Annotated in this window: 114 protein-coding genes, 2 tRNA genes and 1 pseudogene (2 of these 117 running past the window's edge); 58 read left to right on the top strand and 59 right to left on the bottom strand. The window is 59.6% G+C overall.

What is annotated here, in order from left to right:
- From H4P12_RS14765 to H4P12_RS14755, 3 genes are all read left to right on the top strand, one after another.
- On the top strand, window positions 1–2,045 hold the 3' portion of the coding sequence (locus tag H4P12_RS14765) for a TonB-dependent receptor domain-containing protein (RefSeq protein ID WP_187794414.1). Its footprint begins 43 nt before the window's first position; 2,045 of the gene's 2,088 nt are visible here — the last part of the coding sequence; its start codon lies off the left edge, out of view; the stop codon is at window positions 2,043–2,045.
- Between the two features lie 88 nt (window positions 2,046–2,133).
- Entirely contained in the window at window positions 2,134–3,054 is a 921-nt protein-coding gene (gene rocF, locus H4P12_RS14760) for an arginase (RefSeq protein ID WP_187794413.1), read from the top strand.
- Between the two features lie 104 nt (window positions 3,055–3,158).
- Window positions 3,159–3,243 (top strand) — tRNA-Leu (locus tag H4P12_RS14755).
- Window positions 3,244–3,350: 107 nt separating this feature from the next.
- Here the strand turns inward: H4P12_RS14755 and H4P12_RS14750 are convergent.
- Entirely contained in the window at window positions 3,351–3,905 is a 555-nt protein-coding gene (locus H4P12_RS14750) for an MOSC domain-containing protein (RefSeq protein ID WP_187794412.1), read from the bottom strand.
- A 105-nt stretch (window positions 3,906–4,010) separates the two neighbouring features.
- Complete coding sequence (efp, locus tag H4P12_RS14745; RefSeq protein ID WP_187794411.1) at window positions 4,011–4,574, bottom strand: elongation factor P; 564 nt, start codon at window positions 4,572–4,574, stop codon at window positions 4,011–4,013.
- A 359-nt stretch (window positions 4,575–4,933) separates the two neighbouring features.
- Between efp and H4P12_RS14740 the strand changes: the two genes are divergently transcribed.
- Window positions 4,934–5,260, top strand: coding sequence for a DUF6280 family protein (locus tag H4P12_RS14740; protein ID WP_042251710.1), 327 nt, complete (start codon window positions 4,934–4,936; stop codon window positions 5,258–5,260).
- A 67-nt stretch (window positions 5,261–5,327) separates the two neighbouring features.
- Here H4P12_RS14740 and H4P12_RS14735 read toward each other — a convergent pair whose 3' ends face one another.
- Complete coding sequence (locus tag H4P12_RS14735; RefSeq protein ID WP_187794410.1) at window positions 5,328–6,281, bottom strand: 1-phosphofructokinase family hexose kinase; 954 nt, start codon at window positions 6,279–6,281, stop codon at window positions 5,328–5,330.
- The gene (locus H4P12_RS14730; protein ID WP_187794409.1) at window positions 6,278–6,685 is read right to left on the bottom strand and encodes a metallopeptidase family protein; all 408 of its coding nucleotides are present in this window, start codon (window positions 6,683–6,685) and stop codon (window positions 6,278–6,280) included. The genes H4P12_RS14735 and H4P12_RS14730 overlap by 4 nt, the downstream gene beginning before the upstream one ends.
- A gap of 79 nt (window positions 6,686–6,764) precedes the next feature.
- Between H4P12_RS14730 and gltX the strand changes: the two genes are divergently transcribed.
- Window positions 6,765–8,090 carry a glutamate--tRNA ligase gene (gene gltX / locus H4P12_RS14725; RefSeq protein ID WP_187794408.1) on the top strand — a complete coding sequence of 442 codons (1,326 nt, stop codon included), beginning with the start codon at window positions 6,765–6,767 and terminating at the stop codon, window positions 8,088–8,090.
- 180 nt (window positions 8,091–8,270) lie between these two features.
- Window positions 8,271–8,347, top strand: a tRNA-Met gene (locus tag H4P12_RS14720).
- A 112-nt stretch (window positions 8,348–8,459) separates the two neighbouring features.
- On the opposite strand, the gene dinB is transcribed toward H4P12_RS14720, so the two are convergent.
- The 4 genes from dinB to H4P12_RS14700 all read right to left on the bottom strand — a co-directional run bounded on the left by dinB (window position 8,460) and on the right by H4P12_RS14700 (window position 12,686).
- Window positions 8,460–9,548, bottom strand: coding sequence for a DNA polymerase IV (dinB, locus tag H4P12_RS14715; protein WP_187794407.1), 1,089 nt, complete (start codon window positions 9,546–9,548; stop codon window positions 8,460–8,462).
- Between the two features lie 119 nt (window positions 9,549–9,667).
- Window positions 9,668–10,195 carry a hypothetical protein gene (locus H4P12_RS14710; RefSeq protein ID WP_187794406.1) on the bottom strand — a complete coding sequence of 176 codons (528 nt, stop codon included), beginning with the start codon at window positions 10,193–10,195 and terminating at the stop codon, window positions 9,668–9,670.
- Window positions 10,196–10,302: 107 nt separating this feature from the next.
- Entirely contained in the window at window positions 10,303–11,022 is a 720-nt protein-coding gene (ygfZ, locus tag H4P12_RS14705; RefSeq protein ID WP_187794405.1) for a CAF17-like 4Fe-4S cluster assembly/insertion protein YgfZ, read from the bottom strand.
- Window positions 11,019–12,686: an ABC transporter ATP-binding protein gene (locus H4P12_RS14700; RefSeq protein ID WP_187794557.1), complete on the bottom strand. Its 1,668-nt coding sequence runs from the start codon at window positions 12,684–12,686 to the stop codon at window positions 11,019–11,021. The genes ygfZ and H4P12_RS14700 overlap by 4 nt, the downstream gene beginning before the upstream one ends.
- 535 nt (window positions 12,687–13,221) lie before the next feature.
- Here H4P12_RS14700 and H4P12_RS14695 point away from each other — a divergent pair.
- Window positions 13,222–14,400, top strand: a complete 1,179-nt coding sequence (locus tag H4P12_RS14695) for a pyridoxal-phosphate-dependent aminotransferase family protein (protein ID WP_187794404.1) — start codon at window positions 13,222–13,224, stop codon at window positions 14,398–14,400.
- A gap of 42 nt (window positions 14,401–14,442) precedes the next feature.
- On the opposite strand, the gene copM is transcribed toward H4P12_RS14695, so the two are convergent.
- From copM to H4P12_RS14680, 3 genes are all read right to left on the bottom strand, one after another.
- A complete protein-coding gene (gene copM, locus H4P12_RS14690) occupies window positions 14,443–14,880 on the bottom strand; it encodes a CopM family metallochaperone (protein WP_187794403.1) in 438 nt (145 codons plus the stop codon).
- Between the two features lie 97 nt (window positions 14,881–14,977).
- On the bottom strand, window positions 14,978–15,544 hold the full coding sequence (gene rsmD, locus H4P12_RS14685; RefSeq protein WP_187794402.1) for a 16S rRNA (guanine(966)-N(2))-methyltransferase RsmD: 567 nt from the start codon (window positions 15,542–15,544) through the stop codon (window positions 14,978–14,980).
- Window positions 15,545–15,611: 67 nt separating this feature from the next.
- Window positions 15,612–16,811: an NAD(P)/FAD-dependent oxidoreductase gene (locus H4P12_RS14680; RefSeq protein WP_187794401.1), complete on the bottom strand. Its 1,200-nt coding sequence runs from the start codon at window positions 16,809–16,811 to the stop codon at window positions 15,612–15,614.
- A gap of 85 nt (window positions 16,812–16,896) precedes the next feature.
- Between H4P12_RS14680 and H4P12_RS14675 the strand changes: the two genes are divergently transcribed.
- A complete protein-coding gene (locus H4P12_RS14675) occupies window positions 16,897–17,379 on the top strand; it encodes a peroxiredoxin (protein WP_187794400.1) in 483 nt (160 codons plus the stop codon).
- A gap of 39 nt (window positions 17,380–17,418) precedes the next feature.
- Here the strand turns inward: H4P12_RS14675 and H4P12_RS14670 are convergent, their stop codons facing one another.
- From H4P12_RS14670 to H4P12_RS14640, 7 genes are all read right to left on the bottom strand, one after another.
- Window positions 17,419–18,567: a GNAT family N-acetyltransferase gene (locus tag H4P12_RS14670; RefSeq protein WP_187794399.1), complete on the bottom strand. Its 1,149-nt coding sequence runs from the start codon at window positions 18,565–18,567 to the stop codon at window positions 17,419–17,421.
- 243 nt (window positions 18,568–18,810) lie between these two features.
- Entirely contained in the window at window positions 18,811–19,092 is a 282-nt protein-coding gene (locus tag H4P12_RS14665) for a hypothetical protein (RefSeq protein WP_187794398.1), read from the bottom strand.
- A gap of 64 nt (window positions 19,093–19,156) precedes the next feature.
- Window positions 19,157–20,050, bottom strand: coding sequence for a phosphotransferase family protein (locus tag H4P12_RS14660; RefSeq protein ID WP_187794397.1), 894 nt, complete (start codon window positions 20,048–20,050; stop codon window positions 19,157–19,159).
- A 95-nt stretch (window positions 20,051–20,145) separates the two neighbouring features.
- Window positions 20,146–20,901: a glycerophosphodiester phosphodiesterase family protein gene (locus tag H4P12_RS14655; RefSeq protein ID WP_187794396.1), complete on the bottom strand. Its 756-nt coding sequence runs from the start codon at window positions 20,899–20,901 to the stop codon at window positions 20,146–20,148.
- Window positions 20,901–21,356 carry a RidA family protein gene (locus H4P12_RS14650; RefSeq protein ID WP_187794395.1) on the bottom strand — a complete coding sequence of 152 codons (456 nt, stop codon included), beginning with the start codon at window positions 21,354–21,356 and terminating at the stop codon, window positions 20,901–20,903. The genes H4P12_RS14655 and H4P12_RS14650 overlap by 1 nt, the downstream gene beginning before the upstream one ends.
- A gap of 79 nt (window positions 21,357–21,435) precedes the next feature.
- Window positions 21,436–21,996: an NADPH-dependent FMN reductase gene (locus tag H4P12_RS14645; RefSeq protein WP_223115818.1), complete on the bottom strand. Its 561-nt coding sequence runs from the start codon at window positions 21,994–21,996 to the stop codon at window positions 21,436–21,438.
- A gap of 68 nt (window positions 21,997–22,064) precedes the next feature.
- Window positions 22,065–25,517, bottom strand: a complete 3,453-nt coding sequence (locus tag H4P12_RS14640; RefSeq protein ID WP_187794394.1) for an AAA family ATPase — start codon at window positions 25,515–25,517, stop codon at window positions 22,065–22,067.
- Between the two features lie 146 nt (window positions 25,518–25,663).
- On the opposite strand from H4P12_RS14640, the gene H4P12_RS14635 reads away from it, so the two are divergent.
- Window positions 25,664–26,044, top strand: a complete 381-nt coding sequence (locus H4P12_RS14635) for a CidA/LrgA family protein (protein WP_187794393.1) — start codon at window positions 25,664–25,666, stop codon at window positions 26,042–26,044.
- Window positions 26,037–26,756, top strand: a complete 720-nt coding sequence (locus H4P12_RS14630; RefSeq protein WP_187794392.1) for an LrgB family protein — start codon at window positions 26,037–26,039, stop codon at window positions 26,754–26,756. Before H4P12_RS14635 ends, H4P12_RS14630 begins: the two co-directional genes overlap by 8 nt.
- A gap of 14 nt (window positions 26,757–26,770) precedes the next feature.
- Here H4P12_RS14630 and H4P12_RS14625 read toward each other — a convergent pair whose 3' ends face one another.
- On the bottom strand, window positions 26,771–27,088 hold the full coding sequence (locus H4P12_RS14625; protein WP_187794391.1) for a hypothetical protein: 318 nt from the start codon (window positions 27,086–27,088) through the stop codon (window positions 26,771–26,773).
- A gap of 282 nt (window positions 27,089–27,370) precedes the next feature.
- Complete coding sequence (mog, locus tag H4P12_RS14620) at window positions 27,371–27,916, bottom strand: molybdopterin adenylyltransferase (RefSeq protein WP_187794555.1); 546 nt, start codon at window positions 27,914–27,916, stop codon at window positions 27,371–27,373.
- 107 nt (window positions 27,917–28,023) lie between these two features.
- On the opposite strand from mog, the gene H4P12_RS14615 reads away from it, so the two are divergent.
- The 3 genes from H4P12_RS14615 to H4P12_RS14605 all read left to right on the top strand — a co-directional run bounded on the left by H4P12_RS14615 (window position 28,024) and on the right by H4P12_RS14605 (window position 29,729).
- Window positions 28,024–29,208 carry an MFS transporter gene (locus H4P12_RS14615; RefSeq protein WP_187794390.1) on the top strand — a complete coding sequence of 395 codons (1,185 nt, stop codon included), beginning with the start codon at window positions 28,024–28,026 and terminating at the stop codon, window positions 29,206–29,208.
- 139 nt (window positions 29,209–29,347) lie between these two features.
- A complete protein-coding gene (locus H4P12_RS14610) occupies window positions 29,348–29,497 on the top strand; it encodes a hypothetical protein (RefSeq protein WP_187794389.1) in 150 nt (49 codons plus the stop codon).
- Window positions 29,498–29,519: 22 nt separating this feature from the next.
- Complete coding sequence (locus H4P12_RS14605) at window positions 29,520–29,729, top strand: hypervirulence associated TUDOR domain-containing protein (RefSeq protein WP_187794388.1); 210 nt, start codon at window positions 29,520–29,522, stop codon at window positions 29,727–29,729.
- A gap of 196 nt (window positions 29,730–29,925) precedes the next feature.
- Here H4P12_RS14605 and H4P12_RS14600 read toward each other — a convergent pair whose 3' ends face one another.
- Window positions 29,926–31,149, bottom strand: coding sequence for an argininosuccinate synthase (locus H4P12_RS14600; protein WP_187794387.1), 1,224 nt, complete (start codon window positions 31,147–31,149; stop codon window positions 29,926–29,928).
- A 189-nt stretch (window positions 31,150–31,338) separates the two neighbouring features.
- Here H4P12_RS14600 and H4P12_RS14595 point away from each other — a divergent pair, with 189 nt between their 5' ends.
- The 4 genes from H4P12_RS14595 (at window position 31,339) to H4P12_RS14580 (ending at window position 35,595) form a co-directional block, all read left to right on the top strand.
- Window positions 31,339–32,109, top strand: coding sequence for a hypothetical protein (locus H4P12_RS14595; protein ID WP_187794386.1), 771 nt, complete (start codon window positions 31,339–31,341; stop codon window positions 32,107–32,109).
- Window positions 32,110–32,263: 154 nt separating this feature from the next.
- On the top strand, window positions 32,264–32,938 hold the full coding sequence (locus tag H4P12_RS14590; protein ID WP_187794385.1) for a hypothetical protein: 675 nt from the start codon (window positions 32,264–32,266) through the stop codon (window positions 32,936–32,938).
- A gap of 38 nt (window positions 32,939–32,976) precedes the next feature.
- Entirely contained in the window at window positions 32,977–34,224 is a 1,248-nt protein-coding gene (gene ilvA, locus H4P12_RS14585) for a threonine ammonia-lyase IlvA (RefSeq protein ID WP_187794384.1), read from the top strand.
- A 135-nt stretch (window positions 34,225–34,359) separates the two neighbouring features.
- Window positions 34,360–35,595 carry a PP2C family protein-serine/threonine phosphatase gene (locus H4P12_RS14580; RefSeq protein WP_343069837.1) on the top strand — a complete coding sequence of 412 codons (1,236 nt, stop codon included), beginning with the start codon at window positions 34,360–34,362 and terminating at the stop codon, window positions 35,593–35,595.
- Window positions 35,596–35,611: 16 nt separating this feature from the next.
- Here H4P12_RS14580 and H4P12_RS14575 read toward each other — a convergent pair whose 3' ends face one another.
- Window positions 35,612–36,448 (bottom strand): PhzF family phenazine biosynthesis protein, encoded by an 837-nt coding sequence (locus tag H4P12_RS14575; protein ID WP_187794382.1) that lies wholly within the window; start codon window positions 36,446–36,448, stop codon window positions 35,612–35,614.
- Complete coding sequence (locus H4P12_RS14570) at window positions 36,445–36,897, bottom strand: NUDIX domain-containing protein (protein WP_187794381.1); 453 nt, start codon at window positions 36,895–36,897, stop codon at window positions 36,445–36,447. The genes H4P12_RS14575 and H4P12_RS14570 overlap by 4 nt, the downstream gene beginning before the upstream one ends.
- Window positions 36,898–37,049: 152 nt before the next feature.
- On the opposite strand from H4P12_RS14570, the gene hslO reads away from it, so the two are divergent.
- From hslO to H4P12_RS14550, 4 genes are read left to right on the top strand one after another with little or no spacing between them, the layout of a single operon-like run.
- Window positions 37,050–38,078 (top strand): Hsp33 family molecular chaperone HslO, encoded by a 1,029-nt coding sequence (gene hslO / locus H4P12_RS14565; protein WP_187794380.1) that lies wholly within the window; start codon window positions 37,050–37,052, stop codon window positions 38,076–38,078.
- Window positions 38,075–38,668, top strand: a complete 594-nt coding sequence (locus H4P12_RS14560) for an NUDIX domain-containing protein (protein ID WP_187794379.1) — start codon at window positions 38,075–38,077, stop codon at window positions 38,666–38,668. The genes hslO and H4P12_RS14560 overlap by 4 nt, the downstream gene beginning before the upstream one ends.
- Complete coding sequence (locus H4P12_RS14555; RefSeq protein WP_187794378.1) at window positions 38,665–39,849, top strand: CCA tRNA nucleotidyltransferase; 1,185 nt, start codon at window positions 38,665–38,667, stop codon at window positions 39,847–39,849. The genes H4P12_RS14560 and H4P12_RS14555 overlap by 4 nt, the downstream gene beginning before the upstream one ends.
- A complete protein-coding gene (locus H4P12_RS14550; RefSeq protein ID WP_187794377.1) occupies window positions 39,846–41,702 on the top strand; it encodes an ABC transporter ATP-binding protein in 1,857 nt (618 codons plus the stop codon). The genes H4P12_RS14555 and H4P12_RS14550 overlap by 4 nt, the downstream gene beginning before the upstream one ends.
- Window positions 41,703–41,711: 9 nt before the next feature.
- On the opposite strand, the gene H4P12_RS14545 is transcribed toward H4P12_RS14550, so the two are convergent.
- Entirely contained in the window at window positions 41,712–42,083 is a 372-nt protein-coding gene (locus H4P12_RS14545) for a DoxX family protein (RefSeq protein ID WP_246449305.1), read from the bottom strand.
- A gap of 229 nt (window positions 42,084–42,312) precedes the next feature.
- Here H4P12_RS14545 and H4P12_RS14540 point away from each other — a divergent pair, with 229 nt between their 5' ends.
- Both H4P12_RS14540 and H4P12_RS14535 read left to right on the top strand, forming a co-directional pair.
- Window positions 42,313–43,536 carry a class I SAM-dependent RNA methyltransferase gene (locus H4P12_RS14540; RefSeq protein ID WP_187794375.1) on the top strand — a complete coding sequence of 408 codons (1,224 nt, stop codon included), beginning with the start codon at window positions 42,313–42,315 and terminating at the stop codon, window positions 43,534–43,536.
- 64 nt (window positions 43,537–43,600) lie between these two features.
- A complete protein-coding gene (locus H4P12_RS14535) occupies window positions 43,601–44,116 on the top strand; it encodes a L,D-transpeptidase family protein (RefSeq protein ID WP_246449304.1) in 516 nt (171 codons plus the stop codon).
- Between the two features lie 69 nt (window positions 44,117–44,185).
- Here H4P12_RS14535 and dalA read toward each other — a convergent pair whose 3' ends face one another.
- Window positions 44,186–44,701, bottom strand: coding sequence for a divisome-associated lipoprotein DalA (gene dalA, locus H4P12_RS14530; RefSeq protein WP_187794374.1), 516 nt, complete (start codon window positions 44,699–44,701; stop codon window positions 44,186–44,188).
- A 237-nt stretch (window positions 44,702–44,938) separates the two neighbouring features.
- Here dalA and H4P12_RS14525 point away from each other — a divergent pair, with 237 nt between their 5' ends.
- The 4 genes from H4P12_RS14525 (at window position 44,939) to H4P12_RS14510 (ending at window position 48,284) form a co-directional block, all read left to right on the top strand.
- The gene (locus tag H4P12_RS14525; RefSeq protein WP_187794373.1) at window positions 44,939–45,589 is read left to right on the top strand and encodes a L,D-transpeptidase; all 651 of its coding nucleotides are present in this window, start codon (window positions 44,939–44,941) and stop codon (window positions 45,587–45,589) included.
- Between the two features lie 147 nt (window positions 45,590–45,736).
- A complete protein-coding gene (locus H4P12_RS14520) occupies window positions 45,737–47,332 on the top strand; it encodes a flavin monoamine oxidase family protein (protein ID WP_246449303.1) in 1,596 nt (531 codons plus the stop codon).
- Window positions 47,333–47,335: 3 nt separating this feature from the next.
- Window positions 47,336–47,728, top strand: a complete 393-nt coding sequence (locus tag H4P12_RS14515; RefSeq protein ID WP_187794372.1) for a c-type cytochrome — start codon at window positions 47,336–47,338, stop codon at window positions 47,726–47,728.
- Window positions 47,729–47,798: 70 nt separating this feature from the next.
- A complete protein-coding gene (locus H4P12_RS14510; RefSeq protein WP_187794371.1) occupies window positions 47,799–48,284 on the top strand; it encodes a RidA family protein in 486 nt (161 codons plus the stop codon).
- A gap of 54 nt (window positions 48,285–48,338) precedes the next feature.
- On the opposite strand, the gene H4P12_RS14505 is transcribed toward H4P12_RS14510, so the two are convergent.
- Together H4P12_RS14505 and phhA are read right to left on the bottom strand one after the other, a co-directional pair.
- Window positions 48,339–48,677: a 4a-hydroxytetrahydrobiopterin dehydratase gene (locus tag H4P12_RS14505; RefSeq protein ID WP_187794370.1), complete on the bottom strand. Its 339-nt coding sequence runs from the start codon at window positions 48,675–48,677 to the stop codon at window positions 48,339–48,341.
- A gap of 11 nt (window positions 48,678–48,688) precedes the next feature.
- Entirely contained in the window at window positions 48,689–49,480 is a 792-nt protein-coding gene (gene phhA, locus H4P12_RS14500; protein ID WP_187794369.1) for a phenylalanine 4-monooxygenase, read from the bottom strand.
- A gap of 117 nt (window positions 49,481–49,597) precedes the next feature.
- Between phhA and H4P12_RS14495 the strand changes: the two genes are divergently transcribed.
- A complete protein-coding gene (locus H4P12_RS14495) occupies window positions 49,598–50,059 on the top strand; it encodes an Lrp/AsnC family transcriptional regulator (protein WP_187794368.1) in 462 nt (153 codons plus the stop codon).
- 79 nt (window positions 50,060–50,138) lie between these two features.
- Here H4P12_RS14495 and hemH read toward each other — a convergent pair whose 3' ends face one another.
- Entirely contained in the window at window positions 50,139–51,176 is a 1,038-nt protein-coding gene (gene hemH, locus H4P12_RS14490; protein ID WP_187794367.1) for a ferrochelatase, read from the bottom strand.
- The gene (locus H4P12_RS14485) at window positions 51,173–52,012 is read right to left on the bottom strand and encodes a class I SAM-dependent methyltransferase (RefSeq protein WP_187794366.1); all 840 of its coding nucleotides are present in this window, start codon (window positions 52,010–52,012) and stop codon (window positions 51,173–51,175) included. Before H4P12_RS14485 ends, hemH begins: the two co-directional genes overlap by 4 nt.
- Window positions 52,013–52,043: 31 nt before the next feature.
- Between H4P12_RS14485 and H4P12_RS14480 the strand changes: the two genes are divergently transcribed.
- From H4P12_RS14480 to H4P12_RS14470, 3 genes are all read left to right on the top strand, one after another.
- Window positions 52,044–52,784, top strand: coding sequence for a ComF family protein (locus H4P12_RS14480; protein WP_187794365.1), 741 nt, complete (start codon window positions 52,044–52,046; stop codon window positions 52,782–52,784).
- Complete coding sequence (grxC, locus tag H4P12_RS14475; RefSeq protein WP_246449302.1) at window positions 52,785–53,090, top strand: glutaredoxin 3; 306 nt, start codon at window positions 52,785–52,787, stop codon at window positions 53,088–53,090. It begins immediately after the preceding gene.
- A gap of 197 nt (window positions 53,091–53,287) precedes the next feature.
- Complete coding sequence (locus H4P12_RS14470; RefSeq protein WP_246449301.1) at window positions 53,288–53,773, top strand: MarR family winged helix-turn-helix transcriptional regulator; 486 nt, start codon at window positions 53,288–53,290, stop codon at window positions 53,771–53,773.
- A gap of 33 nt (window positions 53,774–53,806) precedes the next feature.
- Here the strand turns inward: H4P12_RS14470 and ubiG are convergent, their stop codons facing one another.
- Window positions 53,807–54,541 carry a bifunctional 2-polyprenyl-6-hydroxyphenol methylase/3-demethylubiquinol 3-O-methyltransferase UbiG gene (ubiG, locus tag H4P12_RS14465; RefSeq protein WP_187794364.1) on the bottom strand — a complete coding sequence of 245 codons (735 nt, stop codon included), beginning with the start codon at window positions 54,539–54,541 and terminating at the stop codon, window positions 53,807–53,809.
- 48 nt (window positions 54,542–54,589) lie between these two features.
- On the opposite strand from ubiG, the gene pip reads away from it, so the two are divergent.
- The 6 genes from pip to infB all read left to right on the top strand — a co-directional run bounded on the left by pip (window position 54,590) and on the right by infB (window position 62,465).
- A complete protein-coding gene (gene pip / locus H4P12_RS14460) occupies window positions 54,590–55,561 on the top strand; it encodes a prolyl aminopeptidase (protein ID WP_187794363.1) in 972 nt (323 codons plus the stop codon).
- 277 nt (window positions 55,562–55,838) lie between these two features.
- A complete protein-coding gene (locus tag H4P12_RS14455; protein ID WP_187794362.1) occupies window positions 55,839–56,759 on the top strand; it encodes a glycosyltransferase 61 family protein in 921 nt (306 codons plus the stop codon).
- A gap of 160 nt (window positions 56,760–56,919) precedes the next feature.
- Window positions 56,920–57,543, top strand: coding sequence for a ribosome maturation factor RimP (rimP, locus tag H4P12_RS14450; protein ID WP_187794361.1), 624 nt, complete (start codon window positions 56,920–56,922; stop codon window positions 57,541–57,543).
- Window positions 57,544–57,546: 3 nt separating this feature from the next.
- Complete coding sequence (gene nusA / locus H4P12_RS14445) at window positions 57,547–59,223, top strand: transcription termination factor NusA (protein WP_187794360.1); 1,677 nt, start codon at window positions 57,547–57,549, stop codon at window positions 59,221–59,223.
- Window positions 59,224–59,242: 19 nt separating this feature from the next.
- Window positions 59,243–59,863: an RNA-binding protein gene (locus H4P12_RS14440; RefSeq protein ID WP_187794359.1), complete on the top strand. Its 621-nt coding sequence runs from the start codon at window positions 59,243–59,245 to the stop codon at window positions 59,861–59,863.
- Between the two features lie 7 nt (window positions 59,864–59,870).
- Window positions 59,871–62,465, top strand: a complete 2,595-nt coding sequence (gene infB / locus H4P12_RS14435) for a translation initiation factor IF-2 (RefSeq protein ID WP_187794358.1) — start codon at window positions 59,871–59,873, stop codon at window positions 62,463–62,465.
- Between the two features lie 304 nt (window positions 62,466–62,769).
- Here the strand turns inward: infB and H4P12_RS19070 are convergent, their stop codons facing one another.
- The 4 genes from H4P12_RS19070 to H4P12_RS14420 form a co-directional block, all read right to left on the bottom strand.
- Window positions 62,770–62,898, bottom strand: coding sequence for a hypothetical protein (locus H4P12_RS19070; protein ID WP_281390471.1), 129 nt, complete (start codon window positions 62,896–62,898; stop codon window positions 62,770–62,772).
- Window positions 62,899–63,018: 120 nt separating this feature from the next.
- Complete coding sequence (mutT, locus tag H4P12_RS14430) at window positions 63,019–63,417, bottom strand: 8-oxo-dGTP diphosphatase MutT (protein ID WP_187794357.1); 399 nt, start codon at window positions 63,415–63,417, stop codon at window positions 63,019–63,021.
- Window positions 63,414–64,667 (bottom strand): bifunctional glutamate N-acetyltransferase/amino-acid acetyltransferase ArgJ, encoded by a 1,254-nt coding sequence (gene argJ, locus H4P12_RS14425; protein WP_187794356.1) that lies wholly within the window; start codon window positions 64,665–64,667, stop codon window positions 63,414–63,416. Before argJ ends, mutT begins: the two co-directional genes overlap by 4 nt.
- Complete coding sequence (locus H4P12_RS14420; protein WP_187794355.1) at window positions 64,667–65,512, bottom strand: peptidylprolyl isomerase; 846 nt, start codon at window positions 65,510–65,512, stop codon at window positions 64,667–64,669. The genes argJ and H4P12_RS14420 overlap by 1 nt, the downstream gene beginning before the upstream one ends.
- Before the next feature lie 206 nt (window positions 65,513–65,718).
- On the opposite strand from H4P12_RS14420, the gene secA reads away from it, so the two are divergent.
- A complete protein-coding gene (secA, locus tag H4P12_RS14415; RefSeq protein ID WP_187794354.1) occupies window positions 65,719–68,436 on the top strand; it encodes a preprotein translocase subunit SecA in 2,718 nt (905 codons plus the stop codon).
- 69 nt (window positions 68,437–68,505) lie between these two features.
- Here secA and fmt read toward each other — a convergent pair whose 3' ends face one another.
- The 4 genes from fmt to def (H4P12_RS14395) all read right to left on the bottom strand — a co-directional run bounded on the left by fmt (window position 68,506) and on the right by def (H4P12_RS14395) (window position 71,014).
- Window positions 68,506–69,399 carry a methionyl-tRNA formyltransferase gene (gene fmt / locus H4P12_RS14410; RefSeq protein ID WP_187794353.1) on the bottom strand — a complete coding sequence of 298 codons (894 nt, stop codon included), beginning with the start codon at window positions 69,397–69,399 and terminating at the stop codon, window positions 68,506–68,508.
- A 65-nt stretch (window positions 69,400–69,464) separates the two neighbouring features.
- Window positions 69,465–69,968, bottom strand: a complete 504-nt coding sequence (gene def, locus H4P12_RS14405; RefSeq protein WP_187794352.1) for a peptide deformylase — start codon at window positions 69,966–69,968, stop codon at window positions 69,465–69,467.
- Window positions 69,969–69,978: 10 nt separating this feature from the next.
- Window positions 69,979–70,497 (bottom strand): peptide deformylase, encoded by a 519-nt coding sequence (gene def, locus H4P12_RS14400; protein WP_343069836.1) that lies wholly within the window; start codon window positions 70,495–70,497, stop codon window positions 69,979–69,981.
- Window positions 70,490–71,014, bottom strand: coding sequence for a peptide deformylase (gene def / locus H4P12_RS14395; protein ID WP_187794351.1), 525 nt, complete (start codon window positions 71,012–71,014; stop codon window positions 70,490–70,492). The genes def (H4P12_RS14400) and def (H4P12_RS14395) overlap by 8 nt, the downstream gene beginning before the upstream one ends.
- Before the next feature lie 86 nt (window positions 71,015–71,100).
- Here def (H4P12_RS14395) and H4P12_RS14390 point away from each other — a divergent pair, with 86 nt between their 5' ends.
- Entirely contained in the window at window positions 71,101–72,285 is a 1,185-nt protein-coding gene (locus H4P12_RS14390; RefSeq protein ID WP_187794350.1) for a MalY/PatB family protein, read from the top strand.
- Window positions 72,286–72,322: 37 nt separating this feature from the next.
- Here the strand turns inward: H4P12_RS14390 and H4P12_RS14385 are convergent, their stop codons facing one another.
- Window positions 72,323–72,766 carry a hypothetical protein gene (locus H4P12_RS14385; protein WP_187794349.1) on the bottom strand — a complete coding sequence of 148 codons (444 nt, stop codon included), beginning with the start codon at window positions 72,764–72,766 and terminating at the stop codon, window positions 72,323–72,325.
- Between the two features lie 145 nt (window positions 72,767–72,911).
- Here H4P12_RS14385 and H4P12_RS14380 point away from each other — a divergent pair, with 145 nt between their 5' ends.
- From H4P12_RS14380 to H4P12_RS14365, 4 genes are all read left to right on the top strand, one after another.
- Window positions 72,912–73,871: an acetyl-CoA carboxylase carboxyltransferase subunit alpha gene (locus H4P12_RS14380; protein WP_187794348.1), complete on the top strand. Its 960-nt coding sequence runs from the start codon at window positions 72,912–72,914 to the stop codon at window positions 73,869–73,871.
- A gap of 340 nt (window positions 73,872–74,211) precedes the next feature.
- The gene (locus tag H4P12_RS14375; RefSeq protein WP_187794347.1) at window positions 74,212–74,442 is read left to right on the top strand and encodes a hypothetical protein; all 231 of its coding nucleotides are present in this window, start codon (window positions 74,212–74,214) and stop codon (window positions 74,440–74,442) included.
- A 129-nt stretch (window positions 74,443–74,571) separates the two neighbouring features.
- Window positions 74,572–75,054, top strand: a complete 483-nt coding sequence (locus H4P12_RS14370) for a DUF4331 family protein (RefSeq protein WP_223115817.1) — start codon at window positions 74,572–74,574, stop codon at window positions 75,052–75,054.
- A gap of 166 nt (window positions 75,055–75,220) precedes the next feature.
- Complete coding sequence (locus tag H4P12_RS14365; RefSeq protein ID WP_223115816.1) at window positions 75,221–75,937, top strand: sulfite exporter TauE/SafE family protein; 717 nt, start codon at window positions 75,221–75,223, stop codon at window positions 75,935–75,937.
- A gap of 18 nt (window positions 75,938–75,955) precedes the next feature.
- Here the strand turns inward: H4P12_RS14365 and H4P12_RS14360 are convergent, their stop codons facing one another.
- From H4P12_RS14360 to H4P12_RS14345, 4 genes are read right to left on the bottom strand one after another with little or no spacing between them, the layout of a single operon-like run.
- On the bottom strand, window positions 75,956–76,558 hold the full coding sequence (locus tag H4P12_RS14360; protein WP_187794345.1) for a pyridoxamine 5'-phosphate oxidase family protein: 603 nt from the start codon (window positions 76,556–76,558) through the stop codon (window positions 75,956–75,958).
- Window positions 76,542–77,324 carry a lysophospholipid acyltransferase family protein gene (locus H4P12_RS14355; RefSeq protein WP_187794344.1) on the bottom strand — a complete coding sequence of 261 codons (783 nt, stop codon included), beginning with the start codon at window positions 77,322–77,324 and terminating at the stop codon, window positions 76,542–76,544. Before H4P12_RS14355 ends, H4P12_RS14360 begins: the two co-directional genes overlap by 17 nt.
- Window positions 77,321–78,250 carry a cell division FtsX domain-containing protein gene (locus tag H4P12_RS14350; RefSeq protein WP_187794343.1) on the bottom strand — a complete coding sequence of 310 codons (930 nt, stop codon included), beginning with the start codon at window positions 78,248–78,250 and terminating at the stop codon, window positions 77,321–77,323. The genes H4P12_RS14355 and H4P12_RS14350 overlap by 4 nt, the downstream gene beginning before the upstream one ends.
- Window positions 78,247–78,921 carry a cell division ATP-binding protein FtsE gene (locus tag H4P12_RS14345; RefSeq protein WP_187794342.1) on the bottom strand — a complete coding sequence of 225 codons (675 nt, stop codon included), beginning with the start codon at window positions 78,919–78,921 and terminating at the stop codon, window positions 78,247–78,249. The genes H4P12_RS14350 and H4P12_RS14345 overlap by 4 nt, the downstream gene beginning before the upstream one ends.
- Before the next feature lie 93 nt (window positions 78,922–79,014).
- Here H4P12_RS14345 and H4P12_RS14340 point away from each other — a divergent pair, with 93 nt between their 5' ends.
- Window positions 79,015–79,866 carry a zinc-ribbon domain-containing protein gene (locus tag H4P12_RS14340; protein WP_187794341.1) on the top strand — a complete coding sequence of 284 codons (852 nt, stop codon included), beginning with the start codon at window positions 79,015–79,017 and terminating at the stop codon, window positions 79,864–79,866.
- Window positions 79,867–79,869: 3 nt separating this feature from the next.
- On the opposite strand, the gene H4P12_RS14335 is transcribed toward H4P12_RS14340, so the two are convergent.
- From H4P12_RS14335 to argH, 4 genes are read right to left on the bottom strand one after another with little or no spacing between them, the layout of a single operon-like run.
- A complete protein-coding gene (locus tag H4P12_RS14335; protein WP_246449300.1) occupies window positions 79,870–82,428 on the bottom strand; it encodes a DUF4175 domain-containing protein in 2,559 nt (852 codons plus the stop codon).
- Window positions 82,419–83,684, bottom strand: coding sequence for a diaminopimelate decarboxylase (lysA, locus tag H4P12_RS14330; RefSeq protein WP_187794340.1), 1,266 nt, complete (start codon window positions 83,682–83,684; stop codon window positions 82,419–82,421). The genes H4P12_RS14335 and lysA overlap by 10 nt, the downstream gene beginning before the upstream one ends.
- A complete protein-coding gene (locus H4P12_RS14325; RefSeq protein ID WP_187794339.1) occupies window positions 83,684–83,845 on the bottom strand; it encodes an argininosuccinate lyase in 162 nt (53 codons plus the stop codon). Before H4P12_RS14325 ends, lysA begins: the two co-directional genes overlap by 1 nt.
- Window positions 83,842–85,248, bottom strand: a complete 1,407-nt coding sequence (gene argH, locus H4P12_RS14320; RefSeq protein ID WP_187794338.1) for an argininosuccinate lyase — start codon at window positions 85,246–85,248, stop codon at window positions 83,842–83,844. The genes H4P12_RS14325 and argH overlap by 4 nt, the downstream gene beginning before the upstream one ends.
- A gap of 22 nt (window positions 85,249–85,270) precedes the next feature.
- Between argH and H4P12_RS14315 the strand changes: the two genes are divergently transcribed.
- The gene (locus tag H4P12_RS14315) at window positions 85,271–85,819 is read left to right on the top strand and encodes a TlpA family protein disulfide reductase (RefSeq protein WP_246449299.1); all 549 of its coding nucleotides are present in this window, start codon (window positions 85,271–85,273) and stop codon (window positions 85,817–85,819) included.
- On the opposite strand, the gene H4P12_RS14310 is transcribed toward H4P12_RS14315, so the two are convergent.
- A complete protein-coding gene (locus H4P12_RS14310; protein ID WP_187794336.1) occupies window positions 85,794–86,372 on the bottom strand; it encodes a DNA-3-methyladenine glycosylase I in 579 nt (192 codons plus the stop codon). The genes H4P12_RS14315 and H4P12_RS14310 overlap by 26 nt on opposite strands.
- Before the next feature lie 101 nt (window positions 86,373–86,473).
- Here H4P12_RS14310 and H4P12_RS14305 point away from each other — a divergent pair, with 101 nt between their 5' ends.
- The 3 genes from H4P12_RS14305 to phbB all read left to right on the top strand — a co-directional run bounded on the left by H4P12_RS14305 (window position 86,474) and on the right by phbB (window position 89,401).
- Window positions 86,474–87,292, top strand: a complete 819-nt coding sequence (locus tag H4P12_RS14305) for an EAL domain-containing protein (protein WP_187794335.1) — start codon at window positions 86,474–86,476, stop codon at window positions 87,290–87,292.
- A gap of 123 nt (window positions 87,293–87,415) precedes the next feature.
- Entirely contained in the window at window positions 87,416–88,588 is a 1,173-nt protein-coding gene (locus H4P12_RS14300) for an acetyl-CoA C-acetyltransferase (protein WP_187794334.1), read from the top strand.
- 87 nt (window positions 88,589–88,675) lie between these two features.
- Window positions 88,676–89,401 (top strand): acetoacetyl-CoA reductase, encoded by a 726-nt coding sequence (gene phbB, locus H4P12_RS14295; RefSeq protein ID WP_187794333.1) that lies wholly within the window; start codon window positions 88,676–88,678, stop codon window positions 89,399–89,401.
- Window positions 89,402–89,478: 77 nt separating this feature from the next.
- Here the strand turns inward: phbB and H4P12_RS14290 are convergent, their stop codons facing one another.
- Genes H4P12_RS14290 through H4P12_RS14280 form a run of 3 tightly spaced genes read right to left on the bottom strand, consistent with a single transcriptional unit; the run spans window position 89,479 to window position 90,664 of the window.
- Window positions 89,479–89,643, bottom strand: coding sequence for a YdcH family protein (locus tag H4P12_RS14290; protein WP_187794332.1), 165 nt, complete (start codon window positions 89,641–89,643; stop codon window positions 89,479–89,481).
- Window positions 89,644–89,703: 60 nt separating this feature from the next.
- Window positions 89,704–90,462, bottom strand: coding sequence for a tRNA1(Val) (adenine(37)-N6)-methyltransferase (locus H4P12_RS14285; protein WP_187794331.1), 759 nt, complete (start codon window positions 90,460–90,462; stop codon window positions 89,704–89,706).
- Window positions 90,455–90,664, bottom strand: a complete 210-nt coding sequence (locus H4P12_RS14280) for a putative signal transducing protein (RefSeq protein ID WP_187794330.1) — start codon at window positions 90,662–90,664, stop codon at window positions 90,455–90,457. Before H4P12_RS14280 ends, H4P12_RS14285 begins: the two co-directional genes overlap by 8 nt.
- Before the next feature lie 75 nt (window positions 90,665–90,739).
- On the opposite strand from H4P12_RS14280, the gene H4P12_RS14275 reads away from it, so the two are divergent.
- The 7 genes and pseudogenes from H4P12_RS14275 to H4P12_RS14245 all read left to right on the top strand — a co-directional run bounded on the left by H4P12_RS14275 (window position 90,740) and on the right by H4P12_RS14245 (window position 103,357).
- A complete protein-coding gene (locus tag H4P12_RS14275) occupies window positions 90,740–91,741 on the top strand; it encodes a polyprenyl synthetase family protein (protein WP_187794547.1) in 1,002 nt (333 codons plus the stop codon).
- A 383-nt stretch (window positions 91,742–92,124) separates the two neighbouring features.
- A pseudogene (locus tag H4P12_RS14270) lies at window positions 92,125–93,464 on the top strand (ammonium transporter).
- Window positions 93,465–93,641: 177 nt separating this feature from the next.
- A complete protein-coding gene (locus H4P12_RS14265; protein ID WP_187794329.1) occupies window positions 93,642–95,915 on the top strand; it encodes a transglycosylase domain-containing protein in 2,274 nt (757 codons plus the stop codon).
- A 330-nt stretch (window positions 95,916–96,245) separates the two neighbouring features.
- Entirely contained in the window at window positions 96,246–98,132 is a 1,887-nt protein-coding gene (locus H4P12_RS19065) for a calcium-binding protein (RefSeq protein WP_187794328.1), read from the top strand.
- A 422-nt stretch (window positions 98,133–98,554) separates the two neighbouring features.
- Complete coding sequence (locus H4P12_RS14255) at window positions 98,555–100,306, top strand: type I secretion system permease/ATPase (protein WP_187794327.1); 1,752 nt, start codon at window positions 98,555–98,557, stop codon at window positions 100,304–100,306.
- Entirely contained in the window at window positions 100,303–101,877 is a 1,575-nt protein-coding gene (locus H4P12_RS14250; protein WP_187794326.1) for an HlyD family type I secretion periplasmic adaptor subunit, read from the top strand. The genes H4P12_RS14255 and H4P12_RS14250 overlap by 4 nt, the downstream gene beginning before the upstream one ends.
- Window positions 101,878–102,043: 166 nt before the next feature.
- Window positions 102,044–103,357, top strand: a complete 1,314-nt coding sequence (locus tag H4P12_RS14245) for a short-chain fatty acid transporter (RefSeq protein WP_187794325.1) — start codon at window positions 102,044–102,046, stop codon at window positions 103,355–103,357.
- 56 nt (window positions 103,358–103,413) lie between these two features.
- Here the strand turns inward: H4P12_RS14245 and H4P12_RS14240 are convergent, their stop codons facing one another.
- Window positions 103,414–103,632: a putative antibiotic biosynthesis monooxygenase gene (locus H4P12_RS14240; RefSeq protein ID WP_187794324.1), complete on the bottom strand. Its 219-nt coding sequence runs from the start codon at window positions 103,630–103,632 to the stop codon at window positions 103,414–103,416.
- A 77-nt stretch (window positions 103,633–103,709) separates the two neighbouring features.
- Between H4P12_RS14240 and H4P12_RS14235 the strand changes: the two genes are divergently transcribed.
- A complete protein-coding gene (locus H4P12_RS14235; RefSeq protein ID WP_187794323.1) occupies window positions 103,710–104,303 on the top strand; it encodes a TetR/AcrR family transcriptional regulator in 594 nt (197 codons plus the stop codon).
- Here H4P12_RS14235 and rnr read toward each other — a convergent pair.
- The 4 genes from rnr to H4P12_RS14215 are packed head-to-tail and all read right to left on the bottom strand — an operon-like array spanning window position 104,300 to window position 108,926.
- The gene (gene rnr, locus H4P12_RS14230; protein WP_187794322.1) at window positions 104,300–106,561 is read right to left on the bottom strand and encodes a ribonuclease R; all 2,262 of its coding nucleotides are present in this window, start codon (window positions 106,559–106,561) and stop codon (window positions 104,300–104,302) included. The genes H4P12_RS14235 and rnr overlap by 4 nt on opposite strands.
- 45 nt (window positions 106,562–106,606) lie before the next feature.
- Entirely contained in the window at window positions 106,607–107,023 is a 417-nt protein-coding gene (locus H4P12_RS14225) for a GNAT family N-acetyltransferase (protein ID WP_187794321.1), read from the bottom strand.
- A complete protein-coding gene (gene dapE, locus H4P12_RS14220; protein ID WP_187794320.1) occupies window positions 107,020–108,159 on the bottom strand; it encodes a succinyl-diaminopimelate desuccinylase in 1,140 nt (379 codons plus the stop codon). Before dapE ends, H4P12_RS14225 begins: the two co-directional genes overlap by 4 nt.
- Window positions 108,160–108,161: 2 nt before the next feature.
- A complete protein-coding gene (locus tag H4P12_RS14215) occupies window positions 108,162–108,926 on the bottom strand; it encodes a sulfite exporter TauE/SafE family protein (RefSeq protein WP_187794319.1) in 765 nt (254 codons plus the stop codon).
- A 190-nt stretch (window positions 108,927–109,116) separates the two neighbouring features.
- Between H4P12_RS14215 and H4P12_RS14210 the strand changes: the two genes are divergently transcribed.
- Both H4P12_RS14210 and H4P12_RS14205 read left to right on the top strand, forming a co-directional pair.
- On the top strand, window positions 109,117–110,715 hold the full coding sequence (locus H4P12_RS14210; protein WP_246449314.1) for an acyl-CoA dehydrogenase family protein: 1,599 nt from the start codon (window positions 109,117–109,119) through the stop codon (window positions 110,713–110,715).
- A 75-nt stretch (window positions 110,716–110,790) separates the two neighbouring features.
- Window positions 110,791–111,258: an META domain-containing protein gene (locus H4P12_RS14205; RefSeq protein WP_187794317.1), complete on the top strand. Its 468-nt coding sequence runs from the start codon at window positions 110,791–110,793 to the stop codon at window positions 111,256–111,258.
- A gap of 4 nt (window positions 111,259–111,262) precedes the next feature.
- Here the strand turns inward: H4P12_RS14205 and recO are convergent, their stop codons facing one another.
- The 3 genes in view from recO to rarD are tightly spaced (at most 51 nt apart) and all read right to left on the bottom strand, a layout consistent with a single transcriptional unit that may run on beyond the window.
- On the bottom strand, window positions 111,263–111,991 hold the full coding sequence (recO, locus tag H4P12_RS14200) for a DNA repair protein RecO (RefSeq protein WP_187794316.1): 729 nt from the start codon (window positions 111,989–111,991) through the stop codon (window positions 111,263–111,265).
- Between the two features lie 3 nt (window positions 111,992–111,994).
- Window positions 111,995–112,453, bottom strand: a complete 459-nt coding sequence (locus H4P12_RS14195; RefSeq protein WP_246449298.1) for a VOC family protein — start codon at window positions 112,451–112,453, stop codon at window positions 111,995–111,997.
- A 51-nt stretch (window positions 112,454–112,504) separates the two neighbouring features.
- Window positions 112,505–113,283, bottom strand: partial view of an EamA family transporter RarD gene (rarD, locus tag H4P12_RS14190; protein WP_187794315.1) — the 3' portion only. 154 nt of this gene lie beyond the right edge of the window; the window shows 779 of its 933 coding nt (coding positions 155–933); its start codon lies off the right edge, out of view; it ends in the stop codon at window positions 112,505–112,507.

The raw sequence follows: 113,283 nt of genomic DNA, 5'->3' as shown, positions 1-113,283 counted from the left end.
GTGCCGCGCTGCTGACGCTGACCGCACTGACGACGCCTGTCGCTGCACTGGCCCAGACGGCGGCAGGCACGCCAGACGCACCCTATGTTCTGGCCCCCATCACCATTACCGCCGGCGGCTTTGAACAGCTTGTCACGGATGCCCCCGCCAGCGTCAGCGTCATCAGCGGAGAGGAACTGGCCAAGGGGAACATCACCAGCCTGTCAGACGCGCTGAAACAGGTTCAGGGGGTCGTGACCACCGGTGCGGCCAACGAAGAGGACATCTTCATTCGCGGCCTGCCCGGCCAATACACGTTGATTTTGGTGGATGGCAAACGACAAGGCACCCGCGAATCGCGCACCAACGGCAATTCCGGCTTTGAACAAAGCTACATCCCGCCCGTTTCCGCAATCGAGCGGATCGAGGTTGTTCGCGGCCCGATGTCGTCGCTTTACGGATCCGATGCGATGGGCGGTGTGGTCAATATCATCACCAAACCCGTCGCCGATGTCTGGAGCGGATCTGTCACGACCGAATTCACCACACCGCAGGATGACAAATACAGCTCGACCCGCCAGCAGTCCTTCCATCTGGGCGGCCCGCTGATCAAGGACACGCTTGGGCTGCAAGTCTGGGGCCGCCACCTGGACCGTTCCGAGGCCGAAGTCACAGACGGTCTGCGTGGTCGCAGTATGGAAAATCTTGGCGCCCGCCTGACTTACACGATCAATCCTGACCATCGCGTCTATCTGGAGGGCAGCAGCACGAATATCGAAGATACCGGGCATGTCGGGAAAAGCATCGAGGAAATCAACGGCACCAGCGGCAATCCGAACACCAACTCGCTTCAGGAAAACAAACGTCATCAGGCATTGCTCGCCTATGCGGGCAATTGGGGCACGACCACAGCCGACATTTCCTATTCCCGCGAAACCGGTCGCCGCACGACGGGATCAAGTGACGGGACGACTGATTTCATTTTGTCGGATCGCTCGCCCAAGATCATCAACAGCGTGATTGATGCCAAGTTCAACACCCCGGTCAACTGGCAAGGGGAACATCGCCTGACCTATGGCGGGCAGTATTTCGAAGCCAAGCTGCACGATCAGAACCCCGGTCTCGGCGATGGCGTCATTCGCAGCTATTCCGCATCGCAATGGGCATTGTTTGCCGAAGACGAATGGCAAATACGCGATGATTTCGCCCTGACGCTGGGCATGCGCTATAACGATCACGAAGAATTCGGCAGCCATCTGACGCCGCGCATTTATGGCGTCTGGAGTGCGACCGACGCGCTGACCATCAAGGGCGGCATCTCGACCGGATACCGTGCGCCTGATCTGCGCTCGGTCGTTCCGGGTTACTACTACACCACGCAACGCGGCGCTGGCGTTATCGTTTCCAACCCTGACCTGAACCCCGAAGAAAGCACCAATATCGAACTGGCCGCCCTGTATCACGGCAGCAATTTCGAGGTCGGCGGCACGCTGTTCCAAACCGATTTCGAAAACAAGATTGAAAGCCGCAACACGGGGCGCACGATTGTCGTCGCCGGGACCACCTATAACCGTTGGGAATATTACAACGTGGGCGAGGCCCGGATGAAAGGCGTCGAACTGACCGGACGGTGGGATGTCACGCAGGATGTGCTGCTGCGCGCCAATTATACCTATACCGATTCAGAGCAGTTGACCGGCGATTTCAAAGGCCTGCCGTTGGCACGAACGCCCAAGCACATGCTGAACCTGCGCGGCGAATGGATCACGCCGCTGGATGGGCTGGATGCCTGGGGATCGGTCAATTACCACGGAAAGGAAACCAACGCCGGGTCACGCCTTGGCGACAATGGCACCCCGGTGGCATGGGACAGCGAGGGCAACGTGCTGGCCTATGAATATGATGATTACGTCACGGTGGATATCGGCGCGAACTATCGCGTGAACGACTATGCCACGGTGAACGCAGCCATCTACAATGTGCTGGACAAGGAACTGGTGTCGGATGATGCCAACACGGTTCTGGAAGGGCGCAGCTTCTGGCTGGGTCTGACAGCAGAATTCTGATCCTTTTGACAGGTTCCGCGACCCGCCTGTGGACTTTCACAGGCGGGTCGTCTTTATGTCGGCCCAGAAATTCTGAAAAGGAGCAGAGATGACGCATTGCATCCTGTTGGGCGCACCGGTCGACGAAGGGCAGCGCCGCCTTGGCTGTCTGATGGGGCCTGCGGCCTATCGCGTGGCCGGCCTGGCAAACACCATGACCTCGTTGGGGCATACCGTCGAAGATCGCGGCGATGTGGTCCCGGCCGAGCCTGCGGGCGAAACCTGCAGCAACCCCGCCGTTCACCATCTGCCCGAAACCATTGCCTGGACCGCCGCCCTGCGGGAGGCGACACAGACCGCCATGGCCGACGGCATGCCGATCATCATGGGTGGTGATCATTCGCTGGCACTGGGATCTGTGGCAGGTGTCGCGGCCTATGCGGCCAGCGTCGGTCGTCCGCTGTTCGTGATCTGGCTGGACGCGCATAGCGATTTCCACACCGTCGAAACAACCACCTCGGGCAATTTGCATGGCACGCCGATGGCCTATGCAAATGGCCGTCCGGGATTTGACCCCTTCCCATCCTTCCCGGCCCCCGTCCCCGGCGAAAACATCTGCATGTTCGGTATTCGCAGCGTCGATCCGGCAGAGCACGAAGCAATGCAGCAAAGCGATATCGCGGTCAATGACATGCGGGTTCTGGACGAACAAGGCATCGTGGCGCCGCTGCGCACATTTCTTGAAAAGGTCCGTGCCGCAAATGGCATGCTGCATGTTTCGCTGGATGTCGACTTTCTGGACCCGTCGATTGCCCCGGCGGTTGGCACGACCGTTCCCGGTGGTACCACATTCCGCGAAGCCCATTTGGTGATGGAGCTGTTGCACGAATCCGGGCTGGTCACATCGCTAGATCTGGTCGAACTGAACCCGTTTCTGGACGAACGCGGCCGCACGGCCAAGCTGATGGTCGATCTGGTCGGCAGCCTGATGGGTCGCAAGGTTTTTGATCGTCCAACCCGCAGCTACTGAACCACTGACGGCCCTTTGACCACGACGGGGCCGCCAGTTGGGCTTGCCAATCCAGACCGGCTTGGGTAGCGACGATGAATAGGTCAAGGCAAGCCCTTAACCTTGCGGGCGTGGTGGAACGGTAGACACAAGCGACTTAAAATCGCTAGGGCCTGGCCCGTGCGGGTTCGACTCCCGCCGCCCGCACCACCTATGTCAGACGCCGTTATCCGATCCGTTTCGCAGCCGGTCCTGCCGATCGGCTGCGGCCATAGAGCAATGTGGGTGATGTATGCTTTGCCCGTATCTTGTTGGGCTTATCCCGCCAACTTGCGCACCGGATCGCCAAGGCGCACCTCTCCGTCGCGCTCGATCGAACACAGGATGCCCCGCAGGCGCAGTGGCATGTTATCCACGATCCAATCCTTGGCTGCAGCGCCATAGCGGGCCTTCCATTTCACGCAACCATCATTGAACACGTCAGACACACGGATGATGGCAGAACCGACCTGCAACAAGCTTCCCGCTGGCAGGTTTTCCTCGGACATATCCAGATCGCAAATGATTGGATCACCCGGATGCGGCGTGCCTTTGCGGTCGCGCCAGACCGTATCCATCACCCTCAACGGCAATATCGACACCTGAATTCGGGGATCGGGACGACCATCGGCCAGCTTCATCCAAGGCGCTGTCATCCAACGCTCGCCCGGAATGCCCTGATCGCGTGTCAGCGTCAGGTTATCTGGAAAGATGCGCAGATTATAGGCCGGGCGAAAGCACAGGCATTCAACCCTGCTGTCATCCTTGGGGGCTGCCAGAATATGCGGCATCGCCACGGCCAGTTCGTCAGGGGTGATGTGGTCTGTGGTCATGTCATCCTGATGGCTGAAGCGTGGCGGGTTCGCAATGCTTGGGGCAAATATGCCCCGCGACTGTTTTCGCGAGGCATAATTCTGCACAAACAACAGGCAGGCCGGTCAGGCGCGTTCGCTGTATTCCATCGTCTCGGTATGCACGACGATATCTTCGCCTTCGCCGACGAAGGGCGGGATCATCAGGCGCAGACCGTTATCCAGAATGGCTGGCTTAAAGCTGTTCGCAGCGGTCTGACCTTTGACGACAGGCTCGGTTTCCACAACCTTGCAAATCACTTTTTGCGGTAAGGCAACCGACAGCGGTTCATCGCCATAGTATTCGATTTTCGCAGTCATGCCGTCTTGCAGAAAGGGACGACGCTCGCCCAGAAGATCGGCGTCCAACTCGGTCTGCTCAAAGGTTTCGCTATCCATGAAAACCAGCTTTCCGTCGGTTTCATACAGAAATTGCTGGTCTTTGTTTTCAAGCGAGACACGCTCAACCTTATCTTCGCTGCGGAAACGCTCGTTCAGCTTGCGGCCATCGCGCAGGTTCTTCAGCTCGACCTGCGCGAATGCGCCGCCCTTGCCCGGCTTGACGTGGTTAACCTTGACCGCAGCCCACAGGCCGCCGTCATGCTCCAGAACATATCCGGGGCGGATTTCATTGCCGTTGATCTTTGGCATTCAAAAAACTCTTAGAGATTATGGGGATTTTAACCATTCCAACGTTGAATGATTTGGTCGCGAACCTATATCGACGGCTGACACCCAAGGCAACCAAATCGGTTTTCGGGTGTTGTCAAGTTACCCCGGTGGCGAAAACCTGCCGAAATAGACAGGTCGACATCAAAATTCTATGCTTTTTTGCACGTCATGCAGAATAAGCATGGCAGACATGCACGTGAGGGAATACCGAATCGCCGTCGTTTTCGTCTATTGCAGACGGCACCGTCGGAGAAACGGAAAATAAAACCAAGGGCTGACCAGCGGTCATCCCTGATGGCTTCGGCTTCTGCCGGGCCAAGTAAGAATGGACGAATGATATGCGCGATTTTGTTGACGGTTCGGCTTTTAATTTTGAACAAGGCCAGCGTGCTCGCAAGCTTTTTGCCGCTGTCGTCCTGGCTGCGCTGGATGACGCCATTGCGGATGACAAGAAATATGGCAACGGCCCTGAACAGATTGCCCGCTGGGCGCGTTCGCGCGACGGTCGTGAAGTGTTGTCCTGTGCTGGCATCGACCCGAATGAACGGGTTGTCAAAGGCTTGATGGAATTCGTGTCCAAGGGCGTTCGGACCTCGGTCGCGCTGTCGCGCGAAGAGAGTGAGCGGCGCATGGCCGCCGAAGCGGAAGAAGCCGAGGCCGCTTGATCTTCAGATTGATCCGATTTTACAGGCCGTCCCTTGGGACGGCCTTTTTGATTGCGAAATCATTTCATTACAGTCGCGTCACCACACGCCCTGCATAAAATTCATCGACATGATGAGCATGGCACAGTTCCGTTGCCGGCGTCATGACGGCCGCAGACGCAGCCGCTGCGCCAAGGGCAAGCGCTTCTTCGACCGACCAGTCACGAGCCATCGCCAGCACGAAACCGGCCACGAAACTGTCCCCCGCACCAACCGCGCTGACCACCTTCACCTGGGTCGCCTCGGCGTGCCATGCACCATCCGCGCCAGCGATCACCGATCCATCGGCACCGCGCGCGACGATCACCGATCTGGCCGCACCATCCCGCACCAGACTGGCCGCAAAGGCCGCACTATCGCTGCGCAGCGGCAGATCGCGACCCGCCAGTTCCTGCGCTTCATGGCTGTCCATGCGCAACACATCGACGGGCGTCGAAGACCCTGCCAACGCCCGCAACGCGTCGCCCGAGGTGTCCACCAGCAGCTTGGCCCGCCCGTCTTTCAAACGCACGGTCAACATCTGTTCAAACCCCGGGGCGACGCCCGGCGGATGAGAGCCAGAGACGACGACCCATCCCCCGACGCGCGCGGCCTCGGCAATTGCTGCCATGCTGTCGGCCAGATGCGCCTTGTGCCATTCGGGTCCCGGCAGAACAAAGCGAAACTGCCCGCCGGTCGCGCGATCCGTCACCGCCAACGATTGCCGGGTTTCGCCCGGCGCGGTCAGCCGCAGGATCTGCAACCCGTCGGATTTCAGCATTTCAGCGATGCGTGTGCCGGTCGCGCCGCCAAGCGCGACCATCGCGGTGGATTGGCCACCGATGATCTTGATGGCGCGGCTGACATTGATCCCGCCACCGCCGGGATCAACCACCGGCTTATCGCAACGCAGTTTCAGATCGGGACGCACCTCATCGGCTGCCGTCGACAGATCAAGTGCCGGATTCAATGTGACTGTTAAAATCGGCTGCTGTTCGATCATTCCCACCATCTGTCGATCTTCGCGATGTCATCATCGGACCAGCCAAAGTGATGGGCCAACTCATGAACAACAACATGGTTCACCAATTCGCCAAGACTGACATTGCCGCGCGCCGCCCATTCGTCCAGTAGTGGACGACGGAACAGCCAGACGATATCCGGTCCACCGGGTTGATCCGAAACGGATTTTTCCGTGACGGGGATACCGTCATACAGACCTGTCAGGTCGAAGGGATCGTCGATCTGCATTTCGTCCAGCAAATCTTCGGGGGCGAAATCTTCGACACGAATGGCCACGTCGCGCGCAAGGGCCGCGAATTCGGCAGGCAGCGCTTCCAGCGCCGCGCGGGCCATCGCTTCGATTTCAGCCTCGGTCGGGGCCTTCTTGGTGGTCAAATCGCTCATCCGCGCCTCCTGCATACCGCCCTTGATATGGACAAAAATCGCAGTCTGTGAAAGAGCAACCGGCAACAGGAGACGCCTCATGACCACCACCCGCTTTGCACCGTCACCCACAGGCCATATCCACGTCGGCAACCTGCGCGCCGCGTTGTTCAACTATATGATCGCGCGCAAGGCCGGGGGCACCTTCATTCTGCGTCTGGACGATACCGATCGGGAACGCTCGAAAGAAGAATATGTCGATGGCATCAAACGCGATCTGGAATGGCTTGGCCTGACCTGGGACCGGGTCGAGCGTCAGTCGTTGCGGCTGGACCGCTATGCCGAGGTCGCAGATCAGCTTCGCGCCAGCGGGCATCTGTATGAGGTGTTCGAAACCCCGACCGAGCTGGACCTGAAGCGGAAAAAGCAGCTGAACATGGGCAAGCCGCCGGTCTATGACCGCGCTGGCCTGAACCTGACGGACGCTGAAAAGGAAAAACTTCGTGCCGAGGGGCGCGAGGGATACTGGCGATTCAAGCTGGATCAAGAACGGATCGAGTGGAAAGACGGCATTCTGGGCGATATTTCCATCGACGCTGCATCGGTCAGTGATCCGGTGCTGATCCGCGCTGACGGTCAGGTGCTGTATACCTTTGCCAGCGTGGTCGATGATGTCGATATGGGCGTCACGGATATTGTTCGCGGCGCCGATCACGTCACGAATACCGCGACGCAAATTCAGATCATCAGGGCCATGGGCGGCAATGTTCCGAACTTCGGCCATCACAGCCTGTTGACCGGCGCCAAGGGCGAAGAGCTGTCAAAGCGTATCGGCGCCCTGTCGATCCGCGATCTGCGCGAATCCGGTGTCGCCCCCGAAGCGTTGGTGTCGATGATGGCCCGGCTTGGTTCCAGCCAGCCGGTCGAACTGAAGATGACCCTTGAGGAATTGGCGGATGGCTTCGATCTGTCGCATTTCGGTGCATCGCCCACGAAATTTGATGCCGAAGACCTGTGGCCGCTGACGCGAGAGCGGAACCAGCATTTGCCCTTCGATGCGGTCAAGGATCGCATCGCGGCGTTGGGCGTGCCGGACGATCTGGCCGAACGCTTCTGGAAGGTTGCGTCGCAAAACATCACCCGGCTGGATGATCTGTCGGCATGGTGGACGATCTTCAGCCAAGGTGCCGAGCCGCAGATTGCAGCCGATGATGCAGACTTCATTGCCGAGGCGATGAAACTGCTGCCGCCGCCGCCTTATTCCGACGCCACCTGGGGCGAGTGGACCGCGCAGGTGAAAGAGGCGACGGGCCGCAAGGGCAAAAGCCTGTTCATGCCGCTGCGCAAGGCGCTGACGGGTCAGGCACATGGTCCCGAAATGGCGGATGTGATGCCGCTTTTGCAAGTGGTTCGCGCCCGCGGTTAAGGGCGAACGTCATGTCGATCCAAAAATGGCAGGTGGCGTCAATCGCCCCTGCCATTTTTCATTGCCTTATCCGGGTTCGTCCTGCGGCAACCCAAGACGACTTTCTGCAGCATTCCAGAAAAAAGGTGCAGAAAAGCGCTTGACGCTACCTGCCCCCTCCCTTAGATCGCTCGCACCCGTGGCGGAGTAGCTCAGTTGGTTAGAGCAGAGGAATCATAATCCTTGTGTCGGGGGTTCAAATCCCTCCTCCGCTACCATTTCTTTCGATGACCAATGCAGATCAAACCTGACGCCCTGCCGTCTGATGATCCTTGCGCTGCCCGACCAAGGGCTTCGGCTGTCGCCGCCCGCTGTCGCCGCCCGATAGATTTAGTCAAACAGATCCAACTGGGCGTCGTCTCGTGGCTCTTCATGGTCAAAACCGGACAGGGTGATCCCCAGCAGACGGGCGCCGCGCGGGTCGGGCAGGACAAGGGTCGCAAGCTCATGCGCGATGGATAGCAATTCCTGCTCTGAGCCGACCGAATGATGCAGCGTGCGGGCGCGGGTGACTTGCTGAAAATCCGCGAACTTGACCTTCAATGTCACCGTTCGCCCCTGCAATTCATGCTTGCTGACATGCCGCCAGACCTTGTCGGCAAGCGGGGCCAGTGCCTGATAGCATTCATCCAGCGTCATCAGATCGGTGAAATAGGTATTCTCGGCGCCGACCGATTTGCGAATACGGTCAGGCCGCACCTGCCGGTGGTCAATCCCACGAGAGATATTCCAGTAATATTGCCCCGACTTGCCAAAGCGGCGGCGCAGAAACTCTAATTCCTGCGCGCGCAGGTCCGCGCCGGTATGGATGCCCATGGCGTTCATCTTTTTCACGGTCGCTGGGCCTACGCCGTGAAACTTGCCGACGGACAGCGACAGCACGAAATCCGGCCCTTTGTCGGGCGTGATGACGCATAGCCCATCCGGCTTGTTCTGATCCGAGGCAAGCTTCGCCAGAAACTTGTTATAGCTGACGCCCGCGCTGGCCGTCAGTTGGGTTGTCTCCTTGATCCGGGCGCGGATTTCGCGTGCCACCTGCGTCGCGGTCTGGCCGGGCCACAGGTGGTCGGTCACGTCCAGATAAGCCTCGTCCAGCGACAGCGGCTCGATCAGCGGCGTGTAATCGGCAAATATGTCGCGGATCTGCCCGCTGACAGCACGGTAAACGTCAAAGCGATGCTTGACGAAGATCAGATCGGGACAAAGCCGCGCCGCCGTAACCGACGGCATGGCAGATCGCACCCCGAACACCCGCGCCTCGTAACTGGCCGCCGCCACCACACCACGCAGGCTTGACCCGCCCACGGCCACCGGCTTGCCGCGCAATTCGGGATGATCGCGCTGCTCGACCGACGCGTAAAAGGCATCCATGTCGATATGGATGATTTTACGGTAGGATGTGATGGAGTGGTGCTGCATGATGCGAAGTTACAGCAGAGTGGCTGCGGCGTCGCGGAAGATTTGGGGCCACCCTAAGCTGGCTTGTCCCGGGCCGTCTCGCGCGGCACGCTTCGTCAGAGCAATTCGCGGCCTGACCCCTAGCCACCATTGGGCACCGAGGCTTGGTTTTCAGCAGAACAACGTCCCTCAGCATAGTAATGAGACGAAATAGCAAGCTCACCCCCAGTGCTGCCAAGTTGAATGACGACGCCAACGCCGTCCTTCACCGGGAACCGGGCATCAATATTCGAAATTCGTATGGATCCCGTCGCGAACGTCACAATCTGCACACTCGGTTGCCCGCGTTCGCGCTGATGTTCGAAGACCGTCCGTGCGAATTGGTCGACATCACCGGGTATGCTCTGACTTATCCCACCTACAATATTGTCACAAACGTGCAGACCGATCTTCTGATCCCAGACAATCCAACTGGACGGCTGCTCCGCAGACAGGGAAACGAGTTTCCAACCTTGGGAAGCCGCGTGATGTTTAGCCTCATCAAGCGAACTTCCCGGACGGAAGCCTCCGGGCAGGCTCATCTCTTGCGCGACTCCTTGGGTGAGGCCAATGAACGATACGGTCGCAGCGATGGCAGCAATCTTCCGCAGGCGCAGAAACTTGGGCATGGTGACTACGCTTCCTTCCTGCTGACGATCTTTCAGCGACCTTTATCTGGTTGCACCTTTGGTTCAGAACGCTGACGCCCCACAGATCAGGCGTTTTTCGGGTGCAATCACCCCTCAAACACCCGCGCCTCGCCCGCCATCATCCCCTCGCCCACGCGGTCAAAGCGCAGATAGGCGATGGCGTGATCGCCCGATTGAGTGAAAAGCGTCCCGACCTCTTTTCCGTCGCGGGTGATGGGGGTGCCGGTGGGGGCGTGGCCGTCGACACGGACCGTCCGCAGCCCTTTGCGCAGCTCGGTCTTGTGCTTCATGCGGGCGGTGACTTCCTGTCCGACATAACAGCCTTTGCGGAAATCGACGCCGTGCAGGCGGTCGAAACCGGCTTCCAGGATATAGGTATCGCTGGGGATCAACTCGACCAGCGTTTCAGGGATCGTATGCTGCACGCGAATAGCGTCGAAATCGGTGCCGTCATCCCCCTGCCCGCCATAAAGCCGCCAGCCAAGCGCGTCATGGCGCGGGTCGGTGATCGCGCCCTCCGGCGTGGGGCCGGTGCCACGGGCAACGGTCATATCGGTTGGCTCGATCTGCACCTTGGAGCGCAGCTTATACATCGACAAGCGGCGGATCAGGTTATCGGCCAGATCTGCGTGAACGTCGATCAGCAGCGCATCGCCATCGGGTATGATCAGGAAATCGGCCAGATATTTGCCCTGCGGCGTCAGGATAGCGGCCCAAACGGGGATCTTCGTGACGTCATTCGTGACCAGACCTTGCAGGAAGTCGATGCGATCTTCGCCGGTGATGCGGATGATGCGGCGGGTCATTGGCTGTCTCCGAATTGCAGGGCGACCAGACGGGCATAGATGCCGTCCTTTGCCATCAACTGGTCATGGCTGCCCTGTTCGACAACCCTGCCGGCCTCGATCACCACGATCTTGTCGGCGTTGCGGATGGTGGACAGGCGGTGCGCGATGACCAGCGTGGTGCGACCTTGGGACAGGTTGACCAACGCATCCTGAACCAGACGTTCGCTGGCGGTGTCCAATGCGCTTGTCGCCTCGTCCAAAAGCAGGATAGGGGCGTCACGCAGCACGGCACGGGCAATGGCAATCCGCTGGCGCTGCCCCCCCGACAGGGCCGAGCCACGCGGCCCGGCTGAGCTGTTCAGACTGCGGGTCGTGCCATCGACAAAATCGCTGACATGGGCCGCATCCATCGCACGTTGCAGCGTCGCGTCATCCGCCGAAGGGCAGCCCATCAACATATTGTCCCGCAGCGTTTCATCGAACAGGGCAGATTCCTGTGCCACGGTTGAAAACTGGTCGCGCAGCACGGCAAGATCGTAATCCTGAACCGGCACGCCGCCCAGCAGCACCAGTCCCTTGTCGGGATCGGCCATGCGGGTCAGCAGGTTGAAAACAGTGGATTTCCCCGCCCCAGACGGACCAACCAGAGCTGTCGTCTGCCCCGCTTCCGCCGTGAAAGTCAGACCGTTCAGCACTTTCTGATCATCATAGGCCAGCCAGACATCGTCCAGCCGGATCGAGGTGTTGTCGGGCGGCTCTTTCCGCGGGCCTGAGGTGATGGCGGGCGTAGTGTCAAAGACCTGATAGATGCGTTCCAGGCTGGCCGCTGCGGTCTGCCACGTCCCGGCAAGACCGCCCAGACGACGCATCGGCTGAAAGGCCAGCGCAAGGGCCGTAAAGAAGGACATGAAATCGCCGACGCTGCGTTCGCCCTCCATCACCTCGCGCCCGCCAAGCAACAACACGGCGACAAAACCGATGCCGGTCACGATGTCGGTCAGCGCAGGCATCAGGCTGGACATGGCCGCGACCTTGACCTCGGACTGCCGGATACGGGCGACGATCTGGGCGAAACGGCGGGTCTGATCCTCTTCCGCGCGGTTCAGGCGGATCGAGTTTACGCCGTGCATCACCTCATCCAGACGGGTGGCGCGGGCGCTGGCATTGGCGCGGTTCTGACGCATTTTACGGCGGATGTAACGCTGCACCATCGTCGCGGGCAGAATCAGGATGGGCGCACCGATCAACGCCGCCGCGGTCCAGACCGGATCAATCGAAATCGCGACAGCGAAAAGCATGATCAATGAGATGACGTCGCGGGTCGTGCTGGTGATAATGGTGGACCAGACCCCCTGAACCGCAATCGTATCCCCTTGAATACGTTCGATCATCGCGCCCGGAGGATTGTCACGGAAAAATTTTCCGTCAAGTGTCAGGATATGCGCCAGCAGGTCGGTCTGCATCTGCGTCGAGATGCCCAGCGAAATACGGCTAAGCAGCGACCGACTGGCCACCAATGTCACCGCCCGCAGCAGGAAGATGCCGAAAATCGCCCCGCCAACCCACCAGATCGCGCCGGTTTCCTTGCCGATGAAAACCCGGTCGAACAAGGGTTTCAACATCCACGAAATCAGCGCAAGGGTTGACCCCTCCAGCGTCATCAGGATGAAGGCACCCAACATGCTGCCACGATGCATGCGCAAGTAATCGTGCCACAACCTGCGAAACAATTGGGCGGAGTTATCAGGCTGGGTCACGTGCTGCTAAGCCCTTCATGGCTGTCGTCAATCTGGGACAGACTTAGCCCGGACCGGGCATGGGCGGCAAGGTAGGTGCGTCTTGGTCTGCGCGCAGACAGATATGCAGACAGATATCTGGCCGGTCGTCCATCCCCTCACCACCGCCATCGGCCCATTCGACCGATCCATCATTACTGCCTTTGGCCGCCTTGCAAAATTCAGCTCCGCGACGTCACTGGATCTGGTGCGGTTTTTTGTGGCCCCCGCATTGAAGACGCGTCAGTGACCGCAACTTTCTGGACACAAGAACATCGATGGTAAGCCGATATCGGCGGCCAGCAAGGTAAAGGCCAGAACTGTTTGCCCGATCACAAATTCCGGTGACGTTGTAAAAGCAAAAGGAAGCAAGGGGCTAGACCCGTTGACCTTGGCCTGGGACCGGCATACCGCTTCTGGTATCAGTCAAAGGACAGTCAGCATGAGCCTTGCCGCCGGTTATCCCATGATCGCCATTCCAGGGCCCTCACCCCTGCCGGAACGCGTGCTGCGTGCGGCGCATCGGGTGTCGCCCGATATCTACGGCACGGACCTGGCCGAGATGAACGTCAGGGTGATGGGACAGTTGAAACGGCTGGCCGGAACGGAAGCTCATCTGGCACCATATATCGGCAATGGCCATTCCGCGTGGGAGGCGTCGGCCGCGAATATGTTCCATCGCGGCGATCATGCGCTGGTCATTACATCGGGTCATTTTGGCCGCTCATGGGCCGAACAGGTCAGCCAGATGGGCGTCATCGTCGAGACGCTGGATTGCGGATCATTGCCACCCGACCCCGGCGTTCTGGCCGAACGTCTGGCGGTGGACCACGACCACGTCATCAAGGCGGTGATGGTCTGTCAGACGGATACGGCAAGTGCCTGCATGGCCGACATTCCCGCGCTGCGTGACGCCATGGGCGATCATCCCGCGTTGCTGGTGGTGGATGCCATCGCGTCATTGGGTTGTGCGCCGTTGATGATGGATGACTGGGGCGTCGATGTGTTGATTTCCGCCAGTCAGAAAGGGTTGATGTGCCCGCCCGGCGCAGCCTTTGTCTGGTTTTCGGACAAGGCTGCAATGCGGGGGCGGACCGATCTGACGACACCGTATTGGGACTGGCATTTGCGGGCCAACGCCAGCCCGGATGCCCTGTGGCGATATTGGGGTGGCACGCCCCCGGTGCAGTTGATCTTTGCGCTGGACGAGGCATTGCGGATGATCCTTGACGAAGAAGGATTGATCGCAACCTGGGCGCGGCACGCCGCTTTGGCCCGCGCGGTCTGGGCCGCGGGCGACGCCTGGGGCGTTGGCGATACCGGCATCAGGCTGTCAGTTGCCGATCCGGGTGCGCGTGCCGCGTCGGTCACGGCGATGAAGCTGCCGGGGGCAGAGGCGTTGCGGGCATGGACAGCGGAACAATGCGGCGTGACGCTGGGCGTCGGTCTGGGCGCGGAGGATCCGGCCAATGCGCTGCGCGTCGGGCATATGGGCCATTGCAACGCGGCGATGATCCTTGGCGTGCTTGGGGCTATGCAGGCAGGCATGGTGGCGCTTGACATTCCGCATGGACCGGGGGCGCTGGATGCCGCCGCTCGCGTGATTGCAGAACCTGCGTAGGGTGGACGCGCGGCGACCCTCGACGGTCACCGCGCAATCAGATCATTCGGTCTTGGCGGGTTCGTCGGCCCCCTTGGCTTCGTAACCGTTCTTGACCAGCCACTCATTCATCCATTTGATCTCAGCTTCCTGAGCGGTGATGATTTCCTGCGCGAGGTTGCGGATTTCGGGATCTTCGCCATGTTCCAGCACAACCTTGGCCATGTCGATCGCGGCCTGATGGTGCGGGATCATGCCGATGACAAAGTCAGCATCTGCATTGCCGGTCGGCTCGACCGCCATATCTTCGTGCATCTTTTCCATCGCCTCGGCATAGCCCTGGGTGGCAGGGTTGGTGGCCGCGTCGGCTGGCGCTGCTTGGGTCATGGCGTCCATGTCGTGACCGCTGTGATCCTGACTGGCGTCCTGCGCATAGGCCCCGCAGGCCAGCGCGAACAAGATCGGGCTAAGCCCCGTTGCGCGAAGAATTGCCTTGGTCATCTGCGACCTCCTTATCCGAACAGAGAACGATTTCCTTGCCTTAGTAGGCATTGTTAACACACGGAATGGAAATCACATTTCGGATAGACATTTGTGTTCAGACAGCGGGAAAACGCAGGATGGCTACGGTGCTGTTGCCATAACGACGCTGGTCGATCAGCAGCAGTTGGGAGGGAACCAGAGGCGGGTTCGCCTCTTCCCAGACGATGGTGGCACCGGGGGCGATCCACCCCCCTTGAAGCGCAGATACGATAGCCCGTTCGCCAAGTCCCAAAGAATAAGGCGGATCGAGGAAGACCAGATCATAGGCCCGCCCATGCATTTCGCCCAGCCGCGTGGCATCACGCCGCCAGATATCGGTGACGGCCGTGGCTCGCGCTTTTTCCACATTGCTGCGGATGAGGGCGCGGGATTTCACGCCATTATCGACAAAGGCAACATGTCCAGCACCGCGCGACAAAGCCTCTAACCCCAAGGCTCCGGTGCCGGCAAACAGGTCCAGCACCCGCGCGCCGGGCAGCGGGTTTTGCGGCAAGCTGTTGATCAGAAGATTGAAGATGGATTCGCGCACGCGGTCAGTCGTTGGCCGCAGATGCGCGTCCATATCCCCTTCGCCGATATCTGCCAGTTTCAGGCCGCGCAGATTGCCGCCGACGATCCTCATGCCTGCACGCGACCGGGGGCTGTCTGCCCCCGGACCCCCGAGGATATTTGCAGACCAATGCAGGACATTACAAAAGCGCCTTCAGATCTGGGGTGGTGGGGATGAGGTCGGGATCGGGGGACTTGCCGCTTTCGATCAGGCGCTTGCCGATCATATAGGCGCGGGCATCGTTCAGCGCGTCTACCGCGATCAGTTTACTGTCGCGATAATACCAGACAGACCCGCCATGGGCCGCATCACCGGGGCGTGTGACAATTTGATCATAGCCCGTGCAAAGACCTGCAATCTGAAGTTTGGCGTCGAATTGATCGGACCAGAACCACGGCTTTGCAAGATAAGGTTTATTTGCGCCAAGGATGTTGTCGGCGACCGCTTCGGCCATGTCGATGGCATTGCCGACGCTTTCCAGACGATGCCGCGCGCCCTGCCATGGAAAGCTGGCGCAATCGCCCGCAGCCCAGATCGCGGGATCAGAGGTGACTCCGTATTCATTGGTCGCAATGCCGTTCTGGATTGTCAGGTCCGCCGCCTTGGCGAGCGCCGTTTCGGGGGTGATCCCGATGCCTGTGACAATGATGTCGGCCGGCAGCCGGCTGCCGTCGGCCAGTTCGACGCCGGTCGCACGGTCGGTGCCGGTGATCCGCGCAATCTGGACGCCTTCGCGGATAACGGTCCCATGGGCGCGGTGCAGGTCGCGGATCATGTCGGCTGTCTGGGGCGCCGCGACGCGACCAAGGATTCGAGGTGCGGATTCCAGCAGCGTGACGTCAAGGCCCAGTTTGCGGGCAACCGCTGCGCCCTCCAGCCCGATATAGCCGCCGCCGATCACGATCATATTCATACCGGGCCGGATGACCGAGGCCATGGCCTGCACATCTGCCAGATCGCGGATTGTGTAGACACCGGGAAGACTGCCGCCCAGCGATGCGGGCAGGCGTCGTGGCGTGGCGCCCAGGGTCAAGGCAAGCGTGTCATACGCTATCTGCCCGTGGGTGGTGGTGACGGTCTTGTTATCACGATCAATGCTGGTGACCGTTTCCGACAGGCGCAGGTCAACCCCATGATCCGCCCACCAGCTATCTCCGCGCAGCACCAGACGGTCCAGCCCCATTTCACCCAGCAGATAGGCCTTGGACAAGGGCGGACGTTGGTACGGGGCGACGGATTCGGCCCCGACGACCGTGATCGGGCCTGTATGTCCCTTCGTGCGCAGACGTGCCGCCATCGAGGTCGCGGCCTGCCCTGCCCCAAGGATCACAATGTGCATGGCCAGCCCCTTTCCGGTCTATGGCGTGTCGTCGGGCCGCACCCTATAGTCAGGCCGAATCCGTTGCAATTCAGGAGGACGTGGCATGACCATTGCTGCAGGCGACAAATTTCCGGCAGGCAATCTGCTGAAAGTAGGAGAGAATGGCCCCGAGGCGGTCGATACTGCCAGCCTGACGGGTCGCGTGGCGATCTTTGGCGTGCCCGGCGCGTTTACGGGCACCTGCACCAATGCGCATATGCCCAGCTTTGTGCGCACCGCCGATCAGTTTCGTGCAAAAGGCGTTGACCGGATCGTCTGTCTGACGGTGAACGATCCTTTCGTGGCCGATGCATGGGCCAAGTCGACCCGTGCTGATGCGGCCGGGATCGAGGTTCTGGCCGATGCGGATGGCAGCGTGACCAAGGCACTTGGCCTGTCCTTTGACGCGCCACCCGCCGGCCTGTTTGGTCGCACCAAGCGATTTGCCGGCCTGCTGAACAATGGCACGGTCGAGGTGCTGGATGTCGAAGAGTCCCCCGGTCAGTGCAGCGTCAGCGCGGGCGAAGCGCTGTTGGAAAAAGTCTGATACATTTCAGCAGGGGCGGTTCGACCGCCTCTGCTTCGTTCAACCCTTCTTGAAGGGTGTCCAATCGGCAAGGGCTTCGATTTCCTGCCCTATGGCCGCACGTTCCTGATCCAGATAATTTTCCAAGGCGCGCTGAAAGCCTTCATCCTGCACCCAGTGCAGCGAATGGATTGCAACCGGTTCGTATCCGCGGGCAAGCTTATGTTCGCCCTGTGCACCCGCTTCGACGCGGGCAAGGCCGTGGTCAATCGCGTAGTCGATCGCCTGATGATAGCACAGTTCGAAATGCAGGAAGGCGTGATTTTCCAGACAGCCCCAATACCGGCCATATAGTGTATCGACACCGATAAGGTTCAACGCCCCGGCGATTGGAAATCCGTCCTCTTCAGCCAGCACCAGCAGAATGTCGTTGCGCATGGTCTCATGGATGCGGTCAAAGAAGTCGCGCGTCAGATAGGGCCTACCCCATTTGCGGCTGCCGGTATCCTGATAGAATGCCCAAAAGGCGTCCCAATGTTCCGGGCGCAGATCATCGCCTGTCAGGTGCCGGATCTGGCCGCCGAAACCCTGGGCGCGTTCCCGTTCCTTGCGAATCGCCTTTCGCTTGCGCGAGGACAGAGCGGCAAGGAAATCGCCATAGGTGTGGTAACCCTTGTTCAGCCAGTGAAATTGTTGGGTTACGCGCGGCAGAAAACCAACCTCCTTGCCCAGAACCGCTTCTTCCGGGGTGCAGAAGGTCACATGCGCCCCCGAAGCCCCGCCACGATCTGCGACCTGCATCATGCCTGCCAGCAATGCCTGCTTCACCGTCGGATCATGGGCCAGCAAGCGTGCGCCGGTCGCGGGGGTGAAGGGCACAGCGCATTGCAGTTTCGGGTAATAGTTTCCGCCCGCCCGCATGAAGGCATCGGCCCAGGCGTGGTCAAAGATATATTCACCTTGGCTATGCGACTTTGCGTAAACCGGCGTCACGCCGACAATCTGTCCGTCCCGTTCGACGCTTAGGTGCAGCGGTTGCCAGCCCGTCCCGCGCCCGACCGAACCGGAATCCTCTAACGCGCGCAAAAAGCGGTGTGTGGTGAATGGGTTTCCATCGCCAAGTGCGTCCCAATCAGGGGCCGGAATGTCGGCGATGGAAGAATGCGTCGTCAGTGTCAGGGGTGCGGTCATGACGGTGAAGGTAGGCATTCGAAGCCGGATTGTCAGGGGGCACCGTATAACAATCCGCTGTCATGTCAGGCGGAAAAAATAACGAATGCTTATGGAATTGGATCAGATATCCGATGTGGCTTTGGTCAGGCGTTCAACTGGTCATAATGGCCGGACCGCCGCTTGATCCAGGCATCGTGAATGCGGGACGTGTGAAAGGCTTAACCCTCGGGAATAGTGAAGCATCACAACGTAATTTTACGGTCAATGCCGCATCAAGCATTATATGCCATGATCCGATTTTTTTTCGTCTTGCCCCTTTGGGTTTATTTTAACGAGAAGAATAGCCATGGCGATCAAGGCGCACGCAGAAACCGAAATGATGGACGTGTCGGCCGACAGCATTGACAAAGTATCGGCAGGCTTTCTGTTCTTGGGTCTGGGCTTGCTCAGCCCGATCTGCAGGCCACTGGTCCCGGTGAAACCGCTTTGCCAGCCCCCGCCTTGCAATCCTTGCGTCCCAAGCAATCCCTGCTGATTTCCTGGTGTGCAGATCATCAACATGAGTTGATTTTCAGGTTTCGGCCGGGGCATTCCTGTGCTTCGGTCGACGCCTGTTGCAGTTCAATTACCGCCCCCTTGATCTCATCATCCATTCCTTCAGCAAGTTCCGCGTCAACTCAGCAAAATCTGGATGATTATAAGATGATGCGTAATCCGACAGGCGATGCACGCTTGTCAGAATGTCTATGCGATCTGAATTGACCTTATTCCCGCTTAGTTCCTGATAATATGCGATCATCCTGCGGGTCAAATCCGGGTGGATCAGATTGGTGTGTTGCAAATCCCAATGCGGCGGCCCGATGCCCGCATCCGCAAAATCAAATACGCCGTTCAGCCGTCCTTGCTTGCGATCAAATGCCATATTCCAGCCGTGGCCGTCGAACCAGCTAAAGACCGTATCGTCTTCGAGCGGCAGCGATTGCCATGCTGCGACCACGCGCTTTGCCCAGTCATGCCAAGCCTTGGGCAAAAGCGGCAGCGTTTGCGCCAACAGATCATCCGCATTCGGCAGCTCTGCCACCATCGTCGCCCCGAAGCTCATCGCGATATCCAGCGGAACGCTGTGCAATTGCACATATAGACCAGCCAGGGTGCAGGCCAGTTCATCGCGGCGTCTGTCATCAAGTGCAGAATATTCGGTCGCGCCCAGCGTCCGACCGGGAATAAGCCTATGGCTTGAGAATAGCAGCAGCCCGTCATGAAGTTTCAAATCCGGCACCGTCATGTCGACGTAACTGCGGATCAAGGACAGCAACCCGGCCTCGTTGATCAGGCGAGAACGGGCGGTTTCGTGACGTGGAAAGCGAAATACATGTGTCGGCGATATGATGGCGACATTATCGAAGCCATTCGCCATGACATATGTTGGCGTGAACGCCGGAAACTCTTGGCTGATCGCTGCAATCGCGGCGGCCAAATCGAAATCAGCGGGAAGTTTGCAGGACTGCGGATCGGTCATCCTTTAGCGAACCACCTGCGACAGCATCCGGCGCCGTATGCTGTCGCAGCTCGATTTCATGCGCATCCCGGCAAACAGAACGCGACCCGACTGCATCACCGGACGGCGTCGTAGTGTTCGAAGGTGATGTTGTCGGCGATCTTTCGGGCCGCTGTCTCTTCTTCGGGGCTTAGGATCGTCCAGCACAGGATCGGATGACCCATTGCCTTGATCGCATCGACGCGGGGGTTCAGCAGATCGTCCTTGTCATGCGAAATGAACGAGGCACCGGACCGGTCAAACGCATTGATCGCGGCCAGGTCTGTGCGCTGGTCGTCACCAAGCAGCGGCCAGTCCTCGACCGGGAATGCACAGGTTGTCAGGCCAACCGGAATGGTCGGGGCGATATGATGGAACGCCTCGACCGCGTGCGGATTAAAAGACATGACGGCAACCGGGCCTTCATAATCTTTCAGTTCTGCGGCAACACGATCCTGCAAATCGCCGATGTTGGGGCCAAGGCGGCCATCCTGATCCTTGATTTCGATCAGCAATGGCGCTCTGCCCGCGACCAGTTCCAGCATCTGGGCGAGGGTCGGCACGGTTGCATCGGCATTCAGCAGACGCATATTCGCCAGCGCCTCTGGATCGAACGCGCGGATCATTCCCTGATCGCCGGTCAAGCGCTTCAGGTCATAGTCATGGAACACCATCGGCGTGCCGTCTGCGGCAGGCTGGATATCCATCTCGATCGCATAGCCCGCATCAATGGCGGCCTGCGCGGCGGCCAAACTGTTTTCGGGCTTGCCCGGTCCATGCAGACCCCGATGCGCAATCGGGGTCGAGACGAAGATTTCGGGTAATGCGGGCATCACTTCACCTCGAACACGGCGTCGACTTCGACGGCGACACCAAGGGGCAGCGATGGCGCGGAAACGGCGGCGCGGGCATGGCGGCCTGCATCGCCAAACACTTCGACCATCAGGTCAGAGCAGCCGTTCACCACCTTGGGCTGGTCGGTAAAATCGGCAGTCGAGTTGACGAAGCCGCCCAATTTGACGACGCGCACGACGCGGTCCAGATCTCCGATGGCGGCCTGCAGCTGCGCGATCAGCGCCAGACCGCAGCGGCGGGCCGCGGCCTGCCCCGCCGCGACATCCAGATCCGCACCCAGCTTGCCGGTAATCAGGCCATTTTCATTCGCGCTGATCTGCCCCGAAACAAAGACCAGATTGCCGCTTTGCACGAACGGCACATAGTTCGCGGCCGGTGCGGGCGCATCGGGAAGGGTGATGTTCAGTTCTTTCAGGCGAGCTTCGATGGACATGTGGCACCTTTGTCTGTGAATGCGGCACCGCCCCAATCAATGCGGTGCCGCCCTTACAGACCATTCAGGCGATCCCGCGTCAACGCAAGGTTTTCAGTGCCCCCGCCCAACGGGCCAGTTCAGGCAGCAGCGCATCGGCACTTTCGATCATGGGCATCGTCGGTTCCAGTTTGCCATTGACCAGATGCTGGAACACCATCGGCATGGCGACTTGTTCGATCATCGGCATCACCTTGAGCGTTGTCAGAATGGGCTTGGCCGACTGCGTGGCCCGAAGCCCGCCTGAAATGCCGCCATAGGACACAAAGCCGGCGGGCTTATAGGCCCATTCCATCACCAGATAATCCAATGCGTTGAAATAACTGGGCGGCGCGGTGAAGTTATATTCCGGCAGCACAAAGACGAAGGCGTCGGAATCGCGAACGATCGACGACCATTTCTTGGTATGATCGTGTTTGTATTGCTGCATCCGGGGATGCTTCGGCTCATTGTAAAGCGGCAGGTTCAGTTCGGCCAGATCGGTCAGGATCACCTCATCAAAACCCGAGGGGTTCTCTTTGGCGTATTCAAAGAACCAATCGCCAATGGGTTTGCCAATGCGACCGGGACGGGTCGAAACGATGATGACATTCAGCTTCATGGAAATCTCCTGACTTTACGGCACAGACATGCCGTTTTTTGGGCAGAAGAACAACGCGATTTGCGCGGTCAGGCAACCAAAGCTTCGGCGCGTTTCAGATCGACGCTGACCAGCTGGCTGACCCCCTGTTCCACCATGGTCACACCAAACAGGCGATCCATCCGCGCCATGGTCACCGCATGGTGGGTGATGATCAGAAAGCGCGTGTCGGTGCGGGTGGTCATTTCGTCCAGCAGATCACAGAAGCGGCTGACATTGGCGTCATCCAGCGGCGCGTCAACCTCGTCCAGCACACAGATCGGGGCGGGGTTGGCAAGGAACACGGCAAAGATCAGCGCCAGCGCCGTCAGCGTCTGTTCGCCCCCGGACAGCAGGCTGAGGGTGCTCAGCTTCTTGCCCGGCGGCTGGCACATGATTTCCAGCCCGGCTTCCAGCGGATCATCGGATTCGACCAGAACCAGCCGCGCCTCTCCTCCGCCGAAAAGGCTGCTGAACAAGGTGCCGAAATTGGTGTTCACAGTCTCAAAGGCCGCCAGCAGACGTTCGCGGCCTTCGCGGTTCAGACTACCGATGCCTGCGCGCAACTTGCGGATCGCCTCTTCCAGATCGTTCTTTTCGGCGGCAAGGTTGTCGCGCTCGGCCTCAAGTTCTTGCTTGTCTTCATCGGCCCGCAGGTTGACTGCGCCAAGGGCATCGCGCTGACCGCGCAACCGGGCGATCTGATCTTCCAACGCATCTGCGGCAGTATCGGTGCTGACATCGCCCAACGTCGTCAACAATTCCTGTGGCGAGCCTTCGGTTTCCTCGCTGATCCGTGCGCGAGTAGCGGCTTCGGTATCACGCGCAGCCTCGGCCCGGGCTTCACGGGCAGCACGATGTTCACGGGCCTCGGACGCGTGACGTTCGGCGTCACGTTCCGCATGGGCGGCGGCGCGGGCGGCATCTTCGGCAGCGGATAATGCATCACGCGCCGCGGAAAGACGGTCATTGGCATCGTCCTCGCGGCCCGTCAGGCTGGCGCGGCGGTCGGCCAGAATTTCGGGCTGCGCCTGTGCCGTCACCAGCTCGTCACTGGCACCGTCGCGCCGGGCGGCCAGTTCGGCTGCGCGCGTTCCGGCCTGTTGCAGGCGTAACCGCCAGCCGGATTCTTCCTTCGCAATTTCCTGCAGACGTTTGATCCGGGCGTTCGCCTCGCGCCGCAATTCATCCAGCGCCGCACGGCGGGTCATGGTGGCGATCCGCGCGGCCTCGACCCCGGTGCGTGCATTTTCCACAGCGGCGGCAGCGTCCCCCCGGTCGGGCAAATCGGCCAGCGCACGTTCGGCTACGGTCAGGCGGGCATGCGCATCCGACGCATCGGCGCGGTGGCGGGACAATTCGCCCCGCGCGGATTCCATACGGCTGTTCGCCATCGCCAGATCAGATTCAGCGCGGGTCGCGGCGCGAGAGGCGTCGGAAAGAAGTCTTTCAGCTTCGCGACGGGCATCGCGGGCAGATTTTTCCGTCGCAATCACCTCTGCCAGCTGCGCCTTTGCCTCGTCATGCGCATCGACGGCGATGGCAACACGCGCCTGCATTTCTTCGGCCTGCGCGGTAATTTCGTTCAGTTGGTTCACCTTTTGCAGATGAAGCGCGGCCGAGGACGACGCCTCACCCGACATGACCCGCATTCCGTCCCAACGGAACAGATCGCCCTGCGCCGTAACAAGACGCTGGCCGGGCAACAGATCGGCCTGCATCGCGGCAGCGGTATCACAGTCGGCAATGATGCCAACCTGCGACAGGCGGCGCGACAATGCATCCGGTCCCGCCACATGTTGTGCCAAAGATTTTGCCCCGCCGGGCAACGGCTGCGGCGCGTCCCAACCGGGCAGGCTGTGCCAGCCGCTTTCGCCATCAGCGGCCAGACCGGCGCGCAGATCATCGCCAAGTGCGGCACCAAAGGCGACCTCATAGCCCTTGGCGACCTGCACCTTGTCAAGGATGGCCTTGCCATCCGATTGCCCGCGTTCGACCAGACGGCGCAACGCGGTCATTTCGGCATTCAACGCGCCCGCTTCGCCCTCGGCCTCGGATCTGGCAATCCGGGCGGTGGCTTCGGTTGCTTCGGCATCAGCACGGGCGGCTTCGGCATCTGCCAGCGCATCTTCCGCGGCTTCCGCGCGATTACCGGCGGCCTCTTGTGCCTGTTCCGACTGCCGCAGACTGTCTGCTGCAAGGTTTCCGGCTTCGGCAGCGCGATTGGCGGCCTCCTCGGCCTCGGTCGCGGCACGCTGGGCGCGATCAAGCATGTTGCGCAAATCTGCGACCAACCGTTCCGCCGATTGGTGGCGGGCGGCCAGGCGGGCGGATTCGTCAGTCAGTTCGGCCAGCCGCGCCTCGACCTCACGCAGGGCATCGGCGGCTTCGTCGGCCACATCACCTGCGATTTGCAGGCGTTCGTCATGGCCCTGCCCGGCTTTTTCCAGCTCGGTCTTTTCCCATGACAGCCGCTCGACCACGTCGCCCGCATCGCGGTTCAGCGCCTCTTCTCGTTCGATGTCGCGGTCAAGTTGGGCAATCCGCGCGGTCAGGGCGGTGATCGCCTCGGCGGCGCGGGCCTCTGCCTCGTCCAGCGCCTCGCGTTCGACGACGACGCGGGACAGGATCGCGGCGGCAACCTGTTCTTCTTCGCGCAGCGTGGGCAATGCGGATTCGGCAGCTTCGCGGCGGGCGGATGCCTCGCTTGCCGCTGTCGCGGTGGCTGCGGCAGCCTTGACCGCTGCGGCCAAAGCTTGGGCGGCGGCCAGCCGTGCGGCTTCGGCCTCGGCCCAACGGCGATACAGCAGCACGCCTTCCGCCAAACGCAGCGCGGCACCGATTTCGCGATATTTCGCCGCGGCACGCGCCTGACGGGCAAGTGAAGCGGCCTGTGTGGACAACTGATCCAGCGTATCATCGACCCGCGTCAGGTTGTTTTCCGCTCCGTTCAATTTCAACTCGGCTTCGTGGCGGCGCTGATACAAACCGCTGATACCTGCCGCTTCTTCCAGAATGCGGCGGCGATTTTTGGGCTTGGCGTTGATCAACTCGCTGATCTGGCCCTGTCGCACCAGCGCGGGCGAATGCGCCCCGGTCGAGGCATCCGCGAACAGCATCTGCACATCGCGCGCCCGCACATCACCGCCCCCGATCTTGTAGGCGCTACCTGCGTCGCGGGTGATCCGCCGCACGATGTCGAAATGGTCGTTCTCGTTGAACCCCGCAGGCGCCAGACGGTCACGGTTGTCGATGGTCAGTGTCACCTCGGCATGCGCACGGGCGGCGCGGCGCGTGGTGCCTGCGAAGATCACATCCTCCATCCCGTCACCGCGCATTGCCTTGGCACGGTTTTCCCCCATCACCCACCGAAGCGCCTCAAGCAGGTTCGACTTGCCGCAGCCATTTGGTCCGACCACACCCGTCAGCCCCTCACGGATGATCAGGTCCGTCGGGTCCACAAAGCTTTTGAAGCCGTTCAGGCGCAGGCGGTCGAAGCGCAAGGCAAAGTCCTCTCGTCATATCTGACAAGGATTGTCGCAAGCCGATGGGGTGAGTCAACCAAAACCGCAATATCTAGGAGGCAAATGCCAGTTATCCACAATATCCGACCCCTCGCCACAATATTTTTACGGTTTATGATGGGGCCATGATACCTGCGCTGTCCCTGATTCTTGCGTTCCAGCTTGTCGGTGAAGTTTTATCCCGACTGCTGAACGTGCCCCTGCCCGGTCCTGTGATCGGGATGTGCCTGCTGGTCGCGGCTTGCATCTGGCGTCCTTCACTGGCCGACAGGATGCGGCCCGTGACGCAAGTGCTGCTGGCAAACCTGTCGCTGTTCTTCGTGCCAGCGGGCGTCGGCGTGATCGCCCATATTCCGACGCTGCGCGAATATGGCTTCGGCCTAGCGGCCGCGATCATGGGATCGACCATTCTGGCCATCGCGACCGGGGCATGGGCCTTTTCACTGGTCGCCCGCTGGACGGGTGCAACCGATCCTTCGGCCATGAAGGACGATGGCAATGACTGATCCGGCGCTGATCTGGTCCTATCTGGCCGAAGGGCCGCTGCTGTGGCTGACCGCCACCCTGTTCGCCTATCTGATCGGCAATGCCTGTTTTCAGGCGGCAGGGCGGCAAAGCTGGGCCAATCCGGTGCTGATCGCGGTGATATTGCTGGCCATCCTGCTGGGTGTGACAGGCACAGAGTATCAGACCTATTTCGAAGGCGCGCAATTCGTGCATTTCATGCTTGGCCCGGCAACGGTTGCGCTGGCCATGCCGCTTTATGACAATCTGTCCCGCGTCCGGCGGGCGGCGCTGCCGATGCTGGCGGGTCTGGTCGTCGGATCGTCCGTGGCGGTGGTGTCGGCATTGGCGATTGCGCGGGCCTTCGGCATCAGCGGGCCTTTGCTGGCATCGCTGGCCCCGAAATCCACCACCGCACCCGTAGCCATCGGCATCGCGGAAAAAATCGGGGGGCAACCGACGCTGACGGCACTGCTGGTCCTGCTGACCGGCATTTTTGGTGCGATCATCGTGACACCCTTGCTGAACCTGCTGGGCGTCAAGGACTGGCGCGCCCGAGGGTTCGCCGTCGGCGTCGCAGCCCATGGTATCGGCACCGCCCGCGCGTTTCAGGTCAACGCCACGGCCGGTGCGTTTTCAGGCATCGGCATGGGGCTGAACTCGGTCCTGACCGCCATCATTGCCCCGATGGTGCTGCACCTGTTCGGTGGCTGAAACGAACGGCAAGATCATCCTAAAAGCGTCAGTAATCCCGGTATCAAAAACGCGATAGCGGCCAGTGCAAAGCCATAGAATTCGACGTTATCCTCGAAACCCCGGTGCCAGTTGGTCCTGACCACGGCGGCCCGCAACTCCTCGATCCATTCGTTATGTGTCAACAGGCGCGGTCGCCCGTCCTCGGCCGTTGTCCGAACGACATTTGTCGGAGCCAGCGCCAGCGACAAGGCCGACATGAACACCGACAGGACCAGCACGGTCGCAGGCAGCGCGACCATGGCGATCTCTGTCGCGCTAAGGTGGCCGGATGAGGCCCCGCGCAGGAACATGCCCATGCCGCCGACCGCGACCGCGCCAGCAGCGCCAGATGCTTGAACAGTGCGGAATCCAGCCGTTTGCGCGATGCGGTCAGATCAGCCTTCAGGTTGACCAGTTCCGTCTCATTCTGAAAATCGAGCTGCCAGTAATTCACCTTGTCTGCCATCCCGCTACCTTCTTCATGATTTTTCCCGGTCATACACTGCGTTTCGCGGCAAGGGAAATATCAGCGCAACCCGACGCGGCCCGACGCGGCCCGACGTGGATCGCCAGGCGCGGCAACAAATCAGCCCCTAAGCCCCCTTGGGCCGAAACGCCTTGATCTTTGCAGGATCAGTTTCGATCCGCGCCGCCCCGATCAGGTCCAGACAATAGGGCACGGCGGCGAAAACCGCGTTCATGCAGGTGGCGATGGCAGACGGCTTGCCGGGGATGGTGATGATCAGCGTCGCATCGCGGATGACCGCCGTTTGGCGCGACAGGATAGCCGTCGGCACCTCGGCCAGCGAGGCACGGCGCATTTCTTCGCCGAAGCCGGGCAGTTCCTTGTCGGCCACGTCCATCACGCCTTCGGGCGTCTGATCACGTGGCGCGGGTCCGGTGCCGCCGGTGACAAGGATAAGATCAGCCCCCGCCTCGGTCAGTTCGCGCAATTTGGCCGCCACGACCTCTCGGCCATCGGGGATGATATGACGGACGATATCTATCGGTGACGTGATGGTATCGCGCAGCCAGGCTTCGGCCCCCGGACCGCCCTTATCCTCATACTTGCCGCTACTGGCACGGTCCGAGACGGTGACGATGGCAATGCGGGCGGGGCGTGATGGCTGTTCTGTCATGCGCACCAGTCTGCCTTGGAAGCGGCACGAAGGAAAGCCCGCGCACCCTGTCATTGTATTTAAGGAAGCTATTCCCTGTCAGACATTTACTGGCTTAGACATGGGCCATGAACGCTCGCACCCCGCTTTTTCTGCTTTGCATCGTCCTGGTCTGCGGAATGTCGCCTTGGTTCGCGACGGCCGCAGTGCTGGCCGATATGGCGCAGGAGGGTGGTTTTGGACATGTCCGGCAAGCAATGCTGACATCGGGCGTGCAGGCGGGCTTCGTGATCGGCGCGCTGGTGTCCGCAATGCTGGGCCTGTCTGACCGCTTTGACCCAAGGCGGGTGATCGCCTGCGCGGCGTTGGTGAATGCGCTGGCAACGGCTGGACTGTTCGTGGTGCCGCTTGGTTCGGACACAGCGATTGCATTACGCGTGATTGCCGGGGCGGGGTTCGCCGGCATCTATCCACCCGGCATGAAGATCGCGATTGGTTGGACCGTGCGGAACCGTGGCTTTGTGATTGGCTTGCTGGTGGCGGCGCTGACGCTTGGCTCTGCCCTGCCCTATCTCTTTGCCTGGTGGGGTGGTGCGGATTGGCGGATCGTGGTTGCCGCAGCGGCGCTTGCCTCGCTGGCGGCTGCGATTGGCAGCTTTTTCCTGCGCCTTGGTCCGCATCATGCGCGGGCGGCCGCATTTTCGGCCCGGTCCATCGGATTGATGTGGTCCGATCACCGGATTCGCAGCGCCACCGGCGGCTATCTGGGTCACATGTGGGAACTATATGCCATGTGGGGCTGGATCGGCACCGCAGCGGCGGTCGGCTATGCGCACCGGTTGCCAGCGGATCAGGCCCAAAGCACGGCGGCGCTGACTGCATTTCTGGCCATTGCCATCGGGGCGGCCCTTTGCGGCCCTGCGGGGATACTGGCCGACCGGATCGGCAAGGCACGGATATCTGCCGCCGCCATGCTGGGGTCTGGCAGCATGGCGATTGCGGTTGCGTTAAGTTTTGGCGGTCCAGTGTGGCTGAGTTTTGTCCTGATCCTTTGCTGGGGCGCACTGGTCATCCCCGACAGCGCCCAATTTTCAGCCATTATCGCCGATTCAGCCCCGCCAGAGGTTGCGGGAAGTCTGATGACCCTGCAGACCGCGCTTGGCTTTGGCCTGACCATTTTCACGGTGCAGACGACGCCGGTGATCGCGAACTGGCTGGGCTGGCCGATAACACTGGCGCTGATGGCGCTTGGCCCCGCAATGGGCATCGCTGCGTTGCAACCGCTGCTGAAGACGCAGCGGTTGCAAAATTAGCCCTGCCAAAGGTTGATCTGCTCCTTATGATCGACACAGATATTCCACAAATTCATATAGTTATTTATATTTGATCTATTGCCCGCGCGCGGAAACGGAATCACTTTATGCTGGCGATCAGGCGCCTGGTGCCCTAAGCTTGGCAGCGCGTGATGAAATCTTTACGATTTTCCCTGAACTGGACGAACATATCGCCCCTGTCGCAGGCGCCCGGATTTTCGCCCCCGGTCGCAAGGCTCGCAACCTGGCGCGGCGCCATGGGCAGGCGAAAAAGGCGCTGGTCATGTGACCGGCGCGGAAAGGCAGCAGGCATGACCAAACGTTTCAATATCGGCGATCATGTCAGCTGGAATTCGGAAGCGGGTCGCGTGTCGGGAACCATTATCGCGGTGCATGTCAGCAACTTCGACTACAAGGGGTATACGCATCACGCCTCGGAAAGCGACCCGCAATATGAGATCAAAAGCGACACCACCGATCACATTGCAGCCCATAAAGGTAGCGCGTTGACCAAGGTGTGATCGCCAGCCTTGGTCAGCCGTTTTTCACCGTGACCATACCAACCGCGGCTTGCAATCGTTCATCGATCTGATCGCAAGTGCCGACAGGTCTTTCATCTTGGGAATGCTGGCAAATACCCTGCCCCCAGTGCCGTCATCGGACCGGGGGAAGGAATATTTATCCGCTGGACCCGACGAACCCGCGGATGAAGCACCATCAGAACTTCGCGTTCCGGGCGGCCAGCAGTTTCAACCGCAGCGCGTTCAGGCGAATGAAGCCTGCCGCGTCTTTCTGGTCATAGGCACCTGCGTCGTCCTCGAAAGTCACATGGGCCTCGGAATACAGCGAATGATCGGACCAGCGGCCAACGGTGTTCACGTTACCCTTGTAAAGTTTCAGGCGGACGGTGCCGGTGACGTGTTCCTGCGATTTATCGATGGCGGCTTGCAGCATCTCGCGCTCAGGGCTGAACCAGAAACCGTTATAGATCAGTTCGGCATAACGCGGCATCAAGCTGTCTTTCAGATGGCCTGCCCCCGCGTCCAGCGTGATCTGCTCGATACCGCGATGGGCCTCCAGCAGGATGGTGCCGCCGGGGGTTTCATAGATACCGCGCGACTTCATCCCGACAAAACGGTTCTCGACGAAATCCAGACGGCCGATGCCGTGTTTGCGGCCATAGTCGTTCAACGCGGTCAGAATGGTCGCGGGCGACATCGCCTGATCATTGATGGCAACCGCATCGCCGCGCTCGAAGGTGACTTCGATATATTCGGGCGTGTCGGGCGCATCCTCGGGGGAAACGGTGCGCTGATAGACATATTCGGGCGCTTCCTCGGCCGGGTTTTCCAGCGCCTTACCCTCGCTGGAGGTGTGCAGCAGGTTGGCATCGACACTGAACGGCGCTTCACCGCGCTTGTCCTTGGCGATCGGGATCTGGTTCGCCTCGGCAAACTCCAGCAGCTTGGTGCGGCTGGTCAGATCCCATTCACGCCACGGCGCGATCACCTTGATCGACGGGTCCAGCGCATAGGCCGACAACTCGAACCGGACCTGATCGTTGCCCTTGCCTGTGGCGCCATGGGCCACGGCATCGGCGCCGTGCTGATGGGCGATATCCACCAGATGCTTGGAAATCAGCGGACGCGCGATCGAGGTGCCCAGCAGATACAGCCCTTCATACAGGGCATTGGCGCGGAACATCGGGAAAACATAGTCGCGGACAAATTCTTCGCGCACGTCGACGATGTGGATGTTTTCAGGCTTGATGCCCAGCAATTCCGCCTTGGCGCGCGCCGGCTCCAACTCCTCACCCTGCCCCAGATCAGCGGTAAAGGTAATGACCTCACACCCATATTCGGTTTGCAACCATTTCAGGATGATCGAGGTGTCCAGCCCCCCCGAATAGGCGAGGACGACTTTCTTCGGCGCGTCAGACATGCGTTAACTCCTGCGGAATTTCGCAAAAGGGCATAGGACGTTTCCCCGGCTGTCACAAGGGGATGGCGTCCGCATGCTGGCGTCTAAGTGACAACATATGCTGAACAATCGCCCAGACGAACCGGTTTCCAGTTGTCGGCCGATGTCAGGGCTTCTAGTCGTCTGGAAAATATTCACAAAGGGTCGGTCATGCTGGCAATCAATATTCTGACACATGCGTTTCTTCAGGTCATTGGAAACCTTCGACAGTTGGTGAACATCTCGGCATTGCCGCTGCTGATCCAGTTTTTTGGCGCCATCGCCACAATCTTCACCGCAATCGGCGCGAACAACGCAACCGGTAACGCATCATTTGTCACGCTGCCATTACTGGTCGCTTTCCTGCTGTTGCCCTTCGTCTGGATCGCCGTGAACTGGCATCGCTTTGTCCTGCTGAACCAGCCGCAGTCGATCCTGCCCAGATTGCCCATGAATGCTGTTCTGCGCTATATCGGGACGGCGATCCTTATCGCCATCCTTCTTCTGGTGCCGCTCGCTCTGGCTGCAGCGACGTTTCAGATCATCGCAGGGGTTTTGGGATCGGCAGGGATCACCTTTGTCCTTGCCTTTGCCTTTGGCATCGCGATCATGTTGGCCTTGATGGTGGCATCGCTGCGCCTTGGCGTCGCCCTGCCCGCCGCCGCCATCGGGGCACCCGATGCCATCACAACGGCATGGAAGGCGACGGCAGGCAATACAGGGACGTTCTTGTTGCTGGGCGTTCTGATGGCGCTGCTGCAGATCCCGATCAACCTGATCACCATGGTTCCAACAGGTCCCGCGACCCCGTTCCTTGTCAGCATCCTGATTCTGCTGCTGACCATCGCGGTGCTGTGGATTTACATGTTCATCTCATTGTCGGTCTTGACGACCCTTTACGGGTATTTCGTTGAAAGGCGGCAGCTGCGGACAAGCATTTAGGCCGCATGCACTCCATCGCCCAGCAGTCACATAGAGCTCTTCGATGCTTGCATTTCGTCTTATCCGGTTCGCATTCCTTAATATTTTCAGAGATTTTGGTCAAACAATACGAATATTTTTACTTCCAAGCCTGATCTTTGCCAGCACACTTGTCATGCTGACCCCTTATCTGGGAAGCTATGCGCATCCGGTTGGGTCAAAACTGGCCGCTATTGCACTTTTCGGGATCTCTTTCGGATGCCTGTTCTGGATGGCGGTGAACTTTCACCGCATGATCCTGTTAGAAGAAACGTTCGCCTGGATACCACGCTGTCATGTTCGAGAAGTTCTGGCCTACGCCGTCTACTCTATACCCATCCTGATCATTTTCGCAGTGATTTCGTTCGCCACAATTTTGGTGATCGGGCAGGTACTCTTTAAAGCACTCATCGCAACAAACGACATCACGACGGCAGTCATCAGCTATTATATCCTTTCAATGGTCATCCACCTGCTGACGGCGACCATCGGACTAAGGCTTTTCGCAAGATTACCAGCCTTGGCGATTGGAACCCCGGTGCAAAGCGTCTTCGCTGCCCACAAACGTAGCTGGCTGACCCTGCTGGAGATTGCGCTGATCCTGATGGTGGCCGAGTTTGTTTATACGTTCTTGGCGACCGAAATCATTGGGCGTTTCATGACGCCTTTGGAACCAGATACCGTTCTGACGTCCTGGCCGCTGCTTCCGTTCGTCTTTATCTTTACCATCGGTCTGTCATCGGTCGCCTTTGGCATTAGTCTGGTTACCACGCTTTACGGCCATTATGCCAAGGGCATGCCATTGCGCTGACACTTGCCAATCCAATCTAATCGGTTCATGGGCAATTCATGGAAAACTTTGTCGCCTCCGTCCGTCAGGCCGAGGCCGCGATTCGCGACCTGTTCGAGCCTACCCCGTTGCAGCGCAACGACCATTTATCCGCGAAATATGGCGCGGATATCTGGTTGAAGCGCGAGGATCTGACCCCGGTGCGCAGCTACAAGCTGCGCGGCGCGTTCAATGCCATTCGCAAGCTGATGACGCCCGGTGGGGCGACGAATGCGCATTTCGTCTGCGCCAGCGCGGGCAATCACGCGCAGGGCGTTGCCTATGCCTGTCGCCACTTCGGGGCGAAGGGCACGATTTTCATGCCCGTGACGACGCCCAAGCAGAAGATCGACAAGACCAAGATATTCGGCGGCGATTCCGTCGAGATCGTCCTGACCGGCGATTATTTCGATCAGACGCTTGCCGCAGCCCAGGCTTTTGCCGTTGAACAGGACGCGCAGTTCATCTCTCCCTTCGATGCGCCTGACATCATCGAGGGGCAGGCGACCGTCGCGCTGGAAATTCTGGATCAGCTTGGCGTTGCGCCTGATCTGGTCGTGTTGCCGGTGGGTGGGGGCGGTCTGTCCTCTGGCGTCGTGCGCTATCTTGGCGACAGTGCGCCAGAGACCGATTTTGCCTTTGCCGAGCCGTTGGGCGGCGCCAGCCTGCAAGCCGCGCTGGAGGCAGGTGCCCCCGTCGCCCTGCCCGCCGTGGACAGCTTCGTCGATGGCGCGGCGGTTGCCCGTATCGGCGCCCTTCCCTTTGAAACGCTGCGTCGGTTCAAGCCGTCCGACGTGCATCTGGCCCCCGAAGACCGCATCTGCCGCACGATGCTGGATATGCTGAACATCGAAGGCATCGTTCTGGAGCCGGCTGGGGCTCTGACCGTCGACGTGCTGGATGATCTGGGCGATTTGCGCGGCCAAACGGTTGTCTGCGTCTGTTCGGGCGGGAATTTCGATTTCGAGCGCCTTCCAGAAGTGAAAGAGCGTGCCCAACGCTTTGCCGGCATAAAGAAATACTTTGTCCTTCGTCTGCCGCAACGACCGGGCGCGCTGCGCGAGTTGCTGGAACTGATGGGGCCGAATGATGATATCGCGCGGTTCGAATATCTGAAGAAATCGGCCCGGAACTTCGGTTCGATCCTGATCGGGATCGAAACCAACGATCCGTCCAATCTGCACACGTTTTCGCAGCGTCTGGCGCAGGCGGGAATCGCGCATCGCGACATTACCAATGATGAGATATTGGCCGAACTGCTGGTCTGACGACTAAAGCCGCCATCTGATCGTGGCGGCTTTATAACTTTTCGGTTTACCTGATCTTTACGGTGCCCGCCGTAAACACGGCGCATGAAGCCCGCGAATCTTTCCCACTCTGACAAAATCCCGGCCGGCGACGCTGTGCCCCCCGCCCGCACTGTTCTGCTGGTCGAAGCGAACCCCGCACAGCGGCGATTGTTCGGGATACAGCTACGCCTGGCAGGCTATCATGTGGTCGAAGCGCTGACAGGCCCGGAGGCTTTGGAAATCTGCAAGACGGTTGAGCCGGATTTCGTTCTGTCCGACTGGTCAGTTCCCGGCATGACGGGGGTAGAGCTTTGCCGCGCGTTTCGCGCGTTGCCGCGAAACAGCTATGGCTATTTCATCCTGCTGACCGCCCATCGCATGCATGAGGAAATCGCAGTTGGGCTGGATGCGGGCGCGGATGATTTTCTGACCAAACCGATCACGCGAGTCGAGTTGATTGCCCGGTTGGCCGCGGGCGAACGCATCCTGCGGGTCGAGGGGGAATTACGGGCCAGCAACGCCAAATTGCGCAGTGCTTTGGACAAGCTGCGGGACGCGCAGACAGCCATCGACCGCGACCTGCGAGAGGCGCGAATGCTGCAGCAGGGGTTGGTCCGCGAACGGTCTGGTCGCTTCGGGCCGATTCAGATTTCGCTGATGCTGCGGCCAGCCGGCCATATCGGCGGCGATCTGGTCGGCTTTTTTCCCATTGGGCGGGAACGGGTTGGCATCTATGCGCTGGACGTGTCGGGACATGGGGTGACCGCAGCCCTGCTCAGCGCGCAGCTTTCGGTCCACCTGTCCGGTTCCGCCGAACAGAATGTCGCGTTACGCGGGGCACAATCGGGGGCGGATGCGGTGCCACCGGCGCAACTGGCCCATTTCTTCAACAACATGATGCTAGAGGAGATGTGCACCGACACCTATTTCACCATGATCTACGCCGAACTGAACCACGTCACCGGACAGGTTCAGCTTTTGCAGGCAGGACATCCTCATCCAATGCTGCAACGCACTGACGGAGCGGTTCAGAAAATTGGCGATGGTGGCATGCCCATCGGCGTCTTCGAACGCCCGATATTTGACGAGGTCAGCCTGCAGCTACAGCCTGGGGATCGCTTGCTGATTACATCCGATGGAATCAGCGAGGCGATGAACCCATCTGGCCGGTCTCTGGGCGAGGACGGGCTAGAGGCGATCTTGCGCACCAATGCCTTTCTGGGTGGGCATGCGTTTCTGGAATCGATGGCCTGGTCGGTATCTGAATATTGCCGGGGCGACCGGCAGGACGACATGTCCGCCGTCCTGATCGAATATCTGGGGCCAACCCGGCCCGCGCAGGCGCATTAGGGTGATGATTTGATGATTACAGCCAAACCTGTCCTGTGATGCAGGTGACCACCTCTCCTCCGACCCAGATCGTGTCCCCGTCCTGCCAGATTTGCACCCGACCCGCCCGACCAAGCCGCGTGCCCTGTGCAGCGACATAGGACGGCGGCGCCAATCCGCTGCCGATCAACCACATGGCGATGCTGGCGTTCAGGCTGCCGGTGACGGGGTCTTCGCGACCTTCCGACGTAAATGCGCGAACCTCGAAATCAGCGCCATCGCCATCTTCGCTGCGGCTCCACGGCGCGACGATACCGATCTTGCTCCCTGCAAGTTTCGCGTAATCAGGCTGAATTGCCAGCACGTCGGCGCGGCTTTTCAGCAGCAAGCCCAGCCAGCCGGGACCGTTATCAATCCATTGCGCGCCGATCACCTGATCGGGCCGCAACGACAGCCCGTCCATGGCATGTCGCAGCGTCGCCTGATCTGGCGAGCCCGAGCGGACCAATGGCGGCGCGGCAAACGCCAGACCGCCATCATTGCGGCGAATACGGATCAGTCCGGCGGCGCATTCCTGAACAATATCGCCCCCCTTGGGTATGCCGCCTGCATCCAGCCAGGCATGGCATGATCCCAAGGTCGGGTGCCCGGCAAAGGGCAGCTCGTTGGATGGCGTGAATATCCGCAAACGATAGTCGGCCTGAGCCATCGTGGGTGTCAGCAGAAATGTCGTTTCGCTAAGGTTGGTCCAATTGGCGAAACGCGCCATTGTCTCATCAGACAACCCGTCGGCCCCCAACACGACCGCCAAGGGGTTGCCCATGAGGGGGGTTGTGGAAAATACGTCCACCTGGCGATATTCGAACTGTTTCATTTTACCCCTGTGATCAATCCTGATCGGCGTAGCATTGCCCGTGAACCCTCATCCGGCAGCGCATCATAAGCGGCCCGTGGCGCCATCCAGATTGCCGAATGATGCGGCTCTGACGGCGGGCCGAGACGCTGGATCGGGCGGGCCAGCCAGATATGGCACATCTTTTCGGCATAATATCCATAATCCGGCAAGTAGGCGTAGCGGCGATAGACGCCCAGATAACGCGGTCCGGCGATGCTGTAGCCGGTTTCCTCAAACACCTCGCGATGCAGGGCGGCAATCACGTTTTCACCCGGATCGATACCGCCGCCGGGCAGTTGAAATTCCGGCGATGGCTGCGCTTGATGGGTCATCAGCAAGCGGCCATCACGATGCAGGATCGCATAGGCCCCCGGGCGGCGGCGATAGACCTGTCCCGAAAGCGGTGGCGTGCCATATCGCGGGATCATCTCCGCTCCTTGTGTTGGTTTCGAATGGCTTACCGCGCCCGACCGCGCCTGCAAAGGTCCGTTGTGCCCCTTGGGATCGGTGATGAATGTCCTATATTGAAAGTCGACTTGCCTGGTTTTGATCCGGGCCTACAAGATTTCAGGGATACGCCATGAGCACGATTAACCAGATTGCCTGGGACGACACCGTTCTGCCCTTTCAGCTTGACCGCTCGAACATTCGTGGCCGCATTGCGCGGCTGGACGGTGTGTTGGACCAGATTCTGTCGCGCCATGATTATCCCGCGGCAGTCAGCGCCATGGTCGCTGAACTGGCTTTGCTGGCGGCGCTGATCGGTCCGACCATGAAGCTGCGCTGGAAGCTGAGCTTGCAGGTGCGCGGCAGCGGTGCCATCCGCACGCTGGCCGCCGATTACTATGCGCCGGAAACCGAAGGCGCCCCGGCACGGCTTCGTGCCTGGGCCAGCTTTGATCAGGAACGTCTGGATGATCGCGACCCGTTCGAGCAGATCGGCGAAGGCTATTTTGCCATCCTGATCGATCAGGGCGAAGGTTCGCTGCCCTATCAGGGCATCACGCCCCTGACGGGCGGTTCGCTGTCGGCCTGTGCACAGACCTATTTCGCGCAATCCGAACAATTGCCGACGCGGTTTGAACTTGCCAACGGATTCTCTCGCATGTCGGGACAGGCGGGGCATTGGCGTGCGGGTGGCGTCATGCTGCAAACCCTGCCTGCGCAGCCGATGGATGCCAGCGAGAATGGCGGCAGCGGCGAAGGCGGCCTGATCGAGGCTGCCGATATCCTGCAAGGTGCGGAATCCGAGGATTGGAACCGGGCCAATATTCTGCTGGATACCGTCGAAACGCTGGAGCTGATCGGCCCGACCGTCGGCCCGACCGACCTGCTGCTGCGCCTGTTCCACGAAGAGACCCCTCGGGTTTTCGACCCTCAGCGGGTGGAATTCGGATGTTCGTGCACGGCTGATCGCGTTCGCGGCACCCTTGCGATCTATTCGGCCAAGGACATTGCCCATATGACCACCGAACAGGGCATCGTGACCGCAGATTGCCAGTTCTGCGGCGCGCATTACGAATTCGATCCGGCCAGCCTTGGGTTCGAGGCGACGGTGGATGCCGATGGCAAGCCGCTGGAATCCAGCGATGGAAAGGTGGCCGAGTGAGCCTGATCTGGTCCGAGGATGCTTTGCGTCAGGCGTTGTCGCGTCCGGCCGGGCCAAGTTCGGACTTTGATCTGAATGCCGACGTCATCCCACCGACGGGGACATTGCGCCCTGCCGGTGTGCTGGCTGCATTTCACGAGGATGACGGTCGGCTGGTGCTGACCAAACGGGCATCCGGCCTGCGCCATCATCCGGGGCAGATCGCCCTGCCCGGTGGCAAGGTCGATCCCGGCGATGCCGATGAAACCGCCGCCGCCCTGCGTGAAGCATGGGAAGAGGTCGGGCTGGCCGCCTCGCAGGTTGATATGCTGGGTGCGATGCCCCCGCATCGAACGGTGACGGGCTTTTCCGTCGCACCGTTGGTCGGCATCATCCGCGGCCCCTTCACCCCTGTGGCAGAGCCGGGAGAGGTTGAAGAAGTCTTTACCCTGCCCTTTGCTCATGTCTGCAATCCCGCCAACTATCGCATTGAAAAACGCCGCTGGCGCGACGGCTGGCGCAACTATCACGTTGCCCCTTATGGCCCCTATTATTTGTGGGGTGCGACGGCGCGGATATTGCTGGGCCTGGCCCTCAGGATGCAGGCATGACCAGGATCGAGGGCGACTTTCTGTCTTCACCGGGGCTGCAACGGCTATTGTCCCTGCTGACCGATGCCGGCCATCAGGCGCTGATCGTCGGCGGTGCAGTGCGCAATGCGCTGTTGGGCGACGATGTGTCAGATGTCGACCTGTCCACCGACGCGCTGCCCGGACGCGTGGCAGAACTGGCCAAAAGCGCGGGCATGAAAGCCGTGCCAACAGGGATTGACCACGGCACCGTGACGATTATCACGCCCGACAGTGACCGCTGGCGCAGTTTCGAGGTCACGACCTTCCGCCGCGATGTCGAAACCGATGGGCGGTTTGCCGTCGTGTCCTTCTCGACAGACATTGCGGATGACGCGCGGCGGCGGGATTTCACGATGAACGCCCTTTACGCAACCGCAGATGGTCGTGTTCTGGATCCGATCGGCGGGCTACCCGATCTGATGGCGCGGCGGCTGCGTTTTGTGGGCGATGCCCGCGCCCGGATTGCCGAAGACTACCTGCGCATCCTGCGCTTTTTCCGGTTTCACGCATGGTATGGCGCAGCCGGGGCCGCCGACCCCGAGGCAGTGGCGGCCTGCGCGGAACTTGCACACGGTCTTGACCGCATCTCGAAAGAGCGGATCGGGGATGAGATGCGCAAACTGCTATCCGCCCCTGCCCCCGGTGATGCGCTGCATCTGATGGATGTCACCGGTGTGTTGCAGCACATCCTGCCCGGTGCAAAGATTGAGGTATTGGACTCCCTGCTGAAAATCGAAGACCTGCCGGATTGGGTCCTGCGTCTTGCAACATTGCAAGCCGATGACCCACGACAGTCGATGCGGCTCAGCAATGACACCAATGAAAACATATTGCATTTACAGAGACTTGTAGCGCGCGATGATGACCTTGAACGGATTGCCTATACCTGCGACAAGCAGCTGGCGCGGCAATTGGCATTGTATCGCCTGGCGCTTGGCCGCGACGTTCCGACCGATTGGAACCATCAGATTGACCATGCCCATTCGCAAAAGCTGCCGATCAGCGCGGCCGACCTGATGCCCGCGATGACCGGCCCGGCGCTTGGCATCGCCCTGCGCGCGGCAGATGAGCATTGGATTGAAACCGGCTTTCAGGCCAACCGCGATGAGTTGTTGGCCGTGGCACGCGCCGCCGGTCGGCAAGCTGGAGCGGAACAATGACCCTGCATCGCCGCCTTGGCCGCATGATTAATGCGTTCCGGCCTGCCGCTGGGCCGCCGCCCAACACGTTGCTGGCCTTTTTCCGCTGGTGTCTGTCGGGGGCGTGGGGCGGACTGTCGCTTGCGGCCATCGCCTCGGCTTTGGGCGGGATTGCCGATGTTGTTGCGGCGGTTTTGCTGGGGGCGGTCGTTGATGCGGTCGCGACCGGCAGCCCTGACACGATCATGGCTGATAGTGCCCTGGTGATCGCCGCTTTCATTGGTTTTTTCCTGATCCTGCGCCCGATCATTTTCGGCCTGTCCACAGCGACGTCCAGTGTCATCGTTGGGCCAAACATCATGCCTCTGGTTCTGTCGCGCCTGCACCGTTGGACGATGGGTCATTCGGTTACATTCTTTGACAACGATTTCGCGGGGCGACTGGCACAGAAACAGATGCAGACCGCCCGCGCCGTCACCGATGTGGCGACGGAAATGGTCAATGTCGTGGCCTTTGCGCTGGCATCCGTGGTTGGATCGGCGGCCTTCCTGATCTCGGTCGATGGCTGGGGCGCGATTGCATTGATCGTCTGGCTTGGCGCCTATCTGGCGTTGATCAAGTTCTTCCTGCCGCGCATCCGGTCAAAATCCGGGGCGCGTGCATCAGCCCGCGCCATGGTGACGGGACAGGTTGTGGACACGATCACCAATATCAAAACCGTCAAACTGTTCGCCCATGCAAAGCACGAGGATCGCGAGGCCCTAAGCGCCATGGCCGGCTTCCGCGAACGCGCGCTGGATTTCGGCGTCATCAGCAGCGCGTTTCGCATGTCGCTGATGGTGATTGCGGGCATCCTGCCGGTGATCCTTGTCGGCGGGTCGTTGCTGTTGTGGCGCGATGGCATTGCGACGCCCGGCGATGTGGCGACCGCGGGCGCGATCTCGATGCGACTTAGCCAGATGACCGGATGGGTCAGCATGGCGCTGATGGGCATCTGGGGCAGCATTGGCGAGGTCGAGGACGGGATGCAGACCCTGTCACCGCCACATGCGCTGACTGATAAGCCCGATGCACTGACGTTGAAACGCGTGGCAGGTCAGATCGACTTTGACCATGTGAGCTTTGCCTATGGCCGGCGTGCAGGCGGTTTGCAGGATATCGATCTGCATATCCGACCCGGAGAGAAAATCGGCATCGTCGGCGCCTCGGGTGCCGGGAAATCGACGTTGGTGGCACTGCTGCTGCGGCTTTATGATGTCGAAAAGGGCGCGATCCGGATCGACAGCCATGATATCCGGGATGTGACGCAGGAAAGCCTGCGCGGGCAGATCGGCATGGTCACGCAGGAAACCGCGATGTTCAACCGGTCAGCCCGCGATAATATCCTGTATGGTCGCCCCGATGCCTCGCAGGAAGAAATAGAAGCCGCAGCCCGCGCGGCCGAGGCCCATGATTTCATTCTGGGGCTTGAGGATTTCGCCGGACGCAAGGGGTATGACGCACATCTGGGCGAACGTGGGGTGAAACTGTCCGGCGGTCAGCGTCAGCGGATCGCGCTGGCCCGCGCCTTCCTGAAGGATGCCCCTATCCTTGTGCTGGACGAAGCAACCAGTGCGCTGGACAGCGAAGTCGAGGCGCAGGTGCAGGACGCCCTGACCCGCGCGATGGCCGGCAAGACCGTCTTGGCCATTGCCCACCGCCTGTCCACAATTGCCGAACTGGACCGGATCATTGTCATGGATGCGGGTCAGGTCGTCGAACAGGGCACCCATGATCAATTGCTGGCGAAAGACGGGCTTTATGCGCGTTACTGGAACAGGCAATCAGGCGGCTTTCTGGGCACCGACGACGAAGAACTGTCCCGCGCCGTCTAAACGCCGCACTTACTGCACGTCAGCCAGCACGCCTGTCGGCTCGCCTCCAAACAGCGCGATTGCTCCGGCCCCGGCCACTGCCAGCGCAAAAAAGCCACCCGCCATGCAGATATGCGACAACAGAGCGTTCACGTCGTTCCGATGTCCGACATAGCCGGTGACAATGCACCACAAGCCCAACAGCACGCTGAATGTATGAAGCGGATAGCCCAGCACGATGCCAAGCCCCCCGACCAACTCGCAAAACCCGACCAGATATGCCAACGCCTTGGCATCAGGCAAGCCAAGCCCGGCAAGAACCGGGACCAACTTCGCCTCTCCGCCACGCAACTTCATCGTGCCCCATATTATGAAAGGCACTCCCATCAGCAGCCGAGCCATCAACAGCGCTATTCCATACATCCTGATCGTTCCATTGTTTCATAAGGCGGCTTTACGTCGTCACATCCTTGCATGGGGAAAGCCCCTTCGCATACCCGTCGCGATATGGCGCTTCAGCTTAATTGGGGCTTGAACCGAACCGGAAATTCGCCAACTGACGCAGTAATCAACGCAATCTGGAAACCACGATGCCAACGCGGCCAGCCATCTTACTTCGCAAGCCAAACCAATGACGCAATGGACCATCGAAAGACTGGGGCGCAAAGGTGACGGCGTTGCCGTGTCTGGCGATGCGCGGGCTTTGGCATCGCTGACCCTGCCCGGTGAGGTGATCGAGGGTGAGCCCGCGGACGGCCGCATTGCCGCGCCCAAAATCCTGACGCCGTCAGCAGAGCGCGTAAAGCCGATTTGCGGGCATTATCGTGCCTGCGGCGGCTGTTCCCTGATGCATGCCAGCGACGGGTTCACGACCCGCTGGAAGCAGCAGGTGGTGGAAGCCGCGCTGGCTGCACGCGGCCTGTCTGCGCCGATTCTGGGCGTTCACACGTCTCCGCCGCGTTCGCGTCGTCGCGCCGTTCTTTCAGGACGGCGAACGAAGAAAGGCGCATTGCTGGGCTTTCACGCCCGTGCATCGGACGTGATCGTCGATCTGCAAGCCTGCCATGTCATGCGCCCGGAAATTACGGCGGCGCTGCCCCTGTTGCGCAAACTGGTCGTGGTCGGTGCGTCGCGATCAGCGGAATTGACGCTGACGGCTATTCACGGCCCTGCCGGACTGGATGTCGCGGTCACGGGTGGCAAGCCCATGGAGACGACGTTGTTCCAAACGCTTGCCGGGTTGGCCGAAGAAGGTGATCTGGCGCGGTTGGATTGGGACGGTCAGACCATTACGCGCCGCCGCCCTGCCCTGCCGATGGGACGGGCAATGGTCGTGCCGCCGCCTGCCGCGTTTTTGCAGGCCACAGCCGATGGCGAAGCGGCGTTACTGGCAGCCGTGCGCAACTTTACAAAAGGTGCGTCGGCCATCGTCGATCTGTTCGCAGGTTGCGGCACCTTTACCCTGCCCCTGGCCGAAAGGGCCAGCGTCCATGCGGTCGAAGGTCTGGCCGCACCGCTGAGCGCGCTGGATACGGGATGGCGGTCAGCCGGCAGTCTGAATCGGGTTACGACACAGATTCGCGATCTGGCCCGGAATCCGCTGTTGCCGGATGAGCTGAACAGATTTGACGCGATTGTGATTGATCCCCCACGGGCCGGAGCCGAGGCTCAGGTGTGCCAGATCGCGGCATCCGATGTTCCGAAAATCGCCTTTGTGGCCTGTGATCCTGTGAATTTCTCAAGGGACGCGCAAATTCTTGCCGATAGCGGGTTCAAGATGACGCGCATGTTGGTCGTCGATCAATTCCGCTGGTCGCCGCATGTAGAAACTGTCGCAGAGTTCATCAGAACCTAGCCAAATCACTCGATTTCGTGATATTCAGTCCTCATAAAAATCCAAGAAACGTTCAGAGGCAGTGATGTACCGCGCAACCCGCCGCACCGTTACCTTCTCGATGCTGGCCTTGTTGGCGGCTTGTGGAAAGCCACCATCAAAGTTCAAAAGCTATAATGGCCCAGCCGTCACGCAGATCGTCGTCAACAAGGGCGACCGGCGCATGTATCTGCTGCACAATCAAACCGTGCTGAAATCCTATAACATCGGTCTGGGTAACCAGCCGCTTGGTCACAAACAGTTCGAAGGCGATGGCAAGACCCCGGAAGGCGTCTATTTCATCGACCGCTTCAATCCGCGAAGCCGCTATCACCTGTCGGTCGGGGTGTCTTATCCCAACCCGAATGACGCGCAGCTTGCCGAGGCATTGGGCCGTCGGGCCGGTGGTGACATCTTCATTCACGGCTGGGGACCGGAGGGCAAACGTCTTGCACCCAAGAACCGTGACTGGACCGCCGGCTGCATCGCGTTGAAGGACGACGAGATCGAGGAAGTTTACGCAATGGTCCGTGGCGGGATTCCGATTGTCATCAACCCTTGATCGGTTGCCATGTTCCGCATGAAAAAAGCCCCGCATTTGCGGGGCTTCGTTGTTTATAAACCGCCCCGGTCAATTGCCGGTCAGCAATGTCCACCAGATCTTGCCCGATGGTTCCTGATACCAGCCAAAGCCCAGATTTGTCGCAGTCGAGTCCATGATAATGTCGCGCGTGTCACGCGTCGCCATCCACGCGCTTAGCGTCTGAACATCGTTTTCATAGGTTTCCGAGATATTCTCGCCCACAATGCCGCCCGAATATCCCTGACGACGCGCACGATCCAACGGCGATGACCCGTCCGACCCCCAATGCCACGCACGGTTCTGCGCCGACATATCCCGCGAATGTGCCAGCGCCGCTGCCGAAAGCTGCGGGTTCAGCATCAGCTGAGGTGCGCCAACATTGCCGCGCAGCGTGTTGACCTGCCCCAAAACACGTGTGGGAATCTGTTGCGATTCACGGGCGTCGATCTGGTAAGCCACCGGCAGTGCCTGACCATCCGGGCCAGCCTGTTGAGGCAACGTCCGCGGGGCGCAAGCCGTCAGGCCCAACAGCGACACAATCGCAATCACCTTGAAATTCAGCATTTACCGCCATCCCTCATATTCTTATTGCCTCTGATTTACAGGGTCACGCACAGCCCTTCAAACGAAAGAATGCGTGAGAATTTTATCTGTGACATCTTCGCCGCTAACACCAGTTTGATATGGCGCGGAATTGCCCGAACGACCCTGACAGCGTATATATATTCTGCTGCATGAGGCGCAGTAATTCAAAGCCGTCCCCCAAAAAGAGCGGCTATCCAGAACGAAGGACTTTTCAAGATGAGCAAATCTCCTGCTCTCAACCGTCGCGCGTTCCTTGGCACGGCTGCTGCATTTGGGGCTGCTGGACTGGCGCTGCCGTCAGTCGCGCAGCAAATCGACCCCTATACCGGTCAGCCGATCTATGGCGCGACCACGGGGGCGACACCTGACGCCGGCGCGGTTCAATATGAGACGCAATCCGATCAGCGCCACAATATTTCCAGCTGGCATGCGCAGGACTGGCGCCCGCATTTTTCCAATCTGACGAATGGCGCGGTTCTTGCCGACCTGACCTCGCGCGCCGTGCATTTCTGGGCCGAGGACGGGAACACCTATCGCGTCTATCCGTCCTCGATCCCGGTCAGCAAAGATCTGACCCGCACTGGACGGACCGAAATCATCAAGAAGGTCGAAGGCCCCAGCTGGGCACCAACCCCTGAAATGAAGGCCCGCAATCCGTCCTGGCCGGACTTTGTTCCACCCGGACCAGATAACCCGATGGGCACCCATGCCCTGTGGCTAAGCTGGCAGTATTACCGCATCCATGGCACGCATGACACGCGCAAGATCGGCCGCAAGTCGTCGAACGGCTGTATTGGTCTGTATAACGAACATATCAAGGAACTGTTTGGCCTGACCAAAGTCGGCACGCAGGTTTTGATCATCTGACACCGCATGACGAAAGGGGCCGATTGGCCCCTTTTCTATTCCTTTCTACCCGTAACCTGCTGATACGGTGCAGGTTGACAATCCTGCCTGACAGGCGCCCACTGCACTCTCAACCATGGGAGAGGCGCGATGGAAAACACAGCTGGGATGACGCGTCGCCACTTACTGACAATGGTCGGTTATGCGGCGGGTGCGTCAGCAATGTATACCGCGATGGCAGGCATGGGCTATGCGGGAACCTCGTCTTACGAAGGGCCGCTGGAACTGACTGGTGATCCCAAAGGCGCCTCGGTTCTGATTCTGGGTGCCGGTTTGGCGGGCATGACCGCGGCCTATGAATTGGGCAAGGCAGGTTACAAGGTTCAGGTTCTGGAATATCGCGAAAAGGCCGGCGGGCGCTGCTGGACGCTGCGCGGTGGTGATACCTATACCGAGTTGGGTGATTTCAAGCAGGACGTGAAATTCGCCGAAGGGAATTACCTGAACGGCGGCCCATGGCGTATTCCGACCGATCACCACGCCGTCCTGGATTACTGCAAGAGATTCGGCGTCAAGTTGGAGCCGTTTATCCAACAAAACTATTACGCCTATCTGCATAATAGTGAGGCATTCGAAGGCAAACCGCAGCGTTTCCGCGAAATTCAGGCCGACTATCGCGGTCAGATCGCCGAATTGTTGGCCAAGGCGGTGCATCAGGACAAGTTGGACGAACTTGTGACCGAGGAAGATGCCGAGGCGCTGGTCACGTCGTTGAAGTCCTATGGCGTGCTGAATGACGATCTGGAATATGTAAAATCTGACGCCGTTTCGTTGTATCGTGGCTGGGCCGTGGAACCGGGCGGTGGCGATGACCCTGCACCGGAACCTTCGGACATCATCTCGCTCAAGGATATTGTGCAAGGTCGCTTGTGGAAGGATCTTTTGGTCGGTGAAACCATCGATCACCAACAGGCCATCTTCCAGCCCGTTGGCGGCATGGACATGATCGCCCAGGCCTTCGCCCGCGAAATCGGCGATATCGTCACCTATAACGCCAAGGTCATCCGCATCAACGGCACCGATACCGGGGTCGAGGCGACCTATGTCTCAGCCAATGGCGGCACCGAAGAAACAACGGTCACGGCGGATTATTGCATCTGCACCATCCCATTTTCGATCCTTGGTCAGATCGAAAACAACTTCTCGGGCGAGATGCAGTCCGCGATTGACAGCGTCTATTACGAAACCTCGATCAAGATCGGGTTGGAGTTCAAGCGGCGCTTCTGGGAACAGGATGATCATATCTTTGGCGGCATCAGCTATACCAATCTTCCGATCACGTTGATTTCCTATCCCTCGTCCGATTTCTTCAGCGATGGCCCCGGCGTCCTGCTGGGCTGCTATTCGTGGGGCGCTGCATCCTATCAGTTCAACGCGATCGCCCCGGAAGAACGGATCGAACATGCGCTGGAATACGGCTCGCAGATCCACCCGCAATATCGCGAGGAATATTCGAACGGCGTTTCCGTCGCATGGCATCGCGTGCCATGGGTGCTGGGCTGTTACGGTATCTGGCACGACAAGGCCGCCAACTATGCCGACGCGGTCAAGATGGATCAGCGCACGCTGATGGCGGGCGAACATATGTCCGATCTGCCCGCATGGCAGGAAGGTGCAATTCTGTCCGCGCTGAATGCCGTCAAGCGTCTGCATGCCACCGTCACCGGGGCAGAAGCCGCCGCACCTGCACCAGAAGGGAACTGAGCCATGAAACGTCATATCTCACTGACCGTCTTTGCGGCCGCACTTGCCCTGTCGGGCGCTGCATCGGCACAGGACTTCGTGCAAAGCGGCACCTCGGAACGCTTGCCCCAAACGGACGGAGAGGCGATTTACAACGCCATCTGTTCGGGCTGTCATATGCCCGACGGTGCGGGTGCCATCGGCGCCGGCGCCTATCCGGCACTGGCTGGCAACGCCAATCTGGAGGCTGCGGATTACCCGATCTATCTGATCATCAACGGCCAAAAAGCGATGCCACCTTTGGGCAGCTATCTGGATGATGCGCAGATCGCATCGGTGGTGAACTATATCCGCCATAATCTGGGTAATAATTTCGAAGGCGAAACCGACGCCGCCTATGTCGCGCAATCGCGCTGAGCCCTCGCATGAACGCAGCAAGAGCCTGACCGGCTCTTGCACCAGCTATCGACACTAGATGAGGAAAACAATGTTCAAATCCTTTGCAATCGCCGCCACATTGATCACCGCACCCTTGGCCGCTTCTGCGCAAGACGTGATCCGCCATCCAATCCCGGATTCGGATTTCCCCATCTCGCAGGCGGTTGAGATTCCCGGCGGCAAGACCACCGTTCACCTTAGCGGCGTCGTACCATCAGTCGTGGACGAGGCCGCTGATCCCGCCTCGCCCGAGGCATGGGGCAATATGGAAACCCAGACGGTCAGCGTGCTGAACACGATCCAGGCGACACTGGAAAGCATGGACCTGACCATGGGCGATGTCGTCAAGATGCAGGCATTCCTGGTCGCCCCGGAAGGTGAAGCCGTTGATTTTTCCGGCTTCATGGACGGTTATACGCAATTTTTCGGCACAGAGGCACAACCGAACCTGCCGTCACGTTCGGCGATGGTGGTCGATGCCCTTGTGAACCCGAACTGGCTGGTCGAAATCGAAGTGACCGCCGTTCGTCCCTGAAACACGCGCAAAATATAATAGGCCCGTCCAGACAGCTGGACGGGCCTTTTTTCGTCAGGCAACCAGCGCGTTCAGTTTAGCCGCGCAAATGAAATCATTTTCTGTCAGGCCGCCCGCCTCGTGCGTGGTGAACCTGACCTGGCAATACCCCCAACCAAAACTGATATCGGGATGATGCCCCTGCTTGTTGCCCAACCACGCAGCCAGGTTCGCCATCTCGACCGCCTTCGCAAAGCCCTTGAATTCAAAACGACGGGTAATAGTCGTGGCGTCGTCCGACAGGATCCAGCCGTTCAGCTGATCCATCATGGCCCGCGCCGCGTCTGCGTCATAGGCCGCCATGCCACCCTGGCAGGGTTCGCAGGTCTTGTCAGCCAGATCGGATGTCGTCATCGTCGCCCCCATCAGGCAGCCTCTTTCGGTGGATATTTCGGGTCATGCAGGCCAAGGCTGCGCGCCTGCGCGACGTCGGCCAGCAGATCACGTTCGGCCGCTGTAAACAGATCCTGCAGATCGTCGATCACAAAGTAAACCGGCTGGTGAATGTCGATCCGGTAAGGCGTGCGCAGAATATCGATCACATCGAATGGCCTGTGCTCGGGACCGTCCGACAGTGCCCAAGGCAGCTCTGTGATTGAACTTGCAAGCCCGGAACCAAGCGCCTTCAGCCGTCCGTTTTCCCGCATCAACCCAAATTCGATGCTGAACCAATATAGCCGGATCAGCCAGCTATAGTCAGCCTTGTCACAACGCGTGCCCGCCTCACCAATCGCCTGACTGAAGGCCGCGAAGGCCGGGTCGGTCAGCAACGGCGTATGGCCGAAAATCTCGTGGAAGATGTCAGGCTCTTCGATGTAGTCGAAATGCTTGCGCTTGCGGATAAAACTTGCGGCTGGAAATGTCCTGTCCGCCAGCATCCCAAAGAATTTTCCAAAACCGATCAGCGCCGGAACCGGCTCAACCTTCCAGCCCGTCAATGCCGACAGTTTAGCAGAAATGTCGGAGCATTGCGGAACACGCTCCACGGGCATGTCCAATATCTGCAAGCCGTTCAGATAAGGCCGCGCCATATGCTGCTGCACGGCGGGCAATTGGCGTGTAATCAGATCGTGCCAGACCCCGTTTTCTTCGGCGTCATAGCTGATAAAGCCATCGCCATCCGGTATTTTGGCCTCGTATTCGGTTGATTTTGGCATGTCGCAGTCCTCCCATCAATATTCTACCGAATTTTAACGGAAGTTCTTGCCTCAGAGGGATGCTCCGACAGATAATCTGGTAAATTTTTCTATAGCTTCGACAACAAAGGAAAAATATTGCCCGACCTTGACGAAACAGACCGCCACCTTCTCAGGCTGCTCCAACGCGACTCGACGCTGTCGACCCAAGCCCTGGCCGAAAAGACCGGCCTGTCGGCCTCACCCGCATGGCGGCGGGTCAAACGGCTGATCGACGAAGGCTATATCGCGCGACAGGTCGCCATCGTGCCGCCCATCAAGGCAGGCTTGCATGCCATAGCCTATGTGCAGGTGTCCCTGCTGGACCATACCGAGGCCTCGATCGGCAAATTCGACAGCTTCGTGCGAACCGAAGATCAGGTCATCGAATGTGCAACAATCACCGGAACCTCGGATTTCCTGCTAAAGATCGTGGCCCCGGACCCAGAAGGATTAGAGCATTTCATCATGCGCCGCCTGCTGGCCCTTGGCATCGTCCGCGGAACGGTCACGAATTTCGTGCTGCGTCAGACGAAATACACCACGGCGATGCCAGTGTAACCCTTCATCTTGGCAGAAATATCCCACGGGGGTCCGGGGGTGTGAAACCCCCGGTGCACCAACAGAAACGGGCGCAGACTTAGCTCTTTGACACCCAGCCACCGATGTTTTCACGCAGGATATTCATGATCACCTCGATATGCGAAGGATGGTCATTCAGGCACGGGACATAGGTGAAATCCTGACCGCCCGCATGTTCAAAACTCTCGCGGATCTCGCCATTGATTTCTTCCAGCGTTTCGATGCAATCGGACGCAAAAGCGGGCGAAATCACAGCAATATCCGTGTGCCCCTGCTTTGCCAGTTCAGCCACATGCTCGACCGTATAGGGGCGCAGCCATTCTTCGCGGCCGAAGACGGATTGGAAACTTGTGTCGATGATACCATCTTCCCACCCCAATGCCTGCTGCAGCAATCGCGTCGTTTTCTGGCAATGACAATGATAGGGGTCGCCCTGCTCCAAATAACGCCTTGGCATCCCGTGATAGGACGCGACCAGCTTTGACGGTTTTTTGTCGCCCAGCACACGGCGCACGGAATCGGCCAGCGCGGCAATGTAATCCGGGCGATCGAAATAAGGATCAATGGTGCGGACGGCGGGCTGCCAGGTCTGCTTCATCAACGCCCGGAAAAGCTGGTCATTCGCCGTGGCCGAGGTCGCGCCCGCATATTGTGGATACAGTGGCACAAAGACGATCCGGCGGCAGCCTGCCTTGACCATACGATCCAGCACATCCTCGGTTGAAGGATTACCATAGCGCATGCAGAACTCGACCATCACCTGATCGCCCCATTCCTGTTGGGCGCGGATGCGAAGGGCATCAGCCTGATCGCGGGTGATGGTCATCAGTGGGCTTTCACCCTTTTCCTCATTCCAGATCAGCTTGTAATTTTCGCCGGAACTGAAGGGACGCTTGGTCAGGATGATCCCCTGCAGGATCGGCTGCCATTTCCAGGCCGGCAGGTCGATCACACGCTTATCCGACAGGAATTCGTTCAAATAGCGCCGCATCGACCAATAATCATACCCATCCGGCGTGCCCAGATTGGCAATCAGGATCCCGGTTTTGGCGGCGTTGATTTTCTGGTGGTTCGCGGGCGCGGTGGCTGGCGTCATGTTTTCTTCCTGATCTCCTCCAGGGCGTCTGCAAGGCTTTTCTGTGCCGAGCCCGGACGAAGCGGTTTTTGTTGATTTGGCGCGGGCGCCCATCCGGTCAAGAAAACCAGATCAAAGGTTACGGCGACACGGGACGGATCGTCGCGGTCAGAATGATGTGCGGCCATGATGGAGTTTGCATGCGCAAAAACCTGCGCTTTGGTAGGATGGCGCAGACGGGCAGCCATGGCGTTCCCCTCACCCATGCCACGCAGATCGCGCGCCAGATGCAGAAGATCACGATAGCTGGCACGTTGGGGCAGCAGATCGGCGACCGGCAGCGCCAGCCCGGCCCGGCTCAGCAACGCACCTAGGTCGCGGATTTCGCCCATCGGCAGGATACGTGGCGACAAGCCACCCGATACTTCGGATTCAGCTTGGGCAAGGGCCGACCGCGCCTCTTGCAGGGTCTGCCCGCCGAACATCACGCCGATGAACAATCCATCCGGTTGCAAGGCACGGGCGCATTGCACAATCTGTCCGACCGGGTCATCAGCCCAATGCAGCGCCATGGCGTGAATGACCAGATCATAGCTGCCCGGCTGAAGTTCCAGCACGGCCTCGTCGCTGACGATGGTCGCATTCGGAAACTCGGCCTGCCAGAAATCCGGGAAACCCGTGACGATGGCGGGCTTCAGAAAGGTTCTGTTAACATCCGCCAGCCTATCGTGAATCTCATCGGCTGCGATTCGATGGAAGATATCGACAAAGCCCGACCGCAAGGCCCGCTGCCGTTGACGCAGCAATGCGGCGCGGTCGGTAAAGGCCGGACGGCCGTTATCTGCGAGGGTGTTCATGGGGCTGCAACATAAGATGCTTCGTGGGGCGATGAAAGGCGTGCTGCATCTGATATATCCGCCGCAATGCCTCGGCTGCGCCGCGTCGGTCACCGCGTCCACCGCCACGCAGGCCGATCTTTGCCACGATTGCTGGCGGGATACGCGTTTCATTACCGGCACATGCTGCCATCGCTGCGGCGCACCGTTGCCGGATGATGGCGCGGCGCAGACGGCGGATGCCGCACTGACCTGCGATGACTGCCTTGCCATCGCGCGGCCATGGACCAACGGGCGGGCGGCTTTGGTGTATTCAGGTATCGGTCGCCAGTTGGTTTTGTCATTGAAGCATTCCGACCGGCCCGATCTGGCCCCCGCCTTGGCCGGTTGGCTTGCCAGCGCCGCGCGCCCCTTGATCCGGCCAGACATGATCGTTGCCCCGGTTCCCCTTCATTTGCGGCGATTGTTCAAGCGAAAGTACAACCAGGCCGCATTGATGTCTGCGCATCTGTCGCGGACCTGTGACCTTGAACATCGCCCGGATCTGCTGATCCGTCGAAAGCACACGCAAATGCAGGATCATCGCGGTGTCGCCGACCGCTTTGAAAACCTGCGGGATGCGATTGTAATCCACCCGCGTCATGTCGCATTTGTGGCGGGACGCCGGGTGCTGCTGGTCGATGATGTCATGACCTCGGGGGCGACCCTGTCTGTGGCCACACAAGCGCTTTTGGAGGCCGGTTCCGGATCTGTTTCAGTCGCGGTGCTGGCGCGGGCGGTCAAGAATGATTAAATGGATGCCGAACCTGTTCTTGACGGAATGATGATGACCCAGCCTGCGATCACGATTTACACCACGCCGACCTGCCCGTTCTGCGTCCGCGCCAAGGCGTTGTTGAATCAGAAGGGCGTCAGCTTTGATGAAATCAACGTCGCAGCCGACCCGCAGTTGCGCGACGACATGATGCAGCGCGCCAATGGTCGGCGCTCGGTTCCGCAAATCTTCATCGGTGATGTGCATGTTGGCGGCAGCGATGATCTTTATGATCTGGAACGCGACGGCAAGCTGGACCAAATGCTTAGCGGTGAGATCGTCTGACCTGACGGGCTTTTGCCCATGGCCGGCAGCGAATTTGTAAGGGGTTTCGGTTGAAATATATTTTATTTCAACCAGTTGTGGCAAATGTAGTGCAAAGTAGAGTTTGATAAGCAGTCAAACTTTTAGGCAACTTGACCAAGCAAACCCCAATAGGGCACGGTTCCATCTTCCGTTCCCAGATCGCAAATGATGCTTCTATGGCTGTTCAGGCAATGAACCAAACTGCACGCGAAAAAGACAAGACCCTTTCGACAGAGAGTCTGGCCGCCAGCCTCTTTGCCGAGGTGTTGATTGCCGAACAACTGTCGCGCCACCTGATCAGCAAGGCGTTGCCGGGGGGAATGCAAATCTCGCATTTCTCGGTTCTCAACCTGTTGGCGCATGTGAATGAAGAACGCACCCCTGCCCAATTGGCAGAGGCTTTCCATGTGACGCGCGGGGCCATGACCAACACGCTGTCACGGCTGGAATGGGCAGGGCATATCCACATTCGCCCCGATTGGGACGATGCCCGGCGCAAATTCGTGTCCATTAGCCCGTCAGGTCGCGCCGCCCGTGACGCCGCGATCGCCGCCTTCATGCCGCTGATCGGTGGCGTGGTCAGCGACATCGGCCCAGAGCGAGTCCGCATCGCCCTGCCCGTATTGCGGGAACTGCGCTTGCGGCTCGAGGGCAGCGACTGATCACTGTCAACCACTCACTGTCGCCGGCAGACATCAGGCGGGATGCCGGCCCGTCATGATGTAATTTACCGACAGGTCGCGATGTGACAGGCTCCAATCCCAGGTCAGCGGATTGAAGACCATGCCGTAGCGGTCCACGACATCCAGCCCCGCAGCGGATGCCATTCCGCTCAATTCATCCGGGGTGATGAACCGGTTCCATTCATGCGTTCCTTTGGGGAGCCAGCGCATGACCCATTCGGCACCAATGATCGCAGCACCAAAACTTTTCGCGGTCCTGTTCAGCGTCGATGCGATGACCAAGCCGCCGGGACGGACAAGGTTGCGGCAGGTGGCGATGAACTCAGCCGGGTCGGCGACATGTTCGACAATTTCCAGCGCCAGAACGACGTCAAAGCGTTCCCCGGCATCGACCAGAGCTTCGGCGGTGGTTGCGCGATAGTCAATGTCCAACCCCTGTTGCTGCGCATGGAGGGTGGCGATGGCAATGTTCCCCTCGGCCGCGTCCGCGCCGACAACGGTTGCGCCCAACCGCGCCATCGGTTCAGACACCAGACCACCGCCGCAGCCGATATCCAGAATCCTGAGGTCTTCAAAGGGGCGCAGATTTCGCCGGTCACGCCCGAACTCGGCCGCAATCTGGGTGTCAATGTAATCCAGCCGCACCGGATTCATCATGTGCAACGGCTTGAACTTGCCCTTCGGATCCCACCATTCGGCGGCCATGGCTTCAAACTTGGCAATCTCGGCGGGGTCGATACTGGTCATGACTTTGTCCTTCTGGCGGGCGCCTGCGCTTGGCTCTATACTGACAATATGGATAGAATGGCAGAACAAAACGCCGTGTCACATGGTCGCCTTTACCCGGCGGGCGAGCCCTTTGCGCATCACAGAATGTCGGTGGGCGATGGCCATACCTTGTATGTCGAAGAATGCGGCCACCCTGATGGCCAGCCTGTCGTGGTGCTTCACGGCGGGCCGGGCGGCGGATGCAGTCCGTTCATGCGACGCTTCTTTGACCCCGAACACTACCGGGTCGTCCTGTTCGATCAACGCGGCTGCGGGCGGTCACGGCCAACGGCCTCGGTCGAGGCCAACACGACGCAACATCTGATCCGCGACATCGAACAGATCCGCACGACATTGGGCATCGAAAGCTGGCTGCTGTTTGGCGGCAGTTGGGGGGCGACGCTGGCGCTTGCCTATGCGCAGGCGCATCCGGGTCATGTCAGGGGGCTGATCCTGCGCGGCGTCTTTCTGGGCATGCAAGAGGAGTTGGACTGGTTTTACGGCGGCGGCGTCGCACGTTTCTTTCCCGACTACTGGGCGCAGTTCTGCAAACCGGTTCCATCGGAGGAGCGTGGCGACATGGTCGCCGCCTATCACAGGCGCCTGTTCAGTGACGACACCACCTTGCAGGGGCGCTTTGCCGTGCCATGGCTGGTTTGGGAAAATGCGCTGGCGGGCCTGCAATCATCGCCGGTCAGCCACGCCCCGCCAGATTACGCCCGCGCATTTGCGCGGCTGGAAAACCACTATTTCATCAATCGCTGTTTCCTTGACGAAGGTCAGCTTCTGCGCGACCGCCACCGGATACAGCATCTGCCCGCTGTCATCGTTCAGGGCCGTTATGACATGGTTTGCCCGCCGCAAAGTGCCTGGCGACTTGCCGAAAGTTGGGACAAATGTGAATTACGGCTGGTTCCGGCTTCAGGGCACGCCCTGTCCGAACCGCGCATTACCGTTGAACTGGTCAACGTGATGAACGGAATGCGCGATCTAGGATAGCTGCGCCCGCGCCGGATAAGGGGAACCACGCTCGGGGGCGAAAACTTGACGCGAATAAGGCTGCTGGCTATGGAGCCCACCTGTTTTTATCAACGAAGTTGGCCTTAGTATGAGACACCCGGCAGCACATTGGCTTGAATATCAGTCACGCAAGGCGGTTGGTCGGGTGGCAGGCAGGCCGTTCGATTTCGCGGCGACGCCGAAGTACATACCGTCCGCGCAACCTACCTCTGTTCCTTGTCGGCCGGCGCTGTTCAACCCTGATCATTTCTCGCGCGTGACCAAATGCGCATTTGGCGCCACGGTGGAGCAGTTGCACAAAGTGCTGACAGCAGATCATTACACCGAAACGCCGCTGGCGACATACGACCTGCGTGACGCAACCGTGATCGGAGGCATCATTTTCAACCGGGACGCCCCTGTGCTTCACTCCAGCTTCGTACAGGCAGGTCTTTCCGACATTCTGCGTTCAGCCCCGGTACTAGAGGATACGGTGCTGATAAATTCCATGGCTGGTCTTCGTTATTTCGGCCATTGGCTGGGCGACGACACCTCGGCGTTCGAGGCATTTCGTGGGCAATCGAATGTGATTTCTCTGCCATTGCCGGCATGGGACAACACGCCGGTCTATGCGTCCTTGTTCAATCACGACTGGTCGCAGCAAATGGTTGTCCGCAGCCGCAAATTAACTTTGGTGCGCGATCTGGGCTTCAGCCGAGCAAAGGCCGATCGCTATCGTACGCTGCGTGATCGGCTGCGTCAGAACTTTGGTACCGTGCCGGATAACCGAACCAAGATTGTTTTTTTGCGCCGTGGGCCAACAGGCGACCGAAGAGAGATCGCGAATTCGGCCGAACTGGAAAATCGCCTTGCGGCTGCAGGTGTCAGCATCGTCACCGCCGAGGGCGACACCCGGCAGCTGATTTCCCAGATGCTTGATGCTGCGGTGATCATCACAGTCGAAGGCAGCCAGAGTCGCCATGCAACATACAATCTGCGCGATGGTGGCGGTATGCTGACACTGTTGCCGCCGGATCGTTTCTATGTCGCGGCGCACGAGTGGTTGCGCTGTCTGGACATGCATAGCGGCATGGTCATCGGCAGCATGGCTGAGAGTGGCTTTACGATCGACCCCGACGAAGTGCTGGCGATGGTCGATCAGTTGCTGATGCGGATCGACCGGCAGGCAGCGGGCTGACAACGGCCGACCTCCCTGCCCCGTCCGTCGGTTTGGCTTGCATATTTTTCATTCGCCGCCTATATAGCATCTCAACAGCGGAGCAGGCTTCCACCCCCTGCCCCACCGAAGCACGATACGGGCCCGCTGGAAGGCCCGTTTTTCATTTCTAGGGGATCACATGTCCAACGACCTGATTGCCAAGACCGCCATTGACCGCCGTCTGGCCGAGATCATCTCGCCCGTGATCGAGGATCTGGGCTTTGAGCTGGTGCGCCTCCGCCTGCAAGGCGGCAAGACCGCGACCCTGCAAATCATGGCCGACCGCCCGGATGGTGGCATCAATGTGGACGATTGCGGCGATATTTCCGTTGCTGTCAGTGCCGCATTGGATGTCGAGGATCCGATTGAAGAAGCCTATCATCTGGAAGTTTCCAGCCCCGGCATCGACCGCCCTCTGACCCGGCTCAAGGATTTCGAAACCTTCGAGGGATATGAGGTCAGGCTGGAAACCAATCAGGCCATCGACAATCGCAAACGCTGGAAAGGTATTCTGGCAGGGGTCGAGGGTGATGAAGTTCTGCTGAATATCGACGAAAACGGCGAAACCCAGACCATCGGACTGAATTTTGACTGGCTCAGCGATGCTAAGCTGGTGCTGACCGACGAATTGATTCGCGAAATGCTGCGTCAGAAGAAAGAGGCGGGAGTCGAGATCGACAATCTGGACGAAACTGCCTTTGACGCAATCGAAACCGAAGATGACAACGAAGCGGGCGCAGACGGCGCCAATGCCAAGGAGTAAGTGATGGCAATCACCTCTGCCAACCAGCTTGAACTGTTGCAAACGGCTGAAGCCGTTGCACGCGAAAAGATGATCGAACCTGAACTGGTCATCGAAGCGATGGAAGACAGCCTCGCCCGTGCCGCGAAGTCGCGTTACGGCGCCGAGATGGACATCCGCGTCAAGATCGACCGCAAGACCGGCAACGCCACCTTCACCCGCGTTCGCACCGTTGTCGAAGACGAGCTGATCGAAAATTATCAGGCTGAGTTTTCGCCCGTGCAGGCAAAGCCTTACTTTGAAGCACAGCGCGATCCGGCCAATTTCTGGAGCCGCGAAGGCGAGCGTCTGGCAGATTTCGTCGGCGGTCCGCAAATCGGCGACGTGTTCCAGGAACAGGTTCCGCCAGTTGAACTGGGCCGGATTGCCGCCCAATCGGCCAAGCAGGTTATCCTGCAACGCGTCCGCGAAGCCGAACGTGATCGCCAGTATGAAGAATTCAAGGATCGCGCCAACACCATCATCAACGGTGTCGTGAAGCGCGAAGAATATGGCAACATCATCGTTGATGTGGGCCGTGGCGAAGCCATTCTGCGCCGCAACGAAAAGATCGGTCGCGAATCATATCGCCCGAACGATCGTATTCGCGCCTATGTCAAAGATGTGCGCCGCGAATCGCGTGGTCCGCAGATCTTCCTGTCGCGCACCGATCCGCAGTTCATGGCCGAACTGTTCAAGATGGAAGTGCCCGAAATCTATGACGGCATCATCGAGATCAAGGCAGTTGCCCGTGATCCCGGTTCGCGCGCCAAGATTGCCGTCATCAGCTATGACAACAGCATTGACCCGGTCGGTGCCTGCGTCGGTATGCGCGGCAGCCGCGTTCAGGCGGTTGTCGGGGAATTGCAGGGCGAAAAGATCGACATCATTCCGTGGAATGAAGATCAGGCCACTTTCCTTGTGAACGCGCTGCAGCCGGCCGAGGTCAGCAAGGTCGTGTTTGACGAAGAAGCCAACAAGATCGAAGTCGTTGTTCCGGATGAACAATTGTCGCTGGCCATTGGCCGTCGTGGCCAAAACGTGCGTCTGGCAAGCCAGTTGACCGGCCTTGATATCGATATCCTGACCGAGGAAGAAGAATCCAAGCGCCGTCAGGCTGAATTCAACACACGCACCCAGTTGTTCATGGACGCACTGGATCTGGATGAATTCTTTGCCCAGCTTCTGGTCGCCGAAGGCTTCACCGATCTGGAAGAAGTCGCCTATGTCGAACAGGATGAGTTGTTGTCCATTGAAGGCGTGGACGAAAGCACGGCGTCCGAGTTGCAGGCACGTGCCCGCGACGTATTGGAGGCCCGCAACAAAGCGGCGTTGGACAACGCCCGCGCACTTGGCGTTGAAGACAGCCTGGTTGAATTCGATGGCCTGACGCCCCAAATGCTTGAGGCGCTGGCGAAGGATGGCATCAAGACGCTGGAAGACTTTGCCACCTGTGCTGACTGGGAGCTGGCCGGTGGCTGGACCACGGTGAACGGCCAGCGTGTCAAGGACGAAGGCTTGCTGGAACCTTTTGACGTTTCGCTGGAGGAAGCGCAAAATCTGATCATGACCGCACGAGTCAGCCTTGGCTGGGTCGATCCCGCAGAGCTGGACGTCGCGAGTGCGGAAGAAGCGGAAGACGACCAGGAGGCCGGGGCCTGATCGCCCCGGACCAACCGGCATGAGCCGCGGCGGACGCGACAAAGACCGGACCGAGCCTGAACGGCGCTGCATCGTCACGGGCGAAGTGCAGCCCAAGGCGGGGCTGATACGGTTTGTGGTCGGGCCGGAAAGGGAAATTATCCCCGACCTGGCCGAAAAGCTGCCGGGCCGAGGAATCTGGGTTGTGGCCGACAAGGCCGCAATTGATAAGGCTGCTGCGAAAGGATTGTTTTCGCGCGCGGCAAAGATGCAGGTAACCGTCCCCGCAAACCTGGCTGACCTTGTAGAGGCAGGGCAGGCAAGACGGGTGGTCGATCTGGTTTCTCTGGCCCGGAAATCGGGCAGGGCAGTTGCCGGATTCGAAAAGGTAAAGGGCTGGCTGGCCGGTGGCGTCGCAAAGGTTTTGTTGCAAGCCTCGGACGGGTCAGACCGCGGAAAAGGCAAGTTGTGGACACCCACAGGCGGACGCTGGTTCGGCTGTCTGACGGCGTCAGAATTGGGTTTGTCCTTTGGTCGCGATCATGTCATACACGGCGCGCTTGCGGCGGGTGGCCTGACGGACAAGGTGATCTTGGAAGCCGGCAGACTAACGGGTCTGCGCGGGCATGACGGTGGCAATTCGGCCGCCGGGAAGGAATGAATACGCAATGAGCGACAAAGACGGAAATAAGACACTGGGTGTCGGCGGCGGTAGCGGCCGGTCCGGTCAGGTCAAGCAAAGCTTCAGCCACGGTCGGACCAAGAGCGTGGTCGTTGAAACCAAGCGCAAGCGCGTCGTGGTTCCCAAGCCGGGTCCGTCGCAGGGCGCTGCTTCGACCGACAAGCCCAAATCGCCGATGGTCGCCAAACATGCCGGCGACCCGTCGAAACGTCCCGCCGGCATTTCCGAAGCCGAAATGGAGCGTCGCCTGAAGGCTTTGGCGGCTGCCAAATCGCGTGAGGTCGAAGAGGCCGCCGCCCGCGCCGCTGATGAAAAAGCGCGCGAGGAAGAGCGCGAACGCCGTCGTGCCGAGATCGAGGCCAAGGAACGCGAAGAGCGCGAGCGTGAAGAAGCCTTGAAGGCGAAGGCCGAAGAGGAAGAACGCCGCGCCCGCGAAGCGGAAGCGGAAAAGCTTGCGAAGCAGAAAGAAGAACCCAAAAAGGAACAGCCCCGCGCCAAACCGGCAGCGGCTGCTGGTGCCGCAGCGCGTCCTGCAGCGCCGGATCAGGCTGCGATCGAAGCGGCTGCTGCACGCGCGGAAACCAAGGGTGTTTCGGCTGCAGGCCCCCGCAAAACCGATCGCGATCGCACCGACCGCGCCGCTGCCGAACGCGATTCGCGCAACAAGGCCGCCCGCGACGACAACCGTCGTTCGGGCAAGCTGTCGTTGAGCCAGGCGTTGGACGGTGAAGGCGGGCGGCAACGTTCGCTGGCGGCGATGAAGCGCAAACAGGACCGTGCCCGTCAAAAGGCGACGGGCGGCAATCAGCGTGTCGAAAAGCAGGTTCGTGATGTTCAGTTGCCGGAAACCATCGTGGTGTCGGAACTGGCAAACCGCATGGCTGAACGCGCGGCTGACGTCGTCAAAACGCTGATGAAAATGGGCATGATGGTGTCCATGAACCAGCCTATCGACGCAGATACCGCAGAGTTGGTGATCGAAGAATTCGGCCACCGCGCGGTTCGCGTGTCGGATTCGGACGTCGAACAGGTCATCGATACGATCGAAGACAAGGCCGAAGATCTGCAGCCGCGTCCTCCGGTCATCACGATCATGGGCCACGTTGACCACGGCAAAACGTCGTTGCTCGACGCGATTCGCAAGGCCAACGTGGTTTCCGGTGAGGCTGGCGGGATCACCCAGCATATCGGTGCTTATCAGGTGACGACGGAATCTGGCTCTGTCCTGACCTTCCTCGACACGCCCGGCCACGCGGCGTTCACCTCGATGCGCGCTCGTGGTGCCCAGGTCACCGATATTGTTGTTCTGGTCGTCGCGGCAGATGATGCCGTGATGCCGCAAACGGTCGAGGCGATTAACCACGCCAAGGCCGCAGGCGTGCCGATGATCGTCGCGATCAACAAGGTCGATAAACCGGCAGCCGATGTGAACAAAGTCCGCACCGATCTGTTGCAGCACGAAGTCGTTGTCGAAAAGATGTCGGGTGATGTGCAGGACGTTGAGGTTTCGGCGAAGACCGGCAAGGGCCTGGATGAGCTGCTGGAAGCCATCGCGTTGCAGGCAGAAATTTTGGAGCTGAAGTCCAACCCGAACCGCGCCGCTCAAGGTGCTGTGATTGAAGCGCAGCTCGACGTGGGGCGCGGTCCCGTCGCAACGGTTCTGGTGCAGAACGGCACCCTTCATCGTGGCGATATCTTTGTCGTCGGCGAACAGTGGGGTAAAGTTCGTGCGCTGATCAACGACAAGGGCGAGCGGGTCGAAGAGGCTGGCCCATCGGTTCCGGTCGAAGTTCTGGGCCTGAACGGCACGCCAGAGGCCGGCGATGTTCTGAACGTCGTCGAAACCGAAGCGCAGGCCCGTGAGATTGCGGATTACCGCAACCAGCAAAGCAAGGACAAACGCGCCGCTGCCGGTGCCGCAACGACGCTGGAACAGCTGATGGCAAAAGCCAAAGCTGATGAAAGCGTGGCCGAGCTGCCGGTCGTGGTGAAGGCCGACGTGCAAGGTTCGGCAGAAGCCATCGTTCAGGCGTTGGAAAAAATCGGCAACGATGAAGTCCGCGTCCGCGTGCTGCATTACGGCGTCGGGGCCATTACCGAATCCGATATCGGTCTGGCCGAAGCCTCGGGCGCGCCGGTCATCGGCTTCAACGTCCGTGCCAACGCACCGGCGCGCAATGCCGCGAACCAGAAAGGCGTCGAGATCCGCTATTACTCGATCATCTATGATCTGGTTGATGATATCAAAGCTGCGGCTTCGGGCCTGTTGTCGGCAGAGGTTCGCGAGAACTTCATCGGCTATGCGCAGATCCGCGAAGTCTTCAAAGTGACCGGCATCGGCAAGGTTGCTGGCTGTCTGGTCACCGAAGGCGTGGCGCGTCGTTCAGCCGGTGTTCGCCTGCTGCGCGACAACGTGGTGGTCCACGAAGGCACACTGAAAACGCTGAAGCGCTTCAAGGACGAGGTCAAAGAAGTTCAGTCGGGTCAGGAATGCGGTATGGCGTTCGAAAACTACGACGATATCCGCGTCAACGATGTGATCGAAATCTTCGAACGCGAAGAGGTCGAACGCTCGCTGTAAACAAAGCGTCCTTTCAAAACAGAAAACGGGCTGCAGAAATGCAGCCCGTTTTTTATGGATGGTTGTTTCGAGGGGCCTGGCAAGCGGTTGGACAGAAAGTCCAAGATGCCCATCCATCGCGACAGGTGAGAGCGCGTGGTCCGCCGAAACTGCGACCTGTTTCGGGATGCAACAAGCCGCGACATCAGCCTTAATGCGTGCAACCCAAACAAAACCCCAATGGTCTTGTGAGAAAACCTTGTCCGCGCCCGTTCAGCGGATCACCGCAAAATATGATCGTCTACCCTCTATCAGCTCCAGTGAATCACGGTGTAACCGGTTTGCCCTCATAGGTGCGCCCACCCACGCGAACAATCATGTTCCCATTCGGCGCCTGACTTTCAAACACACCCTGAATCAGAATGTAGCTGCCAACAGATACTGTGCGAATCATGTCAAACTCTCCTTCTCCGTAAGCATCAGCCTAGGTCAGCAAATGTTAACAAGAAACAAAGTTTTCGACGGCCACCCTAATTTGTATGAATATTATGTGACGGTAGTTGAGTTTGTGGAATTATAGCCACATCTGCAAGGCCGGGATCAGCGGGATGTCCGCTGGCGGCATGTCATAGCTGCGCAGATCGTTTGATCTGACCCAGGCAAGCTTCTGCCCTTCTTGCGGCTGGACGATTCCCTGCCACTTGCGGCAGGCATAAACCGGCATCAACAGGTGGAAATCATCATAGCTGTGGCTGGCAAAGGTCAGCGGCGCAAGGCAGCTGGTCCAGGTGTCAATGCCCAGCTCCTCATGCAGTTCCCGGATCAGGGCAGCCTCGGGCGTTTCTCCGTGCTCGACCTTGCCGCCGGGAAACTCCCATAGACCGGCCATGGACTTTCCCTCAGGGCGCTGCGCCAAAAGCACGCGCCCGTCGGGATCAATCAGCGCAACGGCAGCAACCAGAACCGTCTTCACGAGCGATAATCCGCATTGATATCAATATAGCCGTGGGTCAGATCGCAGGTCCAAACCGTGCGCGCGCCCTGCCCCAGACCAAGATCGACGCCGATGATCAGATTCTGGTTCTTCATGTAAGCGCTGGCCTTTTCTTCGTCATAACCGGGCGAACGCCAGCCTTTTTCCGCCAGAACCATGTCACCAAAACTGATCTTCAGCAGGTCGCGATCAGCCTCGGCCCCGGATTTACCGACCGCCGCAACGATACGGCCCCAATTGGCATCCTCGCCGGCAATCGCGGTCTTGACCAGCGGCGAATTTGCAACTGCCATTGCAACCCGATGCGCATCATCTTCGGACGCGGCACCAGTTACCTGAATTTCCACGAATTTAGACGCCCCTTCGCCGTCACGAACGACAAGTTGGGCCAATTCTCGCATCACGCCATGCAAAGCCGCGACGAAAGCCTGACCTTCGGTCGAGGATAAATCGGTGATTTCAGCCGCATCGCTGCGCCCGGTCGCCGCGACAATCAGCGCGTCCGAGGTTGACGTATCGCTATCAACCGTGATCGCGTTGAAGGTCGAAGCCAGCCCCCCCACCAATGCGCCCTGCAGCAGCGGCGCTGAAATCCTGGCGTCGGTGAAGATATAGACCAACATCGTTGCCATATCCGGCGCGATCATGCCGGACCCCTTGGCGATCCCGGCGATGCGGATCTGTCCACCATCGCCCTTTACCGTGGCCGAGGCACCCTTGGGAAATGTATCCGTTGTCATGATGGCACGGGCTGCAGCCGCCACACCCGCTTCGTCCAGACCGGCTTTCAGATCGCCAACGATCGCGATAATTCGATCATGCGGCAGCGGCTCTCCGATCACACCGGTCGAGGATGAGAACACCCGGTTCTGCGGCAGGCCAAGCGCATCCGCGACAGCCCCCGTCACCGCCGCGACCGATTCCAGGCCGCGCGCACCAGTAAAGGCGTTTGCATTGCCCGAATTGACGATAATCGCAGCGCCCGCGTTGGTATCGGCGTTCTGCGCCAGTTTGGCCTGATTATCCAGAACACAGGCTGCGCGGGTCGAGGATTTGGTGAAGGCCCCTGCGATCGAAGAGCCTTCGGCAATGCGAATCAGCGTCACATCCGTGCGACCCTGATATTTGACGCCCGCAGCACCGCTGGAAAACTCGACGCCAGCGATAACAGGCAATTCCGGAAAGCTGGCCGGTGCCAGCGGTGACACGGGAAGCCCAGCCTTGCCCATTATTCGGCCTCCAGCAGCGCGTCGTTGTTCATGGCTTCTGCCGGGATACCTTCGGTCTTTTCGACCTTCGCATCACCGACCAGCCGTTCAACCTCGGCCTCGAGCTTTTCGCGACGGACCATCTGCTCGACCTCGGTGCGGACTTCCTCCAGCTTCGGAACTTCGCGCATACGCGTGTCGTTCAACTGAATGACATGCCAGCCAAAATCGCTTTGCACCGGGTCGGAAATCTGTCCCTTTTCAAGGGCCTGAACCGCCTTGGCAAAGGGTTCGACCATCATTTCGGCCGAAAACCAGCCCAGATCGCCTTTATTTTGGCTGGAATTATCGGTCGATTTTTCGGCTGCCACCTCGCCAAAATCAGCCCCTTCATCCAGGCGTTGCTTGACCTCTTTCGCCTCGTCTTCGGTCGCGACAAGGATATGGGCGGCAGAATATTCTTCGACCGGCGCGGCATCGGCGAACAGTCGGTCATAGGCGGCCTGAATTTCTGCATCGGTGGGTGCGGCTTCTGCCAGCTTCGTCACGGCAGCAGTCGCCAGCGTATTGCGGCGCTGCAACTCCAGTTGCGCGCGAACGCCCGCGTTTTCGGCACCCTCGCCCGCCATCACGGCCTGACGCACCAGCTGGTCCAACAACATATCCCACAGATCCTGTGCGGGCAGCGCCGCCACAGAAGGATCCTGCATGGACTGCTTCATCACGATCATCTGACCCAATGTAATGTCCTGGCCGTTCACGGTCGCGACAACAGTCTCGGCCGTCTGATCCTGCGCCAACACCTGAACCGGGGTCATCAACGGCACGGCGAACAGAACAGCGGCAAGTAGCGATGGTTTGAACATGAAAATCCCTATATTATGATGCCCAGACCGCTTGAATGGCTGGGCCAGCGTTGACAGTCAGGCAAGCGGCGCATACATCCCAGCCAACTCCGAGGAAGGCGCCACCGCCGCTTTTCGTTCAGGCCCCTGATACGGCAACGCGGTCGGTACGGGCAAGTAGTGCCGCCCGAGACTGCCTTTCCCAACAACGTGATTGCGAAGGTAATATGCTCGGCATTGGAAATCTGGCGAAGAAAGTCTTTGGCACACCGAATGATCGGAAAGTCAAAGGAACGCGAGCGCTGGTCGCACGCATCAACGCGCTTGAAGAACAGTTCAAACCGCTGACCGATGATCAGCTGATTGAAAAGACGCGCGAATTTCAGGACCGCATCGCCAAGGGCGAAGACCTTTACGATCTGCTGCCCGAGGCATTTGCCAATTGCCGCGAAGGTGCGCGTCGTGCGCTTGGCCTGCGCGCGTTCGATGTCCAGCTGATGGGCGGGATTTTCCTGCATCAGGGTAACATTGCCGAGATGAAGACGGGCGAGGGCAAGACCCTTGTCGCAACCTTCCCTGCCTATCTGAATGCGCTTGGTGGCAAGGGCGTGCATGTCGTGACCGTCAACGACTATCTGGCCAAACGCGACGCCGAATGGATGAGCAAGGTTTTCGCCCAACTGGGCCTGACCACCGGCGTCGTCTATCCGTTCCAGCCCGAACCCGAGAAGCGTCAGGCCTATGCCGCGGACGTGACCTATGCCACGAATAACGAACTGGGCTTCGACTATCTGCGCGACAATATGAAGGGCAGCGTGGCCGAAATGGTCCAGCGTGGCCATAACTTCGCCATCGTGGACGAGGTCGACTCGATCCTGATCGACGAAGCACGGACGCCGCTGATCATCTCTGGCCCATCGCAGGATCGCAGCGAACTTTACGTGACGCTGAATGCATACATCCCGCTTCTGACCGAAGAACATTACAAGCTGGATGAAAAGACCCGGAACGCCACCTTCACCGAGGAAGGGAACGAGTATCTGGAACAGCGCCTGCAGGCCGAAGGCATCCTGCCGCAGGATCAGACGCTGTATGACCCGGAATCGACCACCATCGTCCACCACGCCAACCAAGCCCTTCGGGCGCACAAGCTGTATACCCGCGATCAGCATTACATGGTCCGCGACGGCGAGGTGATGCTGATCGACGAATTCACCGGCCGCATGATGAAGGGCCGCCGCCTGTCCGACGGCCTGCATCAGGCCATCGAAGCCAAGGAAGGCGTCACGATCCAGCCGGAAAACGTCACCCTTGCCTCGGTCACCTTCCAGAATTACTTCCGTCTGTATAACAAGCTGGCCGGCATGACCGGGACCGCCGCCACCGAGGCGGACGAATTCGCGGAAATCTACAAGCTGGGCGTGGTCGAGGTTCCGACGAATCGTGGCATCCAGCGTCTGGATGAACATGACCGCGTCTATCGCACGGGGGGCGAAAAATACGAAGCCGTGGTCGAAGCGATCAAGGAAGCCCATGCCAAGGGCCAGCCAACCCTTGTCGGCACCACCAGCATCGAGAAATCCGAAATGTTGTCCGAGGTCCTGAAGCAGGCCGGCATCCCCCATAACGTTCTGAACGCCCGCCAGCACGAGGCCGAAGCCCAGATCGTCGCCGATGCCGGCAAGCTGGGCGCGGTGACCATCGCCACCAACATGGCGGGCCGGGGAACTGACATTCAGTTGGGCGGCAATGTCGAAATGAAAGTGATGGAGGCGCTGAAGGCCGATCCCGAAGCCCATCCCGATGAATTGCGCGCCACGATCGAGGCGGAACACGCCGCGGCCAAGCAGCAGGTTCTGGATGCTGGCGGCCTGTTCGTTCTGGGCACCGAACGCCACGAAAGCCGCCGGATCGACAACCAGCTGCGCGGTCGTTCCGGCCGTCAGGGCGATCCCGGCCGTTCGCTGTTCTTCCTGTCGCTGGACGACGACCTGATGCGCATCTTTGGATCCGAGCGTCTGGACAAGGTTCTGTCCTCTCTGGGAATGAAAGAGGGCGAGGCGATCATCCACCCTTGGGTCAACAAATCGCTGGAACGCGCGCAGGCCAAGGTCGAAGGCCGCAACTTCGATATCCGCAAGCAATTGCTGAAATTCGACGATGTGATGAACGATCAGCGCAAGGCGATCTTTGGCCAGCGCCGCGAAATCATGGACAGCGATGAGGTCGGTGAAATTGCGGGCGATATGCGCCATCAGGTCATCGACGATCTGGTCGATGATTTCATGCCGGAAAAATCCTATCCCGAACAATGGGATCTGCCCGGCTTGAAAGAGGCGGTTCGCGAAAAGCTGAACATGAACCTGCCTGTCGAGGAATGGGCCGCCGAGGAAGGCGTCGATCAGGAAGCAATTCGCGAACGCATTCAGGACGCGACCGACACCTATATGGCCGACAAGGCGCAGGCGTTCGGCGAAGAAAACATGCGCATGATCGAAAAGCAGGTTCTGTTGCAGATGATCGACCAGAAATGGCGCGACCACCTCCTGACGCTGGAACATCTGCGCTCGGTCGTGGGCTTTCGCGGCTATGCACAGCGCGACCCGCTGTCAGAATATAAAACCGAAGGCTTCCAGCTGTTCGAAACGCTTCTGGATGGCCTACGCTTCGACGTGACGCAGCGGCTGGCCCAAATCCGCCCGCTGACCGATGCCGAACGCGAAGAAATGCTACGCCAGATGGAACAGCAGCAGAAAGAATCGCAAGAGCATCTGACGCTGGAGCATGGCAACGACACCCAGTCGGGTGATGCCGCTGACAAACCCACACCGCTGGTTCGCGGGTTTGACGAAAACGACCCGTCGACATGGGGCAACCCGTCACGCAATGACCTTTGCCCCTGCGGTTCGGGCAAGAAATTCAAACATTGCCACGGTTCAATCTGATCGTGCAGATCATAACCCAAAAGGCCGCCCGATCAGGCGGCCTTTTTCTTTAAGCTGACCACGCCGAGATCAATCCAGTCTTGCCGGCAGCGACCACCCTTTCAGCAAGGCATCCGCCGACATCGGCTTCTTGCCTGCCCGTTGTGCCTCGGCAATCTCGACCGCACCGTCGCCGCAGGCGATTACAAAGCCCGACAACACCTCGCCCGGCGCGCCCTTCCCCGTTACGATACGGCTGCGCAACAGCTTGACCCGCTCGCCCGCAATCTCGCACCACGCGCCGGGAAAGGGCGACAGCCCCCGGATTACCCGATCCACCTCGACAGCCGGGCGGGCCCAGTCGATCCGTGCCTCTGCCTTGTCGATTTTTTCTGCATAAGTGACGCCCTCATCGGGCTGTGCGACGCCCTCCATGGGCAGCCGCGCCAGAACATCGCCGATCAGCGAGGCTCCCATCACCGACAATCGGTCATGCAGATCGGCCGTCGTTTCCTCGGTGCCGATATCGGTCCGGCGTTCGGCCAGAACCGGCCCCGTATCCAGTCCGGCCTCCATCTGCATGATCGCGACACCCGTCTGGCGATCCCCGGCCATGATCGCGCGATGTATCGGCGCGGCCCCCCGCCAGCGCGGCAACAAAGAGGCGTGGATATTCAAGCAGCCCAACCGGGGCATATCCAGCACGGCCTGCGGCAAGATCAACCCATAGGCGACGACAACAGCCACATCCGCCTGCAATGCTGCGAAATCCGCCTGCGCCTTCGCGTCACGCAGCCTGACCGGCGTGCGCACCTCGATGCCCAGATCCTCAGCCGCCTGATGCACGGCTGACGGGCGCGGCTTTTGCCCCCGCCCCGCCTGACGAGGGGGCTGCGAATATACGGCAACAACATCATGCGCCGCTGCGATCGCCCGTAAGGCAGGCACCGAAAATTCGGGCGTTCCCATGAAAACGACGCGCATCGTAGACCCTTTCTTCTTTGTAATAATACCCCGCAGGGGGTCCGGGGGACGCGAAGTCCCCCGCGCTATCCACGCCGTGCGACCTTGGCCGATTTCTGAACCAACATCTTGCGCCGCAAGGGTGACAGATGATCGACATACATTCGACCGTTCAGATGGTCGATCTGATGTTGCACGCTGGTCGCCCACAGACCTACAAAATCGCGGTCCTCGATCTCACCCGCCTCATTCAGAAACCGAACGGTGACCGCACGCGGACGGCTGATCTGGGCGAAGACGCCGGGCAGATTTGGGCTGGCCTCGTCATGGCTGCGCGATTGCACGCTTTCATGCAGGATTTCCGGGTTCGCCATCCGCACCGCCTGCCCACGCTTCTCGGATGCGTCCACAACCGCCAGCCGCAACATGATCCCGATTTGCGGCGCAGCCAGCCCGACACCGGGCATCGCGTCCATCGTATCGACCATGTCATCCCAAATCATGCGGACCGTTTCATTCACCTCGGTCACAGGCCCGGCCGGGATATGCAGGCGTCGGTCGGTATAAGGAAGAAAAGGGCGAACGGTCATCTATTATGATCTATTCGACATCAACGATCAGCCGACCGTTCAGGTGATCAATCTCGTGCTGGGCAATGCGTGCGGATAGCCCTGTCAGCGTTTGACTGTGAAACAGGCCGCGCAGATCATACCATGCAATCTGGATGCTTTCGGGGCGCGTCACCTCGACCGGGCGGTCAGGAATGGACAGGCATTGCTCCTGCATCGACACCTGCACATCAGAGAAAGACAGGATTTCAGGGTCCGTCATCACCACCGGCTCTGAGACGCCACCCTTCCAGGTCGCGTCCATCACGAACACCCGCCGCATCACCCCGATCTGAGGCGCGGCAAGGCCGCGTCCACCTGCATGATACATGGTTGCAAGCAAAGCCGCAGCAAGCCGCGTCAGCTCTAATCCAGACAAGTAACCCGACGGGGCGCAGTTTTCGCGCAACATGGGGTCAGGATAAATCAGGATATCCCGCACAGTTCCACCGGCAAGCGCCACTGGCAGGTTGGGGGCGATGAAGCCGATTTTGGCACCGCTATCAGGCACGTGCTTTCTCACGCTTCAACTTGACCATCTTGCGTGTGATCATCTGACGTTTGACCATGGACAGGTGGTCGATGAACAGGACGCCATTCAGGTGGTCCAGCTCGTGCTGGGCACAGGTCGCCCAAAGTCCGTCAAAATCTTCTTCATGCGTTTTGCCATCCAGCCCCAGCCAGCGCATGCCCACCTGTTTCGGGCGCGTCACTTCAGCATATTGATCGGGGATGGACAGGCAACCTTCTTCATAGGTGTTCTGTTCGTCCGAGGTCCAGGTGACTTCGGGATTGAGCAATACCAAAGGACGCGGTTCGGCTTCGGGGTCGCGGGTTGCGTCCATCACGAACAGGCGCCACGCGACCCCGATCTGCGGCGCGGCAAGGCCAATACCGGGCGCATCATACATCGTGGCAAGCATATCTGCTGCCATTGCCTCGATCTCTGGCGTGACCCGCGCAACCGGCTCGGCCATCTTCTTGAGGCGGGGATCGGGATGGATCAGAATGGGACGCAAGTTTCTCATGTAAGCCATGTAGGCCATGGCTTCACCATAAGCAACAACCCGCGTATGCAGGGAAAAACGGATTTCAGATCAGGGGACGGAGGATCATGGCAAAACCGGATTTCGATGAGGTAATCGACCGCGTTGGCACCCGTTGTTCGAAATGGGACGACATGCAGGCAGGCTACGGCGTTGCACCCAAGGAGGACGGTCTGGCCATGTGGGTTGCGGATATGGATTTCCGCCCGCCAACCGCCGTGCAAAAGGCGGTCGAGGCCGCTGCGGCACATGGTGTTTATGGCTATCCGGGGACGAATGAACCCTATCTGAACGCAATCAAATGGTGGATGGCCAACCGTCACGGCTGGGAAATCGACACAAGCTGGGTTCTGACCTGCGCCGGTCTGGTCAATGGGGTCGGCATGGCGGTGGACGCCTTTACCCAACCGGGCGAAGGCGTGATCGTCATGAGCCCGGTTTATCACGCCTTTGGCCGCGTCGTTCGTGCAGCCGGACGCGACCTGATCGAACTCCCGCTGAACGTCGTAGACGGCATTTACCGTATGGACTGGTCCGCTTGGGAATCCATGCTGACGGGCAAGGAAAAGCTGATGATCCTGTGTTCGCCGCATAACCCCGGCGGGCGCGTCTGGTCGGATGCGGAACTGCGCGAGGTGGCCGACATCTGTCAGCGCCACAACCTGATCCTTGTGTCCGATGACATCCATTGCGATCTGGTCATGCCGGGGCACAAGCATCGCATCATCGCCAATGTCGTTCCAGAAATTACCAGCCGTCTGGTGATGCTGACCGCCGCCACCAAGACGTTCAATATCGCAGGTGCGCATATCGGAAATGCCATCATCCCTGATCAAACGCTGCGCAATCAGTTCAAGGGGGCGCTGATGGCACGCGGCGTTTCGGTGGGCATGCTGGGCATGGACATGGTCGCGGCCGCCTACTCGCCCGAAGGGGCCGATTGGGTCGATGCGCTTGTCGAATACCTGAACGAAAATCGCCGGATCTTCGATGAAGGCATCAACGCCATCCCCGGCGTCAAATCCATGCCGCTGCAGGCCACCTATCTGGCATGGGTCGATTTTTCCGGCACTGGCATGTCGCCAGCCGAATTCACCGCGCGGGTCGAAAAAACGGCACGCATTGCTGCCAACCACGGCGCGACATTTGGCAAGGGCGGCGACACCTATCTGCGCTTCAACCTCGCCACGCCCCGTAGTCGCGTGAACGAGGCAGTGCGTCGTCTGCAAGACGCCTTTGCCGATCTACAGTAAAGCACCTGTGCGGGCGACAAGGCCCGCACCCTCTGCCTCAGATCGTTTTCAGATCTATCCGCCCGGCCTGATAGGCTTTCAGGCAATCGGTCGCGTCCTTCCGCGTATCTTCGGCCAGAAGCTGGGTTTCCGTCATGCCCGGTCCTTCAAAACGCGGATCGTCGCATTCATTGTCATTGGCCCATTCGCTTTCGTCCGTGCCGAACTCGATCCCGTCGACGATGACCGTTTCGGTCGCAGCCTCGCGCAGAGTCAGTTGACCGGCCTTGAAGCCCTTGGCGCAATCGGTTCGATCGTGGCCTATATCTTCGTCCAAAAGCACTGTGCCGGTCATTCCTGGCCCAACGAAGCGCTTGTCATCGCATTCACCATCATTGGCCCACTGCCCCTCATCATCTCCGAAATCAATATTCTGGGCGAATGCCGGGACGGACAGACCTTGACCCGTCACAAGCAGGAAAGAAAAAATGACGGCCTTCACATCGGTCTCCTGAGATTGGGTCGTTAGGTTCGCTTCATGATAAAGCCATTCCGCGCGGATGACAGCACAGACTGCGACCTTGCGTTGCAATCTGCCGCCAAGACCCTCATATAGTCACAAACCAAACGCCCCGGAGCAGTAGCGCATGGTCTATCTGGATTTCGAAAAACCACTTGCCGATATCGAAGGCAAGGCCGAAGAACTTCGTGCCATGGCCAAGAAGGACGAAGGCAGCGTCGACGTCGAGAAAGAGGCCGCGGCGCTGGACAAGAAATCCGGCGAATTGCTGAAGGATCTTTACAAGACCCTAACCCCGTGGCGGAAGACGCAGGTGGCCCGTCACCCGGATCGCCCGCATTGCAGCGACTATATCAACGCGCTGTTCACCGAATATACGCCGCTTGCTGGCGACCGCGCCTTTGGCGACGACCATGCCGTCATGGGCGGTCTGGCGCGTTTCAACGATGCGTCCTGCATCGTCATCGGACATGAAAAGGGCAACGATACCAAATCCCGCATCAGCCACAATTTCGGCATGGCCCGCCCCGAAGGCTATCGCAAAGCCATCCGCCTGATGGATATCGCGAACCGTTTTGGCCTGCCGGTGATTACGCTGGTTGATACGCCCGGTGCCTATCCCGGCAAAGGTGCCGAAGAACGCGGCCAGTCCGAGGCGATCGCCCGCTGCACCGAAAAATGCCTGCAAATCGGTGTGCCACTGGTCAGCGTCATCATTGGTGAAGGCGGATCAGGTGGTGCAGTTGCCTTTGCTACGGCGAACCGGATCGCCATGCTGGAACATTCGATTTATTCGGTGATTTCACCAGAAGGCTGTGCCTCGATCCTGTGGAAGGATGCGGAGCGGATGCGAGAAGCGGCCGAAGCATTGCGCCTGACAGCGCAGGATCTGAAAAAACTGAATGTCATCGATGGCATCATCCCCGAACCGATGGGTGGCGCGCAGCGCGACCCACAAGCGGCAATTCAGGCGGTTGGCAAGGAAATCGCCGCCATGCTGGGCGAATTGCAAGGCAAGAAACGGGCCGATTTGATCAAGGATCGTCGCGAAAAATTCCTGAACATGGGTTCCAAATCGCTGGCATGATACCTCAGAACGGATTGTAGTATTTTGGCAACGGCCATTCCGCTTGTCCGGGATGGCCGTTTTTATATGTTGCCCGACAATCATAGTCGCGCCATCCAATAGTCCTGCCCAATTTTACAACCACAGGAGGGGCAAGCATGACCGATTACGCAAATGCCGCCACCCTTCGCGCGTTTTGGGCGATGTCAGGCCTGCGACAGGTCTGATCCAGACACCCGGCAAGGGTTCTTTCTGAAAAGACAGCCTGACTGAAACGCATTCGCGTGCCCGGTCCGCATGTCTTTTTCCAAGCTCACCAAACAAGACACGCCTTCAGGCGTGATCCGTCATGGAGATTGCAATGATTGCGAAAACATCTGCGCAAGCAATTCCGCTGCGCCCAAAAATGGAAAACCTGCTGGCCCGTCATGGAACAATGCCGGTTATATGGGCACTGGCCCGCGCGCTGTTGAAGCCGCCGCGTAGAAGGGCAAGACCGCCTGATGTGGCCGAACTGAATGCGCATTTGCGGCGCGACATTGGTCTGCCCGCGAAAATGCATCAGCCGCATTACTGGGATCATATGAGGTGACCCCAGACAGAACGGCGCCGGTCAGCCGGCCCGTTCTGCAAAAACGCAAGCTTAATGGCGTTCCTTATTTTTGTCTTACACCTCAGCGGTCCCGATCTGAAGTCGCCCAGCGAGGACGCAAGATTGGACTTGGCCGATTTGGAAGGGATCGCCGACGATTTCAAATGGACTGGTCATGACGCAGCCCGGATTGATGTCTGGGCACGGGTCAGCGTCTATCGCGATGGCAAACTGGTTTCCGTAGATCGCGGCGCGCATTCATCCGTCACCGCCTATTTCAACGAAACCAACGAAGCGAAATCAGCTTATAATGAGGGCGAGCCGCGCGACGACTGGGCAACCTATCTGGCCCCGTGGAGCGCGGTTCTGGCCCATACCGGCCATTACAGCCCCGAAGATGCCGAGAAAACCTTGCGCGATATTCTGCCGGATGTTCTTCGCTTTGACCGCAGCCAACCCGCTGCCTATCCGAATGGCCGGACGTTGTCCGACGATGTCGAGGATATCCGCCTGCAAATGGTGTCAAACCACGAAATCACCGGCGACGGGATCGGACCTCATACCGATTTGCTGACCGAGTTTCCTTATCTGGGACACCCGCACAAAAAATAGTGCAATCCAGTTGGCTGACGGAAACGGTCGCCTCTGATCCGCTTTCGTCAGCCCGAAAATCACGATGTCAGGGACTATCCGACGGCCAGTTTGGCCCATCCTCGGTGTCAGGGATTGCCGTGGTCGGGTTTCCTGCTTGATTTGGCCGGTGGCCGAGGGGGGAATAATGGGTGCTTTTCTGTTATTGGGATTTCTGATCGGCATGCAGCACGCGCTGGAGGTGGATCATCTGGCAGCGGTCGGCGCGATGGTCACCAAACAGCCCGGATCACATCGGCGCATGGCGCTTCAGGGGGCAGCCTGGGGTATCGGGCATACGTTGACACTGTTTGCCCTTTCGGCCGCAGTGATCCTGCTGGGCTTTACCTTGTCCGAGCGGCTGTCATCCACGTTGGAATTCGCGGTCGGGATCATGCTGATCTTTCTGGGGCTGGATGTGCTGCGCCGGTTACGCCAGAAGCGGATGCATATTCATGTACATGAACACCATGACCTCGGGCGGCACATCCATGCCCATAGCCATCACGACGCAACGATACCGCATATCGACGACGCCCACCGGCATGCCCATGCCCAAGGCCTGCCGAAACGCGCCCTGCTGGTTGGCCTGATGCACGGCGCTGCGGGTTCCGCCGGGTTGCTGGTTCTGGCGGTCAGCGCGACACAAGACCCCATCGAGGCCATGACCTATGTTCTTGTTTTCGGGATAGGGTCAATTCTGGGCATGGCCGCCTTGACCTTTGCGATGAGCTTTCCCTTGCGTCTGGCCGAGCATACGACGTGGATCTGGACGACGGTTTCCATCGCAGCGGGGATCTTGGCGATTGGCGTCGGCCTGTCGATCATGGTTGAAGCCTATCCGACGGTCTTTGCAATCACCTGACGCCGCCGTCGCATAAGCTTACCAAAGCGTCTTTGCCGCGCGAACGGGCCATTCGGCGTCGTAACTTTCGCCGCCAACTTCGCCATCGGTCAGATTGGCCAGAATTTGCCCCGGCGTCGGCAGTCCATCGCTGTCATCCTGACCCGCCCAAAGTCCAGCGCGCATGATCGCACGTGCGCATTGGAAATAGACTTCGTTGATCTGCACCACGATGACACTGCGCGGCAACTTTCCTTGATACGTAAAAGTCGCGCGCAATTCGTTGTCATCTGTCAATCGGGCGTCACCGTTGATCCGCACCGCGTTGCGCGATCCGCGCACCAGAAACAGCAGGCTGCAGCGCCCGTCGCGCACAATATTGCGAAGAGAATCAATCCGGTCATTCCCGTGCCAGTCTGGCAAAGCAATGTGGCGGCTGTCCAACGCGGCAACCACGGGGCCGTCATCACCACGGGGACTGCCATCCGTTCCCTCGGGTCCGACCGTCGTCAGCACGCAAAAGCGGGAGGCCGCGATAAAGCGCGCATAATCCGGCGTCAGGTGATCCGTGACCTTGCGAAGCGCACTGGCCGCGGGGGCACCGTAAAGGTCAGCCAGATCGTTTTCAGACAGCCATTTCATTCCTGAACCCTGCCTCGGCCATCAGCCTGTCTGAATTCGTTTCGATCTCATCCTCAAGACGCGACAGGAACTGATCGTTCGGAATATCGGACGGCATTGCTGGCAGAAATTCAATAACCGCGCGACCCGGCCGGATCCCCCAGCCTTTGCGCGGCCAGAACAAACCGGTGTTGACGGCTACCGGGATAATGGGCAGCCCGGTCGCATTGCGGATGGTCTGCACCCCGTGCTTATAAGACTTACGTTCTCCGGGTTTGGTCCGGGTGCCTTCGGGATAGATGATCAACTGCCCCAGACCATCATCAGCGACGCGCCGATTGATTTGCGATGCGATGGATTTCATCGCATCGCGCCCGCGCGTCCGGTCAATCGGGATGCAGCCCACCTTATAGGCATACCACCCCATGATCGGGACGCGCATCACTTCGCGCTTCATGATAAAGGCACGGCGCGGGACCGCATGGGCGATGGTCAGGATATCCAGAAAGCACTGATGCTTTGCCGCAATGATGCAATCGTCCGTCGGGGGCGTTCCGCGCACCTCGCAGGTCACACCCATGTGCAGACGTGCCGCCCACAGCATGTAGCCAATCCAGCTGGACGCGACGTCATTCGCGCCCCTCCGCCCCTTGGCGATCACCAGAACGATCCCGAACAGGCCAATGATGATCGTCGCTATCGCAACGTGAAAATAATAAAGTCCGTTCTGGATATATTGCCATGGGCCCAACGGCCCTGGCACGGGCGAGGATGCCCGCCCGCTCATCTGACGGCCCCCAGCATTTTCAACGCAGCCCAACGGGTTGCGAAAAAGCCCACAGCGGCCGCGACCACCGGGATCAACAGCGGCAGTAGCCAGCCCCAGCCTTGAAAGCCCAGACCGGTCAGAAACCCGCCGGCGGCATCCATATTCGGCAAAAGCGCGATGGCGATCATCCCGGCCAGCGTGCCGCCCGTTGCGCCAATCGCCGCGCGTTGTGTAAAGCGGCGCACAAAGGCCGTCGCAATGGTAATGTCACGCGCCCCAATCAGCCGCAGAACCCGGATCACCTGACCATTGGCCGATAGCGCAGCCTTGGCCGCAAGCGTGATCATCGACGCGGATGCAGCGGTAATCAGGACCAACGAAATCAGGCCCAGCGTTTTCAGCCATCGCGCCGCCGAAACCAGCGGGCGACGCCATTGCGTGTGGTCGTCCAGCACCGCGCCGGGCACCTCGGCCTCTAACCGAAGGCGCAGCCCTTCGCTGTCAAAGTCGGAACCGGTGATCGGAACATCGATCAGTGTCGGCACGGGCAGCGCATCCACGGGCATATCGGGGCCAAACCAAGGTGTCAGCAGGTCTGCGACCTGATCGTCCGACAGCTGCCGCGCCTCGCCAATGCCGGGCGTTGTGCTCAGCACAGCCATTGCCGCCTGCACCCGCGCATCCTGATCCGCATCTGACGCACTAACCCGTACCGTAACCGAGCTTGCCAGTTCATGTGACCAGCGTTCTGCCAGTCGCCCCGTCGCCAGCGCCAGTGCAAGGGCAAAGACTGCCAGAAAAGCCATCGCCCCGGCCGAAAAAACCGTCAATTGCGCTGTGAACCCGGTGGGGGGAACGATGCGATTTCCCACGGCGCTGTCGCTGCGGATCAGCCCTTGCCAGAATGCTTTCAGGTTCAGCCCACGAAAATCCACTTTCCTCACAGATCCGACCCCGCCAGTTGCAAGGCACCATTCGCAATCCGCAACACCCGCGCCGATACCTGCGCCTTGGTCGCGCGGATCAGGTTCAGGTCATGCGTTGCGACCAGAACGGTCTTGCCCGATTTATTCAGTTCGATCAGCAGCTGCATTAGCCGCATCGACATCTCCCAGTCCAGATTGCCCGTCGGTTCATCCGCCAGAACCAGATCAGGGGACAGGATCACGGCACGCGCCAGCGCCGCACGCTGGCGTTCGCCGCCAGATAACGAAGGCGGCATGGCGCGGGCATGTTGGGTCAGTTGCACCCATCCCAGCAGATCGCGCAGTGCGGCCATGTCGACATCCTGCCCCGATACCGTCAGCGGCAGAGCAATGTTTTCCGCGACCGGCAAGTGATCAAGAAATTGTGTATCCTGATGAACAACCCCGACACGTCGGCGCAAATCCGCAATGCCGTCGCGCGACAACCCGCGCACGTCCTGGCCAAATGCCGTCATCTCACCCGAGCTTGGCAACAGGTCTGCATAGCACAGCCGTAGCAGCGTGGTCTTGCCCGATCCCGAAGGACCAGTCAGGAAATGCAGCATTCCCGGCTGCAAACTCAGTGTCATGTCAGACAACAGCTCGGCACTGCCCTGATAGCCGAAACCCACACCCCGCATCTCGATCAAGCCGCACCCCCTTGGTTCGGGTTTATCTTCCGGCCGCTTGGAAGCCGGTCCTTGGCTTGATAGAACAGCAGGAAAGCGAATGCGAGAGTCGGTATGGCGGAAATCAGGCTGATCTGCCCGGATTGCGGGACAGAATATCAAATCCCCGAGATAGCCGTCCCCGATGGTGGTCGCGATGTGGAATGCAGCGAATGTGGTCGCGTCTGGCACGCAGCCCCCCCCGCAGCAGCAGTGCGCCCGATGGAAATGGGGGTTTATTCCTATAACTTCGCAGAGTTCAAAGGGCTTTCAACGCCTGATGCAACCCCGCCGACCGACGCAGAAACCGCATCTACGCCGGTTCCTGAACACGAAGCGCAATCCGAAACGGTGACGACCTCTCAGCCGATACCGGCCGCCGCGGCCTCATCCGTGCCGTTGAAGCGCCGGCTGCCGGAAAATGTCCTCAACATCCTGCTGGAAGAGGTCGAGCACGAACGGCAGGCCCGTCTGGCCGAAAGCAACCGAGAGGCCGAGCAAGAGCCAGATCCGGTCACCGCGCAGGCAGTCTATGCTTTGGAAGAACCCGACTGGCCCGCAACAACCGTCATCGGCAAGCGGCGTCAGACACCCGAAGTGCCGGTCGCCAAGGTCGCCCCCCCCGTTGGCGCACCTGAATCGGCACAGAAGGCCGTTCAAACCAGCGCGCATGAAGCCGAAGCTAAAGCCGAGTCCGTGGTGACGGCGGCCAAACCCATGAATACCCTGCCGGTGCTTGCAGCCTCACAGCCGAAAAACGACTATTGGCAGGGCATAGGCACCGCTGCCGCCATCGCGGCCATCCTGCTGGCAATCTATGTCATCGCGCCTTCGGGGGCACCTGATGGGATGCTTGGCGATATTCGCCATGGGTTGGATCAAGCCCGCCTGTGGCTGCAAAACGCCGCCAATGGTCCGCAAAGTTAGCGCTTAAAAGCGGTCCAACAGCCGGTCCAGATAACCACGCTCTTCCTCGGAACGGTCGCGTTGTCCGCTGCGACGACGAATTTCGTCCAGCAAATCACGGGCACGACGCGCAGGATCAATCTCTCCTTCGCCGATTCTGTCACCGCCCACGATGACGTCACCATTGCCACCGCGCTCTCGGCCCAGCGGATCAAAGGTCGGTTCACCGTTGCGTTGCCCTTGCTGACTCCCATTCCGTTGCCCGCCCAAGGCGCGCTGGCCATCCTGACTTTCCGTCGCCTGTTCGCCATCCTCACCGGCTTCGCCCTGACGCTGATCCATCATGGAGCCAAGCGCCCGCATCCCTTCACGCATCGACTGAATCGCATCGGCCTGTCGCTGCATCGCGCCCGACATATCTCCGTCGCGCAAGGCTTGTTCGGCGTGTTCCATCGCACGCCCGGCTTCATCCAATTGACGTCCGGCACTGTCGCCGTCTTCGGACCCCTGCCCCGGCAATAACCCGCGCTGCTGGCCCAATTCCTCGCGCAGTTGCCGCTGGCGATCCGCCAAATCACCCGAATTTTCGGACGGCTGCCCGATCTGGCCCTGACTGAACTGTTCCTGCATGTCGCGGAAGGCTTCATCGGACAGGCGCTGTTGCTCTCTCAGGCTGTCGGACAGACGGTTCATCGCGCCGCCCTGCTGACCTTCACCAAAGCCCTCACCCTGTCCTTGACCCTGCCCTTGACGGATTTGCAGATTTTCCATCATCCGGTTGAACTGCTCCAGTAAAACCTGCGCCTCGGCCATGCGGCCCTCGTTCATCAGGCGCTGGATCTCATCCATCATCTGCTGGATCTGATCGCCGGTGATGGTCTGGCTTGGCTGATCGCGGGTGAAACGCTCGCCGGGATCACGCTTACCTTGCTCGGCCAACATGCGGGTATAGGCGTCCGTCGCCTCTTTCAACTCATCCATCAGGCGCTGGATTTCATCCTGACTGGCCCCGTTGCGGATCGCCTCGGACAGCTTTTGCTGCGCCTGCTGCATCCGCGCCAGCGCGTCCGACAAACCGCCGTCCTCCAACTGGATCGCGGCCTGCCACAAAGCTTCCGCCAGATCGTCGCGCTGCTTTTCGGTCAGTTCATTGTTATCAAGGATCTGAACCGCTCCTTGCAATTCGCGATACAGGCGCTGGTCGACAAACCCTTCGGGCTGCCACGTGACTGCCCGCAAAATCGCGGAGCTGCGGCCCGCATTTTCGCGCGACCACAACAGATCGCGCCGCATTTCAATCAGCGATGCCGCCAGTGGCTGGAAAAAGCGCCGCCCCGGCAAGATCGTCTGCATGGGGTCAGAGCTTGCCATCTGCTCGATCCCGTCCGCCGCCTGCAATGACAGCTTGACCGGCAGGTTCGCCCAAGGGTGCCGGGACAGATCCTGGACCAACTGCCCTTTGATCTGCTTGCGGTCACCATTCCGTGGCATCGGCAACAACAACTCCACCGCCTCACGCGGCTCGGGCTCGACCGCCAGCCCAAAGCGTCGGTCAATTCCGGTCAGGTCCAGATCAATCACAGCCTTGGCGGTCACAACACCATGATCGTCCTCGGCCTGATAATCCTGCACCATCCGCCCATCAGCACGCCTGACGGGCTGACTGCCGGCACGGATTGCGGGCGGCAGATCGGGCAGAACATTCACGTCAAAGCGGCGATCGCCGATCTCTATTCGGCCCGATTTTTCCGCGCGCATACCGGGCGCCAGAGGATCATCGCCAAGGGCCGCACCGATATCCTGCGTGACCTCTGTGCCGCTTCCATATAGGCGGAATGTGACGGCGCTTCCCTTGGGCAGCTCCAACCGCTCACCCTCGGGCAGCGCGTTCAGATAAATCGTCGGCCTGCGGGTATAGGCGGGCGGCTCGGCCCAGCCTTCCCAACTTGGACCACCGGGCGCCAATTCCCCCCCCGGCGGCGACGCAGTCGAGGCCAACGCGGACACGCCCCGTCCCATTTCGCTAACACCGCCAAAGATCATTGCCATTGCCAGCGCGACCAACCCAACCAACCGCAGGGCAAAGGGATCGCGCCGCGATAATTGGGCATCTGGCCTGACAGCCTGTGCGGTCAGTGCCACCTTCTGCATCTGCGCCAGATGCGCCTGCCACAAAGCGCCCTCACCGCCAATGGCGGCCCGATCCGACAGCGCGGTCAGCGGGCGCCCCGGCAAAGTGCGATCGACCCGGTCAACCACTTCAGCCCGACGAACACGCCTGAAACGCAAACCGCCCCAGATCGCCGCAGCAATTACCGCCACCAGCACGCCCGCAGCCAGCCATAGCAACGCTCGCGCCGGAACAAAGGCCAGCAAATCCAGCGCCAGACACGCAAACAGCAGCGCCAGCAAAGTTACCAGCGGCCAGAACGCCGTTGCCAGACGTTCCCACAACATCCCCACTCCCGTCAGCCACAACGCACGCCGAACGGGCTTGTTCTTCTTTGCTGAAATACCCTCGGGGGTCCGGGGGCTGACAGCCCCCGGCTTTTTCACATCGTTCTGGTGACGCGTTAAAGCCATTCCGGAATGCTATCCCGAGACAGCATTTCCTCATATGTCGGTCGTGCCCTGATGACAGCGAATTGATCGCCGCTGACCAATACTTCCGGCACCAGAGGGCGGGAATTATATTCAGACGCCATGACAGCGCCATATGCCCCGGCAGAACGGAAGGCGATCAGGTCGCCATCGGCCATCACCGGCAGTGACGTGCCTTTCTGGAACGTATCGCCCGATTCGCAGACAGGCCCCACCACATCAAACGGCTGATAGTCGTTATCCGACCCAGGCTCGATCACCGGGACGATATCATGATGGGCACCATACATGGCCGGGCGCAACAGATCATTCATCGCCGCATCGACGATCAGAAAATCGCGGCCCTCGCCATGCTTCACATAAATGACTTGCGACAGCAGAACACCTGCATTGCCAACGATGTTTCGCCCCGGTTCGATCTCGATTTCACAGTTCAGGTGGCCGACGGTGTCGCGGATCACCTGCCCGTATTCGATGGGCAATGGTGGTGCGTTATTGTCGCGGCGATAGGGAATGCCCAAACCGCCGCCCAGATCCAGCCGGGTGATCCGATGGCCGTCCGCACGCAGAACCCCGGTCAGTTCCGCGATCTTGGCATAGGCCTGACGATAAGGCCCAAGATCGGTCAACTGGCTGCCGATATGCACATCCACGCCGACGACCTTCAGACCGGGCAGCTTTGCCGCTTCGGCATAAACCTCGCGCGATTTGGCAATCGGGATCCCGAATTTGTTTTCGGATTTTCCGGTTGCGATCTTTTCATGCGTCTTGGCATCGACATCCGGGTTGACCCGTATCGCAATCGGAACCTCGGCGCCCATGCTGGCGGCTATTTCCGACAGGATGCGCATCTCAGGCTCTGATTCGATGTTGAACTGCCGGATGCCGCCCTCGATCGCCTGCCGCATTTCCGCGCGCGTTTTACCGACGCCGGAAAACACGATGCGGCTGCCGGGCACTCCGGCGGCCCTCGCCCGCGCATATTCCCCGCCCGAAACAACATCCATGCCCGCGCCCAAATCGCCCATCAGCTTCAGAACGGCCAGATTGCTGTTGGCCTTGACCGCGAAGCAGACCAGATGATCGGTCCAGTCCAGCGCCTGCTGAAACAGACCGAAATGGCGGCTCAGCGTCGCCGTCGAATAGACATAGACCGGCGTGCCAACCTGTTCCGCAATGCGGGACAACGGCACGCCTTCGGCACACAAGACACCATCGCGATAGTTGAAATGGTCCATTACAGTTCCGTCTGCACGCCCATCACACCATAGCCAGAAATCGACACGTTCGATTTCGGTGCCGTTGCGGGAGCAGCTGGACGTTCAGGCGGGCCATCGACGCCGCAGCCCTGCAGCACCATGACAACCGCCGCCGCAACGACAAGACCTACACCCTTCATGCCAGCTTCTCCTTCCAGCGTGTGATTTGTGCCCGCACCTGATCCGGTGCCGTTCCCCCATAGCTTTGCCGTGACGCGACCGAGTTGTGAACGCCCAAAACGCCGAAGATATCATCGGTGATGGCATCATGGACCGATTTCATCTGTGCCAGCGTCAGATCGGACAGATCGACGCCTTTGCTTTCGGCCAATGCCACCAGTGAGCCGGTCACATGATGCGCGTCACGGAACGGCAGGCCCGCTTCGCGCACCAGCCAATCCGCCAAATCCGTCGCAGTCGAGAACCCGGCCGAGGCCGCAGCCTCCATCTTGTCCCGGTTTGCGGTCAGATCGGACAGCATTCCCGCCATCGCGGCCAGCGCCAGCATCAGGTTGTCGGCGGCATCAAAGACCTGTTCCTTATCTTCCTGCATGTCCTTGGAATAGGCCAGCGGCAGGCCCTTCATCACCGTGAACAGGGCCACGGTCGCGCCGAGGATACGACCAATCTTGGCACGAATCAGCTCTGCGGCATCGGGGTTGCGCTTTTGCGGCATGATGCTGCTGCCAGTGGACCATTTGTCCGACATCGACACAAAACGGAACTGGGCCGACGACCAGATCACCAACTCCTCGGCCAGTCGTGACAGGTGGACGGCGCAAATGCTGGCGGCTGACAGGAATTCCAGCGCGAAATCGCGATCCGACACGGCATCAAGGCTGTTGGCCATCGGGCGGTCAAAGCCCAACGCGCGGGCCGTCGCATCGCGGTCAATCGGATAGCCGGTCCCGGCCAGCGCCGCCGCGCCCAAGGGTGATTCGTTCATCCGCGCCCGCGCATCCTGAAAACGTGACAGATCGCGCCCGAACATCTCGACATAGGCCATCATGTGATGCCCCCATGTCACCGGCTGCGCGGTCTGCAGATGGGTAAAGCCCGGCATCACCCAATCAGCCCCCGCCTCGGCCTGCGACAAAGCCGCGCGGATCAGTGCTTGCAGACCTTCAATCGCCGCATCGCATTGGTCACGGACCCACAGGCGGAAGTCAGTCGCCACCTGATCGTTGCGCGAACGGCCCGTATGCAGACGTCCGGCAGGTTCGCCGATGATTTCCTTCAACCGCGCTTCGACATTCATGTGAATATCTTCCAGCGCGGTGCGGAACGGAAAATCTCCTGCCTCGATCTCTGACAATACGGTGAGCAGGCCTTCCCCGATGGCCTTTGCATCGCTATCGCTGATGATGCCCTGCGCTGCCAACATGGCGGCATGGGCCCGGCTGCCCCGGATATCCTGGGCATAAAGCCGACGGTCGAACCCGATCGAGGCATTGATCGCCTCCATGATCGCGTCCGGTCCGGCGGCAAAACGTCCGCCCCACATGCTGTTGGCGGCGTCCTTGTTTTGGGGCCGGTCGGTCATTGATGCGTCCTTCGGAGGTAATATGCTGCGTTCTGTCCTGCTTTATACGGCACTGGTTTTCGGTGCAAATGCCGCCTTGGCCGACGGGGTGGACTGGCAGGCCGCCCAACAGGCCGGTTTGGAAAAGCTGGTCCCATCGACGGATGCCCAGCCGCTGCCCGACACCGAATTCGCCGACCCGGATGGGAATACGCATACGCTTGCCGATTACAAAGGCAAAGTCGTGTTGCTGAATTTCTGGGCGACCTGGTGCGCACCCTGCCGGGAAGAGATGCCCTCGCTGGATCAGTTGCAGGCCGAAATGGGCGGCGATGATTTCCAGGTCGTGCCCGTCGCCACAGGCCGCAACCCGCCCGAAAAGATTGACCGGTTCTTTGAAGAAAACGGCGTTGAAAATCTGCCCGTTCTGCTGGACCCGCGTCAGCAACTGGCCCGCCAGATGGGTGTTGTCGGGCTGCCCGTCACAGTTCTGATCGACCGCGACGGCAACGAAGTCGCCCGCTTGCTGGGCGATGCCGATTGGGCCAGCGACCCCGCGAAACAGGTTATCCGACAGTTGATGGACGGCTAAGATCGGCGTGACGCGGGCATCCCGTCATATGGTCGTTGACCATGCCGGTTGCCTGCATGAAGGCGTAAACGATCACCGGTCCGCAAAAATTGAAGCCCCGCTTTTTCAGTGCTTTTGACATTGCGGTTGATTCGGGCGTGGCCGTCGGCACCTGCGACATGGTGCTGAAATTATTCTGGATCGGTTTGCCGCCGACAAAAGACCAAAGCCAGTTGGCAAAGCCTTCTTCCTTTTCGATGTCCAGGAATAATTGCGCGCCTTTCACCGTCGCCACAATCTTGCCGCGATGGCGGACAATGCCGGGGTTTTGCAGTGCCTTTTCGATTCGCGCGGCATCCCACAACGCGATCTTTTCGGGGTCGAAATCGTCGAACTCTTCCCGAAAAGCATCGCGTTTCCGCAGAATCGTAATCCAGCTCAAGCCGGCCTGAAACCCATCCAGCACAAGCTTTTCCCACAAGGCACGCGACTCATATTCGGGCACGCCCCATTCCTCATCGTGATAAGCGACATAAAGCGGGTCGGTGCCACACCATGTGCAGTGCGCGCTCATGATCCGTTAACCTCGATTCCTGAAATGCCTACGTCTTTACACGATTTTAGGGGATCACATTCAACATACGAATCTAACAGACGCTATACCCGAGGTTCGACGTGACAAACGGCACCCCGCCTTCCAAGACTTCGCCGCTGGACCATGCGATCAACCGGCAGGATCGACTGACACTTCCTGCGGTGACCGCAGCGGTCGCCAAAGGCAATGGTATGCTGGCCTTCCAGCCTATCGTTCAAGCGGAACGGACGGGACGACCCGCATTTTACGAAGGCTTGATTCGGATCATGGACGATACCGGACGTATCGTGCCCTTGCGTGACTTCATGCCTGCCGCAGAAACCACGGAACTTGGCCGCAAGATTGACTGCCTGTCGCTGTCGCTGGGCCTGAACGCCTTGCTGGAAAACCCGGTTTTGCGGCTTTCAATCAACATGTCGGCACGTTCGATCGACTATCCGGCCTGGATGGAAACACTGCGCAACGGCCTTGCAGCCGATCCGAATGTCGGGGAACGCCTGATTCTGGAAATCACCGAAAGTTCGGCCATGGATATGCCTGATCAGGTGAATGCATTCATGCGTGAAGTGCATCGACAGGGAATCAGTCTGGCATTGGACGATTTCGGGGCGGGCTACACCTCGTTCCGCTATCTGCGCGATTTTTGTTTCGACATGATCAAGATCGACGGCCAATTCATCCGCAACATCCTGGAAAATCGGGACAATCAGGTTCTGACAAAGGCGTTGATGTCGATTGCCCAGCATTTCGACATGTTTACCGTCGCGGAATGCGTCGAAACCGCTGATGATGCCCGTTTTCTGATCGAAAACGGCATTGATTGCATGCAGGGCTACTATTTCGGTGCCCCGACAATTGCACCGCCATGGCGGTCTCCTCCGACGGCGGCGGTGCGCTGAAAATGGACGTTTCGGGTTCGTAAACTGCACGTAAAAGTTGCGATCTGCTTGACGCCACGACACGAACCCGCATCCTAATCACGATTCGCCATTTTTTTTGGCATCGTTGGGAAGGAGCCCGTCATGACCAAAGCAGTTATTGTTTCCGCCGCCCGCACCCCGGTCGGCAGTTTTCTTGGATCGTTCGCAAACGTCCCCGCCCACGATCTGGGCGCGACTGTTCTGAAAGAGGTTGTCGCCCGTGCTGGCGTCGATCCCGCAGAAATCAGCGAGACGATCCTGGGTCAGGTCTTGACCGCCGCTCAGGGGCAAAACCCGGGCCGTCAGGCCCATATCAATGCCGGACTGCCGAAGGAATCGGCCGCTTGGGTTCTGAACCAGGTTTGCGGATCGGGATTGCGTGCCGTCGCTTTGGCAGCGCAGCAGGTCAGCCTTGGTGATGCCAACGTGGTTATTGCTGGTGGACAGGAAAGCATGTCGCTGGCTCCACACGCGTCTTATCTGCGGTCCGGCCAAAAAATGGGCGACATGCAGGCGGTTGATACGATGATCAAAGACGGCCTGTGGGATGCGTTCAACAATTACCACATGGGCCAGACCGCCGAAAACGTCGCTGAAAAGTGGCAGATCACACGCGAAGCGCAGGACGAATTTGCCGTCGCATCGCAGAACAAGGCCGAAGCTGCGCAGAAGGCCGGTAAGTTCGATGAAGAGATCGTCGGCTATACCGTCAAGACCCGGAAGGGCGATATTGTCGTGGATAAGGACGAATATATCCGCCACGGCGCAACGCTGGAAGCCATGCAGAAACTGCGCCCTGCCTTCACGAAGGACGGCACGGTGACGGCTGGCAACGCATCGGGTCTGAACGACGGCGCGGCTGCGGTCATGGTCATGAGCGAGGAAGAGGCTGCCCGCCGTGGCCTGACCCCACTGGCACGCATCGCATCTTACGCGACCGCAGGTCTGGATCCCGCAATCATGGGTGTTGGTCCGGTATATGCCAGCCGCAAAGCGCTGGAAAAAGCCGGCTGGTCCGTCGACGATCTGGACCTGATCGAAGCCAACGAAGCCTTCGCGGCTCAAGCCTTGGCCGTGAACAAGGAAATGGGTTGGGACCCGGACATCGTAAACGTGAATGGCGGCGCCATTGCCATCGGCCATCCCATCGGTGCCTCGGGCGCGCGCGTCCTGAACACGCTGCTGTATGAGATGAAGCGGCGTGACGCCAAAAAAGGCCTCGCCACGCTGTGCATTGGCGGCGGCATGGGCGTTGCCCTGTGCCTTGAGCGTTAATGGATTGCCGGCTGCGCAATGATATTGCGCAACCGGCTTCGTTTCGGTAGCAAGATTTCAAGAGCATCTTTCTAGAGGGGAAACAACATGTCAAAAGTTGCAATAGTCACAGGTGGTTCGCGCGGTATTGGTGCGGCAATCTCAATAGCGCTGAAAGATGCAGGCTACACGGTGGCTGCCAACTATGCTGGCAATGACGACGCAGCCAAAGCGTTTACGGATTCAACCGGAATCAAGACCTACAAGTGGTCGGTCGCCGATTACGACGCCTGCGCTGCGGGCATCAAGCAGGTCGAGGATGAGCTGGGTCCGGTCGCAGTGCTGGTGAACAACGCCGGGATCACCCGCGATTCGATGTTCCACAAGATGACCCCGCAACAGTGGAAAGAGGTTATCGACACCAACCTGACCGGCCTGTTCAACATGACGCATCCGGTCTGGGGCGGTATGCGGGACCGTAAATTCGGTCGGATCATCAATATCAGTTCGATCAACGGTCAGAAGGGCCAGGCGGGTCAGGCAAACTATTCGGCTGCAAAGGCAGGCGATCTTGGCTTTACCAAAGCGCTGGCACAGGAAGGTGCGCGGGCTGGTATAACCGTCAACGCCATCGCGCCGGGCTATATCGGCACGGAAATGGTGCGCGCCATCGATGAAAAAGTGTTGAATGAGCGGATCATCCCGCAGATTCCGGTAGGCCGCCTGGGCGAACCCGAAGAAATTGCGCGCACCGTCGTGTTCCTTGCTGCGGACGATGCGGGCTTTATCACCGGTTCCACGATCAGTGCGAATGGCGGTCAGTTTTTCGTCTGATCCGGCGACAATTCAAAACAGATCGGCCCGCGCGGATTGCGCGGGCCATTTTCATAATGTCGTAAAAGTTCAACCTTTTAGTGGGACAGTCGGGAAATTTCTTCCTTCAGACGAAGCTTTTCACGTTTCATCTCATTAATTTCCAACGTGCTTGTACTAGGACTTCTCTGTGCCCTCTCAACGGCATCTGAAAGAACCTGGTGCTTTCTGCGCAGCTCCTCGACGTGGGAAGCAACCGACATCGCGTCCTCCTGTAATAGTTGTGTCGAACAAGGGGATTTCAGCACAGGATCTCGATTCTGTCACGAGACTTTTGCAAACAGACCCGTGATCGGCTGACCCTCACGCAAAACAGCGGTTGCGGCGGGGGTCAGATCCTCTTTATCGCCTTGATGTGACGGCATTTCATGCATGATAAAAGGGGCCAGCAATCGCAGCGGACCACGGGCCGCTTTGCGGGCGGTGACGATCACACGCCCCGCCTCTTTGCCAGTGCGGGCCGCAATCGGCAGGACGCAGATATCGCCAGCGCGATCATGCAGCGATGCAATCAGCACATCCAGACGGTCGGCCCGCTGAATAAGGGTCAGGACGCCGCCGGGACGCAACCGACGCAGACCGGCATCGACCCATACCGGCAATGGGGTTTGTTCCTGCCGCGCCTGTGCCCGCCCCGGATCGGGGGCGGCTGTGCCATCCCGAAAATAGGGAGGATTCGCGATCAGATGATCGAAGGATTCGGCTTTCATCCGCGGGGGCGGTGCGGCGATGTCACCCGTGACCACATCACAGGGGATGCCGTTCGCGGCCGCATTCTGACGCGCCAGATCGGCGTAATCCGCCTGTTTTTCCAGCCCGGTCAGGCGCAGATCCGGCACCCGCCAGCCCAGCGAAAGAATCGCAACCCCCGCCCCGCAGCCCAGTTCCAGAACCGACTGCCCCGGTTTCGCCGGACAGGCAGCAGCCAGCATGACGGCGTCCGCACCCGCGCGATACCCGCGCAAAGGCTGGGCAATCTGCAAACGTCCGCCCAGAAAGCCGTCGGTGCGCAGATTACTCATCCAGGCCCAGATCCCGCAGGATCGCCCGGGCCATGAACTCATCACGATCAGCGACCATCAGGCGCCGTGGCAAGATACCAATCGAGCCTTCCAGCACGCTTGCATGTTGATCCATTTCAAATGATGTGATCCCTTCGCCTTCCAACAGGCTGGCGGCGCGGGAGATTCTGACGGGATCGGTGCTGCGAAATAGCTCTTTCATAAGCAAATTGTTATGCGGCGGTTGCGCAATTGTCGATGGCATGGCAATGCGATGGCGCAAAAACGGGATATGGTCATGGGTGTGAACGAAAACGTCCAAAAACCGCTGGACCGCCTGTCAGAGGCGCTGGCTTCCGAAATGGAGGCCGTCAACACGTTGATCCGGCAAAAGATGTCATCGCGACACGCCCCCCGGATTCCCGAGGTGACGGCCCATTTGATCGAGGCGGGCGGCAAGCGTTTGCGTCCGATGCTGACCCTGGCAGCCGCCAAAATGGTCGGATATGGCGGCCCATATCACATCCATCTGGCTGCGACGGTCGAATTTATTCACACCGCCACATTGCTGCACGACGATGTCGTCGACGAAAGCCAGCAGCGTCGGGGCCGTCCGACGGCGAATCTTTTATGGGATAACAAATCCTCGGTTCTGGTCGGCGACTATCTGTTCGCCCGCAGCTTTCAGTTGATGGTTGAACCGGGCAACATGCGCACGTTGGAAATTCTTTCCAATGCCAGCGCGACGATTGCCGAAGGCGAAGTGCTGCAACTGACCGCCGCGCAGGATCTGCGCACGGATGAAGCGATCTATCTGCAAGTCGTGCGCGGCAAGACAGCGGCGTTGTTTTCCGCCGCGACGGAAGTGGGTGGCGTTATCGCAGATGCCCCTGCCGAAATGGTGCAGGCGTTGTTCGATTATGGCGATGCCTTGGGCATTGCCTTTCAGATTGTCGACGATCTGCTGGATTATGGCGGGGCGACCGAAACCATCGGCAAGAATGTCGGTGACGATTTCCGCGAACGCAAACTGACCCTTCCGGTGATCAAGGCCGTCGCAGAGGCGGATGATGAAGAACGCGCCTTCTGGAGCCGCACGATCGAGGCTGGCGACCAGCATGACGGCGATCTGGAACATGCGCTGCACCTGCTGGCGCGGCACGACGCAATGCATGCCGCGCGCGCCGATGCGTTGAACTGGGCTGCGACCGCAAAGCAGGCGCTGACCAAGCTGCCGCCGCACCCGATCCGCGATATGTTGTCCGATCTGGCTGATTTCGTTGTCAGCCGCGTGGCCTGATCCCTGAAACCACAGAAGGGCGAACTGCCTGCGCAGCCCGCCCCTCTCCGGGAAGAGACCGTGAGACCGGTTATTTTGCCTGCATGACCGCGATTAAACTGCGGAACGTCCACCTTTGATCGGCGGATCGACTTATGTGCACAAGTCAGGTGAAGATTTCGCAGCCGCAGAAACAATCGCTGCCCTAAATTTGGGCTTTTACGCCGAAAACAGCCCCATCCCTGTGCAGACCCTGTTTGCCGCACCGGTCAACCTGCCCGCGCTATGTGCAACGTGGCGAAATCCGCCCAAAAACAACGCGTCTACGGCACGTTTGGTGCCGCAATGCAGGGGTAATACTGATGAAAAGGGCCGTTTCTTTCCTCACCGGGGCCTCGCTGCTGATGGCGCTGCCCGCCTTCGCGCAGGATGGAGCACCGGTGGCCGACAAGGGCGATACGACGTGGATGTTGATATCAGCCATTCTGGTCATGATGATGACCTTGCCTGGACTGGCGTTGTTCTATGGTGGCCTTGTGCGGGCCAAGAACATGCTGTCCGTGCTGATGCAGGTGCTGACGATCTTCAGCCTGATCGCAATTCTCTGGGTCGCGTTCGGTTATTCGCTGGCATTTACCGGTGCCGGAACCGAAGCCGATGCAGGTGCGCTGACGCCCTATATCGGCGGCCTGTCCAAGGCATTTCTGGCAGGCGTCACACCCGGCTCGATGGCCGAAACCTTCAGCGCGGGCATCTATATCCCCGAACTGAGCTTTGTGGTTTTCCAGATGGCCTTTGCCTGTATCGCCTCGGCCCTGATCGTCGGCGCAACGGCCGAGCGGCTGAAGTTCTCGGCCATCTTGCTGTTCGTGGTGATCTGGTTCGTCTTTTCCTACCTGCCGATGGCCCCATGGTCTGGTGGTGGGGCGGCCCAAGCGCCTATGACGCGCCCAGCGGTCTGCTGTTCAGCCACGGCGCGCTGGATTTTGCAGGCGGCACAGTCATTCATATCAACGCAGGTGTTGCGGGCCTGGTCGCGGCCTATGTCGCAGGTCCACGCCTTGGCTATCGCCGCGAATTGCTGGCACCCCATAACCTGACCTTCACCATGATCGGCGGCTGTCTGCTGTGGGTCGGCTGGTTCGGGTTCAATGCAGGTTCGAACCTTGAAGCCAATGGCGTCGCCGCGCTGGCCATGATCAACACGGTCGTCGCAACCGCCGCTGCCGTTCTGGCATGGAGCTTTGGCGAATGGATCTGGCGCGGACATCCCAGCCTTCTGGGGGGCGTGTCGGGCGCAATCGCCGGTCTGGTCGGCATCACCCCCGCCGCCGGGTTCGTTGGCCCGATGGGTGCCATCGCCATTGGCCTGATCGCAGGTCTGGTCTGCATGTATGCAGTCAGCGCCCTGAAACCGAAACTGGGCATCGACGACAGTCTGGACGTGTTCGGCATCCACGGCATCGGCGGGATCATCGGGGCGATCCTGACGGGCGTTTTTGCGTCACCATCCTTGGGTGGGTCGGGTGTTTTCGACTACTCGACCGGTCAGGTGGCCGAATTTTCGATGGGCGCGCAGGTCTATTCCCAGACCCTTGGCGTGGTGATCGCCATTGTCTGGTCTGCGGTCGTGTCGTTTGCTGCGATCTACATCGTGAAAGCCCTGATCGGACTGCGCGTCAGCGACGGCGATGAACGGCAAGGGTTAGACATCACCACCCATGGCGAAAACGCTTACAACTGACCCCATATTCAACTTGCTGCCAAAGGCCCGGTTTCCGTAACCGGGCCTTTGGTCACTTTTTGCCGCAAAAAGTCACGGATTGTTCAGCCTAATTCCATCGCGCTGATTCTTGGTGTATGGTGACCTGCAATTTGGCCGGATTAACCGGCTTGGGCAGAACGCAGGCACCCATAAGCTATGAAACGACCAACCGGCACTCCGAAGCGCACGGGCCGCAGCCCCGTTGCTGACAAGCGCGATTATTCATCGGCTGAAAAAAAATCGACTCAATCCACCAAGGTTCGCCGTCACAAGCAGAAACCTCGGGGGAATGTGGTCGTGCGCTCGGTCGTGGGGACCGTCAGTCTGATCTGGCGGATCGTCTGGGGGTCGTTCTGGCGGCTGGCAATGGTCGTTTTCCTGATCGTGGGGGGTGCGACGGCGTATTACTATGCCACCCTGCCTGAACCAGAGGATTTGTTTGACGCGCGCGCCCGTGGTTCGGTCACGATGCTGGACCATAACGGCGACGTCTTTGCGTGGCGTGGCGAAACCTTTGGCACCGTGACCAGCGACAAGATCGCACCGGTCCTGAAAGAGGCTGTGATCTCGACCGAGGACCGGCGCTTTTATGGCCACCTTGGCATCAGCCCGCGCGGCATTGCCAGCGCCGTCAAGATCAACCTGGCCGAGGGTCGTGGTGCGCTGGAAGGAAACGGCGGCTCGACCATCACCCAACAGGTTGCAAAGCTCCTGTGCCTTGGCGAAACCTTCGACCCGATCCGCTGGAAGAACGAAGCCGAGTTCGAGGCCGATTGCCGCGTCGGCTCGCTGTGGCGCAAAGTCAAGGAAGTGCCCTATTCCTTTGCGCTGGAAGCCAAGTATTCCAAGGACGACATCCTCAACATCTACATGAACCGGTCCTATCTGGGCGCTGGCGCACGCGGGTTCGAGGCAGCCAGCCAGCGTTACTTCAACAAGCCTGCATCCGACGTGAATGCGTCAGAGGCCGCCATGCTGGCCGGTCTGCTGAAAGCCCCTAGCTATTTCGCACCGACCGGCAACCTGCAGCGCTCGCAGGACCGCGCGAACGTCATTCTGGGCCTGATGGGCGAACAGAAGTATCTGACCGCTGAAGAGGTTGCGCAGGCCCGTGCCAACCCCGCCACGCTGTCGCAGGCCGCCGAAGCCCGTGCCGGTGGCTATTTCGCCGATTGGGTGATGGAAACCGGTCCCGGCTTCCTGACCAGCGAAACCACAGAAGATGTCACGATCCGCACGACCTTTGACCAGCGTATTCAACGCGCGGCCGAACGCGCCTTGCAGCGCGTGTTCAATGAAAAGGTGTCCGACGGTAGCAAAGCCGAAGCGGCCGTTGTCATCATGTCCGCGGATGGCGCCGTCCGTGCCATGATCGGCGGCCGTGACACCACCGTCAACGGCGCATTCAACCGCGCGATCCAGGCCAAGCGCCAGACTGGTTCCAGCTTCAAGCCCTTCGTCTATGCAGCGGCGCTTGAGGCGGGCTATTCGCCCTCGACCCGGATCGAGGATGGCCCGATCACCATTCGCATCCCGGGTGGCCGTTCATGGTCGCCGCAGAACTATACCCGCCGCTTCTACGGCACGGTCAGCCTGACAACCGCGCTGAAAAATTCGCTGAACACGGCGACGATACGCCTGCAAGAGGCTGTTGGCCGCGATGCCGTGCGCCGTGTGGCGCATGATTTCGGCATCGTCAGCAACCTGACCACCAGTCCCTCGCTTGGACTGGGCGCGTCCGAAGCGACGCTGCTGGAACTGACCGGCGCCTATGCGGGTATCCGAAACGGGGGCACCTCGGTCGCGCCTTATGGCCTGATCGAGTTGCGTATCAAGGGCGATGATCAGCCATTGATGGGACAGTCGGGCGGCATGGGCGCACGGGTCATCAGCCAACGTGCGGCGGGTCAGTTGATCTATATGATGCAGCAGGTCATCGAAAGCGGCACCGGACGCCGCGCCCAATTGGGCAGTCGTGCCGTCGCAGGAAAAACCGGCACGACCAGCAGCTATCGTGACGCGTGGTTTGTGGGTTTCTCGGAACAGTATGTAACCGGCGTCTGGATGGGTTATGACGACAACACGCCCCTGAAAGGCGTGACCGGCGGCGGCCTGCCTGCAGAAATCTGGCAAGCCGTCATGACCGACATTCACGAAGGCCTGCCCGAACTGCCACTGTCCACCGTCTCGCCCGATGGCAGCGGGATCATCCTGTCGGGTGAAAATGGCGGCCAGCGTGTCGTCACGTCAGGTTCGGCCGAAGATCCGCTGGCAGCAGCCCTGGCTGGCGTGATCAATGGTCAGAATGGTCAGCCGCAGCCTTCGAATGGCGGCGTGCCAACCGCGCCGCAAACGCCAGGCAGCAGCAATGAGGCCAGTTCCGACGATGCACTCAGCCGTGCACTGAACGGGATTTTGGGCGGCAACTGACGCTGCAAGCTAACCGTATCTTCAAAAACCCCGCCCTTGGCGGGGTTTTTTGTTGTGATTTAGGTGACAGCCCGCATTTCCCCATTCTTCGTGGCAAAAAAAGCGCGACAATTATTCACCGAAAACATAATGGTTCTTGGATGAGCCAGATTCGAACCGTGTTGTTAGCGAGGGCTGTGTCAAACGATCCGTTCAAGGCTATGCGCCGATGTGTCAGGCCTAGTTGAAATGTCCCAGGATCACGCTAGTCAGCTTCCCGCGAAAGCCGCTTTCTAACTTTGCACCTTGGCCTTGTGCCTGAATGTTACCTTTTTACTGATGGAGTTTGCCATGTCCGCAGATGCCCGTAATTCTACCCTTGCCGTTGCGGCAGCAGGTGAAACCATAATTCGCAACAACAACGCCAATACTATCCGCGGAACGGATGGCGTTGATACGCTGATCGGACTGGGTGGCGACGACACTTATTATGTCACCGAAGGTGACACGGTCGTGGAACAGCCAAACGAGGGTGCCGATCGGATCATTGCCGGCTACAGCATGACCCTGCCTGACGATGTCGAGCATCTGACGATGACGGGCGATGCCAACCTTAGCGCTGTCGGTAATGGGCTGGCCAACTCGATTTCCGGCAATGCCGGCAATAACCGAATCGCAGCATTGGCGGGGGCCGATACGCTGTTCGGCAGCAAAGGTGATGACACTTTGCTGGGCGGTTCGGGCAACGATCAATTGCTGGGCGGCGAAGGCGCCGATTTTCTGGATGGCGGCGCGGATTTCGATCTGGCCTATGGCGGTTTGGGCAATGATACCCTGATCGGCGGGGCCGGTTCCGATGAACTGTCCGGCGAAGAAGGCGACGATAGCATTCATGGTGGCGATGGTTTCGACAGCCTGTTCGGCGGCGACGGTGACGACACACTGAAAGGCGGTTCAGACAACGATTCCATCGGCGGCGGCGCGGGTGATGATGAATTGCACGGCAATGCGGGCAATGACAGCTTGCATGGCGATGACGGAAACGATGTTCTGATCGGCGGCGCAGGCAGTGACATCATGCAAGGCGGCGCAGGACGGGATCTGCTGAACGGCGGCTCTGCCAATGATCGCCTTTCCGGTGAGGACGGTGAAGATACGATTTATGGCGGCCTTGGCGCTGACCTCATCGAGGGCGGCAATCATGACGATCTGATTCACGGCGATGAGGGCATTGATCGGCTTTACGGCGGCGCGGGTAATGACACGATTGCCGGCGGTGAGGGCGGCGACCTGCTGGGCGGTGGCCTTGGTCGGGACAAGCTTTCAGGCGGCATTGGCTCGGACACGCTGAAGGGTGGCTGGGGCAACGACACCTTGAATGGCAATGACGGGAATGACGACATGTCTGGCGGCGCCGACAATGATCGGCTGAGCGGAAATGCCGGAATGGATACGCTGTCTGGCGACAATGGCAATGACACCCTGAACGGTGGCAGCGGCAATGATTTTCTGAATGGCGGCGCGGGGGCCGATCTTCTGAATGGCGGTGCGGACGCGGATAAAATCTACGGCGGTGCAGGAAGCGACACTTTGTCGGGTGGATCGGGCAATGACCGCTTGATGGGCGGACAGCATAACGATGCTTTGAATGGCGGTGCCGGTAACGACAGCCTGATCGGGGGGCACGGTAAAGACAGGCTTTGGGGCGGAACCGGCAACGATACAGTATCGGGCGGAAACCATGCTGACGTGCTGCACGGCAATGCGGGTAACGATTTCATCTATGGCAATCGCGGCAACGACAGCCTGAACGGCGGTTATGGCAACGATTACCTGAAAGGTGAAACAGGCAATGATACCCTTGTCGGCGCAGCTGGCAGTGACACCCTCTATGGTGGCATGGGTCATGACGCGCTGTATGGCGGGACTGACCAGGCAATCGATTATTTCGTCTTCGTGACCACATCCGAAAGCGTCGGAAAGACTGCCGACATCATTTACGATTTTCAATCGGGCACGGACAAGATCACGTTGTCAAACATCGACGCGGATACGTCGCTCGACGGAAATCAGGGGTTCAACTTCAACGGAGCTTCTGCCAGCGAACACCACGTCTGGTATGAGACGCGGGGGGTCAACCTGCTGGTCCATGGCGATACGAATGGCGACGGAAAGGCCGATTTCACAATCACCTTGGCAAATACGTCCAGCGTGACAGCCGACGACTTCATGCTGTAATGGCGTTGCCGGTGGCGCAAACGCCACCGGGGTCCGCCGGTGGAGATGATTGCTGATATTTTTGTGATGGCAGGGTTGGCGGAAAAAGCCGATTGACCTGCCGCCCGCACAAAGACAGCTTTCGTCCCATGTTGTTAATGCCTGATCAAAGCGAACTCTTGCTGACAAAATTTGTCGGGCCGTTGACTGCTGTCCGGTTCTGCCGCACAGCACTTGGTGCATCTTTTACAGGCCGACTCACCATTCAAACGGACGATCACGAAAAAAACGCGGGCCACTTGCAAAGGCTTTACAGATTCTTTCGATTTACAGCGCTACAAGACAGTTCGGAACGACGGCAAAAAGGGTGAAGGCGGGCGTGCTCTCGGCCACATCACCTCTCAAACTCTCTCCGGGCAAGAAGCAACAAGGACGTTTCCACAATGAGTAAGCCCCCGGCCCTTCACCACGGCCTTAAGGAATTGAGAGAGGCGCGTTCAATCGGTGGACGCCTGTTTCTGGCGGTCGCGGTGTTTTCGGCAGTCGTGAACCTGCTGATGCTGACCGGACCGCTGTTCATGCTGCAGGTTTATGACCGGGTTCTGGGCTCTCGTTCTGTCGAAACGCTGACGGCGCTGTTCGTTCTGGTCGTTTTTCTGTTCCTGTTGATGGGGATCGTCGATCTGATCCGAACGCGCGTGATGCAACGGATCGCCGCGCGCTTTCAGGATCAGCTGGAAGGGCGCGTTTTTACCGCGGCACTGCGTGAAGGCGCGGTCAGCGGCGATGAATCTGCGGCGACAGCCAGCGGCATGCGTGATCTGGACACGATTCAACGGTTGATCGGATCGCCGGTCATGCTGGCGGCCTTCGACTTGCCGTGGGCACCGCTGTTTCTGGCGGCTGTCTATATCTTCCACCCGTTCCTTGGCGTTGTCGCCACGATTGGCGGTGCGATCCTGATCATTTCCACCTTGGCAAACCGATGGATGAGCAAGGCCCCCCTGCAACAATCAAACGCTTATTCCGCGCAGGCGCAGCGCATGGCGGATCTGTATCGCGACGAGGGCGAGGTCATCAGTGCCCTGGGCATGCGCAGCGCGACCTATGCCCGCTGGCGTAAAGCACGCGCCGAGGCGCAGGAACAGGCCATCAAGGGTGCCGATGTTTCCTCGGGCTTCACCGTCTTTTCCAAAAGCTTCCGCCTGTTTCTGCAAAGCGCACTGCTGGCCGCGGGCGCATGGTTGGTGCTTAGGCAAGAAGTGACGCCCGGCGCCATGATCGCCAGTTCGATCATGATGGGCCGTGCGCTTGCTCCAATCGAACAAATCGTGGGCGGCTGGCCGATGATCCAATCGGCACAGGATGCCTGGGGGCGGCTGGCCAATCTGCTGGGGCGCCAACCTAAACAAGCGGATCACACCCCCCTGCCCCGGCCCGATGCGCAGCTGGAAGTTCGGCAACTTAGCGTGGCTCCTCCGGGTCAGAATTCGGCAACTTTGCGCAACGTGACCTTTGGCGTCGGTCCGGGTCAGGCGCTTGGTGTCATCGGCCCGTCAGGCGCGGGCAAATCAACGCTGGCGCGGGCGCTGATCGGCGCATGGCCGGTGGGTGCTGGCACAATCCGTCTGGGCGGCGCGACTTTGGATCAGTATGATCCAGACGTGCTGGGCAACCTGATCGGCTATCTGCCACAGCAAGTCACATTGTTTGATGGCACCATCGCTGAAAATATCGCCCGCCTTTCGCCCGAACCGGACCCGGAGCGCGTCGTTCGGGCAGCGCAGGCCGCAGCGGCGCATCAGATGATTCTGGAACTGCCAAATGGTTACGATACAAGGATCAGTCAAAGTATCGGCCGTCTGTCAGGTGGCCAGATCCAGCGGATCGGTCTGGCGCGGGCGCTGTATCCCGACCCGGTTTTGCTGGTTCTGGATGAACCAAACTCGAACCTCGACAACCAAGGCTCTGAAGCCTTGAACGCAGCGATCCGGCGCGTGAAGGCGCAGGGCGGCGTGGTCATCATCATGGCGCACCGCCCGGCCGCCATTAACGAATGTGAAGTCCTTCTGGTGATGGAACAAGGGATGCGCCGTGCCTTTGGTCCGCGCGACAAGGTTTTGCAGGAAATGGTCCAAAACTCGCAACAGATCATGAAAGCGCAGGAAGCTGGCCGTGCAGGAGGCGTGTCATGAACGACGAAGCACGCAAGGACAGCGACAAGCCGAAGCAACCCGGCAGCACCGAGGCTTCGACCGGTTCACAGCCGGCGCAGCGGAGCGGATTGCAATCGGGACTGTTTTCAAGCCGCGTTGGCCCACCTTTGCCACCGCAAGGCCCAAAAGCCACGCAACCGACCCACGCGACGCGCCCCGAAAGCAGCAGCGGCCCCAGTCAGGGCAAGATCAGCCCTGCAAATCCGGTTCAACCGCCATCCCCGCCACCTCCGCCGAAGCCGATTGCACCGCCAGACCCTGATCGCTGGTCCGCACGTGGCCCGCTGATTGCTGGCATCATCGCCGTCTTTGTCCTGTTCGGTGGCTTTGGCATCTGGGCGCTGACCAGCCGGATTGCCGGCGCAGTTGTCGCGACCGGCCAGGTCGAAGTGGAACAGCAACGTCAGATCGTTCAGCACCCGGATGGCGGCGTTGTCGAACAGATCATGGTCAAGGATGGCGATGAGGTTCCGGCCGGTAAACTGTTGATCCAACTGGACGGCACATTACTGCGAACCGAGTTGGCCATTGTGCAGGGCCAGTATTTCGAGATTCTTGCCCGCCGCGGTCGCCTGGAGGCCGAGCGCAGCGATATCGCAACGCTGACCTTCCCTGACGAACTTGTCGAAGCGTCCAAGACCAGTCAGGACGTCGCCGATCTGATTGCCGGTCAAAGCAGCCTGTTTGAAACCCGTCGCGATACGTTGCGCCAGTCGGTCGATCAGCTTCAAAAGCAATCCGAACAGGTTCAGAAGCAAATCGAAGGTATCGACGCCCAAATAGCCGCTTTGGCCCGTCAGCGCGAACTGATCGGTGAAGAGCTGGTGGATCAAGAATCCCTGCTATCGCGCGGTCTGGCACAAGCGTCACGGGTCTTGGCCCTGCAACGAGAGGCGGTTCGTATGGACGGCCAGCTGGGCGAACTGACCGCCAGCCGTGCATCCGCCGAATCCCGCCAGACAGAGCTGGAAATTCAACGACTTCGCCTTGGCTCGGAACGGCGGGAAGAGGCAGAAACCGAGCTGCGTGATCTTGGATATCGCGAGCTGGAACTGGCAGAGCGTCGGCGCGGCCTGATCGAACAGATCAGCAGGCTGGACATTCGCGCCCCCGTTGCCGGGATCGTCTACAACATGCAGGTCACGACGCCGCGTTCGGTCGTTCGTCCTGCAGACCCGCTTTTGTATCTGATCCCGCAGGATCGTCCTCTGGTGATTGGTGCGCGTGTGCCGGTTATCCATGTGGATGAGATTCATCCGGGGCAGCCGGTTGTGTTGCGCTTCTCGGCGTTTTCGTCGCGGACGACGCCGGAAATCGACGGAACGCTGATGCGCGTTTCTGCGGATGCGCTGATCGATGAGGCGACAAAAACCTCGTATTACCGTGCCGAAGTGACGATCCCGCCAGAGCAGCTTGAAAAGTTGGGTGATCTGGCGCTGATACCGGGCATGCCGGTCGAGGTGTATATCCAGACTGGTGAACGTAGTCCGATGGCTTATCTGCTGAAGCCGATGGCCGACTATTTCAATCGCGCCTTCCGCGATAACTGACAAAACCGGGGTCACCGCCGAGCGGCGGCCCCGGCGTTCCAAAGGAGGGATCGCAACGGCGCCGATCACATCCTGGAGCCGGTTTCCTGTCCCCACAGGCCAACATGGGTTGCACTTTCGATCCTGGCGTCCCAGCCTCCACCAGATTGCCGCATGAGGAGGCCCGATGCTACGAATACTTTCCCGCCCCGCAACCAAGCTGATGGAACGCTGGCTGCCAGATCCATTTATTTTCGTGATCGTCCTGACTTTGGTGGCCGCCGTCGCCGCCATTGTCACGCAGGGCACGCCGCCGCTGGCCCTGATCCGTATGTGGGGCGATGGTTTCTGGGAACTGCTGTCATTTGCCATGCAAATGCTGCTGGTTCTGGTCACAGGCTTCATTCTTGCCAGCTCTCCTCCGATTAAAAGGATCTTGCAAAGCATCGCCGGGCTGGCCCAGAGCCCCGGTTCGGCAATCATTCTGGTCTCGCTGGTCTCGCTGGCGGCAAGCTGGTTGAACTGGGGTTTCGGGCTGGTGGTTGGCGCAATTTTCGCCAAAGAGGTCGCCCGGGTCGTGAAGGTCGACTACCGCCTGCTGGTGGCTTCGGCCTATTCCGGGTTCGTGATCTGGCACGGCGGCGTGTCGGGATCGGTCCCGCTGACCATCGCCACACCGGGCCATTTTTCGGAAGCGCAGATCGGGGTCATTCCTACGTCGCAGACGATATTTGCGTCGTGGAATTTGGCCATCGTCATTGCGCTGATTATCTTCATCCCGCTGGTCAATCGCCTGATGATCCCATTGGAACATGAGCAGGTTCTGATTGATCCGGCCAAATTGGCCGATGATGCTGCCCCCCCGTCAGTTGCCCAAAACCAGACGCCAGCAGAAAGACTGGAAAACAGCCGTGTCTTGATGTGGTTGATAGGCATCCCGGGCCTGATCTGGCTGGTCATGTATTTCATGGACGGCGGCGGACTGAACCTGAACGTGGTGAATTTCCTGTTCCTGTTCGTCGGCATCATCTGTCACGGCACGGCACGCAGCCTGCTGACCGCCTTGGATGGGGCCGTTCGTGGTGGCGCGGGCATCGTGATCCAGTTCCCCTTCTACGCGGGCATCATGGCCATCATGATCCAAAGTGGTCTTGCCGCCACGTTGTCGGAATGGTTCGTGTCGATTTCGACCGCCGAAACCCTCCCCTTCTGGAGCTTTATCAGCGCAGGCATCGTCAATATTTTCGTTCCATCAGGCGGTGGCCAATGGGCCGTTCAGGCACCGGTCATGCTGCCAGCGGCCGAGGCTTTGGGCGCGGATTATGCCCGCGTCTCTATGGCCGTGGCATGGGGCGACGCCTGGACGAACCTGCTGCAACCGTTCTGGGCACTGCCGATGCTGGGTATCGCGGGGCTGAAGGCCCGCGACATCATGGGCTTTTGCGTCGTGCAGCTCGTCATCACCGGAGCGATCATAGGCGGGATTTTATTGCTGCTGTAACGATCAGCGCAAAAACGGCGGGGCGTCTGGTCCCGCCGTTCCTTTTTTGAAGCGTTTTACAGCAAATGACGCAAGCGCGTCTGGATGAGGGGGATTACGCCCCAAACCATCGACGCCACGATGACCGGCACCAGAATCAGGGTGCGCAACGGCAGCGGCCAGCCTTGCGTCAGTGGCATCAGAATCAGCAGGCCAATTGTGACCAGCGGATAGACAAACAAAAAGATCAACAGCGCAAAACGGATGCGCGAGGGTTGAGAAGCGTTAGCGGACATGCAAAATACCTACCAGAACGTATCGTTCCGATTATATAGAACGGAACGTATCGTTTCGCAATAGGAGATTTGATATTATGTCTGAGCCCGCGCGTTCTTCTGTTGGCGCACGTCGAAACCCGGAAACAGAGACGGCGGTTCTGGATGCCGCCGCAGCGATCATCGCGGAAGACGGGTTTCAGAAGCTGACCATGGAGGCCGTCGCCCGCCGTGCCCGCGCAGGCAAGGCCACGGTCTATCGTTGGTGGCCCAGTCGCGGGCATCTGCTGTTGGCCGTTTATTCACGCGCGAAGGCCACATTTACCGAACCGGATACCGGCGATCTGGCCACGGATCTGACGGAATATGTCGCACAGATGCTGCGTCAGGCCCATGGTGGTGACGGGCAGGAACCGCTTGGCCCCATCCTGCGCCTGCTGATTGCCGAGGCACAGTTGGATGACACGTTGCAGGCAGCAATGCAGCAGGAGCGGCAGGAACGCTGGCTTCACATCGACAATATCATCAAGCGCGCCCAGGATCGGGGCCAGTTGAATCCTGCAATTTCACTAAATGACGCCGAAAAACGGGTGATTTCCCTTTACTGGTATCATTTGCTGAACGGCACTTTGCCTTTGCCGCAACAGGCTGCCGAATTTGTATCGTCAATGCTGGTCGATCTGCGCGCCTAACGCTTGCGGCGTCTCTTGGCTGCGCGCTTCACTTCGGCAAGACGTGATTTCGTGGACACCCGACCCGGTGCGCCCTTGCGCCTGCCCTTTTGCGGGCCGCGCGGCAGGGCCTGACCGTCCAGTTCCAACAGTTCCAACGTCAGCCCGCCCGTCATCGGAATCGCCTCGGCCAAGCGCACCGTTACCCGCTGACCGATTCCGATTTCCAGCCCCGTCTCACTGCCGATCAGCATTTGCGCATCGGGATCGTAGTGGAAATATTCATGCCCGATGGCGCGGATGGGCAGCAGCCCGTCTGCTCCGGTTTCATCCAGCCGGATGAAGGCGCCGAATTTCTGGATGCCGTTGATTCGTCCCTCCATCTCGGTCCCCACGCGGTCCGACAGATAGGCCGCCAGATAGCGGTCGGTCGTATCGCGTTCGGCGGCCATCGACCGACGCTCGGTTTCCGAAATATGCGTCGCGGTTTCCGACAACCGCTCAACATCTCCTTCACTTAGCCCGTCAGGCTTGCCGCCCTGCCCGCCTTTCCAGCCATGCGCCGCGATCAGGGCACGATGGACGATCAGGTCCGAATAGCGCCGGATGGGTGAGGTGAAATGCGCATAGCTTTTCAGCGCCAAGCCGAAATGACCATAATTTTCAGGATGATAATAGGCTTGCGTCATGGACCGCAGGGTCGAGATATTGATCAGCTCATCAAAATCTCCGCCCTGCGCCTGCGCCAGCAAACGGTTCAACTGGCCGGTTTGCAAGACCTGCCCCTTGGCCAGAACAAAGCCCGAGGCCTGTGCAACTTCCCTTAACGCTTCCAGTTTGTCCTGACTGGGTTCTTCGTGAACACGGAACAGCAAGGGCCGTTGGCGGCGGATCAGTTCCTCGGCGGCGGCGACATTGGCCAGCACCATGAATTCTTCGATCAGCTTATGCGCGTCAAAGCGATCACGGAAATTCACCGATTTGACCCGGCCCTCGGGGGTCAGTTCGATCCGGCGTTCGGGCAGGTCCAGATCCAGTGGTTGGCGGCGATCACGCGCGGATTTCAGCAGGTCATAAGCATGCCAAAGCGGCTTGATGACACTATCAACCAGCGGTGCCGTCTGTTCATCTGGCTTGCCATCCGCAGCCGCCTGAGCCTGTTCATAGGACAGGCTGGCGCGGCTGTTCATCATGCCGCGATGAAAGGTGTGGCTGATCTTGTTGCCCTGCGAATCCAGCCGCATCCGTACCGCAATCACCGGACGGTCAACCTGTTCATGCAGTGAACACAGGTCCGCCGACAGCGCCTCGGGCAACATCGGCACAACGCGGTCGGGGAAATAGGTTGAATTCCCCCGCGTCCACGCCTCGCGGTCGAGCGCAGAGCCGGGGCGGACATAATAGGCCACATCGGCGATGGCGACCCAGATGGTCGCGCCGCCATCTTCCTCGATGAAGGCTGCGACGGCATCATCGTGGTCACGCGCGTCGGCCGGGTCGATCGTCACCAGCGGCAGATCGCGCAGATCGTCGCGGCCTTTCATGCTGGCGGGCTTTTGCGCCTCGGCCTCTTCTATGACCTTCACCGGAAATTCATCGGGGATGCCATGCTGATGAATCGCGATCAGGCTGACCGCGCGCGGGGCCGAGGGGTCGCCCAGCCGCTCGATGATCCGCGCTTGCGGCAGGCCAAGGCGATTTTTTGGCCCGGCTTGTTCCGCCTGCACCAGTTCACCGTTTTCGGCACCCAAGGTGGCATCGTGGCGCACGCGCCATTCCTTGTCCTGCCCCTTGTCGATGGGCAGGATGCGACCGCCCTCGGTCTCTTTGCGGAAAATGCCGGTAATACGGTTGGGCAAGGCCGTGATGCGCCGCATCAGGCGGGCCTCATACCGGTGATCTTCGCCGTGAACATCAGCCAGCCGGGCCAGAAAGCGTTCGCCGCGACCCAAAGCGGGGTCGGTCTTGCGCGGCACATAAAGTATCTTTGGAACCGGCCCCTCGCCCTGCCATTCCAACGGCCTGACGAACAGGTCGCCCGACCCGTCGGGCGCAAGCAGTTCGACCACCGTGACCGATGGCAGCTTCTCGGCGTCACGATAATGCTTGCGGCGGCGTTCCAGCGAACCTTCGGCCTCAAGCTCTTTCAGCAGGCGTTTCAGTTCGATCCGCTGCGCACCCTTGATGTCAAAAGCCTTGGCGATGTCGCGTTTGGAATTGGCGTCAGGATGGTCAGCCACCCAATCCAATATCTGCTGCTTGCTGGGAATCTGAGTCATGTCGGCAACCTAACAGATGCGGAAAGGAAAACGCAGTGGGCGCGATTAAAGTTCGCGAACCATATTGTAATGCGGAATCCCCGCATCGTCATAGACATCGCTGATAACCCGGAAACCCAGCTTTTCATAGAAGCCGATCGCATGTTCCTGCGCGCCCAGCATTGCGTGTTTGATCCCCTGACGGGACCGAAGCACGTCAACCGCAGCACGGATCAGCTGTGCTCCGAGTCCGGTTCCACGGGCATCTGACAGGACGCAGACGCGCCCGATCTTGCCGGTCGTGCCGTCCAGCAATATTCGCGCCGTGCCCACCGCTTCGCCATCCTGCCATGCCAACAGGTGCATCGCCTGACCGTCCAGATCGTCCCATTCATCCACCTCGGCAATGCCTTGCTCTTCAACAAAGACAGCGCGCCGCAAAGCGTGACAGGTCGCCAGATCGTCGGTCAGTTCGATTCTCATTCGAAGTATTCCTTCAGTATCCGCTGATAGATCGCCTTCAATTGATGAATTTGTGCGGCCGGGACACGTTCGTCCACCTGATGCATGAAATGTCCGACCAGGCCGAATTCCAGCACCGGACAGTGGTCCTTGACGAACCGCGCATCCGATGTCCCGCCCGAGGTTGACAGGACCGGCACCCGCCCGGTTTCCTGCGTGACAATATCGCGCACCAGATCGACAAAGGGGCCCGGTTTGGTCAGGAAGGCTTCACCGCTGATATCAGCCTCTAGCGTCAGGGTAACGCCGGTTTCTTCGCTGATTTTGCGGGCCCGTTCGGCCAGATCCGCCGTCAGTGACGCACCTGTATGCAGGTCGTTGAAGCGAATATTGATCACCGCCGTCGCCTTTTCCGGGATCACGTTGGATGCCGGGTTGCCGCAATCAATCGATGTGATCTGCAACCCCGACGCATCGAAATGATCGGTGCCCTGATCCAGCGGTTCAGCGATCAGCTCATTCAGAAAACGGGTCAGCGCGTGCAGCGGATTTTTCGCCCGGTGCGGATAGGCCGCATGCCCCTGCACGCCCCTTGCCGCAATGTGGAACGTGACCGAGCCGCGGCGCCCGATCTTCATCATCTCACCCATCACGTCAGGGTTTGACGGCTCGCCGACGATGCAGACATCCATCCGCTCGCCTTGGGCGTCCATCCAGTCCAACAACGCCCTGGTTCCGTCGCGGCCCGCACCTTCTTCGTCGCCGGTAATGGTCAGCACGACCGCTCCATCGGGTGGGGTTTCGGTCACGAAATCAATCGCCGCCGCGACAAAAGACGCGACACCCGATTTCATATCCGTCGCGCCGCGCCCCCAGATCACGCCATCCTCGACATGGCCTGAAAAGGGCGGATGCGTCCATGACCCCAGATCACCGGGCGGCACGACATCGGTATGGCCATTGAAGCCAAAGGTCTTGTTCGCGCCCTTCACGCCCCACCGGGCAAAAAGGTTGGGGATGTCGTTGCGGTCAACGCGCTGCACCTCGAACCCTGCGGCGGTCAGCATATCGGCCAACAGGACAAGCGCGCCCCCCTCGATCGGGGTGACGGATGGGCAACGGATCAGTTTCGCCGTCAGGTCGGCTGCGTCGGTCATGGTCAAAATCCGATTTGAAATGCACGCCGGACAAGGTTCAGTCCGGTCACGATAAGCAGGATCAGCGTCCAGCGCCTAAATTGCCTCACATCCATGCGGTCATGCAAGGCGAAGCCCAGTTGCATTCCCAGAAACGCCGGAATGCACAGGATCAGCGACAAAGGCAGCGTCTGCGCATTCAGGATGCCCGAAAACAGATGCGCGACAAGCAGCGTAATCGCGCCCAACAGGAACACGATGCCCTGAACCCGCATCTGTTCCGCCTTACTTACACCGGTGGATAGCAGATAGACGATCAGCGGCGGCCCCCAGATGCCGGAAATTCCGCCATAAAGACCGCCGATGATGCCTGTCACGATCTCGGCCCGGCGGCGGTGATGCATGTCCAGAACAATGGGTCGCCCCGAAAGCTGCCAGATCGCGAAGGCGACAATCGGAACGCCCAGCAGGATATACATCCACGACTGCGGGATCGCTTTGGCAAACCCGGCAGAGACGCAGATGAAGATCAGCACCATCGCGATATGCCAGCGATAGATGTAGACGGATTTTTTCACCTCGGCCCGGCCAAAGCGAAAGGATTGCTGGATGTTGGTGAACAGCGTCGGCATGATCAGGCAGGCAAGCGCCACCTGTGCAGGCAGGATCGAACTGAAAGCCGACATCATGATCATCGGCATTGCGAAACCAATGGCACCTTTCACAAAGCCCGCAAAGCCCGTGATCGCAACGATTGCCCAGAATTGCCAAGGGTCCAGTCCAAACATGCCTGCACGCTAGACGCTGGATTCAGAAAAGAAAATCCCGGTTTTGAATGAACCGGCCTCCGTGCCGATCGCGAATTACGTCGCGGACATATTCGTTCTAAAATTTGCGCGATTGCGCATTATAGTTGCGCTGCGACTGCAAACGACCTACCAATGCTGCAACGCCGCAAAGGACGAGTCGATGAAAGATATGCAGTCACAAACAGCCGTCGTTTTGACCGAGATTCAGGAATTGCAAAGCCGCGCAACCGACGCGTTGCGTGCCCGTGTTGCCCCCAATGGCCGCCCTGATGCCGAAGCATTGGAAGTGCATCAGCATGCTGCCCATGCGCTATCCTGGCTGGCAACCTATGTCGAGGCGCTGACGCAGTTTGGCGCATGGGCCGAAACGGCGACCGGCGAGACCGAGCAACTGATCGCGCAAATCGGCTTTGGTGAGTATCTGACCCAGATCCTGGGCGGCATCCCGATGAGCCAGACCGAATTTGCCCGCCTGTCCGATCTGGACATCGACTGGCAGCCATCAGATGCCGCACGCGACCTGATGGCAGGCAATACGCCGGATGCGCGGGCCAGGCTGGCCGCCCTGATTGCCGACAACCGGGGCAGTGCAACCTTTGGCAAGACGGGTCTGGACGAAGATCTGGAGATGATCCGCGATCAGTTCCGCCGCTGGACCGATGACAAGGTCGTCCCCTATGCCCATGAATGGCATCTGAAAGACGAACTGATCCCGCTGGAAATCATCAACGAATTGGCCGAACTGGGCGTCTTTGGCCTGACCATTCCTGAAAATCTGGGCGGTCTGGGCATGTCCAAGGCAGCAATGGTCGTCGTCAGCGAAGAACTGTCACGCGGCTATATCGGCGTTGGCAGTCTTGGCACCCGCAGCGAAATCGCCGCAGAACTGATCCTTGGCGGCGGCACGGATGAACAGAAGGCCCATTGGTTGCCCAAACTGGCCAGTGGGGAAATCCTGCCCACCGCTGTCTTTACTGAACCGAATACCGGATCCGACCTTGGCAGCCTGCGCACCCGTGCGGTGAAGGATGGAGACAGCTGGAAAGTCACCGGCAACAAGACATGGATCACCCATGCGGCCCGCACGCATATCATGACGCTGCTGGCCCGCACCGATCCCGACACGACCGATTATCGCGGCCTGTCCATGTTCATCGCCGAAAAGACGCCCGGCACCGATGAAAACCCCTTCCCCACCCCCGGCATGACCGGAGGAGAGATCGAGGTTCTGGGCTATCGCGGGATGAAGGAATACGAACTGGCCTTTGACGGGCTTGTGGTGAAGGGCGAAAACCTGCTGGGTGGCCAGACCGGCCAGGGCTTCAAGCAGTTGATGCAGACCTTCGAGTCCGCCCGTATCCAGACCGCCGCCCGCGCGATCGGCGTGGCGCAGAACGCGCTGGAACTTGGTCTGCAATATGCGCTGGACCGTAAGCAATTCGGCAAGTCGCTGATCGCCTTTCCGCGCGTTGCCGACAAGCTGGCGATGATGGCCGTTGAAATCATGATCGCCCGCCAGCTGACCTATTTCAGCGCCCGCGAAAAGGATCAGGGACATCGCTGTGATCTGGAGGCAGGAATGGCCAAACTGCTGGGCGCGCGCGTGGCATGGGCAAATGCCGATAACGCCCTGCAAATTCATGGCGGAAACGGCTTTGCGCTGGAATATCAGATCAGCCGTGTGCTTTGTGACGCACGCATCCTAAATATTTTTGAGGGTGCAGCAGAGATTCAGGCGCAAGTTATTGCGCGTCGCCTATTGGGCTGAATAAGGATTGCTGTAATCTATCCGGCAATTCGCGGTCACCACCGCGATTGCCTTGCGTTCTGAAGGAGCCCTTAGATGTTCAGTCGTCCCTTTCTGGCCGTCACCGCTGCTGCGGCCATTTTCGCTGTCGCAGCCTGTGAAGACCCTGCACCCAAAACCTCGCTTGGCGGCATCCCGTTTGGTGACTATGTGCTGGTCGGCATTGGCGGCGGCACTGTGCCACTGCGTGATGTCACGCTGAAAATCGAGGAAAAGCGTTTGTCGGGCCATGGTCCGTGCAACGGCTACACCGTCGAAAACACCGCAGAACTGCCCGCGCTGGCACTGGGCCAGATCAACACCTCGAACGTGCCATGTTCAAACAATCAGAATCTGGAAAGCCGCTTCTTCCAGACGCTGCAAAGCGCCACGACGGTTGAATATTACGGTGGTGTGTTGAAGGTGAAAGCGCCCCAGACCTGGCTGATCTTTGAACGCGGCGTGCCCAAGCGCGATCAGATCAGCGCACTTGAGGCCGCACGCGGTCAGCAGGGCATGCAGTAAAACCTTAGCCCGGCTGATCTTTGATCAGCCGCCGTATCAGACGGTTCCGGGCGGCTGGCAACTGCCGCCCAACCATTTCGGTTGCGATCTGGTGTTCCAGAAAATGCCCGGTAATCGCTAACCCCTCCTCGATCCCGCGCCCACGGTTGTCGCCCGCGCCGCCAAGGATCGCGGGCAGTGGCAACAGCCTGTCAGCCCATTCCCCCGCAGCCGCCCGACTGACTGCCCGACCTGATCTGGGGCTGACATAGGCCAACCCTTCGCGCACGCCCGTGACCGCACAGCTCGTCAGATCAAGGCCAAAGCCCATCTCATCCAGCAGCCGCATTTCCCAGTGCAGATAATCCTGCGCCCAATCGGTCCCCTGTTCCATTTGATCCAGCAGCAGCTCGGTTGCGGCGGCAAGACGGGGATGCGGGTCACGTTCCGGCAGCGTGAAAACCAGCAGCGCACTGACCGCATTCAACCCCGCCAATGCCAAAGCATCGCCCATAATGGCCGAGCGCAGGCGCACAGGTTCTGCTGCGAATGTGCCAAGCTGATCGTCACGCCGGGCCCGCCAGCGCAGTTCAAGCCGGCTACCCGGTTGCAGCATCGCCGCACGTTTTTGCGATGCCCCCCCAGGAACAAGGCCCGAGCAACGCCCATATTCGGCCGTCAGGACATCAATGATGACGGCATTTTCGCCATGCGGGCGGCGCGCGATCACCGTGCCCTCAGCCAACCATTCCACGGATCAGTCCTGCATGTCCGGCAAGGTCAAGCGACCATCCTCGCTTAACGGCCAGAAAGGGTTGGTTGCAATCTCCCAGACATGTCCATCGGGATCGGCAAAATAGCCGGAATAGCCGCCCCAGAACACCTTCACAGGGTTTTTCAGCAAGGTCGCCCCGGCAGCCAGCGCAGCGTTGAAAACCGCGTCCGTTTCCGCATCATCGGCGCAATTCTGGGCGAGCGTCATGGCGCCGGTGCCCAGTTCGGCCGCTGGTCTGCATTGGTCTTCAGCCAGATCCTTCAGCCCGAACAGCGCCAGAACCGCCCCGTCCATCTGATAGAAGGCGACGCCCGGTGGCGGTTTTCCGTGCGGTTTCCAGCCCCACGCGGCATAGAATGCCTGCGCACGATCCAGATCAGCGACGCCCAATGTAATCAGCGTCACCCTTTGCCTTGGAAGGGTCATGGCCACCTCTGTCATTTCCATTTTGGCAATGTGGCAGCTAAGCCCCCGCCTGCCAAGCGGCGGCGGTTATTGCATCCGACGGGTGCGATCGGCAGCCCCGAAACGCCTTGCGCCGGATTGCTGGATCAGACTGATGGAATAGATCACCAGCGACGCCCAGATCATCGGGAAGGCGATCATTCGTGCGGTGCCAAAGGGCTCGCCAAAGACGAACACAGCGGTCAGGAAGATCATCGTCGGCGCGATATATTGCAGGATACCGATGGTAGACAGGCGCAATTGCTTGGCCCCATTTGCGTAGAATAACAGCGGGATCGCCGTGACAGGACCGCAGCCGATCAGCAGCAAGGTGTCGGTCCAGTTTTCGCCGAAATGGGTGGTTCCGGTCGCCGCCTGCCAGATCAGCCAGCCAATCGCCAGCGGCGCAAGTATCAGAACCTCAAGCGTAAACCCCTGATTCGGGCCAAGGGGCAGCTTCTTTTTGCAATAGGCATAGAACCCCCAGCTAAGCGTCAGGGTGATCGCGACCAAAGGCAGGCTGCCCGCCTGAATGGTCAGCAGGATCACGGCCGCGGCAGCAAGGGCAATCGCGACCAGTTGCAGCTTGGTCAGCCGCTCGCCCAGCAGGGTTGCGCCAAGAAAGACGCTGAACAGCGGGTTGATGTAGTAACCAAGCGCGGCGTCCAGCGCGTGATCATTGGCGATGGCCCAGACATAGGTCAGCCAGTTGATCGAAATCAGCACCGCCGTCAGCGCCGCCATCGCCAGCAAACGCGGCGTTTTGAAAGCGGCTATCACATCGCCCGCGCGTCCCTGCCACAGCAGCACGGCCCCGGCGATGGGCA

Source organism: Paracoccus amoyensis (assembly GCF_014490725.1).
Lineage (GTDB): Bacteria > Pseudomonadota > Alphaproteobacteria > Rhodobacterales > Rhodobacteraceae > Paracoccus > Paracoccus amoyensis.
This window is presented reverse-complemented; position numbering and strand designations above follow the sequence as displayed.

Coding starts and splice junctions, on each gene's coding strand:
- H4P12_RS14515 (WP_187794372.1), top strand. CDS start 47,336: ATGAAACGTCATATCTCACTGACCGTCTTTGCGGCCGCACTTGCCCTG.
- H4P12_RS14280 (WP_187794330.1), bottom strand. CDS start 90,664: ATGAAAGAGCTATTTCGCAGCACCGATCCCGTCAGAATCTCCCGCGCC.
- H4P12_RS14235 (WP_187794323.1), top strand. CDS start 103,710: ATGTCTGAGCCCGCGCGTTCTTCTGTTGGCGCACGTCGAAACCCGGAA.
- H4P12_RS14625 (WP_187794391.1), bottom strand. CDS start 27,088: ATGTTCCTGCGCGGGGCCTCATCCGGCCACCTTAGCGCGACAGAGATC.
- H4P12_RS14275 (WP_187794547.1), top strand. CDS start 90,740: ATGGGTGTGAACGAAAACGTCCAAAAACCGCTGGACCGCCTGTCAGAG.
- H4P12_RS14240 (WP_187794324.1), bottom strand. CDS start 103,632: ATGTCCGCTAACGCTTCTCAACCCTCGCGCATCCGTTTTGCGCTGTTG.
- H4P12_RS14390 (WP_187794350.1), top strand. CDS start 71,101: ATGGCAAAACCGGATTTCGATGAGGTAATCGACCGCGTTGGCACCCGT.
- phbB (WP_187794333.1), top strand. CDS start 88,676: ATGTCAAAAGTTGCAATAGTCACAGGTGGTTCGCGCGGTATTGGTGCG.
- H4P12_RS19070 (WP_281390471.1), bottom strand. CDS start 62,898: ATGATTCGCACAGTATCTGTTGGCAGCTACATTCTGATTCAGGGTGTG.
- argH (WP_187794338.1), bottom strand. CDS start 85,248: ATGACCGACCGGCCCCAAAACAAGGACGCCGCCAACAGCATGTGGGGC.
- H4P12_RS14740 (WP_042251710.1), top strand. CDS start 4,934: ATGCGCGATTTTGTTGACGGTTCGGCTTTTAATTTTGAACAAGGCCAG.
- H4P12_RS14485 (WP_187794366.1), bottom strand. CDS start 52,012: ATGAACACCCTCGCAGATAACGGCCGTCCGGCCTTTACCGACCGCGCC.
- H4P12_RS14650 (WP_187794395.1), bottom strand. CDS start 21,356: ATGTCCATCGAAGCTCGCCTGAAAGAACTGAACATCACCCTTCCCGAT.
- secA (WP_187794354.1), top strand. CDS start 65,719: ATGCTCGGCATTGGAAATCTGGCGAAGAAAGTCTTTGGCACACCGAAT.
- H4P12_RS14290 (WP_187794332.1), bottom strand. CDS start 89,643: ATGTCGGTTGCTTCCCACGTCGAGGAGCTGCGCAGAAAGCACCAGGTT.
- H4P12_RS14480 (WP_187794365.1), top strand. CDS start 52,044: ATGAAAGGCGTGCTGCATCTGATATATCCGCCGCAATGCCTCGGCTGC.
- H4P12_RS14340 (WP_187794341.1), top strand. CDS start 79,015: ATGGCGGAAATCAGGCTGATCTGCCCGGATTGCGGGACAGAATATCAA.
- gltX (WP_187794408.1), top strand. CDS start 6,765: ATGACCACCACCCGCTTTGCACCGTCACCCACAGGCCATATCCACGTC.
- H4P12_RS14440 (WP_187794359.1), top strand. CDS start 59,243: ATGAGCCGCGGCGGACGCGACAAAGACCGGACCGAGCCTGAACGGCGC.
- H4P12_RS14645 (WP_223115818.1), bottom strand. CDS start 21,996: ATGAAGCTGAATGTCATCATCGTTTCGACCCGTCCCGGTCGCATTGGC.
- H4P12_RS14525 (WP_187794373.1), top strand. CDS start 44,939: ATGAGCAAATCTCCTGCTCTCAACCGTCGCGCGTTCCTTGGCACGGCT.
- H4P12_RS14590 (WP_187794385.1), top strand. CDS start 32,264: ATGCTGACCCCTTATCTGGGAAGCTATGCGCATCCGGTTGGGTCAAAA.
- ygfZ (WP_187794405.1), bottom strand. CDS start 11,022: ATGACCCGCCGCATCATCCGCATCACCGGCGAAGATCGCATCGACTTC.
- H4P12_RS14335 (WP_246449300.1), bottom strand. CDS start 82,428: ATGGCTTTAACGCGTCACCAGAACGATGTGAAAAAGCCGGGGGCTGTC.
- H4P12_RS14210 (WP_246449314.1), top strand. CDS start 109,117: ATGCAGTCACAAACAGCCGTCGTTTTGACCGAGATTCAGGAATTGCAA.
- H4P12_RS14420 (WP_187794355.1), bottom strand. CDS start 65,512: ATGTTCAAACCATCGCTACTTGCCGCTGTTCTGTTCGCCGTGCCGTTG.
- hemH (WP_187794367.1), bottom strand. CDS start 51,176: ATGACGCCAGCCACCGCGCCCGCGAACCACCAGAAAATCAACGCCGCC.
- H4P12_RS14735 (WP_187794410.1), bottom strand. CDS start 6,281: ATGATCGAACAGCAGCCGATTTTAACAGTCACATTGAATCCGGCACTT.
- dinB (WP_187794407.1), bottom strand. CDS start 9,548: ATGCAGCACCACTCCATCACATCCTACCGTAAAATCATCCATATCGAC.
- H4P12_RS14630 (WP_187794392.1), top strand. CDS start 26,037: ATGACTGATCCGGCGCTGATCTGGTCCTATCTGGCCGAAGGGCCGCTG.
- H4P12_RS14555 (WP_187794378.1), top strand. CDS start 38,665: ATGACCAGGATCGAGGGCGACTTTCTGTCTTCACCGGGGCTGCAACGG.
- rocF (WP_187794413.1), top strand. CDS start 2,134: ATGACGCATTGCATCCTGTTGGGCGCACCGGTCGACGAAGGGCAGCGC.
- H4P12_RS14325 (WP_187794339.1), bottom strand. CDS start 83,845: ATGAAGGGTGTAGGTCTTGTCGTTGCGGCGGCGGTTGTCATGGTGCTG.
- rsmD (WP_187794402.1), bottom strand. CDS start 15,544: ATGAGGATCGTCGGCGGCAATCTGCGCGGCCTGAAACTGGCAGATATC.
- H4P12_RS14300 (WP_187794334.1), top strand. CDS start 87,416: ATGACCAAAGCAGTTATTGTTTCCGCCGCCCGCACCCCGGTCGGCAGT.
- H4P12_RS14570 (WP_187794381.1), bottom strand. CDS start 36,897: ATGATCCCGCGATATGGCACGCCACCGCTTTCGGGACAGGTCTATCGC.
- H4P12_RS14660 (WP_187794397.1), bottom strand. CDS start 20,050: ATGACCGATCCGCAGTCCTGCAAACTTCCCGCTGATTTCGATTTGGCC.
- H4P12_RS14250 (WP_187794326.1), top strand. CDS start 100,303: ATGAACGACGAAGCACGCAAGGACAGCGACAAGCCGAAGCAACCCGGC.
- H4P12_RS14245 (WP_187794325.1), top strand. CDS start 102,044: ATGCTACGAATACTTTCCCGCCCCGCAACCAAGCTGATGGAACGCTGG.
- H4P12_RS14225 (WP_187794321.1), bottom strand. CDS start 107,023: ATGAGAATCGAACTGACCGACGATCTGGCGACCTGTCACGCTTTGCGG.
- fmt (WP_187794353.1), bottom strand. CDS start 69,399: ATGCGCGTCGTTTTCATGGGAACGCCCGAATTTTCGGTGCCTGCCTTA.
- H4P12_RS14700 (WP_187794557.1), bottom strand. CDS start 12,686: ATGTTGGGTGCCTTCATCCTGATGACGCTGGAGGGGTCAACCCTTGCG.
- H4P12_RS14540 (WP_187794375.1), top strand. CDS start 42,313: ATGACGCAATGGACCATCGAAAGACTGGGGCGCAAAGGTGACGGCGTT.
- H4P12_RS14315 (WP_246449299.1), top strand. CDS start 85,271: ATGCTGCGTTCTGTCCTGCTTTATACGGCACTGGTTTTCGGTGCAAAT.
- H4P12_RS14470 (WP_246449301.1), top strand. CDS start 53,288: ATGGCTGTTCAGGCAATGAACCAAACTGCACGCGAAAAAGACAAGACC.
- H4P12_RS14635 (WP_187794393.1), top strand. CDS start 25,664: ATGATACCTGCGCTGTCCCTGATTCTTGCGTTCCAGCTTGTCGGTGAA.
- ubiG (WP_187794364.1), bottom strand. CDS start 54,541: ATGACCAGTATCGACCCCGCCGAGATTGCCAAGTTTGAAGCCATGGCC.
- copM (WP_187794403.1), bottom strand. CDS start 14,880: ATGACCAAGGCAATTCTTCGCGCAACGGGGCTTAGCCCGATCTTGTTC.
- H4P12_RS14605 (WP_187794388.1), top strand. CDS start 29,520: ATGACCAAACGTTTCAATATCGGCGATCATGTCAGCTGGAATTCGGAA.
- H4P12_RS14665 (WP_187794398.1), bottom strand. CDS start 19,092: ATGTTGATGATCTGCACACCAGGAAATCAGCAGGGATTGCTTGGGACG.
- H4P12_RS14670 (WP_187794399.1), bottom strand. CDS start 18,567: ATGCCTACCTTCACCGTCATGACCGCACCCCTGACACTGACGACGCAT.
- H4P12_RS14360 (WP_187794345.1), bottom strand. CDS start 76,558: ATGAAATGGCTGTCTGAAAACGATCTGGCTGACCTTTACGGTGCCCCC.
- H4P12_RS14680 (WP_187794401.1), bottom strand. CDS start 16,811: ATGCACATTGTGATCCTTGGGGCAGGGCAGGCCGCGACCTCGATGGCG.
- H4P12_RS14310 (WP_187794336.1), bottom strand. CDS start 86,372: ATGAGCGCGCACTGCACATGGTGTGGCACCGACCCGCTTTATGTCGCT.
- H4P12_RS14265 (WP_187794329.1), top strand. CDS start 93,642: ATGAAACGACCAACCGGCACTCCGAAGCGCACGGGCCGCAGCCCCGTT.
- H4P12_RS14600 (WP_187794387.1), bottom strand. CDS start 31,149: ATGTCTGACGCGCCGAAGAAAGTCGTCCTCGCCTATTCGGGGGGGCTG.
- nusA (WP_187794360.1), top strand. CDS start 57,547: ATGGCAATCACCTCTGCCAACCAGCTTGAACTGTTGCAAACGGCTGAA.
- H4P12_RS14575 (WP_187794382.1), bottom strand. CDS start 36,448: ATGAAACAGTTCGAATATCGCCAGGTGGACGTATTTTCCACAACCCCC.
- phhA (WP_187794369.1), bottom strand. CDS start 49,480: ATGCCAAAATCAACCGAATACGAGGCCAAAATACCGGATGGCGATGGC.
- H4P12_RS14205 (WP_187794317.1), top strand. CDS start 110,791: ATGTTCAGTCGTCCCTTTCTGGCCGTCACCGCTGCTGCGGCCATTTTC.
- rnr (WP_187794322.1), bottom strand. CDS start 106,561: ATGACTCAGATTCCCAGCAAGCAGCAGATATTGGATTGGGTGGCTGAC.
- def (WP_187794352.1), bottom strand. CDS start 69,968: ATGACCGTTCGCCCTTTTCTTCCTTATACCGACCGACGCCTGCATATC.
- def (WP_187794351.1), bottom strand. CDS start 71,014: ATGAGAAACTTGCGTCCCATTCTGATCCATCCCGATCCCCGCCTCAAG.
- H4P12_RS14255 (WP_187794327.1), top strand. CDS start 98,555: ATGAGTAAGCCCCCGGCCCTTCACCACGGCCTTAAGGAATTGAGAGAG.
- H4P12_RS14510 (WP_187794371.1), top strand. CDS start 47,799: ATGTTCAAATCCTTTGCAATCGCCGCCACATTGATCACCGCACCCTTG.
- H4P12_RS14195 (WP_246449298.1), bottom strand. CDS start 112,453: ATGACAGAGGTGGCCATGACCCTTCCAAGGCAAAGGGTGACGCTGATT.
- H4P12_RS14545 (WP_246449305.1), bottom strand. CDS start 42,083: ATGGCTCGGCTGCTGATGGGAGTGCCTTTCATAATATGGGGCACGATG.
- pip (WP_187794363.1), top strand. CDS start 54,590: ATGGATAGAATGGCAGAACAAAACGCCGTGTCACATGGTCGCCTTTAC.
- H4P12_RS14520 (WP_246449303.1), top strand. CDS start 45,737: ATGACGCGTCGCCACTTACTGACAATGGTCGGTTATGCGGCGGGTGCG.
- efp (WP_187794411.1), bottom strand. CDS start 4,574: ATGCCAAAGATCAACGGCAATGAAATCCGCCCCGGATATGTTCTGGAG.
- H4P12_RS14730 (WP_187794409.1), bottom strand. CDS start 6,685: ATGAGCGATTTGACCACCAAGAAGGCCCCGACCGAGGCTGAAATCGAA.
- H4P12_RS14710 (WP_187794406.1), bottom strand. CDS start 10,195: ATGCCCAAGTTTCTGCGCCTGCGGAAGATTGCTGCCATCGCTGCGACC.
- H4P12_RS14365 (WP_223115816.1), top strand. CDS start 75,221: ATGGGTGCTTTTCTGTTATTGGGATTTCTGATCGGCATGCAGCACGCG.
- H4P12_RS14535 (WP_246449304.1), top strand. CDS start 43,601: ATGTACCGCGCAACCCGCCGCACCGTTACCTTCTCGATGCTGGCCTTG.
- mog (WP_187794555.1), bottom strand. CDS start 27,916: ATGACAGAACAGCCATCACGCCCCGCCCGCATTGCCATCGTCACCGTC.
- H4P12_RS14355 (WP_187794344.1), bottom strand. CDS start 77,324: ATGAGCGGGCGGGCATCCTCGCCCGTGCCAGGGCCGTTGGGCCCATGG.
- H4P12_RS14505 (WP_187794370.1), bottom strand. CDS start 48,677: ATGACGACATCCGATCTGGCTGACAAGACCTGCGAACCCTGCCAGGGT.
- grxC (WP_246449302.1), top strand. CDS start 52,785: ATGGATGCCGAACCTGTTCTTGACGGAATGATGATGACCCAGCCTGCG.
- H4P12_RS14695 (WP_187794404.1), top strand. CDS start 13,222: ATGAGCCTTGCCGCCGGTTATCCCATGATCGCCATTCCAGGGCCCTCA.
- rimP (WP_187794361.1), top strand. CDS start 56,920: ATGTCCAACGACCTGATTGCCAAGACCGCCATTGACCGCCGTCTGGCC.
- H4P12_RS14550 (WP_187794377.1), top strand. CDS start 39,846: ATGACCCTGCATCGCCGCCTTGGCCGCATGATTAATGCGTTCCGGCCT.
- H4P12_RS19065 (WP_187794328.1), top strand. CDS start 96,246: ATGTCCGCAGATGCCCGTAATTCTACCCTTGCCGTTGCGGCAGCAGGT.
- H4P12_RS14285 (WP_187794331.1), bottom strand. CDS start 90,462: ATGAGTAATCTGCGCACCGACGGCTTTCTGGGCGGACGTTTGCAGATT.
- dapE (WP_187794320.1), bottom strand. CDS start 108,159: ATGACCGACGCAGCCGACCTGACGGCGAAACTGATCCGTTGCCCATCC.
- H4P12_RS14750 (WP_187794412.1), bottom strand. CDS start 3,905: ATGACCACAGACCACATCACCCCTGACGAACTGGCCGTGGCGATGCCG.
- ilvA (WP_187794384.1), top strand. CDS start 32,977: ATGGAAAACTTTGTCGCCTCCGTCCGTCAGGCCGAGGCCGCGATTCGC.
- H4P12_RS14655 (WP_187794396.1), bottom strand. CDS start 20,901: ATGCCCGCATTACCCGAAATCTTCGTCTCGACCCCGATTGCGCATCGG.
- H4P12_RS14615 (WP_187794390.1), top strand. CDS start 28,024: ATGAACGCTCGCACCCCGCTTTTTCTGCTTTGCATCGTCCTGGTCTGC.
- H4P12_RS14675 (WP_187794400.1), top strand. CDS start 16,897: ATGACCATTGCTGCAGGCGACAAATTTCCGGCAGGCAATCTGCTGAAA.
- H4P12_RS14375 (WP_187794347.1), top strand. CDS start 74,212: ATGATTGCGAAAACATCTGCGCAAGCAATTCCGCTGCGCCCAAAAATG.
- hslO (WP_187794380.1), top strand. CDS start 37,050: ATGAGCACGATTAACCAGATTGCCTGGGACGACACCGTTCTGCCCTTT.
- H4P12_RS14380 (WP_187794348.1), top strand. CDS start 72,912: ATGGTCTATCTGGATTTCGAAAAACCACTTGCCGATATCGAAGGCAAG.
- dalA (WP_187794374.1), bottom strand. CDS start 44,701: ATGCTGAATTTCAAGGTGATTGCGATTGTGTCGCTGTTGGGCCTGACG.
- H4P12_RS14595 (WP_187794386.1), top strand. CDS start 31,339: ATGCTGGCAATCAATATTCTGACACATGCGTTTCTTCAGGTCATTGGA.
- argJ (WP_187794356.1), bottom strand. CDS start 64,667: ATGGGCAAGGCTGGGCTTCCCGTGTCACCGCTGGCACCGGCCAGCTTT.
- lysA (WP_187794340.1), bottom strand. CDS start 83,684: ATGGACCATTTCAACTATCGCGATGGTGTCTTGTGTGCCGAAGGCGTG.
- infB (WP_187794358.1), top strand. CDS start 59,871: ATGAGCGACAAAGACGGAAATAAGACACTGGGTGTCGGCGGCGGTAGC.
- H4P12_RS14215 (WP_187794319.1), bottom strand. CDS start 108,926: ATGTTTGGACTGGACCCTTGGCAATTCTGGGCAATCGTTGCGATCACG.